Origin of the sequence: Nonomuraea sp. NPDC050153 (assembly GCF_044460125.1) — a bacterium.
GTDB lineage: Bacteria > Actinomycetota > Actinomycetes > Streptosporangiales > Streptosporangiaceae > Nonomuraea.
Genome location: NZ_JBITJQ010000009.1, coordinates 1 through 114110 on the forward strand (window position 1 = coordinate 1; position 114110 = coordinate 114110).

Genomic DNA, 114110 nt, shown 5'->3' on the forward strand with positions numbered 1-114110 from the left:
CATGACGGGCCGGGGCCTGCTACCGGGCGCTCCGATGCTTACCCGGACGGGACTTTCACCCGCAGGCCTGGACCAGCTTCCAGGACGCAACATGCGATCACCGTACAGGCCCGGCGACAGGCCGGCCGCATGCGACCGGGCCTGCCAGGTGCTGCACACTTCGTCCTTGACATCCTCCAGGTCGTCCAGGACCAGCGCTGGGTGAGCTTCATGTACAGCCACCCCGACTACATCCCGGAGCGTCCGCACGTCGTGCGCCGCGCCCTGGACCTGCTGGAGCCCTACGCGTTCGACAGGGTCCACGGGGGTTGGTGGAAAGGCGTCGTGAACGGGGACGGCGCGGAGGCCGTCCGCCGTTCAGCCCTCGCGCCTCTGGTCCTTGTTCTCCTCGTCCCGATCGGACGGCTGCTTCTCGCCGCCGCCGTACCGCTCCTGCAACGCGTCCGCGCCCTTCGAGATCTGCTCGTCGTACTTGTGGCCGGTCCGCTCCTTCGCGTACTGCTCGGCGCGATCCACCACCTGGTCGGCCTGCTTGGAATGCCCTCTGGCCAGGTTCTCCGCCTTCTTCAGCCATTCTGCGATGCGGCTCATGAACGTTTCCCCGTTTCTTCGGACTATGAGCGCCCCCTACCCCCGCATCCGGTACATTCACGCCGCCCGCGAGGCCCCTGAGCCGGGACGTGGCTCGTCGACGATCCCGGATGGCCTAGACTCCGGCAGATGTTCTCGGCCCCCGCCCGGCTGGCCTGGCTGGACGCCCTGCGGGGACCGGCAGCGCTGGCCGTCACGCTGCACCATGCCGGCTGGACCTTCGCTCCGGGCCTCTGGGCGGAGGTGGACCGCCGGATCGACTTCGGCGCCTTCGGCGTGTTCGTGTTCTTCCTGGTCAGCGGGTACATCATCCCCGCCTCCCTGGAGCGGCGCGGCGACGTGCGGGCCTTCTGGACCGGGCGGGCCTTCCGCCTCCTCCCCCTGCTGATCAGCGTCTGCGGCCTGGTGCTCCTCCTCGCCCAGGCAGGCGTGCTCCCCCTCGAACCCCGGCTGGCCGACCGGCCCGTCCCCGTGGTCGCGCTCGGCAACCTGACCATGCTGCAGGAGTTGCTCAACCTGCCGCCCCTCATCAGCGTGACGTGGACGCTCTCGTACGAGATGGCGTTCTACCTGATCAGCGTCGCGCTGTTCCAGGTCCGGCAGGCGGGCAGGTCAGCGGAGATCGCCGTCGTCCTCGCGCCGGTGGCCGTGGGGCTGGGGCTGCTGGTGCCGCAGACGATGCTCGGCGGCCAGGACGACCTGGCCGCCACGCTGCTCCCCGTCGCGGTCGTCGCGGCCATCGTGGTGACCGCCCTCGGACGCGGCAAGGTCCGTACGGCCGCCGCGGTCGCGGGCGGTCTCCTCGGGCTCGGGCTGGTGATCCTGGGCAGCCGGGGCGGGACCTGGCAGGGCGTGATCATCCTGGCGACGATGTTCGCGGGGACGGCGGTGTACCGGGCCGAGCGGGGAGCCGTCCCCTGGCGCACGGCGGCCGTCGCGGTGGCGGTGGTGCTGGTCTGCGGGCTCCCCGCCAAGGACGATCCCGGCTGGGCACCGGCGATCACGCTGGCGTTCGGCGCCTTCGCGCTGGCGTTCGCGCTGCGCCGGCGGACGTTCCCGCGCTGGCTGCCCTGGCTCGGCATGATCAGCTTCTCCGTCTACCTGCTGCACCCGATCCTGCTGCACGTGATCCCGGACCCGGTGCTGTACTTCCTCGTCCTGATCCCGCTCAGCGCCACGACCTACCGGCTGATCGAGGCTCCTGCCCAGCGTCTCGGCAAACGCCTGCTCGCGGCCGGGGCCGAGCGTCGTTGAGCCCTCAGGGCTTGCGCCCGACGCCCCCGTACAGCCACCGCGTGGCGGCGGGAGCCGGGTCGGCCGGGTCGGGGTGCCAGGTGTCGATGGTGACCACACCGGGGTCCACCAGGTCGAACCCGTCGAAGAAGCCCGTCACGTCCTTGTGGTCGCGGAAGTAGATCGGCGTCGGCGTGGCCGCGTACACCGCCTCGATCTGGGCGACCGCGTCCGCCGAATGGCCGTCGCCGGTGACGTGGGTGGCCGTGAGGTGGCTGCCGGAGACCAGGGCGTGGCGCAGCTGGCCCATGACGGAGCCGCGTTCCTCCAGGGTGAGGAAGTGCACCATGGCGATCATCAGCACGCCGACCGGCTCGTTGAAGTCGATGAGCTTGACCGTCTCCGGATGCCCGAGGACGTCGGCCGGGCGGCGCATGTCGGCGGCGGCCACGGTGGTGTTCTTGTCGGTCGCCAGGAGCGCCCGGCCGTGCTGCAGCACGACCGGGTCGTTGTCGACGTACACCACGCGGGCGTCCGGGATGATCTGCTGCGCGATCTCGTGCGTGTTGCCCACGGTGGGCAGGCCTGAGCCGATGTCGATGAACTGCCGGATCCCCCGCCGGGCCATGTAGCGCACCGCGCGGCGCAGGAACGCCCGGTTCTCCTGGGCCAGCTCACGGATCTCGGGCATCGCCTTCTCGACCTGCCGTACGGCCTCACGGTCGATCTCGAAGTTGTCTTTCCCTCCGAGGTAGTAGTCGTACATACGGGCGACGCTCGGCCTGGTGACGTCGATCCCCATCCCACCGCCACCGCCTTGCTCCGGCATGCCACGGCCTCCATTCGTGATCATTCCGTACACAAGTTATCGCAATCCGCGAGGGAGGCGAGTCAGGTTTTGGTGTCAAACGTGGCGTTCTGCTCCCTTCACCCGCCCTGACTGGTGACATGGCTCACAGTCAACACCGGGGCCGCCTACAGGAGGTCGTTGATCAGGTCCCTGAAGTCCTTGCGGTAGTCGAAGTTCTGCATGTCCTGCAGCCACACCGCGCGGATGAAGGGGATCTTGAGGTCCTTCCTGATTCGTCGCAGCCAGATCTCCCAGTCGTCGTCCTTGATGACGCCGAGCCGGTATCCGGTGTGGGCGGCCTCGTAGCGATTGAATATCGACCAGGCGAGGGCGATGTTCTGCACGGATATTTCCGGATTCCGTCGGACGCTGTCGCCGATGAAATCGATGTCCGCGAATATCTCCCGAACGCGGTCATTGTCGATGATCATGGTGTTGATCTCGTTGAGGTAGTCGATGAGCCGCTGGTGGGTGCCGTACTCGAGATTCGCGGCCACCAGTCTGGTCTGCCTCGTCAGCGCCCTCGTCTGGAGCGCGACGAAGAGCAGCGTGACGAAGTTGATCGACGCGGTCACCAGGAGGGCCACGCCTTCCGCGTTCATGAGACGGACCTCGGCCGCACCCGGAAAACCACCGTTCCATGCTACGCGGGCCCGATATTCATCGCGGACGATTCTCCGCTTCGATGGATATTGGCTTTTGGCGAGGTCGGCGGTTGTTCATCAAAAATCACTCCCTTTACGGCCGAATGGGATAATGGCGGATATCCGCGCGGCGAGCTCGGCCAGATGGGCCTGCCACGCGTCGGTGGCGGGGTCGGGCACCGCGACGATGACGTGGTCGATGCCCAGGGCGGCGAGCTCGGCGCAGCGCCGAACACTCCGCTCGACGCTTTCGCCCTCGGGGATGCGCATGTGGAGGGTCTTCTCGATGTCCTCGTAGGGCCGGCCCAGCCGTTCGCAGTGGGCGCGCAGCACGCCGAGCTTGTGCCGGACGTCGGCGCCGTGCAGGAAGTTGCAGGCGTCGGCGTACTGGGCGACGAGGCGGAGGGTCTTCTTCTCCCCGCTGCCGCCGATGAGGATGGGCGGGTCGGCCTGCGGCGCGTTGAGCGTACGTTCCAGGATGTGGTGCCGGCCCCGGTAGGGCTCGTCCCGGTCGCTCCACATCTGCCGGGCGATCTGGAGGGTCTCCTCCAGCCGTTCGAACCGTTCGGCCAGCGGCGGGAAGGGCAGCCCGAGACCGCGGGCCTCGGGCTCGTACCAGCCGGCGCCGATGCCGAGGACGGCACGGCCGCCGGAGAGCGCGTCCAGGGTGCTGACCTGCTTGATCAGCAGGCCGGGCGCGCGGTAGGCAGCGCCGGTCACGAGGGTGCCCAGGGTGACCCGGCTCGTGAGCGCGGCGGCGTAGGACAGCGCCCCGTACGCCTCCAGCATCGGGTCCTCGGCGGCGCCGAAGTTGGGGATCTGGAAGAAGTGGTCCATCACCCACAGGCTGCGCAGCCCCGCCCGGTCGGCGCCGCGGGCGACAGCGGCGAACTTACCGGCGATGGCGGCGTCGCCGCCGGGCCAGAGGAAACGCGGGCAGGTCAGACCAAGGTCCATGGGGACGCTCCTTGATGAGGTGAAGGGCAGGCGCCCGCCGCGGGTCACGAGTGAGGGCGGGCATGAAAAAACCCTCTCGCCTGGGCTGCGCCCGAGGCCGAGAGGGCTCCGATGAAGAGCATTATCTCACGGATGCCGAACCACGCGCACGGCCGGAGCAGACCGTCCCCCTATTTGTTTCATGGGTTGACGTAACTAGAAATGCCGACGTAACGTGACCTTCAACTTCGGATGAGCGGCCTGCTTCCGCAGGTCGCCGCCGTTTCAAGCGCGTACGGCCGCCGCGCGGGCGGCGTCCCCGTCCAGTGCTCCCGACTGCCGTACGCACACGCCCCTTATCCCCCCAGGACGTCTTGTCGCCGGCTCGCCGGCGCCCTCCCGAAGGGACCGCGCCCAGATGACCCCTCGATCCGCTCGAATGGCCCCGATGTCGTTAAGCCGCCGGAACCTGGTGAAGCTGGCCGGGCTGTCCGGCCTCGGTCTCGGCCTGACGGCGTGCGGCCGGGGCTTCGGCGGGGGCGGCGACGGATCCGGTGGCGGCGTCCAGCTGAACATGGTCTGGTGGGGCGACGCCTCCCGGGCGCAGAAGACGCAGGCCGCGCTGGATGTGTTCAAGAAGAAGAACCCCGGCGTCACGGTGAAGACCGAGTACCAGGACAGCGGCCCGTACAAGGACAAGCTGGCCACGCGCTTCGCCGCCGGCAACCCGCCGGACCTGATGATGATGCGCATGGACAGCCTGCGCGAGTACGCCGACCGCGGCGCGCTGCTCGACCTCAACCAGCACGCCGGCGCGATCGACCTCTCCGGGCTGAGCGAGAGCGCGCGGGCGCTCGCGATCGTCGGGGACAAGAGCTTCGGCGTGCCCTCCGGCCTGAACAGCATCGGCTTCGTCGTCAACAGGACGCTGACCGAGAAGTACGGCGTGAAGATCCCGGACGGCGACACCTGGAGCTGGCAGGACCTGGCCGCCTTCGCCCGCGAGATCAGCAAGGCCAGCGGCAAGAAGGTGTACGGCACCGGGTTCGAGGCGTACACCCTGGCCAACCTCATCGTGTTCACCCGCCAGCGCGGCGAGGACTTCTACACCCCCGACGGCAAGCTCGGCATCAGCGAGGCCACCCTCGTCGCCTGGTTCGAGATGTTCCAGGCCATGCGGGCCGACGGCGGGTTCCCGCCGGCCGGGTTCTTCGAGAACGTGGGAGGCTCGCCCCAGCAGTCGTACCTGGCCAAGGGCGCGATCGCGTCGCAGATCATCCCCACCAACAACTTCCTGGGCTACAACGCCGCCGCCGGGGGCAACCTCGTGCTGCTCCGCATGCCCGGCGAGACCACCGAGAAGCGGCGCGGCCAGTCGATCGACACCCCCGCCCTGTGGTCGGTCGCTGCGCAGTCGAAACACCCGGCCGAGACGCTGAAGCTGCTCAACTTCCTCATCAACGACCCGGACGCCTCCAGGGCGACCGGCACGACCCGCGGCGTGCCCGCCAACGCGAAGGTGGCGGCCGAGGTCAGGCCGAGCCTGCCGCCCGACGACCAGGTCGCCACCGACTACCTCATCGGGCTGCAGAAGGAGCAGCTGCCGCGCTCCTACACCTACCCGCCGGGTTCGAGCAGCATCGCCGCCGGCATGCAGTCGATCGCCACCGAGGTCGAGTTCAGGCGCCAGACGCCGCGGCAGGGCGCCGCGGCGTTCCTCGACGCGGGCAGGAAGGCGCTCGGCGGGTGAGCAGGGCGAAAGGCGCGCCGGTCCTGGACCGGCCGGTCGCCGGCGCGGGCGCGTCCGCCGGGCCGCGGCGCGGACGGCCGGCCAGGCCGCCCCAGGACCGGGCCGGATACCTCTTCCTGCTGCCGTGGTTCATCGGGATGCTCTTCACCGTCATCCCGTTCTTCGCCTCGCTCTATCTGGCGTTCACCGACTACAACCTCCTCAACGCGCCGAAGTGGATCGGGCTGGACAACTTCGCGGAGATGCTCCGCGACCCGGTGCTGCACCAGTCGCTGAAGGTCACCTTCGTCTACACGTTCGTGTCGGTGCCGCTGTCGCTGGCGGCGGCGCTGGGGGTGGCCATGCTGCTCAACCGCGGCGTCCGGGGCCTGTCCGTCTACCGGGCGGTGTTCTACCTGCCTTCCCTGCTCGGCGGCAGCGTCGCGATCGTCCTGCTGTGGCGCTACATCTTCGGCCTCGACGGCGTCGTGAACGCGTTCCTCGGCTGGTTCGGCATCGACGGGCCCGGCTGGACGACCGACCCCGACTACGCCCTCACCACGCTCATCGTTCTGCACATCTGGACGTTCGGCTCCCCCATGGTGATCTTCCTGGCCGGGCTGCGGCAGATCCCGGGCATGTACTACGAGGCCGCCGCCATCGACGGCGCCTCGCGCTGGCGGCAGTTCCGCTCGATCACGCTGCCGCTGCTGAGCCCGATCATCTTCTTCAACCTGATCCAGTCCCTGATCTCGTCGTTCCAGACCTTCACCCAGGGATTCGTCATGAGCGGCGGCACCGGCGGGCCGGCCAACTCCACGCTCTTCTACAACCTGTACCTGTACCAGCAGGGCTTCTCGCAGTTCAACATGGGCTACGCCTCGGCCATGGCCTGGATGCTGCTGGTGATCATCGCCGCGTTCACCGCGATCAACTTCCTGGCCGCGAAGTATTGGGTCTTCTATGACAACTGAGGAAAGTTTCGTCGAGCGCGTGGGCCGGACCCGCCGTTCCCGGTACGCCAAGCACGTGCTGCTCTGCGTGGCCGGCGCGGTCATGATGTACCCGCTGGCGTGGCTGATCTCCAGCTCGCTCAAACCGGACCGGTTGATCTTCACCGACCTGTCGCTGTGGCCCTCCGAGTGGAACCCGGCCAATTACCTGGACGGGTGGACCGCCCTGGAGCAGCCGTTCAGCGTCTACCTCGCCAACTCGTTCGTGATCGTCGTGCTGAGCATCATCGGCAACCTGGTGTCCTGCTCGCTGGCCGCGTACGGCTTCGCCCGCCTGAAGTTCACCGGCCGCAAACTGTTCTTCACCCTGATGCTCGGCACCATGATGCTGCCCGGCCACGTGCTCCTGGTGCCGCAGTACATCGTCTTCGCCAAGCTGGGGTGGCTCAACACCTACTACCCGCTGCTCGTGCCCAACTTCCTGGCCACGAACGCGTTCTACATCTTCCTGATGGTGCAGTTCATGCGCGCCCTGCCCAAGGAGCTCGACGACGCCGCCCGCATCGACGGCTGCGGGCCGTTCCGCACCTTCTGGAAAGTGATCATGCCGCTGTGCATGCCGGCGTTCGCCACCACGGCGATCTTCACGTTCATCTCGGTGTGGAACGAGTTCTTCGGCCCGCTGATCTACCTGACCGACTCGGAGCTGTACACCGTGCCGCTGGCCCTGCGGCAGTTCATCGACTCCGAGGGGCAGTCGCAGTGGGGGCAGATGTTCGCCATGTCGTTCCTGTCGCTCGCGCCCGTCATCGGGTTCTTCATCGCAGGCCAGAAATACCTGGTCAAGGGCATCGCCACCACCGGCCTGAAATAGGGGATCGCACGCATGGCCCGACCTCGCCGCTACGCCTTCGTCGGCACCGGTTCACGTGCCCGCATGTACCTGGGGGCGCTGCTCGGCCCGTACGCCGACGCCGGCCACCCGGTGGCGTTCTGCGACACCAACGAGGTACGCATGTCGTACTACGACCGCCTCGTCGGCGAGACCCGGCCCGACCTGCGGATCGCGCACTACGAGCCCGGCGACTTCGGCCGCCTGCTCGCCCGGGAGCGGCCGGACGTGGTGGTGGTCACCTCGCCCGACGCCACCCACGCCGCCTACATCAGCCAGGCGCTGCGCGAGGGAGCGGACGTGGTGTCGGAGAAGCCGCTGACCGTGGACGTCGCCGGACTACGGCAGATCAGCGACGCGCTCGCCGCCGGGACCGCGAGCCTGATCCTCACCCACAACTACCGGTACTCGCCCAGGAACGCCCTGGTGCGCCGGCTCATCGCCGAGGGCGCCATCGGCGAGGTCACCTCCCTGACCTTCGAATGGTGCCTGGACACCGTGCACGGCGCCGACTACTTCCGCCGGTGGCACCGCGACAAGAGCGTCTCCGGCGGCCTGCTGGTGCACAAGGCGAGCCACCATTTCGACCTGGTCAACTGGTGGCTCGCCGACCTGCCGGAGACCGTGTACGCCCGCGGCGGCCTGCGGTTCTACGGCTCGGACAACGCCCGTAGGCGGGGGCTCGGGCCGCGCCCGGAGCGCAGCAGGGACGCCGCCGGGCCGGGCGACCCCTTCGCGCTCGACATCGCCGCCGACGACCGGCTGCGGCTGCTCTACCGGGACGGCGAGCACCTGGACGGCTACATCCGCGACCGCGACGTGTTCTCCGACGGCATCACGATCGAGGACAACCTCAACGTCGTCGTCGGCTACCGCCGCGGCGCGTCGATGTCGTACACGCTGAACGCGCACAGCCCCTGGGAGGGGTACCGCGTGGCGATCAACGGCACCGGCGGGCGCGTCGAGCTCGACGTGGTCGAGCGCACGCACGTCGAGCCCGTCGCCACCAGCGCGGCCATCGCCGCCGCCACCGCCGTGGACGCCCGCGCCGCGGACGGCGGCCAGGACGGCGGGCCGGAGCAGCCGCGCCGCCGGGGCGCGCGGCTCCTCCTCCAGCGGCACTGGGAGCCCGCCCGTTCGGTGCCGATCCCCGAAGGTGGCGGAGGGCACGGGGGCGGCGACACGATGCTGCTCGACGAGGTGTTCCGCGGCGCGTCCGGCGACCCGCTGCGCCGGCAGGCCGGGTTCCTCGACGGCGCCGCGAGCGTCCTGGTCGGCGTCGCGGGCAACGCGTCGTTGCGCACCGGGGAGGCCGTCCGCCTCGACGACCTCGGGCTGCCGCTGGCCTCGGTGCCCCGTCCCACGTGACGCCGCCGGGACGCGCCCTGTACGCCCGCCGATCTCGAAACTGGGGAAACCGGGAAGTGCCGTACGCTCAAGAAGCACAGCGACCCTGGGGAGAGACCCTCGGCCCCGTCGAGGCCCAGAGAGGCGGCGATACGACCATGCACGCTCCCGGCGTACCTCCCGCGCGCACCGACCGGCCGCGCGGAGTCGCCGTGCTGCGGCTGCGCGGGCACGACGTCGCCGAGTACGTGTGGGAGCCCGACCTGCCGCTGTCGGCGTCCCCGCGCCCCTACCTCCATCCGGTGCGCACGCTCGGCGGCGTCACCGTCACCGACGCGGCGCCCGACTCGCATCCCCACCAGTTCGGCATCAGCGTGGCCGCCCCCGACGTCGACGGGCGCAACTTCTGGGGCGGGCGCACCTTCGTCGCCGGCCACGGGCCGGCCTGGCTGGACAACCACGGCACGCAGCGCCATCAGCGCTGGCTGCGCCGCACGAACACCGAGCTGCGGCACACCCTCGAATGGACCGACCCGCGCCAGGCGACGCTGTTGCGGGAGCAACGCTCGATCACCTGCCGGTCGGTGAACGAGACCGCCTGGTCGCTGAGCATCCGCACCCGGCTCACCAACGCCACCGGCGGGCCGCTGCCGTGGCGCACCCCGGCCGCGCTGGGCCGGGTCGGCGCCGGCTACGGCGGCATCTTCTGGCGCGGCCCCGCCTTCGCCGGTGCCGCGCAGGTGCTCAGCCCGCACGGCGCCGACGTCCAGCGCGTCCACGGACACGCCGCCGACTGGGTGGCCGTCACCGGAGGCGACCGCGACGGCCGCCCCTGGACGACGCTCTTCACCCCGGCGGACGAGGCCACCGCGCGGGACAGGTGGTTCGTCCGCGCCCGCGACTACCTCGGCGTCTGCTCGTCGCCGGCCTGGGACGAGCCGCTCGTGCTGGCGCCCGGCGAGACTGTCGACCGGCACGTCGTCACCGTGGTGATCGACGGCGTCGTCTCCGCCGCCAGCGCCGCCGAGCTCGCCGCCACCGCCCGGTCGGCCGCATGACCGCGCACATCCGGCCGAGCAGGCCCCGCCAGTCCGAAGAGCCCGTACGGCAGGAAAACCTGCGCACGCTCAACCTGGAGCTGGTCTTCCGCCACATCCTCGCCGCGGCGCGCCCCATCTCCCGCACCGAGCTCGCCTCGATCACCGGGCTGACCCGCCCCACCATCACCCGCATCGCCGAGGAGCTCCTGGCCGGCCAGCTCATCACCGAGGCCGGACTGTCGCACAACGGACGCGCGGGGCGGCCCCGCGTCGGCCTGACGCTGTCCGAGAAAGGACCGGCCGGGCTCGGGCTAGACATCCGCGCGGACGGCCTGGCGGCCTGCGTCGTCGACCTCACCGGCACCGTCCGCCATCTGGCCTTCACCCCCGCGGCCTACTCCGGCTGGAGCGCTCCCGACGTGCTCGCCGAGCTGGCCCGGATGGCCCGGGCCGCCGTCGAGGCCACCGCCGCCGAGGACCTCACCGTCCTCACCACCACCCTCGCCGTCCCCGGCCCCGTGCAAGCGGGCATCGTGCAGTCCGCGCCCGAGCTCGGCTGGCGCGACGTCGACGCCCAGGCGCTGCTGCGCGACGCCATCCAGCCGCTCGACCTGCCGCTCGACCTGCCGATCACCGTCGACAACGAGGCCAACCTGGCCGCTCTCGGCGAGCTCTACGCCAGCGACAACACCCTCGACAGCTTCGTGTACGTCTCCGGCGGGCTCGGCATCGGCGCCGGCATCGTCCTGGACGGGCAGCTCATGCGCGGCGCCCGCGGCTGGAGCGGCGAGCTCGGGCACGTGACGGTCTATCCCGACGGCAACGCCTGCCCGTGCGGCTCGCGCGGCTGCCTGCAGACCTACGCCAGCCTGCAGGCCGTCCTCGGCGACGAGCCCCCGCCGGCCGGCACCACCCCCGACGCCGCCGCCACCGGCCGGGCCGAGGCGGGCCACCCCGCGACCATCGCCGCCCTCGACGCGGCCGGCACCGCGCTGGGCATCGCGCTGGCCGACATGCTCAACATCCTCGACATCGACACCGTGCTGCTGGGCGGCAGCTTCTCCCTCCTGGCGTCCTGGCTCACCACGAACGCCCGAGCCGAGATCGACCGGCGCGTCCTGACCGCCGCCTGGGCGCCCATCACGCTCCGGCCCGCCCTGCTGGGCCCGGACGCCGCCGTCATCGGCGCCGCCCTGACCTCGATCGACCAGATCCGCCGGCATCCGACCACCTGGCTCGCCCGCCGGCCGTCCCAGCCGAGCCACGTGACCTCGGCCTGATCTGGGGGACGGGGCGGGCGATGCCAGGGCTCGTCAGCGGGCGTGCAGGCGCCAGGGCAGGCGGACGGTGATGAACTCGTCGTTGTCCGGCCGGCCCGGCGTGCGTCCCGACGAGAACGGGAAGTTGTTGTCGTTGAGGATCCCGATCGTGCGGTCATCCAGGATGACGACGTCCTCGATGGTCTGGAACGGGAAGCGGAACGTCTCCCCGAACCCGCCGAGCCCCTTGGGGTTGGCCAGGTTCAGCAGGTCGGCGGCCAGGGTCTTGTCCATGGCGCCGTCGTGGTCGCGGTCGCGCCTGTCGGCCAGGTAGACGCGCTTGAGCGCGGCCGCGTCGCCCTGGTTGTTGTCCCGCTCGATGATCAGGAAGCGGTTCTCGTCCACCGAGATGGCGTCGCCGATCGCGTTGGCCGGGCTGTCCAGCCGGTACGTCCACCGCTTGCCGGTGTAGGCGCGCCTGCGGACGTCGAACTCGTTCAGCCGCAGCGTGCCCGCCGGGTCGCCGTTGACCGTGCCCTCCAGCAGCGGGTACAGCCGCCGCCCGTCGGCGGAGCGGGCCATGCCCTCGAAGCCCTTGCTGCCGGCCAGGTTCGGGGTGGCGCCGTTCAGCGTGGGGTTCTCGGGCGCCTTGACGCCCGGCAGCTCGATCGGGGCTTCGAGCAGCGTGCCCCGCGCGGAGAAGTGCAGCAGGAACGGGCCGAACTCGTCGCCGATCCAGTACGTGCCGTCGTCGGCCCGCACGATCGACTCCACGTCGAAGTCGGCGCCGGTGAGCCTGCGGTCGGCCCTGGTCAGCGGCCAGGACACCCGGCCGTCGGAGTCGGACAGGTTGAACCCGCCGAGCACGTTCACGGTGCCCGCGCGGAAGTCCGGCTTGACGCGGTGGACGCGCAGGAGGAAGTCGGCGCTGTTGGCCTTGCCGCCGTACCCGTTGTCGGACAGGACCTCGAACGTGCCGTCACCGCGACGGACGATGCCGCTGAACCCCTGGATCGGCTGGCCGGAGAAGGGCGGGGTCACCCCGTTGATCGGGGCCGTACCGATCTGGGAACCGGACGGCTCGCTGCCGGGCACGAAGGTCTGCGCGGGGAGCGAGGCGAACCCGGTCAGCGTGGCCCGGCCCGCGCCGTCCGGCGTGACGGCGGTGGCGTAGGACGCGGGGCCGGTCGCGGCGGCGAGGCTCACGGCCAGCGCGGCGGCACCTACCGCCAGAGGGATGCGTTTCATGCCCGGCACGGTAGAGGCACCAAATGACGCGTTTACTAACAAACCGTGCATGCCGCGTTCACCTTTGGCGCGACCTCACCGGTTCGCCGCCGCCCGCATCGCGGCCGCCATCGCCGCCGAGTCGTGGTCCGGCTCCGTGCCGTCCACCAGCACCAGGTCACCGGGGATGTGATCGGCACGCAGGCGCAGGATGTCCTGGTAGGCAGGCGAGTCGTACCACTCGCGCGCCTGCTCGATCGGCTCCGCCGTAGGACGCAGGTGGGCAAGGGCGTACGCGCTCATGGCGGTCTCCTTCGTCAGCGGGCCGCCGTCCCGGCGGCCTCATGGACGACATCCTTTCGCGCGCACGTAAGGGCGTCGATTACCTCGCAGGTAAGGCAGAACCGTCAGAGCGGCAGCGGGATGCGGTCGAAGAACCAGTACAGGCTGACCGCCACGATGGGGACGGAGATCGCGACCACCGCCCAGCGGGCCGCGGACGTGCGGCGCAGCAGCGCCAGCAGCGGGAAGAGCACGGCGACGATCACGAGTTGCGTGGCCTCGATGCCGAGGTTGAAGCTCAGGAGCGACAGGAGCAGCCCCCAGGACCCGCTCTCCTTGATGTCCAGCGCGCCCGCGAAGCCCAGCCCGTGGATCAGGCCGAAGGCGAAGACGATCGGCAGCCGCCACCTGCCCAGCCGGTCCTCGTCGCGACCCAGGAGGTTCGCGACCGCCACGACGATGATCGACACCGCGATGACCGGCTCGACGATCGCTCCGGGAACGTCCACGACCCCCATCGCCGCCAGCAGGAACGTGATGCTGTGGGCGACGGTGAAGGCGGTGGCCGTGACGACGACGTCGCGCAGGCGGCGGGCCCCGATGACCAGGGCCAGCAGGAAGAAGATGTGGTCGAGGCCGAACAGCAGGTGCTCCACGCCGAGCAGGAAGAACTCCCAGATCTGGCTCGACGCCCGGTGCGCGCCGACCGTCACCGTCGGCGCCGTGGCCTCCAGGACGGCGGAGCCCGTCTCGCCGTCGAGCTCGTACCGGACCATCGTCTTCGTGCTGTGGACGAAGCTCTCGGCGTCGGGGAAGAGCGCGCTGGAGATCGCGTGCGCTCCCCCGCTCGGGCCCTGGCAGGCGTAGGCGAAGGTGAGCACGGCGAAGGCCGCCTTGCCGCGCACGCGGATGTCCGCGTCGCCGACGGGGGTGGGGGTGCACGGCTTGCCGGCGTACGTCACGGCGAAGCGACGCGTGACATAGTCGGTCACCGCGTCGCGGTTGATCTTGAGCTGGCGGAGCTGTTCGGCCCGCTCCTTGGCGTCGTAGGCCTCGGCGTAGAGCCAGGCCGACTTCATGAGGAGGTCGTACTCGAGGTCGAGCACGGCCTTGACGTCCAGGCCCGTGCCGGTCACCTCGGCGTGGGCGGTCGTGGTCGCGTCGTGCGCCGCCGCCGGGGCGGGACGCGCCAGGTCGGCCAGCACACCGCCGAGGACCAGGGCGAGGACGACGGCGGACAGCCAGCGCATGCGGGGCATGTCTCGTCTCTCCATGTCAGGGATGAGTGCCGCCCCCGGACCGGGGTCCGGGGGCGGCGGGGATTGGGTCAGCGGTTGAACCAGTGGTACATGGGCGAGTCCGGTCCCCACTTGCCGGGGCGGCCGTGCTCGTCCTTGGTGACGAAGACGCTCGGCTCGGAGGCGGTCACGCCGCCGCCGGCGGAGCGCGCCGTGACGAACCAGGCGTAGGCCGTGTCGTCCTTGAGGCGCTTCCAGGTCACCGAGGCGACCTGGCCCGACGTGACCTTGCTCTTACCGATGATCCGCGTCGGCTTGTAGATCGCCAGCGAGTCGGTCTGGAAGGTCGTCGTACGGGAGGTGAGGTCGACCGGCAGCACCATGTTGTCCTCAAGCCCGTTGTAACGGCGCAGCGGGTCGTACTCGTTGGCGCCGAACTCGTTGAGCAGCGGGGAGAAGGTGTCCACGCTCAGCTCCGCCCGCTTGACGTTGAACTGCAGCAGCCGGAAGAAGCTCGCGCCGAACTGGAGCTGGTCCTGCGGGTTGTACCCGCCGATCGCGGTCAGCCCGAGCCGGTCGGCCGACACCGTGTAGAACTGGTAGTCCGCCAGGAGTTCGACGACGCCGTTGCCGACCTGGCCCACCTTCGGCTTCACGTTGGTGCCCACGCCGTGCTCGTGGCCGGCGAGGATGAGGAAGACGTTGGGGTTCTTCTCGACCACCGTCTTGTACAGCATCGAGCCGTCGGGAGCCGCGAAGCCGGCGCCGCGGCCGTCGGGGTTGGTGCTCGGCACGAGGTAGTCGTGCGAGAGCAGGATGCCGTTGCGGTTGGGGAACTTCTTGAAGACGGAGTCGGCCCACTCGGCCTCCTCCCTCGTCACGCCGTACGACAGGCCGACCACGACGAAGTCCAGCCCGCCTGCGGAGAACAGGTCGAAGTGGTTCTGGTTGTCGCCTTCCTTCCACGGGCCGCCGTACTTGGCGTGCTGCCAGCCCTGCGAGGCTCCCTCGTACCGGCCGGGGCCGTAGTACTGGTTGTAGATCGCCTCCGGCCCGTTCTCGGTGCCGGACTGGTTGTCGTGGTTGCCGGCGATCACGCCGTTCGGGATGCCCGCGTCGTCCAGCACCTTCTGCTGCCTGGAGGACACCTCCATCTCGCCGACGACCTGCTTCTGCGTGGCCTCGTCGGCGGGCTTGCGGATGTTGTTCTCGATGATGTCGCCGGTGTGGGCGACGTACGAGATCTTGCGCTGGTCCTTGTTGTCCTTGATCCAGTTGACGATGCCGGCGTAGGCGGACTCCCACACCGCGCGCTCCTCGGCCGTCTCCTGCTCCACCGCGCCCTCGGAGATGTACTGCGTGTCGGTGTAGTGGACGATCGAGAAGTCGTAGGTGGAGGGGTCGGCGAAGCCGTTGGGGTCACCGGGCTCGATGTCGTCGGCGAACGGGTCCTCGCCCGTCACCATGACGTGGACCTGGTTCCGGTCGATGTAGTCGTCGTCGACGACGGCCGACAGGACGGTCTTGGCCTCGGCGACGCCGCGGGCGCTCGTCAGCAGGTCCCATGCCTTCGACTTGGTGTTCCACGCGCGCAGCCCCGCCAGGCGTTCGGGGTCGATGACGCCCTCCCAGCGCAGGACCGGGGAGTCCACGTGACCCTGTACCTCGACGTCGTAGCGCTGGTAGACGAGGTCCTGCCCGGAGGGCGCGTCCAGCGTCCTGCCGTCGGCGGGCTCGAGCTCGTCGGTCTTGACGCGCTTCTCGCCCGGCACCCGCAGGGTCGTCGGGAGAGACTGGACCGTGCCCTGGTACGCCTGGTCCGGGGTGAGGATCTTCGCCTCGTTGAACGTCGCCGTCACCTGGCCGCCGTCGGGCTCGGCCACCTTCGCCGAGAGCGTGACGGGGTCGGACACGTCGGTGCTCCCCCGCGCCGGGGTCAGCTCGGCCGGCACGTCCGGGATGCCCGCGGACTCGAACACGACCTCGCGGACCGTGGTGTTGCCGAGCCCGTCGGCGCCGGTCACGGCCAGGGTGTGCGTGCCGGCGCGCAGCCCCGGGCCCACCTGGGCACCCAGCTCGATCGGCCGGCCGTCGAGCTTGACGTCCGGCCCGGACACGACGCCGGAGGCGTCCTCCAGCTTGACGTCCAGCACGACCGTGGCGGTGATCTTCTCACCGTCGGCCGGGACGCTCCTGGCGACCTTGGGCGCCGAGTTGTCGGTGATCAGGGTGCGGGTGGCGACCTCGCCGGTGGCCGACTCGGCGGCGAGCTTGTGCTTGCCGTCCTTGACGGCGGTGGTGTCGAGGTCGGCGCGCAGGCCGCGGGCCGGGGCGTCCACCAGGAACTCGAGGTCGATCTCGGTGAGCGGGTTCACGTTGTCGCCGCAGTTGCCGTCGCCCATGCTGTACGAGGTCTTCAGCAGCTGGCCGGCCGCCGTGCCCTGCGCCGGGGTGAGCGCGATGTTGGAGATCGCGAAGTCGTCGCGGTTGTTGCCGCACGACGTCGGGAAGGTGCCGGCCACGAAGTCGATCGTGTTCCAGCCGGGCACCAGGAACTCGTTCGGGATCGTGAAGTCGACGCGCTTGCTCACGAAGTCGCCGTCGAGCACGACCTTCTGTCCGTTGACGAGCAGGAAGTTCTGGTAGCGCGCCTCGATCGAGTTGCTGCCCACGTTGAAGCTGAGGGTCGCGTTGCCCGAGCCGAGCGTATCGATGACGGCCACCGCCGGAGCGTCGATCTTGTAGCGCAGCTCGGCCTCGCGCAGGAGGGTCTGGACGCTGCCGCAGGTGCCGTCGCCCATCTCGTACGACGGCTTGACGTCCTGGCCGGTCACGGTGGCGCCGTCGAGGGTGAGCTCGAGGTTCGTGATCGTGAAGTCGTCGCGGTTGTTGCCGCAGGAGTCCTTGGCGTCGCCGGTGACGACCTTGATCGTGTTGTCGCCGGGCACCAGGAACTTGGCCGGGACCGCGACGCTCACGCGCCGGCTCGCCCAGGTGCCGCCCAGGTCGATGCGCTTGCCGTTGACCAGCAGGAAGTTGTCGTACCTGTCCTCGATCCCGTCCGCGCCCACGTCGAAACCGAGCATCGCGGCGCCGTTGCCGAGCGTGGCCTTCGTGACGGGCTTCTCGCCGTCGACGGTGAGGGACTTGACGCCGCCCGCGCTGTTCGCCGGGACATTCGCGAAGACCGGCTTGGTGCCCGCCACGAGCGTGCCGTCCGTGGGCAGCAGGCGCGGCGCCCCGGCCGGGGCGTTGTTCACGGTCACGGTGTTCTTGACGGTCACGCCGGCCGCGGTCGTGGCGGTGATGGTGTGCTCGCCGTTGGACAGCGTCGTGGTGTCCACGTCCGCGGCGAGGCCCGTGGTGGCCTGCGGGTCGCCCTGGACGAAGAACTTGAGCGTGGCGCGCGTCAGCAGCGTGGTGTTCGTGCCGCAGCTGCCGTCGCCGAAGGAGAGCGTGTACGGGTTGTCCTCGCCGTCCGCGACCTCGCCGAGGAGTTCGAGGCCGACGTCGGACAGCACGAAGTCGTCGTAGTTGGTGCCGCACGAGGACTGGACCGTGCCGACGACGATCTCGACGGTGTTCTCACCCTTGACGAGACGCTCGTTCGGGATGTCCATGGTGGCGCGCTCGTTCACGAAGTCGCCGATGTCGCTGCGGTACTCGCCGTTGACGAGCACGTAGCTGTGGTACTGCGCCTCCGTCGAGTTCGAGCCCACGTCGAAGCGGAGCTTGGAGACGCCCACCGTACGGGTGGCGTTGAGCGCGGTGTCGTCGATGGCGAGCTTCGCGACGCTGTCACCGGCCGCGGTCGGGACCGCCGCGACCTTCGCCGTGCCCTCCAGGTACGAGCCCCCGGCGGGGGTGAGCGCCGGAGGGCTCGGGGCGGCCGTGGCCGTCGGCGTCGGGCTGGGGCTGGGCCGTCCCCGATCCTGTTCCGCCGCCCCCGGGTCGGCGTACGCGGCGGTGACAAAGCTGCTCACCAGCACCGCCGCGATCGAGGCGGCCAGGGCGAGCCGCGCCCGGCCCCCTAAACCGCCCAGTGACTTTCGTGCTGCCATCGGCAGTCCTCTCTTATGTGCATAAGCCCCCCATAAGGCGGCTTGCTCTCGCGCGGACACATTGGAGCGCACGAGTGAACGTTGAGAAGAGAGGGGCTGAAGTGACGTCAAACTGTTGCCTGATTCTGGTCATCCGTCACAAATAGGTCCCAATGGGCGCGTACCGGAATATTGGGATGTCACACGGCGGCCCTCTCAGGGGCTCTTAAGAGCAGCAGTCACACGTATAGGGGGATCTGTGATGTCCGATGTCACCCAGGTGTTCGCCGACCATCGCGAGCTGCTGTTCTCCATCGTCTACAACATGCTGGGCAGCGTCGCCGACACCGAGGACGTGCTGCAGGAGACCTGGCTGGCCTGGGCGTCCAGGGATCCCGAGGAGATCGGCCATCCGCGCGCCTACCTCGTACGCGTCGCGGTGAACCAGGCGCTCGCCCACCAGACCGCCCTGCGCCGGCGCCGCGAGACCTACGTCGGGCCCTGGCTGCCCGAACCCCTCGTCACCTCCCCCGACGCCGCCGACCAGGCCGTCCGGGCGGACACGCTCTCGCTCGCGCTGCTGGTGGTGCTGGAGACGCTCACCCCGCTGGAGCGGGCGGTGTTCATCCTGCACGAGGTGTTCGCCTACGCCCACACCGAGATCGCCACCATGATCGACCGCAGCCCCGCCGCCGTGCGGCAGCTCGCCCACCGCGCCCGCGAGCACGTCCAGGCCCGCCGCCCCCGCATCCATGTCGACGCGCGCCTTCAGCGGCAGGTGACCGAGCGGTTCGTGGCTGCGGCCTTCGGCGGCGACCTGGAAGGGCTGATGGAGCTGCTGGCGCCGGACGTGACGCTGTGGACCGACGGCGGCGGAAAGTCGAACGCCGCCGGCCCGCGCCCCATCCGCGGCCGCGACAACGTCTCCCGCGTGCTCGTCACCCGCGCCGCCCAGCCCCTCGACGGGCTGGACATCCGGTACCAGGAGGTCAACGGCGACCCCTGCGCGGTGCTGTTCGTCAAAGACGCCCCGTACGTCGTCATGGTCGTGGACCTGACGCCCGACGGCTCCCAGGTACGCGACGTCTACGCCGTCAGCAACCCCGACAAGCTCACCAACGTCCCGGAGAGGTCCGCCGAATGATCCCGCCCGTCTCTCGAGCCGCCGATCACGGGAGCAGGGAGACCTGGTAGTGGCAGATCCGCCAGCCGTCATCGGTCCGCCGCACGATGACGCCGAGGTAGACGGCCAGGGTCGGCCGGTCGGTGAAGCCGAAGTCGACGCTCAGATAGCCGAGGACGAGGTCGTCGGCCGGACGCCGGGTCTCCCGGATCGTGTACGCGGCGGTCAGGCCGATCGGCTGCGCGGCGTAGTACTCGGCGACGCTGCCGGGACCGACTCCGTACGGGTGCAGCCCCTGGAAGATCGCGTCGTCGGTGAAGCAGGACGCGGCGCGCTCGGGATCGTGGGCGTCGACCGCGGCCTTCCACCGGTCCAGGACGGAGCGCAGGATGCGGGCCTCGGTGCTGGTCATGATGTCTCCTGTCGGTGGACGCGGCGGGGCAGCGGGCCGAGGTGGTGGGGGAAAGCGACAACCAGCGGCCGCCGAGGTGCGTGACCGACATCAGGGCCGGCGTCACGATCAGGATCGCCGGCGAGGGGCGCAGCGCCCGCCGGGAGGCGAAGAGCCCGGGGCCATGATCGCGGCGAGCGCCGCCGCGCCCTGCCCGACGGTCGGCCAGGGCCGATCCGCCTGGGCCGCCTCGCCGCCGTGCTCTCGTACGGAGGTCAACCTGCGCCTTTTCGTTCGGCCGGCGGGAGCGGCGCCCCCGGCGGCGGGGACTCTCAGTGACCGGCGCTCTGGCCGCCGTCGACGTGCAGGATCTCGCCGGTGACGAACGGGGCGGTCTCGAGATAGACGATCGCGTCGATGATGTCGCCGATCTCGCCCATCCGGCCGACGGGGTGCAGTCCGGCGAGGACGTCGTGCGTCTCGGCCGGGTGCATCGGCGTGCGGATGACGCCGGGCGCGACCGCGTTGACCCGGATCCCCCGGGAGGCGTACTCGATCGCCAGCGACCTGGTGACCGAGTTGAGGCCGCCCTTGGTCAGCGCCGCCAGCGCGGCCGGCACGCGGCTGTCGGCCTGTTCGGCCAGGGTGGTCGTGATGTTGACCACGTGCCCGCCGCCCTGGGCGAGCATGATCTCGACGGCACGCTGGGAGATCTCGAAGAACCCGCGCAGGTTGACGCCCGTCACCAGGTCGTAGTCCTCGTCGGTGTACTCGGTGAACGGCTTGGACACGAAGACGCCGGCGTTGTTGACCAGCGTGTCGACCCGGCCGAACGCGTCCATCGCCAGCTCGATGACGCGCCCGCCGACTGCCGGGGCGGAGATGTCACCGGCGATGGTCCGCACCATGGCGTCGTCGGAGGGCGCGATCGACCGGGAGGTCGCGACGACCGCGTAGCCGAGCTTGCGGTAGGCGGTCACCAGCCCGGCACCGATGCCCTGGGACGCGCCGGTGATCACAGCGACTTTATACGTGCTCAATGGTCTCTCTTTTCCTGGCGATCGAGGCCGTGCGTGGTCGAAGCCCTCGACACAGGATTTCGGCGGCACAGGCCCTCACTCAGCGCGGCCGGTCCAGCGACCGGCGCCGCGCGGTCATGGTTCAAGCCTGCGCCCGATGGGCGCCGTCCCGCCACGACCGGTTCACTCTCTGCTGTTAGGCCGGGCCTATCAGCGCACTACCCTGGGCGAATGGAGCTACGCCAGCTGCGATACTTCGTCGCGGTGGCCGAGGAGCTGCACTTCGGCCGTGCCGCGGCCCGGCTGCGCATCGCGGGTCCGTCGCTCTCCCAGCAGATCAAGGCGCTGGAGCGGGACTTGGGCGTGCGCCTGTTCGACCGGGACCGCCGCTCGGTCGCGCTCACCCCCTCGGGACAGGCGCTGCTCCCCCAGGCCCGGGCGCTGCTCGGCCAGGCCGACGAGCTGCGCCGCTCCGCGGCCGGGCTGGCCGCCACCGAGCCCGTCCGGCTCGGCTACGTCAGCTGGCTCCCGCCCGACCTGGCCACCCGCGTGTCCGGCGTCGCGCAGCTGCACGTCGACGCGTGGGTCATGCCGTCGCACACCCAGGCGGGACGGGTCGCCGACGGCAGCATCGACCTGGCCGTCTGCTGGGTGCGGGCCGACGATCTGGCCGCCCACGCCCTGGAGGCCCGGCTGATCGGCGCCGACCGGCTCTTCGCGATCTCCACCATGTCCTCCACCGGGTCCTCCACCGGGGGCGGCCCGTCCGCGGTCCCGGCGAAGGACACGGTGGTGCTGGTGGACGCCGACACCGCCACGTGGGACTCGTGGAATCGCTGGGCCGAGGAGTTCGCCCGCGACACCGGGGCCCGCGTCGTGCGCATCGACGACGGCGGCATCACCGGCCAGGCCTTCTTCGACCACGTACGTCGGCTGCGCCGTCCCGTCGTCAACTCGCCGAAGGGCCAGACCGCCCCGGTGCCGCCGGACCTCCTCCAGCGCCCGGTGATCGACCCGGCGCCGTACTGGACCTGGGCCCTGGTGTTCCGGCGCGACGAGACCCGCGAGGCCGTACGGGCCGCCGTCGAGGCGCTGACCCGTGACGTCGGCGGGCTCGGCCTGAGCGCCGACGCGGTCTGGCTGCCGGTCGGCGACCCGTTCCGCGCCACCCGATGACAAGCGACCGAAAAGTCCGACTTGTCGGACTTATGAGGGAATCTCCCTGAATTAGGGGTGAACGCACTCCATGTGATGTTCTGACTACCGGGGTGTGGAGTGATCAGACGGCTATGCCGGTCGCTGCGGTTGCGGCTGGCACTGTTCGCCAGCTTGGCCATGTTGCTGTTGAACGTCGTCGTCGGCGCGTTCGTGCTGTTCGGCGTCCGGAGCGAGGCCGCCGACATCCGGGCGTACGACGTGTCCAGCCAGGCCCTGCGCGTGCTGCTCATGGTCAAGCGGAACCAGCTGCCCCCCACGGTGCCCGCCGACGGGCTCGACGGCATCCAGGTGATCGACTCGGCGGGACGCGTCGTCTCCTCGACGCCGAACCTGGCCGGCCTGCCCCGGCTGACGACGGCGATCCCCCACCGGAACACGGCCAACGACGTCGCCGAGCTCTGCGACCTGCGCGGGTTCCCCGGCCGGTGCGAGCTGGTGATCGCCCTGCACGCCTACCAGCCGGACGGCGCGTGGGTCGTCTACGCCTTCGGCCCGGCCGTGCCCTGGTACGTCAGCCCGCAAGTGATCCTCTTCCAGATCGGCGTGGCGGCACTGCTGGTCGCGCTGACCTGGTTCGGGGTGTCACGCGTGGTGGCCCGGACGCTCGCGCCCGTCCACAACATCACGAAGAGGCTGGCCGAGATCACCGCGGGCGGGGGCGGGATACGCCTGCCCGTGCCGGAGAACGTGGACGACGAGATCAGAACGCTCGCCGAGACCGGAAACCAGATGCTGGAGCGGCTGGAATCCGCGATGAAGAAGCAGGAGGAGGCGGTCGAGCAGCAGCGCAGGTTCGCCGGCGACGCCTCGCACGACCTGCGCAGCCCGATCACGGCGATGCGCGCCCAGGTCGAGGACGCGCTGCTCAACCCCGGGGACGCCGACTGGCATGCGACGGGCGAGGCGCTGCTGGCCAGCCTGGACCGGCTCCAGGCCATCGTCGCCGACCTGCTCACGCTGACCAGGCTGGACGCGGGCGCGCCGAGCTCCCGGGAGCGGGTGGAGCTGAGCGAGCTGGTCACCGCCGAGACGGACAGGCCGCGGTCGAAGAACGTCGTCACCACGCTGGAGCCGGGCGTGGCCGTCACGGGCGACCGGCTCCAGCTGGCCCGCCTCATGACGAATCTGCTGGACAACGCCGAGCGGCACGCCGAGTCGCAGATCGTCGTCACCGTACGGCGGCAGGGCGAGGAAGCCGTGCTGGAGGTGCTCGACGACGGCGCGGGCATCACGCCCGAGCAGCGCGAGACGGTCTTCCAGCGCTTCACCCGCCTGGACGCCGCGCGCAACCGCGACGCCGGCGGCACCGGGCTCGGCCTGCCCATCGCCCGCGAGATCGCGCAGGCCCACCGCGGCACGCTCACGATCGAGGACTCCGAGCGAGGCGCCCGCTTCGTCGTGCGCCTCCCGATCCGAGCGGATTGACCGGCTCAGCCGGGGTTGAAGCAGGAGCCTCGCCGTCCGCACCACCAAGATTCGGCGACCCATCGCCCCGCCCGACCCGCCGGACCCGCCCGACCCACCCGACCCGCCGGACCGCTGACGGCTCTGGACAACGTGCCGCCGACGTGATCTGACGGAGTTGGAGCGCCGACGATCACGAACAGGAGCACCTGGACATGAGTGACACGCCGCGACTGCACACCGCCGGCAACACCCTGCTGGAGCGCGCCCGCGAACTGCGCCCGCTGATCGAGCGTGACGCGGACCAGGCCGAGGAACAGGGCAGACTCACCGCCCCCGTCGTGGATGCCCTACACGAGGCAGGACTTTTCGGCATATGGGTGCCAGCGCCGCTCGGCGGCGCCGAGCTGTCCCCCAAGGAGCTGTTAGCCGTCCTCGGCGAGCTCTCCTACGCCGACCCCTCGACGGGCTGGGTGGTCATGGCCACCACGCTGGAGAACGGCACGGCCGGCGCCTACCTGGGCGACGAGGCCGTCGCGCGCATCTTCGCGGGCCCCCGGATGCCGCTCTTCGCCGGCCAGGGCACCCGTCCGGGCGTCGCCGTACCCGAGGACGGGGGCTTCCGCCTGACCGGGCAGTGGAGCTTCGCCTCCGCCATGCCGCACGCCCAGTACGTCCACAGCCTGGGCGCCATCAAGGGCACCGACGAGGTCCGGATCTTCATCACCCCGATCGAGGACGCCAAGATGCTCGGCAACTGGGACGTCCTGGGCCTGCGCGCGACCGGCAGCATCGACTACTCGATGGACGACGTCTTCGTGCCGGAGTCGCAGTCGCACGTTTTCGCCACGAACGAGCCCCTGCGCGGCGGCGCCCTCTACCGGCTCGGCCTGGTCGACCAGGCGCTGATCTGCCACTCCGCCTGGGCGATGGGCGTCGGCCGCCGGCTGCTGGACGAGCTGAGCCGCTACGCCGTGGCACGGGCCGGGCGGACCGGGCAGATCGCCGGCAGCGACGCCTTCCACACCGACTTCGCCCGTGCCGAGGCGAAGTTCCGCGCCGCGACGGCCCTGGTGCGCGAGACCTGGGACGACGCCGAACGCACCCTGGACTCGGGCCGGACGCTCGACGTGCGCCAGGAGACGATGGTGCGGCTCGCGCTCAACCACATCACGTCGACGATCGCCGAGGTCTCCCGCTTCGTCTACGCCTCGGGCGGCACCTCGGCGCTGCGCGACGGGCTGATCCAGCGGCTGTTCAGGGACGTCCACGCCGGCTCCGCGCACATCACCTCGGGCCCGCAGCTGCTCAGGGAGTGCGGCCGCGAACTGGCCGGCCTGGCCGCGGGCGAGTCGTGGGCGCTGTTCGGCCTGGAGCCGTGAGCGGAGTGCTCTGACGGACCGGGATCTCTGAGATGTACGTGAGATGTGGGTGAAAGGGGCACCCGCCACCTTTGTCCGCATGGGGATGAACGCGCGCGTGCTACTGGCCGACGACGAGCACCTGGTCCGCGGCGCCCTCGCCGCGCTGCTGGGGTTGGAGCAGGACATCGAGGTGGTGGCGCAGGTCGCCCGGGGGGACGAGATCAGCGGGGCGGTGGCCGAGCACCGCCCCGACGTCGCGGTGATCGACATCGAGCTGCCCGGGATGGACGGGCTGGCCGCCGCCGAGGCGATCCGCCTGCAGTGCAAGGTGGTCATCCTCACGAGCCTTGTCCGGCCCGGCCATCTGCGGCGGGCGATGGCGGCGGGGGTGAGCGGGTTCCTCGGCACGCACGCGCGTGCCGAGGAACTGGGCGAGGCGATCCGCAAGGTTCACCGGGGCGGCCGGTACATCGACGCGGAACTGGTGGTGGACGCCATGGCGGTCGGCGACTGCCCGTTGACCCCCCGGGAGCGGGAGACGCTGCGCCTGGCCGATGACGGTGCGTCCATCGGCGGGATCGCCAGGACGCTGCACCTCACCGAGGGCACGGTCCGCAACTACATCTCCAACGCCATGTCCAAGCTGAACGCCCAGAACCGGCTGGAGGCGATCCGCACCGCCCAGCGGATGGGCTGGCTCTAAGCGTCACGCCGCTGGTTGACGACCATCGCGATAGCGAGCGGGACCACCGCCCAGGCCACCATCAGCCCGAGCGAGGGGAGCGGACCGACCACCGTGTCCGGTCGCACCTCCGACTGGGGTGCCGCGGCCCCGATGGTCAACATGCTGGGCAGGTAGTCCAGCTTGTCCCCCACCTGATCCGGGAGCATCGGCACCAGAAACATCGGCAGGTAGAAGATGGCGAGCACGACCATGATGGCGGCGGGCGTGTTCCGGACCAGCGAGCCCACCGCGAACGCCGCGACCCCCGCGAGCCCCACCGCGACCGCGCCGCGAACGAGGCCGACGAGCACGCCCGGCGCCGTGATCGTGGTTTCGAGATCATGTGTGGACAGGACGAGCTGGCCGACGACGAACCCCGCCACGCCCATCACCAGCCCGGTCACGGTTCCGGCCAGGAACACGGTCAGCGCCTTCGAGGTCAGCAGCACCGCCCGGTTCGGCACCGCGGCCAGCGTGGAGCGAATCTGGCCCGTGCCGTACTCGGAGGTGATGGTCAGCACCGAGAACACCAGGACCGCGCACAGCCCGAATCCGATCCCGAGCAGGGAGTAGGAGGCGGGGGTGAAGGTCGACTCGATCCGCGCGCGGTCGGCGAGGGAAGCCTCTTCCCATGCCACCAGCATGCTCGCCGCGCCCATCGCGCCGAGGGCGACGGAGACGAGCACGGCGGCGAACGCGTTCCAGTAGGTGGAGGCGATCGAGGACATCTTGCCCAGTTCGGACCGGAGCACGTAGATCATCGGTTACCCCCCTGGGCCTGGTATTCGACGCTGTCGGCGGTCAGTTCCATGAACACGCTCTCCAATGACGCGTGCACGGGCGTGAGTTCGTGCAGGGTGAGCGCGTGGGCGGCGGCCAGCTCCGCGATCCGCTCTGGGGTGGTGCCGGCCACCCGCAGGTCGCCGTCCCCCATGGTGACCTTCGCCCCCGCGTTCTCCAGCACGGTCGCCACCCGGGAGAGCTGTCGGCCCTTGACGCGGATGTGGTTGTTGGAGCCCTGCTCCAGCAGCTCCTGGGTGGTCATGTCGGCGATGAGCTTGCCGCGGCCGATGACGATGAGCCGGTCGGCCGTGTCGGCCATCTCGCTCATCAGATGGCTGGAGACCAGGACCGTCCGCCCCTCGGCCGCGAACCTCTTCATCAGGTTGCGGATCCAGCGCACCCCTTCGGGGTCGAGCCCGTTCACCGGCTCGTCGAAGATCAGCACCTCCGGATCGCCCAGCAGCGCCGCGGCGATGCCGAGCCGCTGGCTCATCCCCAGTGAGAACTTCTTGGGCTTGCGCCCGCCCACGTCGCTGAGCCCGGTGTGCTCCAGCACCTCGTCCACCCGGCTCCGGGCTATCGCGTTGCTGCGCGCCAGGCCCAGCAGGTGGCTGCGGGCGCTTCTTCCCCCGTGCACGGCCTTGGCCTCCAGCAGAGAGCCCACCCGGTGCAGGGGTCTGCTCAGGCTCCGGTACGGCCGGCCACCGATCGTGGCGGTGCCGCGCGTGGGGTGGTCGAGGCCGAGGATCATCCGCATCGTCGTGCTCTTGCCCGCCCCGTTCGGGCCCAGGAACCCGGTCACCACGCCGGGTCGTACCTGAAAGGACAGGCCCTCCACCGCGAACCTGCCCCCGTAGCGCTTGGTGAGGTCGGAAACCTCTATCACGCTGTCCCCCTTTGTCGTTGTTGCGATGCGTCAAGAGTGGCCAGGTCGCGTGGAGGGCAGTAGTGTGCGCGGTCATCAGCGCCTGTTGACTGGAGTCATCGTCGAGACGATGACTCCGGGCACGCCTCCCGCGGTGAGACTCCGGTGAAATGTCCGTGGAACGCCGTGCTTCCAGGCTGTACGTCATGCCAATGACTGACATGACCAGGAGCGTGGCCTGCGGGACGGCGCTCGTGCTCGCCCTTTCCGCCTGCGGACCGCTGGGGCGGCCGGCTCAGCCCTCGGCCTCGGTGAAGGCTCCGGACGCCCCGGCCCGGGATCAGCCCGAGGACCCCTCCCCGACGCAGGAGGACTCGCCCTCGCCGGAGGACACGCCCTCGCGGACCGAGGGCGTGGTCGCCGGGCCCACCTCGACCGCCCTGCCGGTCGAGGGCCGGAACCTGCGCCTGGTCAGGTCCGGCGAGAACGAGCTGGCGCTGCAGTTCGAGCTCTACAACGGCACGGACGACGAGATCTCGCTCGGCACGCTCGGCCTCGACAGCCGCGAGCAGCTGACCGCGCTGGTGGACCTGCCCCGCGGCACCGCGTACGGCCTGATCGGCAGCTCGGGCCCGGACGGGCGGATCAGCGAGGACGTCGACATCGAGCCGGGCCGGTCGGCCCCGGTGACGGCGGTCTTCGCGGCGCCGCCCAAGGAGGCCACCGAGATGCTCGTCGTGCTCAACGGCCTGCTTCCGGTGACCGTGCCGATCACGGACGCCGAACTGGCCGACGACCCCGCGCTGCGCGGCCCGCACGACAAGCTCCAGGTCGGTCCGCTGGTCTGCAAGACGACGGGCGGCACGCGTGAAGCGTTCCGGCTGCCCAGCGACGTGCTGTTCGAGTTCGGCAGCTCGAAGCTGTCGCCGTCGGCCAGGTCCGCCATCGAGGCGCTGCGCGGCCGGGTCTCCGCCCCGGCCGGATCGGTGACCGTGGACGGGCACACCGACGCGATCGGGGGCACCACCGACAACCAGACGCTGTCGGAGGAACGTGCCGCGGCCGTCAGCCAGGTGCTGCGTCCCTCTCTCGGTGACGGCTTCGCCTACCGGACGAAGGGGCACGGCGAGGGCGAGCCCGTGGCGCCCAACGCCAAGCCCGACGGCAGCGACGACCCGGACGGGCGGGCGCAGAACCGGCGGGTCGAGGTGCAGATCGACAGCGACACCAACGTGCCGGCCCCGGAGACGGGCACCGACCTGACCGACGCGGGGCTCCAGATGCGGGTGGAGAGCGTACGGCGGCTGTCCGGCTACCTGCTGGCGAGCGTCAAGGTCACCAACCCCGGCTCGCAGGCCGCGTCCCTCGAGTACGAGAACCACTTCACGCCGAAGGAGCTCACCTCGGGCCAGCTGTCGATCGCGGCTCAGAACGGCCGTCAGGACCTGTGCGGCTTCGCCGAGCCCACGTACTTCGACTTCGTCGGGACGATGAGCTCCTCCTTCGCGCCGGGCAAGCTCGACACGGTGCCCGCGGGCGCCGAGGTCACGCTGTGGGGGCTCTTCCCGGCACCGAGCGCGAGCGTGACGTCGGTGAAGGTCCAGGTCGGCGGGTACGACGACGCGCTCCCGGCCGAGGTCACGGCGAGCTGACCCCCTGCGGTGGCAGACCGGTCCCGCTTCCGGCTGGGAGCGCGACGGGCCGGGCGCCGCGTGTCCCGGCCGGGTCACCGTGCGGAGAGGGCGGCTCTCACCTCGTCCAGGCGGGCGGCGTAGCGGGGCCAGGCGAAGCCCGAGGCGGCGTAGTCGGCGGCCGTCGCCTCCGCCAACTCCCCGGCCCGCGCCCGCGCCCCGGTCGCGAGCGTCAGCGCCGCCGAGACGGCCCGGGCCGCGAGCCAGGGCGTGCTGTGCTCGGCCGACTCGGCGTAGACCTCGTCCAGCAGCGCCGCGGCCTCGCCCAGCTCCCCGCGCCGGATGAGCACGTCGGCGAGGTCGATGTGGGCCATGCTCGCTCCGGAGCCGTCGGTGACCGCGTAGCCGACGGCCGTGCGCATGTGGCCTTCCGCCCGGACCAGATCGCCTTCGGCCACGGCGGCGGCGCCCCTGATCAGCTCGTTGAGGGGGAGGATCTGCCGGTCGTCCAGCCGCTCGGCGTAGTGGTCGGACTCGGCGGCGCACGCCAGCGCCTCCTTGAGGTGCCCCATGCCCAGCAGCGCCTGCGCCTGGTTGCTGAGGCCGCGCGCCAGCCCGTGCTCGTCGCCGGTCTGCAGGTCGAAGGCGTTGGCGGTGACGTAACGCTGGAGCGCCTGCTCGGGATCGCCCGAGTAGAGGTGGAGCGTGCCGAGCGCGTCGGCGAACGCGGACACCCGCTGCGTGCGGGAGATCCGCTCGGCATGCTCCAGGCCCTGGAGCAGCGGCGGGAACGCGTCGCGCAGGCGGCCGCGCTCGATCTCCACGATGCCGCGGTAGTAGAGGACGTTCATGGTCACCATGTCGTCCGACGCGATCTCGGCCAGCTCGGCGGCCCTGGCCAGGAGGTCGGCCGCCGCGTCGAACTTGCCGACCATGGTCGAGACGAAGGCGTGGTCGCACAGCGCGGACGCCTGCTCGGTCGGCGTGCTGCCCGGCGCGTCGGCCAGGGCCGAGAAATGCCGCTCGGCCTCGCCGTACCAGCCGCGGATCAGCCACGGCGTGTGCAGTTCGAGCGCCAGCCGCAGGCCGTCGGCCGCCCGCTCGGTGCCGGGGGCGCGCTCCAGCGCGTCGAGCAGGTTGGGCCACTCCGCGAACACGGCCGACACCTCCTCCGCCGCCGCGAAGTCGGTCGGCTCGCCGATCCGGCGGACGAACGCCACGCACCAGCCCAGATGGGCGGCCAGCGCGCCCTCCGTCTCCCCGCCGGCGGCCAGCTTGGCCCGCGCGTAGTCGCGCACGGTCTCCAGCAGCCTGAACCGCCGCCCGCCGCCGGACGTCTCCACGGTGACCAGGCTCCGGTCGGCCAGGTCGGCCAGCGCGGGCGCGACGTCCCCGAGGGTCACGGCCTCCTCCTCGCCGTCGGCCGTCGTGGAAGCGGCCGGGACGACGTGTTCTGCGGCCTCCAGGTCGAAGCCGCCGCTGAACACCGACACCCGCCGCAGCACCAGCCGCTCCCGCTCGGTCAGCAGGTCGTGGCTCCAGTCGAGGGCGGCGCGCAGGCTCGTGTGCCTGCCGCCCGCGTTGCGGCCGCCGCCCACCAGCAGGCGCAGCCGGTCCTCGACGCGTGCGGCCAGCTGCGCCACCGTGAGCGTGCGGGTCAGACCGGCGGCCAGCTCGATCCCCAGCGGCAGCCGGTCCACGGCGGCGCAGATCGCCGCGACGGCGGCCGGATCGGCGCCCGCCTGGTCGGGAGCGCACCGCTGGGTGAACAGCGTCGCCGCCGCGCGCGCGGGCAGCGGCCCGACCCGGTTGAGCTCCTCCCCCGCCGCCAGCAGCGGGAGCTGCGAGGTGACCAGGACGGCCAGCCCGTCGGTACGGCTCAGCAGCCCGATGGCCAGCTCGGCCACCTGGTCGATGAGGTGCTCGGCGTTGTCGAGCACCAGCAGCCCGCCCTCCAGCCGCGCGGCCAGCTCCGGCAGGGGATCGTCGGACTCCGACTCCAGCCCCGCGGCCGCCGCCACCGCCGCGCGCACCGCCCCTTCCCGGCTCAACGGCGCCAGCTCCACCAGCGTCACCGTCGTGGACTCAGCGGCCGGGGCCTGGGTCACTGCCTTAGCGGCCTCGATCGCGAGCCGCGACTTGCCGCTGCCCGGCCCGCCCGTGAGCGTGACGAGCCCCGGCCGCGCGAGCCGCCTCACCAGCGCCGCCAGCTCACCGTCCCGGCCGACGAAGCTCGTCGCGGGGCCGGGCAGGCGTACCGGAGGGCGAGGCTGATCCGCGACGGGCGATGCGGCGGGTGACTCGTCGGGTGACTCGTCGGGGAACGGAGACGCCTCCGGAGCGGGCGATGCAGCGGGCGAACCGACCGGGAACGGGGACGGCCCGGGGGCGAGCGGTTCGGCGGGGAGTGAGGACGGCTCCGGCCTGGGCGCGATCTCGGCTTCCGCCGTTACGGCGCGCGTGAGCTGCAAGGACGGGTCCTGACGGAGGATCCGCAGCTCCAGCGCGGCCGTCTCCGGGACCGGGTCGACGCCGAGCGCGTCGGCCAGCCTGCGGCGGAGCCTGGCCAGCCGGTCGAGCGCGTCGGCCTGCCGGCCGGTGCGGTAGAGGGCCAGCGCCAGCAGGCAGGACAGGCGCTCGTGCAGCGGCTGCTCGTCCGCCAGCCGCTCCAGCTCCGCGCTCACCTCGGCCGCCGCGCCCAGGGCGAGGTCGGCGGTGAGGCGCTGCACCAGCAGGTCCAGCCGCCACGCCTCCAGCCGCTCCCCCTCCAGCTCGGCGTAGGGGATCGCCCGCAGGTCCGTCAGCGCGGCCCCGCGCCAGAGCCCGAGGGCCTGCGCCGCCGCGCCCCGGGCGCCCGCCTGGTCGCCGGACCTGGCCGCCGCGTGCGCTCGCTCGGCGGCGGCACGGGCCTTGACCAGGTCGGGGGCGTGCGCGTCGAGCGCGTAGCCACCGGGCGTCCGGACCAGGAACGACGCCTGCCGCGACCGGCCCGCGCCCGCCCCGGCCCGCTCGGGCCCGGCGGGGCCGACGGGGCCGGAGAGGAGAGCGGAGCCGGCCGGGAGGACGGGGTCAGGGGGGACGGCGGGGAGGGCGGCGCGCAGGCGGGAGGCGAGGACCCGCAGGCGCTCGGTGGGACGGGCCAGCTCGGCCTCCCCCCACAGATCGGCGGCCAGCCGCGCGTCGGGAACCGGAGACCCGCCCGCGAGCGCCAGCCGGGTCAGCAGCGCGCGCTCAAGGAGACGGTCGACCACGATCGTCGCGTCTCCGGCACGGACAGTGACCGGTCCGAGCACGAGAACGTCCAGGCCGGGGAGGGAGGGCATAAGGGAATTATCTCAGTGGATTCCGTGAGACGTCCGTGAAATGGGGGTGCAAGGTCATCCGCTCAGGCTGGTCTCATGACACAAGACATCACGGACCTGCGATCCACCGTACGAGGAGAGGTCCTCACCCCGCAGGACGCCGGCTACGAGGATGCCCGCGCCCTGCACAACGGCATGATCAGCCGCAGGCCTGCCGCCATCGTGCGGGTCAGCGGCACCGCCGACGTCGTCGGCGCGCTGTCCTACGCACGCGAGCACGCCCTGGAGGTCAGCGTGCGCGGCGGCGGGCACGGGGTGGCCGGGCACGCGCTCGGCGGCGACCTCGTGATCGACCTGTCGGCGCTGCGCGGCGTCACCGTCGACGCGGCCGGCCGCACGGCCGTCGTCCAGGGCGGCGCGATCTGGGACGACGTCGACCAGGCCACGCAGGCGCACGGCCTGGCCGTGCCCGGCGGCCGGATCAGCCACACCGGAGTCGCGGGGCTCACCCTCGGCGGCGGTGAGGGCTGGCTGTCCGCGAAGTACGGGCTGAGCTGCGACAACCTGATCGCCGTCGAGCTCGTCACCGCCGACGGGCGAGTGGTCGTCGCCGACGACGAGCGCGAGCCCGAGCTGATGTGGGCGCTGCGCGGCGGGGGCGGCAACTTCGGCGTGGTCACGTCGTTCACCTTCCGCCTGCACCCGGTGGGCCCGCTCGTGCTCGGCGGCATGATCGGCTACCGGGTGTCCGACGCGCCCGCCGTACTGGATGCCCTGGCCCGGCTGGAGTCGGCCGGACACGACGACTTCGCCCCCGCGGCGGTCTTCCTGACGGCGCCGCCGGCGCCGTTCGTACCCGGGCACGTGGTGGGGCGGCCGATCCTCGCCATCGCGCCCGTCTGGGTCGGCGACCCGGAGGCCGGTGCCGAGGTGATCCGGCCGCTGCGCGAGGCGGCGACGCCGCTGTTCGACGCCGCCCAGCCGATGCCGTATCTGGCGCTGCAGTCGATGCTGGACGAAGGCGCGCTGCCGGGGCGGCGTAACAGGTGGTCGGCCGAGTTCGTACCCGGTCTCCCCCCGAGCCTGATCACCGCCCTGCAGGACGCCGCGATCGCCGCGCCGAGCCCGCTGTCCCAGCTGATCATCTCGCCGCTGCCGGAGGCGGTCAGGACGGCGCCGGACTCCGCGTTCCCCAGCCGCCACGGCGGGCGCTGGCTGGTGCATCCGGTCGGCATCTGGACGGATCCCGGCGGCGACGCGGCCAACCTCGCCTGGGTGGAGGAGGTGACCACGGCGATCAGGAAGCACGGCGTCACCGGCAGCTACCTGAACCTGGAGCAGGCCGACGACGACCGGGTGCGCTGGGCGATGGGCGTCAGCAGGTATCGCAGGCTGCAACAGGTGAAGGCGGTCTGGGACCCGGACGACGTGTTCCGCCACTGCGCCCACGTCCGGCCGTGAGGCTCAGACCCAGCCGCGGCGGATCGCCTCGACGCCCGCGTGGAAGCGGCTCTTGGCGTTCAACGCGACCAGCACCGCCTGCACGCGCCGGCGCACCGTGCGCGTGGTGATGTCGAGCTGACGGGCGATGGCCTCGTCCTTCAGCCCGGCGGCCAGCAGGGTCAGCACCTCGCGTTCCGGCTCGTCGAGTCCGCCGGGCCGGCCCGTCATCGGCACGGCCCGGCTCCAGCAGGTGTCGAAGAGCATGATCAGGCCGTCGAGGAGCGGCGACGGCCGGACGAGCAGCGCCCTGGCGTTCTGCGACTCGCGGTCCATCGTGATGACGCAGAGCCGGCGGTCGGCGATGGCGCCGCGGAAGGGCAGGTCGGGGTGGAGCCTGGCCCGCAGGCCACGGAGCACGGCGAACTCCTCGGCCAGCTCGGCGGGCAGGTCCCGCGGATCGCACAGCACGTGGAAGCGCACTCCGCGGTCCAGCGCGGAGTGCTCCTTGGGCGCGTTCGCCCCGACGATGTACGGCGCGTGGTCCCACATCAGCACCTCCTGCCGCGCCTCCGCCAGCAGTTGGTGGTAGCGGTTGCCGATGTCCTCCCAGCTGTCCAGGCTCTCCAGTGCTCCCCCGGCCTCGTCGTCCTGCCGTGATCGGTGGAACCGTTCACGGAGGTCGGGGAGGACGCCGCGGATCCGGTGCAGTTCGTCCTCGCGCCGGCGGACGAGCTCGTGCAGCGCGTGCGCGGGGTCGGCCGCCGCCCAGACGTCGGCCCCGCCGGAGACGGCCAGGCCGTTGGCCCGCAGCACCAGCCCCCTCGCCCGCAGCCAGGCGAGCAGGTCCGACACCTCCTCCGCGGTCCTGCCGGTCTCGGCCGCCAGGTCGGCCGTCGCGGCGGTGTGCCGCTCCAGCAAGGACAGGTAGATCGCCTCGGCGCCCTCGGGCATGCCGAGTCCGAAGAGTGCAGGAGACACATCACGATCTTTCCTATTGCGGACACAGTCCACAAGGGGACGGATCTTACTTATTGTCCTAAACCGGTCCCGCCGCGAGCCTTCTATGCATCGAGCCTGAAGAGGTCCCCCACCCCCCGAGGACACGATGCGAAAACTGATCTCTCTCGCGACGGTGGCCACCGCCACCGCGGCACTGCTGGTGGTGAGCGTACCGAGCCACGCCGAGCCGTCGCCCACCCCGCCGAGCCAGTCCGGTCAGCCGGTGTCGACCCACCGGCTGACGCTGCTCACCGGCGACGTCATCACGGTGCGGACCTTCGCCGACGGGCAGCGCGGCGTCACCGCCGACCCGGCCGGGCCGTCACGCGGCGGCGTGTCGGTCTACCGCTGGGAGGGCGACCTGTACGCCGTCCCGCTGGCCGCCCAGGAGGAGCTGAACAGCGGCGCGGTCGACGAGGCCGTCTTCGACGTGGACGAACTGATCCGCAGCGGGTACGACGACGCCTCCGCGTCCTCGATCCCCGTCGTGCTCGGCAACAGCGGAAAGGGCGACGCCCCCGCCGAGCCCGCGAAGGCACGCGCCCGCCACACGCTGGAGAGCATCGACGCGCTGGCCGTGACAGTACGGAAGTCCGACACGCGAAGCTTCTGGAAGAGCCACGACACCCCCGCCGAGCGCCGCTCCGCCGGCATCGGCAAGATCTGGCTCGACCGCAGGATCACCGTGGACCTGGCGGAGTCCGTGCCGCAGATCGGCGCCCCGGCCGCCTGGTCGGCGGGCTTCGACGGCAAGGGCGTGAAGGTCGCCGTCCTGGACACCGGCGTCGACGACACCCACCCCGACCTGGCCGGCCGCGTCACCGCCGAGCGCAACTTCACCACCGCCGCCGACGCCAAGGACCATTTCGGCCACGGCACCCACGTGGCGGCGACGATCGGCGGCAGCGGCACGGGCAACGGCGCCAAGGGCGTCGCCCCGGGCGCCGAGCTGATCAACGGCAAGGTGCTCGACGACACCGGCTCCGGCCAGATGTCCGACATCATCGACGGGATGGAGTGGGCGGTCGGGAGCGGCGCGGCCGTGGTCAACATGAGCCTCGGCAGCGACGCCCAGGACGACGGCAAGGGCCCGCTCAGCGTCGCCGTCAACACCCTCACCCAGCGCACCGGCGCGCTGTTCGTCGTGGCCGCCGGCAACGCGGGACGTCCGGCGATCGGCAGCCCCGCCTCGGCCGACGAGGCGCTCACCGTGGGCGCGGTCGACCGGGCCGAGGCGCTCGCGCCGTTCTCCACCAGGGGCCCGAGGATCGGCGACTTCGGGGTGAAACCGGAGCTGTCCGCCCCCGGCGTCAACATCGTCGCCGCCCGCGCCGCGGGCACCAGCATGGGCACTCCGGTCGACGAGCGCTACACGAAGGCGAGCGGCACGTCGATGGCCACGCCGCACGTCGCGGGCGCGGTCGCCCTCCTCAAGCAGCAGCACCCGGACTGGACGGCGCGGCAGCTCAAGGCGGCGCTGGTCACCAGCGCGACGGCGGGCGCCTACCAGGTCGCCCAGGGCGGCGTGGGCCGGGTGGACGTGGCCCGCGCGGTCAGCCAGCAGGCGTACGGCACGCCGCCGTCGCTGAACCTGGGCGCGGTCAGGTTCGCCGAGACCTACCAGCCGGTCACCCGTGAGGTGACGATCCACAACGACGCCGACCAGGCCAGGACGTTCGCGCTCGAAGCCGCCTGGGCGAACGCCGCGGGCACCGCCATGCCGCAGAGCGCGGTCTCCTTCGACGATCCCTCGGTGACCGTGCCCGCGAAGGGCACCGCGACGTTCACCGTGAGCGTGGACCCCAACGGGTTGACCAAGGACACCTACTACAGCGGCCGGGTCACGGCCACGGCCCAGGACGTCGTGCTCCGCTTCCCGTTCTCCTTCCAGATGGAGCCGTTGCTGTACGACGTGGCGGTGACCGGGATCGGCCGGGACGGCGTCGCCGCCGGCGGCCCGAGCCAGGTGATCCTCTTCTCCGAGACGCAGAGCACCCTGCTGTCCTACCGGGTGAGCTTCGGCGACGGCGTCGCGCGGGCACGGGTCCGGCCGGGCACGTACACGATGCAGAGCATGATCTACACCCCCGACGCGGCCAGGAACTGGATCGACGACGTCACCGCGGCCTACCGGCCCTCGATCGTCGTAGACCGCGACGTGGCGATCACTCTCGACGCGCGGCAGGCCCGCGAGGTCACCGTGGACGCCGGCAGGCCGGTCGAGCGGATGGGCGGCGCACTGGCGTACTACCGCACCTGGCAGCAGAACGGCCGCGGCCTCACGTGGGACTGGACCACGCTCATCTCCCCCGACGTGAAGCACTGGTACGCCTTCCCCGCACCCGCCGCCGCCAACGGCTCCCAGGAGATCGCGATCCAGTCCACGCTGACGGCGCCGCCGCTCACCGCGACCGTCGAGGGCCGCAGGCCGATCCGCCTCAACCCGACCCGGCTGGACGGCGCCAAGCCCTTCGAGGGACGCCGCACGCTGGAGGTCCTCTACGCGGGCACCGGCGCCGACTACCCCGCCAGACGGGCCCACGGCAGGCTGGTGCTGGTCAAGCACTCCTCCGACGTCCCGATCTCCGAGGTCATCGACAGGGCCGCGGCCAGGGGCGCGGCGGCCGTCGCCGTCATGAACGAGGAGCCCGGTAGGCTCGTCGCCACCGCGGGCTCCACGGCGCTGCCCGCCTTCGCGCTCACCGGCGAAGAGGGTGCCCGGCTGGCCGCGCTGGCGGGCCGCGGCGAGGCCGAGGTCGCGCTGTACGGCGTGCCGTACAGCCCCTACCAGTACGACCTGGTCAACTCCTTCACGGGCACGGTCCCGGAGGGCGACCTGAAGTTCGCGGTCGACGCCACCAACACCGCGAAGATCACCGCCGGCCACTACGCCCACGCCCAGCCCACCGGCAGGCTGCTGCAGGCCAGCAAGCGCTCCTGGGCCTACATCTACGCCGCGACGGAGACCCCGATCCGGTTCGGCAGCTCCCACGAGGAGTGGGTCAGCGCCGACCCGAACACCAGATACCAGACCGGCGTGGCCTTCGACGGCTCGGGATACGCGATGTTCGAAAGAACCTGGCACTCCTTCACCCCCGGCGCCCGGCTCACGACCGAGTGGTTCAAGCAGGTGACCACGCCCAGGGACTACGGGATCACGCAGTCGTACTCGTCGGTGCGCGGGGACTACCTGTCGCTCGGGGCGCAGCCCTGGCCCGACATCGACCCGACGCACCTGTCGCTGGGCGACTACACCGACAGGTCCTCGGTCGTGCTGTACCAGGGGGACACCGAGGTGGGCCGCTGGCCGTACTCGTACGTGAGCCCCGGCATCGGCGCCGACCCCGCCTCCTACCGCGCGGTCCTCACGGCCGAGCGGACCGTGCCCGGGTGGACGTTCTCCGCGAGATCGACGACGACGTGGAGGTTCGCCACCACCGGCAGGAAGACGAGCTCGACGCGGATCTCGATGCCGCAGATCTCCTATGACGTCGCCGTCGGCCTGGACAACCGGGTCAGAGCCGGACGCCGGCTGGCCATCACCGTTCACGCAACCGACAGCACCCAGGCGAGCACGTGGGTCTCGGTCGACGACGGCGGCTCGTGGCAGCCGGTACGGCTCACGCCGACCGGCACGGCCGGCGTCTTCACCACGACCGTGGAGCTGCCCAGGGCCGAGCGCACGTCGGGTTACGTGAGCCTGCGGACCCAGGCCGCCGACGCCTCCGGCCATCAGGTCGACCAGACCGTCGAGCGGGCCTTCGGGCTGAAGTGAGGCACCCGGCACCCGCCCGGACCACGGGCGGGTGCCGGCCGCGCCAGGCCGGCGGGCTAGGACGGTTGCTTGCCCGAGCGCCACTCGGGCGCGAGCACCGACCAGATCTCCACGTCGTACCGCTCGCCCCGGTGCGCGCGGTACTCCCGGAGCACGCCTTCCTTGGTCATCCCCAGCCGCCGGGCCACGGCGATGCTGGCCGCGTTCTCCGCCGCGACCTGCCACTCCACGCGGTGGATGCCCCGTTCCTCGACGGCCCAGTCGATGATCACCCGTGCGGCCCTGGTCACCAGGCCCTTGCCCGCCGCCGACGGCTCCAGCCAGCAGCCCACCTCCGCGACGCCGATCTCGACGTCCATCGTGCGGAAGAGCACCCCGCCGACCAGGGTGCCGTCCGTCCAGATGCCGTAGAGCCGCCCGGTGTCGGCCGCGGCCTTGTCCGCGTACGACCGGAGATAGGACCGGCTCGACTCCAGGTCCGCGACGGCGTCCGCCAGCCCGATGAACCGCCCGACGAACTCCCGGCCCCGATCCATGTGGGCCAGGAGTTCCTCGGCGTGCCACGGCTCCAGCGGCCGCAGCTCCGCGCCGTCCTCGCCCAGGGATATTACGAACATCGTCCCCCCAACGATCAAAAACCAGGCCATATCGCCAGGCGATCCTCCCACGCGGCCCATCCGGTCGGGCGGCGAGGGCGGGCAGGTTGGCGATCTTCCCGAACAGCCCAAGACTGTGCATCGTCCCGCACGCCGACCGGCCGGGCCCGGCGGACGCCCGGCGACACTGCTGCCATGGACACGCGTGACACCGATGGAGAGCCGGAGCAGACCGGGTTCGCGGGGGCCGTGTACGGCTCGCTGCTGGCGGCCTCGGTCGTGGCCGGCACCGTCGTCGACGGCACGCCCATCTCGGCGGGCGACCTGGTGATCGTGCTGATCTGCACGGGTGTGGTGTTCTGGCTCGCCCACGTCTACGCCCTGGTGGTGTCCAGCAGGACCCAGCCCCTGACCTGGCAGCGGCTCCGCGCGGCCGGCCGGCACGACTGGCCGGTGGCGCAGGCCTCGTTCCCTCCCGCCATCTGCGCCGCCTTCGCCTCGGCGCTGGGCCTGTCCGACAGGGCGGCGACCTGGGTGGCGCTGGTGGTCGCCGTGGCGGGCCAGGCGGCCTGGGCCGTCGCGGCGGCCGTCACGGCCCGGGCCCCCGCGCGGGTCGTGGTCCTGTCCGGGGTCGTCAACCTCGCGCTGGGACTGGTCATCATCGCGCTCAAGACGCTGGCGGGCTCGCATTGAGGTCTTGACAGGGAGCCGCGTATTTGAAAACTTCCTTAACAGATCGGGGTTGACAACGTTGTCATCACTCCTCCTGGGAGACCGCTGTGAGCACCCTCTGGCCTTCCCCGTCCCGTACTAGACGATCTCTTATGATGGCGGTCTTATGCGCCGTGATCCCGCTCGTCCTCGCCGCACCCGCCGCCGCGCTGACCGGCTCGGCCGGTCCTGACCCCGTGCCCAATCCCGGCCCTTCGGGCACTCCCGCACCGAACCCGTCCTACAGCCCGCCCCCCGGCCCGCAGACCGCCGAGCCCGCTCCGCCGGCGGCGGAGACGCAGCGGGCGGCGCGGGACGGGCAGGCCCTGGCCCGGGCCGAGGGGGCGGCCTTCGCCTCCTCCTTCGAGCCCGGCGACCCGCAGCCGACGTGGGCCGACACGACCGAGACCGACGCCCGCGGCGTCAAGAAGGCCGCGAACGTCACCGGCACCCTGCCCGGAGGCATCGAGGGCAGCATCTGGGACAGGATCGCCCAGGTCGGCGCCAGCGGCGAGAACGCCTCCGGTGGCGAGGGGAAGGAGAACCTGGCCGACAGCGACGCGAACACCAAGTGGCTGGTGTTCGCCGGCACCGGCTGGGCGCGGTACGACCTGTCCGGCCCGGTCGCGGTCGTGCACTACGCGCTGACCTCCGCCAACGACGCGCCCGAGCGCGACCCGCGCGACTGGCAGCTGCAGGGCTCGCAGGACGGGCAGAGCTGGACGACCCTGGACACCCGGACCGGCGAGACGTTCACGGCGCGCTTCCAGCGCAAGGAGTACCGCTTCGCCAACCCGACCGCCTACGCCCACTACCGGCTCAACGTGACCCGCGTCGGCAGCGGCTCGATCCTGCAGCTGGCCGAGTGGGAGCTGTCGGACGGCCGGAGCGGCCCCAGGCCGCCCAGCGACATGCGCAGCCAGATCGGCGCGGGGCCGAACGGCGGGTTCGTCTCCAAGCCGCGCGCCGGCTTCTCCGGGCTGCGGGCCTTCCAGTACGCGGGCAGCACCACGTCGCCGACCGGCGGCCACTCCACCAACAAGGTGTTCGAGGTGGACATCCCGGTCACGGCCACGACTGAGCTGTCCTACCTGGTCTTCCCCGAGTTCACCGCGGCCGACCTGCGCTACCCCAGCACGTACGTCTCGGTGGACCTGGCCTTCCGCGACGGCACGTACCTCAGCGACCTGAAGGCCGTCGACCAGCACGGCGTCCGGCTGGCGCCGCGCGAGCAGGGCGAGTCCAAGACCCTGTACGCCGACCAGTGGAACTACAAGCGCGCCCACCTCGGCGAGGTGGCCAGGGGCAAGCGGATCAGCCGCATCCTGGTGGCCTACGACAGCCCCGCGGGGCCCGCCGGGTTCCGCGGGTGGGTGGACGACATCAAGATCGTCTCCGAGCGGAAGCGGCAGCCGTACGAGGGCCGCCCCTCGCGTGACGACCGGGGCTTCACCCAGTACGTGACGACCACCCGGGGCACGCACTCCACCGGCGGCTTCTCGCGCGGGAACAACTTCCCGGCCACCGCGGTGCCGCACGGGTTCAACTTCTGGACGCCGATGACCGACGCCGGCTCGACGAGCTGGCTGTACGAGTACCACCGGGACAACAACGCCGCCAACCTGCCCGAGATCCAGGCGTTCGCCGCCAGCCACGAGCCCAGCCCGTGGATGGGTGACCGGCAGACGTTCCAGTTCATGCCCTCGGCCGCCGAAGGGGTGCCGAACCCGTCCCGCACCGCCCGCGCGCTCGCCTTCCGCCACGAGCGGGAGCTCGCCCAGCCGCACCTGTACGCGGTCACCTTCGACAACGGGCTCAAGACCGAGATCGCCCCGTCGGACCACGCGGCGCTGGCCCGCTTCACCTTCCCCGGCTCCGAGGCCAAGCTCATCTTCGACAACGTCGGCGACAGCGGCGGCCTGACCCTGGACACGACCGGTGGCGTGGTGACCGGCTACTCCGACGTGCGCAGCGACCTGTCCACCGGGGCCACCCGGATGTTCTACTACGCCGTCTTCGACCGCCCGGTCACCGGCGGCGGCAAGCTGACCGGCCAGGGCCGCGACAACGTGCTCGGCTACCTGTCCTTCGACCCGGGCGAGCCACGCACGGTCACCATGCGCATCGCGTCCTCGCTGATCAGCGTCGACCAGGCCAGGCGCAACCTGGAGCTGGAGATCGCCCCCTCGGACACGCTGGAGACGGTCAGCGAGCGGGCGCGGCGGGCGTGGGACGCCAAGCTGGGCGTCATCGAGGTCGAGGGGGCGAGCCGCGACCAGCTGGTCACGCTGTACTCCAACCTGTACCGGCTGTTCCTGTATCCCAACTCCGGCTTCGAGAACACCGGCACCGCCGCCGCGCCGGTCTACAAGCACGCCGTGCAGTCGGCGACCGGCACCCCGCCCAGCACGCCCACCCAGACCGGGGCGCCGGTGGCCGACGGGAAGGTGTACGTCAACAACGGCTTCTGGGACACCTACCGGACCACCTGGCCCGCGTACGCGCTGCTCACGCCGAAGGCGGCCGGGGAGATGGTCGACGGGTTCGTGCGGCAGTACCTGGACGGCGGCTGGATCGCCCGGTGGTCCTCGCCCGGGTACGCCGATCTGATGGTCGGCACCAGCTCCGACGTCGCCTTCGCGGACGCGTACCTGAAGGGGGTGACGGGCTTCGACGCCGTGGCCGCCTACCAGGCCGCGGTCAAGAACGCCACCGTCTCCCCGCCCACCCGCCACGTGGGCCGCAAGGGCCTGTCCACCTCCGTCTTCCTCGGGTACACGAGCGTCCAGTCGACGGGCGAGGCCATGTCGTGGGCGATGGACGGGTACATCAACGACTTCGGGATCGCGAACATGGCCAAGGCACTGGCCGAGCGGTCCACGGGGGCGCAGCGTGCCCGCTACCTGGAAGAATCCGAATATTTCCGGAATCGGGCGCGTAACTACGTGCACCTGTTCGACCCTGCGGCGCGCTTCTTCCAGGGCAGGAACGCCGACGGCTCCTTCCGGCTCAAGCCGAGCGCGTACGACCCGCGTACGTGGGGCTTCGACTACACCGAGACCGACGGCTGGAACATGGCCTTCCACGTCCCGCAGGACGGCCGCGGCCTGGCCAACCTGTACGGCGGCGCGGACAAGCTGGCCGCCAAGCTGGACGCGTTCTTCGCCACCCAGGAGACGGCCACGTTCCCCGGCTCGTACGGGGGGATCATCCACGAGATGCGCGAGGCCCGGGACATCCGGATGGGCCAGTACGGGCACAGCAACCAGCCCTCGCACCACATCGCCTACATGTACGACTACGCCGGGCAACCGTGGAAGACGCAGGCCAAGGTGCGCGAAGCGCTCTCGCGGCTCTACCTGGGCAGCGAGATCGGCCAGGGCTACCCCGGCGACGAGGACAACGGGGAGATGTCGGCCTGGCAGGTCTTCGGGGCGCTGGGCTTCTACCCGCTGCAGATGGGCAGCCCCAACTACGCGATCGGCTCGCCGCTGTTCGAGAAGGCGACGCTGCGGCTGGAGGGCGGCAGGAAGCTGGTGATCAAGGCGCCCGGCAACAGCCCGCGCAACGTCTACGTGCAGGGGCTGAAGGTCAACGGCAGGGCGTACGACAAGACGTACCTGCCGCACGACCTGATCGCCAAGGGCGGCGAGCTGGTGTTCGAGATGGGGCCGAAGCCGTCGCGCTGGGGCACCGGCAGGAACGCCGCCCCGCCCTCGATCACCGACGACGACCGGATCCCCGCCCCGCTGCACGACGCCACGGGGCCGGGACGGGGCACTGCCTCGGCGGCCGGCGGCGCCGACGTGAGCGCGCTGTTCGACGACGACTCGGCCACCCGGGCGACGCTGCCCGAATGGGTCCGGTACACCTTCGACGGCGACCGGACGGCGCGCTACTACACGCTCACCTCCGGCGCCGGCCAGCCGTCCGAGGATCCGTCCGGATGGGTCCTGGAGGGCTCCGCCGACGGCAGCTCGTGGAAGGTGCTCGACGAGCGGGCCGGCGAGAGCTTCCAGTGGCGGCTCCAGACCCGCCCGTTCAAGATCGCGCATCCTGGCGCGTACGCCCACTACCGGATCAGGTTCACCGGCGGCACGTCACTCGCGGAGATCGAGCTGCTCGCGCCCGCGCCGCCCGCCACGTCACCGCTGGTCATCGAGGCCGCCGGGGTCTTCGCCGCACCAGGCGAGACCGTGACGCTCCCGGTGACCGTGTCCGACCACGCCGACCGGCCCGCCACCGGACAGCTGACCGCGACCGCCCCCTCCGGCTGGACCGTCCAGCCTTCGGGGGCGGTGGCCTTCGGCCCCGTCGCGCCGGGCGCGTCCCAGACCGTGACGTTCCAGGTGACGGTGCCGGAGACGGCGGGTCCCGGCAGCCACCCGATCCGGCTCGCCGCGACCTCCGACCAGGGGCCGGCCGTCGAGCAGGTGGCGGTCACGGTGATCGGCGACACCGTGGAGTTCACGCCCGGCACGGCCGCCGAGGAGCCCTGGCTGCTGGAGGCCGACGGGTCCCAGCTCGACGGCGAGGTGTTCGACGGGCGCGCCCGGTTCACCGACGGCGACAGCCACGCCACCTACCGGTTCGAGCTGCCGGCCCAGGTGACCGGGGGCTCGGTGACGCTGGACATCGGCAACCAGTTCCTGGTGCAGGTCTCGGCCGACAACCGGACCTGGCGGACGGTGCTGCGGGAGAGCTCCGACGTGCGCGACCTGTCCAACCGCTCGGCGCGCACGCTCGACCTCAACGAGCTGCGGGGCGAGGCCCGCACGCTCTACCTGCGCATCGGCGACAGCCGGCCGGAGAACGGCTGGGGGTCCTGGCTGGCCCGGGTGCGGCTGGACCTGCGGCGCTAGGAGTTGCGGAAGATCACTTCTCCCTGAGGAGGTTTCCAGGCGAAGCCCGCGGCCAGCGCCCAGCCGGTACGCGGCACGGCGACGAGGTCCGCCCATTCGAAACCGGTCGCCGGCGGAGTGACGCTCTGCCGGGTCAGCACGCCGCCGGCGTACCGGAGCGCGTCGACGGACAGGGTGGTGTAGGCGTAGGGGTCCTGGCCGTCCGGGGTCGCGGTGATCGACTCCCGGGTGGTCGCCGCGTAGACGCCGCCCGAGCCGTCGCCTGACAGGGTCGTGACGCGGTCGCCGGGCAGCCGGAGCTGCTCCCACGTCCCGCCGCGCCGGTGCAGCAGGACGGCCCCGGGCTGCGTCCAGTCGCCCTGCTGGAACCCGGCGGCGATCCACACGTCCCCGTTCGCGGCGGCGAGCACCGCGTCGTAGCGGACCCGTACCGGTCCGAACGCGGGTTCGGCCGCCGCGGGCACCGCGACGGCGGGCAGCACCACCGGCTGCCATGACCTGCCGTCCCAGCGCATGACGGCGGACGGGCCCCGGCCCCAGATGTCTTCAGGCGTGCGGACGCTGATCTCCCTCAGGGACGCGGGGGCGGGCAGGCTCGTCCAGCGACCGCGGTGGTAGCGCTTGAAGAACGCTCCCCCCGTCCGGTCGTCGCGGCCCACGATCCACGTGCGCCCGCCGGCCGAGACGTCCAGATCGGTGATCGTGGTCCGTCCCGACCCCATGAGCCGCCAGCGCCTGCCGTCCCAGCGGGACAGCACCGAACGGTCGGCGCCGGAGCCCGCGATCCACACGTTGGCCGGAGAGGACGCCTCGATCAGGGAGATCTCCCGCAGGGGGCCGCCCGGGCTCGCGAACTCCGTCCATCTCCTGCCGTTCCAGTGCCTGACCAGGGGTGCCATGACGGGCGAGCCGGTCCGCGGATCGCGCCGCCTCGTCTCGCGCCGGCCTGCGGCCCAGGCGTCGGCCGGTCCCGTGGCGGCGAGATCCGCGATGCGCGTGCGGGCCCCGCCGCGGAAGCTGACCTCCCAGCCGGAGGCGGCCTCCACCGGCGTGGCCGTGGTGGTGACCATCGTGAGCGCCGCCAGCACCACGGCCACCGGGATGCGGTACACAGAGGCATGATGGCGCCTGCCGGGGATCCGGCCGACTGCGCGGAGCTGAACGGTTGACGAACTTCCGCCCGGCCGTCCCTCCAGCCGGGAGGTCAGGGCGCGCAGCCCCGCCAGGACCTCCGCCCCGGTCGGAGCCTGATCGGGGTCGTTGAGCCACTGCGCCATGACGCCCAGCAGCAGCAGCGCGAGGTGCACCGAGCCCACGGTGGACTACGCCTGAGACCGGCGTTCGCGCTCAGCTGGTGCCGCGGTGTTCCGGTCAGAGCCAGCCGGCCTCGGAGGCGGCTTGCCACCTGGGCCACCACGTCGATGCCCTCGTGGAGGCGGAGCAGCTCAACCAGCGCCTCGCGCAGGAGCAGCATGTCCTTCGCGATGAGAACCCGGAGCACGCCATCCCTACTCATGTGCGGGCCGCACCGCCGCCGCTATCCGAGGTCCGCGAGGTCTTCGGGGCTCAGTTTCAGCTCACCGGCGGCGATGTTCTCCTCAAGGTGGGCCGGTGTGCCGGTGCCGGGGATCGCCAGGATGTTCGGGGACCGGGCCAGCAGCCAGGCCAGGGCCACCTGGGACACACTCGCGCCGTGGCGGGCGGCGACGGTGTCCAGACGCCCGGCCGTGATCGGCTGGAACCCGCCGACCGGGAAGTAGGGGACGTAGGCGATGCCCGCCTCCGCGCAGGCGTCGACGAGAGGGTCGTCGTCGCGCCGGGAGAGGTTGTAGAGGTTCTGGACGCAGGCGATCGGCGCGATCGCGCGAGCCTCGGCGAGTTCGGCGGCGGTGACGTTGGAGACGCCGAGGTGGCGGATCAGGCCCTCGTCGCGCAGCGCGAGCAGCGTCTCCAAGGGCCCGGCCAGAGAGGTGGCGGAGCGGTCGAGGTCGCCCATCCGCAGGTTCACCACGTCCAGGCGGTCCACGCCGAGCGAGCGCAGGTTGGCCTCGACGCCGCGGCGCAGGCCGTCGGGGGTGAGGCCCGTCTTCTCCGCCGCGGGCAGGGGGAGGTCGGAGCCCTCGACGAGCGCCCCCACCTTGGTCACGATCACCAGGCCGTCCGGGTACGGGTGCAGCGCCTCCCGGATCAGCTCGTTGGCCGCCACTCCGTCGCGCGCGTAGTAGTGCGAGGTGTCGATGTGGTCGACTCCGAGCTCGACGGCCCGGCGCAGGATGGCCAGGGCCGTCTCCCGGGCGGGCCGCTCACCTCTCGGCCAGCCGGTCAGCTTCATCGCGCCGTAGCCGATCCTCGCGACGCTCAGATCGCCGCCCAGCGCCCATCGTTCCGTCGTCACGATCACTCAGCTTAGAGGTCCCGTTTCAGAGCGTCTCCTCCGCGGCCTCGCCCGCGGCGGCGACCACGCTGACGAGCCGCTCCACCTCGGCGGCGGTCGTGTTCGGGTTGAGCAGGGTGAGCTTGAGCCGCACGCGACCCGGCCCCTCTCCCGGGAGCTCGGTACGGCCGACGACCGCGCGTCCCTCGCGGAGCAGGCGGCGGCGCAGCCCGGCGTTCACCCGGTCCGCCAGGGCGGGATCCGCGGGGAGATACCGGAAGAGGAACGCCGTCAGCACCGGGTCGGCGTGCAGTTCCAGCCGGGGATGGGCGCGGACGGCCGCCGCTCCGGCGCGCGCCAGGTCATGGCAGGCGTCCACGAGGCGGCCCAGGCCGTCCCTGCCGAAGGTCGCCAGCGTGACGGCGATCTTGAAGCCGTCGGGGCGGCGGGTGGTGCGCAGCGAGTGCCCGAGCAGGCTGGTGTAGCCGGCCTCCTCGTCGTCGGCCGGGTTGAGGTAGACCGCGCGCCGCTCCAGCGACTCGTACGTCTCAGCCCGCCGTACCAGGAAGACGCCGGCCGCGATGGGCTGCCAGCCCAGCTTGTGCCAGTCCAGGGACACCGAGTCGGCCCGCTCGACGCCCGCCAGCAGCGGGGCCAGCCGGTCGGACAGCAGGGCGCCACCGCCGTAGGCGGCGTCCACGTGCAGCCAGGCCCCGTGCTCGACGGCCAGGGCCGCGCAGTCCCCCAGCGGGTCGATCGCGCCCGTGTCAGTGGTGCCGGCCGTGGCGACCACGGCCATCGGCAGCTCGCCCCGCCGCACGCACTCCCGCAGCGCGGCGGCCAGCCCCTCCGGCTTCATCCGCAGCTCGCGGTCCACGGGTACGGTCACGACCGCGTCCTCGCCCAGGCCCAGCAGGGCCGCGGCGCGCCGTACCGAGAAGTGGGCGGCGGCGGAGGCGAAGATCCTCGCCTGCGGCGCGTTCGCCGGCAGCCCGCTCCGCTCGATCCGCTGCCCGGTCGCGCGACCGAGCACCCGGTCCCTGGCCAGCATCAGGCCCATGAAGTTGGACTCGGTGCCGCCGGAGGTGAGCACACCCGCGGCCGAGTCCGGGTAGCCCACGATCCCGGCCAGCTCACCCAGCAGGAGGGTCTCCAGGGCGGTGGTCGCGGGGGCCTGGTCCCAGGAGTCCTGCGACGGGTTGAGCGCGGACATCGCCAGGTCGGCGGCCACGGCGACGGCGAGCGGCGGGCCGTGCAGGTGCGCGGCGCAGGCCGGGTCGGCCGGGTCGGCGCTGCCTGCGGCCACCAGCTCGGTCAACCGCCGCAGGGCGGCACCGCCCGGCGCGGCGAAGCCCTGGGCGACTCCCGCGAAGAGCTCGCCGGGCGTGCCGGCGGGAATCGGCCCGTCGCGCCGTGCCGCGCCTTCCGAGAGGGCGGCCAGCACCGTACGCAGCAGAGGTTCCAGGGCGGCGGCGCCGGAGACGCCGCCGGACAGGTCGGGCGCGGCGGTCATGCCCGCCGCCCCCCGATCAGGCACGCGTCGGTGCGAAGGGCGAGGTCTGTCGGCTGCAAAGGCACGCGGGGCTCCGGATGGCGTGGATGGACGGTGGGCGACTTCGTATGGTTTCTCCGCCTCGAACGCTACTTGGACGGGTGACTCGCCTCTCGGGCGGCCTGGGTGGGATCCGCGCGGAACTCGGCGAGCACCTCGGGACCCGCCACCGGACCGTGCTCGTCCTGGAGGTACCGGCCGCGGAATGCCGAGATCAGCTTCTCGTCCACGCCGAGCCGGTCCGTGACGTAGTCCCGTACGGATCCGTGCGCCGCCGCCAGGTCGGCCAGGAAGAGCCGCATGATCTCGGCGGGGGCTCGCCCGTACCCGGGCCACTTCAGTTCGCGGCCCGGGTGGGCGGCCCGCCAGTCGGCGATCAGCCGGTCGGTGGCCAGCTCGGTCAGCGCGAAGTCCCGCACGATGTCGTCCTCCGGCACCCCCAGCAGGGACAGCACGAGCGCGGCCACCAGCCCGGTGCGGTCCTTGCCGGAGGCGCAGTGGAACACCAGCGGCTCGTCCGCCGAGGCGATGACCTCCAGGGTCTGCCGCAGCTCCGCGACCCCGTCGAGGGCGACCTCGGCGTAGCGGTCGGCGAGGAAGCGCCACGGGTCGGCGTCCGGATCGATCTCCGCCTGGTCGTAGGGCCGGTGCTCGATGCTGAGGTTGTGATAGGCCATCTCGTCGTGGTGCGGCACCCGCCCCTTGGCCTCGATCTCCCAGGGATACCGCAGGTCGATCACCGTACGAACGCCCAGGGACAGGAAACGGTCCCAGTCCTCGCCGCGCAGCTTGGCCAGCGAATCGGACCTGAACAGCCGTCCCCACCGCACCACGCTCCCGTCGGCGGTCCGGTAGCCGCCAAGGTCCCGGAAGTTGTGCAGGCGCTCGAACGCGATATGTCTTCTCACGCGGATCACCCTACGGCCGCCCCCTCGGGAGTCGTCAGGCGACGGTGCCCGCGTAGTGCTCGGCGATCTCGTCGCTGGTCGTCAGCCAGCCGTGCATCGTGAAGATGCCCAGGTCGTTGAGTTCGAGCGAGTACGGCACGCTCAGCATCCCCGGGACGCTCAGCCGGTACGGCTGGTCGTCGTTGGTCCAGTCGATGACCCGCGGGCGCTGCGGCGGGCCATCCGCCACTGGTACGGCCACGGCCCCGCCGCCGTCCGGACAAGCGGCCCGACATAGTCGGGCCTGCGAGATCTCCTCCCGCTCGGTCGCGTCCCCGCGTTGACCGGTGTCGCCGATCAACGGCTCGGGCCACTGGACAACGTCACCGCCTGGCTGGTCAACGACGGGCGCCGTAGTCAGGGATCGCTGGAAGACGTCCAGCACTCGAGAGGAGAACGACGTGAGATCACCTTCGAGGCTGCGCCGTGCGGCGGTCGTGCTGGCCGTGAGCGGCGCGGTCGTCGCGAGCGGGCTGACCGCCGACGCGGCCGTCGCCGACACAGGGATCGGCGGCCTGCCCACGGGGTTCGACCCCGGCACCGGATTCCTGCCCTCGGACGGTCTGGGCAGCGGTCCGAACATTCCCGGCTTCCCCGGCTTCCCCGGCATCACCAACATTCCCGGCATCGGGAACACCGGGTCCGGGCCCAGCCTCGGCTCCGGCAACGACAGCGGCGCCTTGTCCCTGGAGGAGCCCGACAGCACCGAAGACGGTCAGAGCGGGTCCCAGCAGACGCCTTCCACCGGCGGCACCAACCCGGGGCAGTCCGGTCCGGCCACGCCGAAGACCGTCCCACAGCCCAATGGGGGCGCCAAGCTGCCCACCTGGCTGGAGCGGGTCCTGGAGAGAGGCGCGAACGCCGCCATCGACAGGTTCATCGTCGGCCGGCCGGGGAGTCCTCAGCAGCAGCAACAGCGTCCGTCCCAGGGCTCCGCGACGCCGTCCCAGCGGGGCGCGCAGGGCCAGCCGGCGCAGCAGGCCCCCCAGGGCCGGCAAGGTTCGTACGGCCAGAACGGCTCGGCCGGGCGGCAGGACTCGTACGGACAGAACACATACGGGCAGGACTCGTATGGGCAGGGCTCATACGGGCGCCAGAGCCCGCGCAGCCGCCAGGACTCGCGGCGTCAGAAAGACGGCTACGGCCGCCGGCTGACGGGGTTGCGGCCGATCCTGCAGCCGCAGACCTGCCGCGTCCCCGCCTACGTCCGGCTGTACGGGACGACGGCCCGCACGGGCAGGTTCACCCCGAGGTTCTACATCGGCGGCGACAACCTCGGCAAGACGCTCGTCATCCCCGGCAACGCCTACCTGGCGCCCTTCGGCGACAAGCTCGCGAAGAGCAGCACCGCCGAGTACGCCTTCCTGTCCGAGTCGGGCGACCAGTTCCTGACCCGCCAGCCCACGGTGGCCAGGAACACCGTCCTGGAGGACCGCACCAGATACGCCACCTCCTTCCTGACCAGGGGCGTCCGCTACATCGTGATCGTCCGGTACGTGAACACGTGCGGCGAGCAGATCATCGACATCCTCGGGAAGGTCAGGGTGAGCTGACGATGAGACCCATACGCCCGCGCCGCCTGCTGCCCGTCCTCGCCGCGCTCGCGCTGATCACCGGAGGCGGCACCCTGGTGATCGGCCCGGCCCGCGCCGAGGTCATCGACCTGCTGCCGGACCCTGAGGAGCCCGCCTGGTACGAGGACCTCTACGACGAGTACGGCGACGACGAGCCCACCACAGACGAGAACGCGACGGACGAGAACGCGACGGACGAAGGCGTGGCGGAAGGGGACGTGGCGGAAGGGGACGCGGCGGACGAGGACACGCAGCGGCCCTCCCCCGGGCCGACCCCGTTGCAGCCGCCGCCCCCGCCCGACCCCGCGACGGCCAACACGGAGTTCCACCTGGCCGTGAACACCGCGCTGGACAGGCTTGAGCGTTACCCCCGTTGCAACTCTTTCGTCACCGGTCTGGACAGCCCCGGCGGCGAGGACGCCCTGTCGATCCTGCGGGCGATCTGGAAGGCGCCCAGGCTGTTCGACATGTACTCCAAGCACGGCACGCCCGCGCCGGACGGGCGCCTGCCGTACGCGGAGGCGACGCAGGGCCGTGGCTCGGCCGGCACGATCCGCCTCTACCAGGAGTGGCACCAGTCGAAGCCGCAACCGGTGCAGTACAACAACGACGACGGCGGCAAGCCGCTCGACCCCAACGAGTGGCGCACGTTGATCCTGCTCCACGAGGTCGGGCACCTCACCGGCGCCATGGCCAGCCACAGGACCGAGGCGGGCAACACGAAGAACACCTACACGATGAACGAAGGCATCTTGCTGACCTGCCTGCGCGGCAAGGGCAGAGGGTAGGCGACCCGAGCCGGGCGCCCGGCGGGAGCGGACGCGCTCCCGCCGGGCGCCCGCTCTTGACACCGTTGACCGGACGTGCAGTCCGCCGGCCGTGTGCCCACGAATAGGGGGCGACACTTCATGGCAGGGGGCACGATGACACAGGACCACACCACGACACGTGGGCGGCGGGAGCGGCCGGTGCCGCCCGGCCCGCTCCGGGACTTCGCCCAAGGGTTGCGCGACCTCCGGGGGGCGGCGGGCAATCCGAGTTACCGGGCGATGGAGCGCAAGGCGGGCTACTCGGCCTCCGCGCTGTCCGCGGCGGCGGCGGGAGACCGGCTGCCGAGCCTGGCGGTCACACAGGCGTACGTCGGCGCGTGCGGTGGCGATCAGGACGAATGGACCCGGGCCTGGTACGCGATCAGAGCGGGGCTGGACACCACGCCGGCGCAGCCGCCGCTCCGCCCGCGCCGCCGCCTGGCGCTGCTCTGGCTGATCCTCGTGGCGCTCGCGCTGATCGGCCTGGTCGCGGCCGGCACGCTCCCCAAGATCCGCATGTCGGCCCTCGGCTCGTCACAGGCCAGTGCGGCCCCGCCCGACCTGGCCTTCACGGCGGTCGCCGGGCCCAGTTGCCCGCGCGACGCCACCCGGAGCGTCAGGATCGACGGTGTGCCGGGCAAAGACGGCTGGAAGGACGCCGGCTCCGGCGGCTGGACGGGCGCGGGCTGCGGGGCCGGTTTCCTGTTCTCGGAGCTGACGTCCGACCGCCGGACCGCCAGGCAGAACACCTTCCAGTGGAGGTTCACCACCGGCCTGCGCGGCCAGCGCCAATGCTTCGTGGCCGTCTACGTGCCCAAGTCCCCCCTCGCCGGCCAGCGCGTCTGGTACACCGTCAAGGACGGGTTCGGCGACGACGCTCGCACCGTCGCCGAGTTCACCCTCGACCAGCACATGCGGCAGGGGACCTGGGCTCCCGCTCCGGTCCCCGTCGTCATCGCCGGCGGCCAGGTCATGGTGGAGATCACGGACACCGGCAAGGGCAACACGACGGGCGACCAGTCCATGGCGGCCGGCCCGGTCCGCCTTTCGTGCGTGTGAGCCACGAAGCCGAACAATTCGGCCGCACGCGGTAATCCAGGAGCGTTCGGAGGGACTACTGGGTGTGGATGATCCCGAGGAACGATTCACCGACCTCTACGACCGGCACTATCGCAGCGTCCTGGGCTACGCCCTGCTGCGGGCCGAGCGTGACCTGGCCGAGGACGTCTCCAGCGAGACGTTCCTGGTGGCGTGGCGGCGGCTCGACGACCTGCCCGAGCCGCCGCTGCCGTGGCTGCTCGGGGTGGCGCGCAACCTGCTGGCCAAGCAGCGCGACTCGCGCCACCGGCGGCAGGCCCTGGTCGACCGGATCGCGGCCCTGACCACCCCGCGCGACCAGGTGGCCTGGGACGTGGCCGAGCACGTCATCGACAGGGAGACCGCGCTGGCCGCGCTGTCGGCCCTGCCGGAGCACGACGTGGAGGCCATGATCTTCGCCACCTGGTACGGCCTGCCGCCCGAGCAGGCGGCCTCCGTCGTGGGCTGCTCGGTCCGCACGTACAACGTCCGGCTCCACCGTGCGCGCAAGCGCCTCGTCCAGGCCCTGCGCCTGAGCGGCGCCAGCCCGGCTCGCAGCCTCGACTCCTGATCACACCCTTGGAGGACCCTGATGACCGACCGACTCTTCGCCGAGCTCAAGCCCGACGGGCTGGACGAGCTGGCCGAGGACGGCTACCGGCGGCGCCGCTCGGCCGACCTGGCCCGCGCCTTCGCCACGCCGCGCGTCAGGCGGCGCACGCGGCGGCCGTTCCTGCTGGTGGTGACCACGGCGGCGGCCGGACTCGCGGCCGCCACCGTGGTCGTCGCCTCCCGCGAGGCCCCGGACACGCGGATACAGCCGGCGGTCGCGACCACGCCGCTGAGCGCCCGCTCCTTCCTGCTCGCGGCCGCCTCGACGGCGCAGCGCGAGCCGGCCGGGTCCGGCCGCTACTGGTACGTCCGGGAGCGCACGTTCGCGAAGGTACGGAACGTGCCGGGCGAGTACGTGGCCAAGCTCAACGCCCTGCGCGAAGCGCAGAAGGACGTGGAGGCGGGGCTCAAGGGCGCCCCGGAGCGGCTGGCCGCCGCGAAGAAGGAGTTCGATCGGAAGGTCACGGAGCTGAAGAGCGGCGAGTCGAAGAACGCCGAGCTGCCGTACACGGCCTTCGCCGCCGACACCCGTGAGACCTGGCGCCCGATGAAAGCGGGCGAGACGGGCCGCAACGTGGGCAACCAGGACGTCGAGGTCACCTTCGGCTCCCCGCAGGACGAGGCCGGCTGGCGGGCGGCCGGCTCCCCCGAGCTGGTCGAGAAGAAGCCGACGACCTACGACGACACCGAGCGGATCCTGTCGATCGACAACCCGAGCCTGAACCTGCGCAACATCGCGGACCTGCCCACCGACCAGGACGCGCTGCGCCGCCGCCTGGACGACCTCTGGAAGCGCAGCCCGAACAGCGCGAGAACCGACAAGACCGGCTATCTCTGGCAGACCGGCGTGGACCTGATGACCGCGCCGCTCACGCCGGGGACCCGCTCGGCCCTGTTCCGCGTCCTGGCCGACCAGCCGGTCATGACGCTTGAGGGCAGGACCTCTGACGCGCTGGGGCGTACGGGGGTCGCCCTTTCCGCGCCGGCGGCCCACGTGCTCACGGTGCGGCTGATCGTGGACGAGCAGTCGGCGGAGCTGCTGCAGTACGAGCTGGCCGAGAAGGGCAAGCCCCTGCTGCGGGTGGCGCTGGAGGAGATGGGCTGGTCCGACCAGCTCGGCAAGCGCCCGGGCGGCTGACACCACGCGGGCCCCCGGTCGCGGGGACCCGCACGGGGGCCTCAGCGGCGCCAGATCACCGCGGAGGGGGTGCCGGCGTCGACGGTGACGTCGCCGCTCCAGGTGAGGAGGGACTGCTGCGGCAGGTAGTCCTGCCCCAGGAAGAAGCCGCGCTTGATGCCGGTGACGTGCACGACGGCGCCGTTGTCGGTGCCGACCACGACGCGGTTGGCGGTGATCTCCTGGATGTCGTCGGCCGTCGTGCCGGGCGGCAGCTCAATCGTGGTCGCGGCCGGGTCGTCCCGCTGGATGGACCAGGTCGGGTCCACGTGGTTCGACAGGTAGACGGTGGCGCCGCTCCTGAGGCGGGCGCCGAGCGAGACTCCGACCCAGGACGAGCCGGAGTTGGGCCGGTCGGTCGTCTTCTTGACCACCGCGTACAGGTAGTTGCGCTGGTCGCTCACCTCAGGCGTGGCGGGAGTCGTGTCCGAGGCGGCCTCGATCTTGCCCTCCCGGATCATCTCCTTGGACATGATCTGGTAGGTCCACGAGTTGGTGTCCATCATGTACTCGCGAGCCTCGGTGGCCGGGCGGGTCTGCAGCGCCGACAGGAAGAACCGCATGGGATCGGTGATCTTGTCGCACATGTTGTTGTTGTTCGTGCAGGTCTCCAGCTGGGCGTGGTCGCCCTCGTACGTCCCGGCGAACCGCAGCGTCTGGTGGTTGGCGGCCTGGTAGGTGTCGCTGCCCGCGACGCGGTTGCCGCGCTCGTCGACCTCCACCGCGTAGACCCACTCGATGTCCGTGGTGCGGCCCCAGCGCGCCATCAGCGCCGGCGTGTTGGTCCCGCCGTCCTCGTTGCTCCACACGATCGAGTACGTGAGCTTCGTCCGGCCGGGCGCCGACCCGGGACCGACCTCGTGCCAGGCGATGAGGGGCGTGTCGGTCGTCGCGTTCTGGTACGGGCTGCCGAGCTCGGAGAGGTTGCGGCCGTAGACGATCGGCGCGTGGCGCAGCGCCAGGTACTCGGCGCTGCCCGGCGCGTACGTGGTCACCTTCACCCGGTCGAGCAGGACGGACCTGCTCCCGGCGGCGGACCGGTCACCGGCGAAGCGCAGGCGCAGCTGGTGCGGCCCCGGCCGCAGCGAGCCGAGCGCGAGCTGCCGGGGCAGCCGCTGGTCCCCGGAGACGACGAGGTCGGTGGCGTAGCGGTTGTCGACGTAGATCGACACGACGGCCGACTCGCCGCCCTTCACGCCCCAGTCCGTGCCGGGCGCGGCGGCGGTCAGGTCGACGACCGCCTCGCCGGCCCGCTTCACGAGGAACGGGACCCGTACGTCGGAGTGGTCGCGGCGAACCTGGATCTGGCGGCCATGGTCAGCCTGCGCCACGGCCTGCGCCACGGCCGGTGTGGCCAGTGCGGCCACCGTGGCGAAGACCGCGGCCGAGGCGGTGAGCAATTGGACGACTCGCATCAGAGTTCCTCCGTGAGGGGAAAGCACCGCGAACCCGCGGTCAGAGAGATTGTCAGACCTATCGGCCAACTCCGAGAGAGCAATCGCTGAAGATCCGGACAACGCCCAGGTCCCGGAACGGTGAACAGCCACGCCTATTTCGCTGAACAAAAAATTGTGCAGCGGTGAACAACTGATTTCCTCGCACTTGTTCGCGACACCGTTCCCGGCAAGTCCGAAAAAGCCGTTGACTCGGGTTATCTCCTCTGACAGAAACCCCTATAAGGTTGGGCCCGGCATGCGGGCAGGCACGGCAGCCTGCCGCAATTTCTGACCCAATGTTAGGTCGAGGAGATACTGGTGGGTGTCGATACTCTCCGTGAAGAACAGGCAATAAGCCGGGCTGCCGACCGCCTTGTCCAGCTCTATGCCGACACTCACTCAGCCGAGCACGTCAGGGGCGTTGTCGAGGCCACGCATAAGCGTTTCGACGGCTTTCCCATCAGAGACTTCGTGCCCATTCTGGTCGAACGCATGGTGCACGCAGAGTTGACGGCGGAAGCGCGGGCCGATCAGGCGGCGAGTCCCGGTGCGGCCGTGGACGTTCAGCCGGAGACCACCGCGGACACGGTAGACGACGCCCCCGATTCACCCGAAATTCACTCGCCGGAAAACGATCGGCCATCGCGAAAGCCGGCCGCCCTCATTCACAATAAGGGATTTCTCTCGCTCGTCGCGGCCGCGGTCGTCGTGGCCGCCGTCGTCGTGGTCGTGAACACCGGTCAGGACGAGCCCCCGCCGACGCCCGCCCCGCTCACCATCGTGCGCGGTGTGATCGGCTCCGAGAAGAAGGCGTTCTTCGAGGACCCGCGCGTGCAACAGACCCTGGCCGGCAAAGGCGTGAAAGTGGAGGTCGAGTCGGCGGGCTCCCGCCAGATCGCCACCTCGATCGACCTGCGGAAGTACGACTTCGCGTTCCCGTCGAGCGCGCCCGCGGCCGAGTCGATCCAGCGGCGGCGTCACGTGAACACGAAGTACACGCCGTTCTCCTCGCCGATGGCGATCGCGACGTTCCAGCCGATCGTGGACCTGCTGACCAAGGCCGGCGTCGTGAAGGAGAAGGGGACGGTCCCGACCTTCAGCGTCGACCGCTACCTCGGGCTGGTCACGGCGGGCACGAAGTGGGAGCAGCTCTCGCGCAACGACGCCTATCCCGTCGACAAGAACATCCTGGTCTCCACGACGGACCCGCGCACGTCGAACTCCGCGGCCATGTACCTGGCGATCGCCAGCTATGTCGCGAACGGCAACGCGGTCGTGCACGGCGCCACCGCCGAGAAGAGCGTGCTGCCCCTGATGACCCGGCTCTTCACCAGCCAGGGCTACACCGACAACACCTCCGAGGGCCCGTTCAACGAATACCTCACGGTGGGCATGGGCCCGACCCCGATGGTCTGGATCTACGAGGCGCAGTACGTGGACGCCGCCGCGCGGGGGCAGCTCAAACCGGGCATGGTGATGATGTACCCGTCGCCGACCGTGCTGTCCCAGCACACGCTCGTGCCGCTCACCCCGTCGGGCGACCGGATCGGGCAGCTGCTGAGCACCGATCCGGAGCTGCGGGGGCTGGCCGCCGAGCACGGGCTGCGCTCGGGCGACGCCGCCCGCTTCGCCAAGGTCGCCACGGATCACAACGTGCCCGTCGCGAAGGACCTCATCGACGTGGTCGACATCCCGTCGTACGACACGCTTGAGCACCTGCTCGACGGCGTCGCCAAGTCGTACGGCTAGACCTCCCCCGTGACGACCTCCCTCGCGACGACCTCCACCCGTTGACGCGCTCCCCGGCGTGAACGCCGGGGATTCAGCCTGTGCCATGTGGTGTCACGCGGCACTTCTGTGGCTTCCTGTTTCATCGACCGTGCCCCCGCGCTCGCCCCGAGGAGCGGGCGCAGGGGACTTACCAGTCTCCGCAGGCGTTTTCCGTCTCCGCTTCCCGCCCATCTCAGGCACGGGTTTCCGTCCAGCGGCGACGATCCGGCGTCCTTCGGCCCGGATGTTGATCTCGGCGTTGACATCCCGGTCATGGGTGACCCCACACGGGCAGGTCCACTCCCGTACCGTCAGCGGCATCTGCCCGGCCGGCGCCCCGCAGGCCGAACAGAGCTTGGAGGAGGGAAAGAACCTGCCGATCTTCACGAACGTCCGGCCGTACAGCTTCGCCTTGTACTCCACCATGCCGATGAACGATGCCCAGCCTGAGTCGTGCACGCTCTTGGCCAGTCCGGTGCGTGCCAGTCCCTTGACCGCCAGATCCTCCACATAGATCGCTTGGTTTTCGCGGATCAGCTTCGTGGACAACTGGTGGTGGAACTCGCGGCGCGCGTCGGTGACCCTGGCATGCCGGCGGGCGACCTTCACCCGGGCCTTGGCCCGGTTCTTGCTGCCGTTCTCCTTACGTGCCAGGGCTTTTTGCGCCCGCTTGAGTTTCTTCTCCGCTCGGCGCAGGAACCGCGGGCTGTCGATCTTCCGTCCGCCCGACAACACTGCGAAGTGCGTCAGACCGAGGTCGATCCCGGTCTCGGCCTCGACCGCAGGCAAGGAGGTTTCGCCGGCTTCGACCACGAACGAGGCGAAATACCTCCCGGCGGCATCCTTCACTATGGTGACGGACGAGGGCTGGGACGGCAGGCTCCGTGACCAGCGCACCGCCACATCGCCGATCTTCGGCAGCCGCAACCTGCCGGCCGCGGTGAGGGCGAAACGGGCGTTGCGGGTGAAGCGGATCGCCTGCCGGTTGTCCTTGCGGGACCGCAAACGCGGCGGCCCCAGCTTGGGCCCCTTGCGGGTTCCGGCCCTGGAGGCGAAGAAGTTCCGAAACGCCGTGCAGGCGTCGGCCAGCGCCTGCTGGAGCACCACCGCCGACACCTCGCCCAGCCAGGAGCGCTGCGGTGTCTGTTTCGCCTGGGTGATCACCAGGCGGGACAGTTCCGCGTCGGTGAGGAACGGCAAGCCCTGCTGGTGGGCGTGGTTGCGCAGTGCGATCGCGTCGTTGAACACCACCCGGGCGCATCCGAACGCCCGCGCGAGCGCGATGCGCTGGCCGGGGGTCGGGTCGATCCGGAAGGAGTACCGCAACTGCACACGATCATCCTACAGTTGGGTTATGGCCGACGACGGCGATATCAGAACCGGCAGGCATTGCGTTTTCGTGCTGCACGCGCATTTGGTTTTCGTGACGAAGTTCCGGCATCGCGTGTTCACCGGCACCCACCTGACCCGCATGGAAGAGATCATGAGATCCGTGTGCGCTGACTTCGAAACCGAGCTGCGCGAGTTCAACGGCGAAGACAACCACGTCCACCTGCTGGTCAGCTTCCCACCCAAGGTGGCCCTGTCCAAGCTGGTCAACAGCCTCAAGGGCGTGTCCTCGCGCCGGATGCGTCAGGAGTTCCCCGAACTGGCCCGCCACTACTACCGGGCGAACAAACTGTGGTCGGGCTCCTACTTCGCCGGATCGGTGGGCGGCGCTCCGATCAGTGTCCTGCGCCAGTACATCGAGCAGCAGAACCGGCCGGTCTGAGCTGGGTGGACGCCGGTCCGCCTGGCGGCGAAACGGCTGTTCCTGCCCCGCTACGCGGGCTGGTCGGCTTCACCCCCGGCCTGAAGGCCGGAGCACTGCCGACGATTCCGGTAGCGGTGGTGGTCCTCAAGGCGTCGCAGCGCGGCGAAGAAGGGCGGGAGGATCTTCTCGGCATACTGCTCGGCGGCGTAGGCGATGCGCCCGGCGATGAACTGCGGGGTGTCCTCCAGCGGGAAGACGAAGCCCTGGATGACCTCGTACGCCCACAGCGGCAGCTCTTGCTCCTGCGTCATCAGGAACACGGGCAGGCCGCGAAACCGCCTGGACACCGCGCCCAGCAACTCCTCGGCCCCCGGCGCGTCCCACGACACCAGCACCGCCGACAGCGACGCGTCCGACCCGACCACCGCCAGGGCGTCCTCGGCCCGGTGCGTCCAGCGCACCTCCAGCCCGAGCTCGCCCATCGCCGCGCACACGCGGCGCAGTTGCTCGGCGAGCGCCGAATCGGCGTCGGGACGTTCGGTGACGGCGGCCAGAACCGTTCGCTCCATGCGGCACTCCGTGGTCCGGGGCGGATCCTCAGGGTCTCCCGCAATGGTAACCGTATGGAGTCGAATGGCAACGTCTCGTGATGATCGCGGCAAGTGATCGTCAAGCGCTGGAGAGTAAGATCCACCCCCATGACCGGACGATGGCAGATGATCGTCGCCCTGAGTTTGTGCGTGGCGCTGTTCTCGGCTAATTGGACTGTGCTGAACGTGGCTCAGCAGGCGATCTCCAGAGACCTCGACTTGACCCCGGCCGCCGGCGTGTGGCTGATCTACATCTATCCGGCGGCCCTGTTAGGGGTGTTGATCCCCGTGAAGGGCCGGCTCAGCGTGGTCCTCCTGGCGCTCGCGGCGTTCGGTCTGGCCTCGGCGGCGGGCGCGTTCGCCGCGAACGGCGCCATGCTGGTCGCCTGCCGCGCCGGGCAGGGCCTGGCGGCCGCGATCGTGCTGCGGGCGGGCTTCGAGCTCGCCAGGGCGCACTTCCGCGGCACCCAGTGGTGGCCGGCACTGGTGATCCCGCTGGCGATGGCCGTGCCGGCCCAGATCGTGGGGCCGGTGCTCGGCGGCGTCCTCACCGAATTCCTCTCCTTCCGGTGGATCTTCCTGATCAACGTGCCGCTGGTCGTCATCGCCGTGGCGGCGGTGGCGCTCTTCACCCCACCCGCCCGCGCGACCACCCCGTAGCCGGCGACCACCGCGCGCTGGGGCCCGAGCCGGGCTCCAGCGCCTTTCCTTGCCGGTGGCGGTCTGTCGCACCGTGGGCTTGTCACCGGAAATTCCGCCAATATTGGCCCATAGGCACATTTCGGTCCTTACCATAATCGCCGCGGCGATCACCGGTGAGAGTCTCCGGTGCAGCTGCCGCAGGGAGTTTCACGTGCGAAAGATCGCGGCCACCACGCTCGCCGTCATCACCCCCCTCGCCGGTGCCGGCGCGGCTCCGGCGAGCGCCCAGGCCACACCGGACCGGTCCCAGGTCGTCGTCATCGGCCACCGCGGCTCGGCGGGCCACCGTCCCGAGCACACGCAGGGCGGCTACGAGCTCGCCGTGGCCATGGGCGCCGACTGGATCGAGCCCGACCTGGTGCCGACCAAGGACCACGTGCTGGTCGTCCGGCACGAGAACGAGATCGGGGGCACCACGGACGTCTCGCTGCACCCCGAGTTCGCCACGCGCAAGACCACCAAGGTCGTCGACGGGCGCAACGTGACCGGGTGGTTCACCGAGGACTTCACCCTGGCCGAGCTGAAGACGCTGCGCGCGGTCGAGCGGCTGCCCGCGGTCCGCCAGCGCAACACCGTGTACGACGGCTACTACCAGGTGCTCACCTTCCAGGAGGTGCTCGACCTGGCCAAGCGGCTCTCGCGCCAGTACGGCAGGCAGGTCGGCGTCTTCCCCGAGACCAAGCACCCGACGTACTTCAGGTCGATCGGGCTGCCCCTGGAGGAGCCGCTGATCGAGACCGTCAAGCGCAACGGCCTCAACCGGCCGGGCGGGCCGGTCGTGGTGCAGTCGTTCGAGCCGTCCAGCCTGAAGCGGGTGGCCAAGGACCTGCGCGTGCCGCTGTGGCAGGCGCTGGGCACCACCGGCCGGCCGTACGACCTGACCGCGGCCGGTGACCCGACGACCTACGCGGACATGATGAAGCCCGAGGGACTGGCGAAGATCGCGCAGTACGCGCAGTGGATCGGGCCGGACAAGTCATCGGCGATCCCGCTCAACCCGGACGGCAGCTGGGGCACCCCGACGTCGCTCGTGTCCGACGCGCACAAGGCCGGGCTGAAGATCGGCGTGTACACCTTCCGCAGCGAGAACCAGTTCCTGCCGCTGCAGCTGCGCCGCGGCCAGGTCGCGACCGACCACGGTGACGCGCTGGCCGAGTACCGCGCGCACCTGGACCTGGGCGTGGACGCCTTCGTCACCGACTACCCCGACGCCGCCGTCCTGGCGAAGGGCGAGCGGGGCCAGCCGCACAAGCAGGTGCAGCCCCAGCAGCAGTTCGACAACGGGCTGCCGGAAGAGGGCCGGCAGTAGGTGAGCACCGGGGCCGCCTCCGCACGGAGGCGGCCCCGCCTGTCAGCGAGGTGCCCTCCGTTCGGCGCGCGGGCCGAGGATGACGCCGACGATCAACGGCCCGGCGGCCCCGGCCGCCCGGAGCGCCGCCACCAGTGGCAGCGCCCGGCGTGATCCCGAGGCGCACGGCGCGGACCGCCCGGGTCCCGGCGGGCGCTAAGGTCGATTACCAGGTCACAGGCGGCGACGACTGGAGCGACACCCTTGCCGATGACACCGACAAGGCCGGATCTCAGCTCCAAGGTGCGCACCGGCTCGGACGACCTCACACTAATCAGAACATCTCAAATGGGTACAGCTCTCCAATGACCCGGTCGTCGCAATGCCCCGCATCCGCACACCGTGAAGGGAAAGCATGACCCCCAGCATCACTCACGCCACCGGCGAGCCAGACCACCCCGGCGAGGCGGCTCCGGCCCGGTTCGCGCCGAACGACCTCACGTTGTTCCTGGGACAGTGGCTGCGATCCCCGCTGCGGATCGGCGCCGTCGCGCCCAGCTCACGGCACCTCGCGCGAGCGGTCTCCTGCCCGCTCCCGGAACGCGGGGAGCCCGTCGTGGTCGAGTTGGGCCCGGGCACGGGACCGTTCACCGCGGAGATCCAGCGCCGGCTCGGCGGGCGCGGCCGTCACCTGGCCATCGAGCTCAACCCGCGCCTGGCGGACCTGCTCCGCAGCCGCTATCCGGGGGCCGAGGTGATCCAGGAGGACGCCAAGCATCTGCGCCGGCTCCTGGACGAACGCGGGATCGAGCGCGCCGACGTCGTGGTGAGCGGCCTGCCCTGGACGCTCTTCCCGGCCGCCGACCAGCAGCGGCTCATGGACGCGACGACCGCGATCCTCGGGCCGTACAGCGCCTTCACCGCCTTCACCTACCTGCACGCCGTCCCCCTGAGCTCCGCGCGCCGCTTCCGGGACCTGATGACCGACCGCTTCGAGGAGGTCGTCCCCAGCCGCACCGTCTGGCGGAACTGGCCCCCGGCCTTCGTCCTCCACGCCCGCCGCCCCCGGCCCTGACGCCGTCCGCCGGAAACCGAGACGCCGCCCATGGCCACGTACCCGGGCCATGGGCGGCGTTCAGCGGTGGCTCAGCGGCCCGTCCTGAAGGACGGGGTCAGGGGCGAGCCGCCCCAGGAGAGCCGGTCGGTCGGCCACAGCCCAGGCTGCCGCTTGGCCGTGATCTCCGCCTTGCCGCCGACGGGGCAGGTGAAGCCCTTCGGGGGCACGGTCAGCGAGATCAGGAAGTTGTCGATGGGCACCGTGCTGCACTCGTCCTTGCCGTAGATGCGGTGACCCCAGCCCTCGTACGTGAGCAGCGTCGCCTTGGGACCGAGTTGCCGGGCCACGTTGGCGGACCACATGTACGGGGTCGCCGGATCGTGCAGCGAGTTCCCGAGCAGGATCGGGGCGTCGCCCGTGTACCGCAGCGCGTGCGGCGGGTTCGTCGGGGTCGAGTTGAGGCAGATCGGCAGGTCGTCGGTCGGGTACGGGTGGTACCGGACGTCCGGCGCGAGGTGGTTGGAGACCTTCATGTAGGCGGCGTACTCCGCGTAGTTCCGCACCCGCAGGTTGAAGTCCTGGCACAGGATGCGGGTCGGCAGCTCGGCCACGTCCCCCTCCACCGGCCCCCGGCCCGGCAGCGGCGGCACCCACGACGGCTCCGGCCCACCGCTCAGCCAGTTGATGACCTCGCTCAGCGTGCGCCAGTCAGGCCCCTCGGTGCCGAGTGCGGCGTTGTAGACGACCTGCAGCTCGGTCATCGGCTTTCCGGGCGCGGTCGGGTAGTACAGCTCGCCGCGGCGCGCCTTGGCCAGCAGGCCCTTCCACATCTGACGGACGTCCCGCCCGTGCAGGACGCAGCTCTCGTCCGCCTCGCACCAGCCCACGAACTCGTCGAAGGCGTCCTGGACGGCGATCGCCTCGGTGCTGAGGAAACCCGCGACGCCGAGACTGTGATCCATGTTGCTGTCCAGCGCGAGCGCCCGGACCCGGTTCGGGAACATCTCGGCGTACATCTGGCCCATCAGCGTCCCGTAGGAGATGCCGTAGTAGGTCAGCTTCTCCTCGCCGAGGGCGGCGCGCAGGGCGTCCATGTCGCGGGCCACGTTGCGCGAGTCGACGTGGTCGTACAGAGGGCCGGTGCGCTCCCGGCAGTCCTTGTGCAGCTTCTTGGTGAAGGAGTCCCAGGCTTCGAAGTCGGCCTGGGAGGACATGACCATGGGCGGCATCTGGTTGTACACCGACGCCGAGCAGATCACCGGGTGGCTGCGGCCCACGCCCCTGGGGTCGAAGCCGACGATGTCGAAGCGCTTCTGGAGCTCGTCGGTGAACCAGGTGGCGCCGTACACGGCCTCCACGCCGGACCCGCCGGGGCCGCCCGGGTTGATCACCAGAGAGCCGACCCGGGCCGCGGGATCCGTGGCCTTGCGGCGGGCGATGGCCAGGTCGATGGCAGGGCCGTCCGGCTTGGACCAGTCGATCGGCACGGTCAGTCTGCCGCACTCGGCGGAGGGCTCCTCCTCGCAGGGCGCCCAGGCGATGCCGCCCGTCGCCGCCCCCGTCCGAGCTCCGTCCCGGGTGGCCGCGCCCGCGGCCGGCGAGACGGGCAAAAGTGCCGCTAACGCCACGAAGGCAGCAGCCAGCACAGAGTACTTCCGACGCACGTCACTCCAATCGTCGTCGGCTGGCCCCCGCGCGGCACGCGGCCGACTCTGATCATCCCCGTCGACGGCCCCGTTGCCCGGCGGCGCTCCCCGAGCGCGCGCCATGGGCAGGCCGAGCGCAACTTCCAGCCGATCCCAACGTTTGCTCGTACGTCCTACCACGAAACATATGGGCGCGTTCGGGACTTATTCCGACACGTCCATAATCAGTACGAAGCCACGACAGGCGACTCCTGCGGGAACAGGCTGTCGAACACCGCGGCCCGGTCGAAGGACATCGCGCGGGCGCGGGCGCGAAGCTCCAGGTCCTGCCGCTCGGCGGCGGGCATGTCGAGGATCACCCGGTCCACGGCCTCGACCAGGCCGGCGACGTCCCCGGGCTCGACGAGGACGGCGGTGTCGCCGACCGCCTCAAGGGTCCCGCCCGTGGTGGTGGTGACGATCGGCCCGCCGCCGGTCAGCATCTTCTCGGCCAGGGCGATGCCGAACGTCTCCACGAACTCGGGCTCGGGCTTGGTGGGCAGGACGTAGGCCGCGCAGCCGCGCATGAGCAGCGGCTTCTCCTCGTCGTCGACGTCGTTGAAGAAGACCACCCGGTCGTCGCCCGCGGCCGTCGCCCGCACCTGCTCCAGCGCCGGGCCGGTGCCGACGACGGCCAGTTTCACGCGCGAGCGGCAGCGCATCCGGCCGTACGCGGCCAGCAGGTCGTGGATCCCCTTGGCCCGGGTCACGCGGGACAGGAACAGCAGGTACCCGTCGCGCTCCAGGCCGCGTCGCGCGAGCGCGGCCTCCACCTGGGCCGGGTCCGGGTCGAGGAAGGCGGCCGAGTCGATCGGCGGGTAGCTGACGGTGACGCGGCGCCGGCACTGCTCGGCGAACGTGGTGCCGCAGGCGGCGTCCACCTGCTCGGCCGAGGCGACGATCTCCTGCCGGGTGTACTCGGAGACCGCCACGACCTCGTCGTTGGCCAGGAACGTGGTGAACAGCACGGTCGCCGCGCCGAACCGGCCCTCCCGCAGGCACGACCGGATCACGTTGGTCACGTCGGAGCCGACGGCTTTGGCGATGGTGTGGACGTCGGGGGCGAACCCGGCCGCCCGCGCGGCCGCGACCGCGTCCACGACCACCGCGGTGTGCGGGGCGAGGTACATGGACAGGCACGTGGTAGATACCGGCTCGGCGAGCAGCTCGACGAGGCGCCCGGTGAGACCGGCCTGGTGGCGACCGTCGGGCACCCGGTAGTCCCCGACCGGCTCCGGCCGCTCCACGGTGATCCCGGCACTGTAGGGCAGCAGCCGGTCCAGCGGCTTGAGCGGCAGCCCGGCCGCCTGCAGCGTCGGGATGGGCCAGGTCAGCAGGCGTACGTCGTCGAAGCCGCGGGTGAGCGCCACCTCGGCGAGATTGCGGGCCTCGCCGGAGTGACCGCAGATGACCGGGTCGGCTCTGACCACGATGACGAGACGGCGACGGGGGTGGGTCATCACGCTTCCTCCGGTGTCGCGGGCGGATCGGAAAGGGACGGAGGGCGGATCCCCCGCCCCCACGCCGACGGCTCCGGGCCCAGCCGGAGGTGCAACACGCCGCCGCGGTGCACGGCGGCGGCGCTCAGGTGGGTCGCGTGCAGGGGTTCGCCGTTGAGGGTCGCCGACTGCACGTACTGCGCCGGCGGGTCGTGGTCCGCGCCGTCGACGCCGATCGGCGTCTCGCGGTGCCCGCTGGTCTCGATCACGAACTCGTTGCCGCCGGCCCGGAGCACGGCCCGTTCGAACGCGGGCGCGTTGACCAGGAACAGGTTCTGCCCGGCGACCGGGAACAGCCCCAGCGACGCCCAGACGTACCAGGAGCTCAGGCCGCCGGAGTCGTCGTTACCGGGCAGCCCGCCGGGACCGGTGCCGAACTGCCAGGTCAGCGCCGCGTGCACCACCTGGGCCGTGCGGGCGGGCCGGCCGGCGTAGTGGTAGGCCCACGGCGCCTCCATGTCGGGCTCGTTGTTCAGCCCCTCGAACCGGTTGAGGGCGTAACCGGCCGCCATCTCCACCGCCTGCGGGCGCCGGCCGGGCTGCGTCACCGGCTCGGCTCCGAAGCCGAAGAACCTGTCCAGCTTCTCGATGAAGGCCTGGTCGCCGCCGGCCAGGGCGATCCGCGCGGCCATGTCGTGCAGCAATCTGAACGAGTAGTTCCACTTGCCGCCCTCGTAGAACTCCGAGTCGCGCAGCAGCCCCGTGCTCGGGTCGAAGGCGTTGGACCAGTGGCGGCTGCGCTCCTCGAGATCGGCGGCGAGGCTCCGGTCGTTCAGCGACCTGGCGACCTGCGCGGTGCAGTGGTGGGCGTAGGCGAGGTCGAGGGTGTGGGTGATCGGGTGCACCACTCCGTTCTGGAAGAAGTCCTCGCCGTAGAGCCGGCGCAGGTCGTCGACCATGTGCACGAGCGCCCAGCTCCAGTCCAGGCCCGCCCAGCCGAGGGCGTGGGCGTCCGCCAGCGCGGTGTGCGCGAGCGCGCTGGCCTGGCGGAAGAACCGGTCGGCGCCGCGGGACATCCGGTATCCGATCGGGAAGTTGCCCTCTTCCTCGCAGACCCGGATCAGCGACTCCAGCAGGTCCGCGGCCCGGTCCGGGGCGATGGCCGCCAGCAGCGGCAGCTGGGTCTTGTAGATGTCCCACATGGTGCACACGTCGAACGCGAACGGCCCGGGGGTCGGCCAGAACGGGCTCTCGTCGTCGGCGACGCACGGCTTGATCAGCGAATGGTAGAGGGCCGTCGCGAACACCGTGCGGCGGGCCGGCGTGCCGCCCTCGACCTGGACCCGGTCGAGGTGATCGCCCCAGCGGGCGCGCGTCCGGGCGCGTACCGCGTCGAACGCCGGCTGCCCGGCCCCGCACTCGCGCTCCAGGTTCTGGCGGGCCTGGTCGCACCCGCGCAGCGAGAACCCCAGGCGTACCTCGATGGTCTGCCCCGGCGCGGCCGGGCCCATGTAGAGCATGCCGAAGGGCCGCAGCGTGGTGTGCCGGATGCTGTCGAAGTCGAGGCGCGTGCCGCCGTCGATGAGCCGCCGGTCGTACCAGAGCATCTGCCGCCAGCCCGGGCTGTCGACCTCCACGAACACCGACAGCGGGACGCCCTCCATCGCCACCGTGCCCTGGGTCCGGCCGTGCCCCATGCTCTCCACCTGGGCCCGCAGCGGCACGGTGCGGCCGAGCTCGATGTCGAGGCCGCCGCAGGACAGGTCGATCACCAGGCGGGCGCTGCTGTGCTCCGGGAACGTGTAGCGGTGCACGGCGACCTTGGCGCCCACGGTGAGCTCGCAGCGGACCCCGGTGTCCAGCGTGGCCGCGTAGTAGCCCGGCTCCGCCACCTCGTCGTGCAGCTGCCAGGCCTCTCCCAGCGCGTCCAGCGGCTGGACCATCGGCGTGACCCGGACGTAGTTGTAGTACTTGCGGATCGCGCCGGTGCCGGACTGCTGGAAATGGGTGAAGCCGGACGCCTGCAGCCGCTCCAGCATCGCCTCGGGCACGCCTTCTGTGCCCTTCGTGTACCTCCCGTACCCCGTCGGGTACGCGCCGGAGTAGGCACAGGCCGACACCATGCCCAGCGGCGAGGTGGCCCCGGGGTGGGTGTTGCCCACCTGCGGTTTCGGCCACCACCAAGTGGCGGCCAGACCTCGTGCCCGGGGCAGGTCGGTCGCCGAGGTGCCGATGAACGGGTCAACGTCGTCGATGATGGCGGGACTCTATCCAGGGCGATCCCGTCTTGGGTTTCGGCCAGGTGAACTCTTGCCCGACGGCACACCGAGCCGTGAAAGCCCGCGCCTCCTCACTCCCGCGCGGTCACGCGCCCGCCTCCGCAGTCCAGCTCCCCTTCGGGCACGGGACGCACGTTCTCCAGGAAATCCCTGGTCGAGGTGGCGTAGGCGGAGCAGAGGACCGTGCCCAGGCGCGTCGCCCTGCCGTCGCCGAGGCGCCGGGTGGGCACGCCCATGGCGTTCACGCTGCGTTCCACCGCCACGCTGGAGACCGCGACCACCGTGTCGCCCCGCTGATCGACCCAGCGGAACGCCTCCCGGACCAGCGCGCGGGCCAGCGGCCCGAACCCCGCCGCGGCCCTGCGGGACCAGCCGCGGCCGGTGGCCAGCCGGCTGAGCTCCCAGACGGATGGGTCGCAGGGAGCCGGGCCGCCGCGTAACGCCTCGGAGAAGACGTCTCGGAGCATGTACGGGCCGACGGTGGGCAGCAGCCGGCAGCACCCCGTGACCTCCTGGCGGCCCTCCGCGTAACTGATCACATAGACCGGATCGCAGTCGTCGTAGGAATCGCGCTCCCTGCCGTGCAGGCTTTCGACGTCCCAGCGAAGGCGTTCGTAGAACACCTTGTGGCGGAGCCGGAACATGCCGTCGAGCAGCCACGCCGACAGTTCACCCGCTCCACCGACCACGATCCGTTGCGCGCATCTCTCCCCCGGTGAACCGCCCACGAGCGCCCTCCGCGAATGATCAGGGTCCCCTTCTCTGTGTTGTTCGCGGGAGCGGGATCTCCGGATTCAGCGTACGGAGCAGATCGCGTCCTCGATCACCCGCGTCACGGCGTCGGGGTGCGAGATGAGCGTGAGGTGGGAGCCGCCGGGGAACTCGGTGACCTTCGAGCCCGCCCGCCTGGCCATCGCCCGCGGCCGGCGAGGGGCCCGGTGAAGGACACTGCGCCTGTCGCGCCGCCGCGGCCTCGGGCACCGGCACGACGGCCATGGCCGAGACGAGAAGGACACACGGAACCCGGCATCTCGTCATGTCTCCTCCCCCCGGGATGAACCCCCATCCATTCACGCTGCCATCCGGACCACCCGAACAACGTCATCAAAGCCACAAACCAGGCTCAAATCGTCGAGCTTGCCCCCGGGTGATCGTCGAAGGTCACCACCACCTTCTCCGCCGCCCCCGGCGTCAGGGTGAGCTCGAAGGCGCGCTCCACCTCGGAGAAGGGAACGGTGTGGCTGATCAGCCGGGCGAAGCGCTCCTGGTGCCGCACGATCTCCTGCGTCACCTCGAAGATCTCCGTAGGGTAGCCCTGGGAGCCTAGGATGGTCAGCTCGCTGCCGAGGATCGCGCCCAGGTCGATGGGCTCGGGCTTCTTGTGCACGGCCACCGTGACCAGCTTGGCGCCCCACTTCGCCGACGACAGCGCCGTGTTGACGACGGCGGCCACGCCCGCGGCGTCGATGTAGATGTCCGTGCCGGGGCGGGGGCGGCCCAGGGAGTCGGCGCTCTCACCGTGCAGTTCCGTCAGGCGCGCGGCCACGTCTTCGCGCGAGGAGTCGATGACGGCGTCCGCCCCGACGGCCAGGGCCGTCTCCAGGCGGCCCGGGATGACGTCCGCGACGACCACGTGCTCGACCCCGCGCAGCTTCAGCCAGATCGCGGCGCCCAGGCCGATGGGCCCGGCGCCGAACACCAGGACCTTGTCCCCCGGTCCGGCCCCGGAGCGGTTGACGCAGTGGCGGGCGACCGCCATGGGTTCGTTGAGCGCGGCGACGGCGAACGGCACCGCGTCGGGAAGCACCGCGACGCTCTGGCCCGCGACGGCGTCCTCGATGAGCAGGTATTCGCTCATGCCGCCCTGCGCGCCGCCGCAGCCGATGATGCCGGAGGGGGCGGACTGCGGGTTGACGACGACGCGATCGCCGGCCTTCAGGGTGGTGACCTCGGCGCCCACCTCGACGATCTCGCCCGCCGGCTCGTGTCCGAGCGGGATCGGGACCAGTTGCCCGCCCGGCCCCAGCGGCATGCCGCCGAGGTGCAGGAAGGTCACGTCGGTGCCGCAGATGCCGCAGGCGCGGATCCGCAGCAGGGCGTCCTTGGGGCCGGGGACGGGACGTTCGACGTCCACCACGTCGACCGTGCCCTGCGCGCCGGTCCGGACGGACTTCATCGTGGCCATGGGGAGACTCTCTTTCCGGAGGTGGGAATGGCTAGGCCGAGGCGGGGAGGCGGTCGGCCCCGTGCCGGTCGGCGCCGGTCGCGATCACCTGCCGCCAGGGGCGGATCGCCTTGGGCGGCATGCCCACCGTGAGCACTCCGGTCAGGCGGTCGCCGGTGCGGTAGGCGGCCAGGAAGCGGCGTTCGTCCAGGTCTCCTTCCACCACGGCGACGCCGTCGTGGCCGCGCAGGTGTCCGTACGCCTGGATCTTCATGTCGTACTGGTCGGACCAGAAGTAGGGCACCGGGGCGAACGGCCTGCGCGCCTCGGGGTGGAGCAGGTTGCGGGCGGCGGCCATGCCCTGTTCGGCGGCGTTGGTGCGGTGCTCGATCCGCATCGACGTGCCGAACAGCGGGTTGTGCCAGCGGGCGACGTCCCCGGCGGCGTACACGTCCGGCGCGGCGGCGCAGTACTCGTCGCACACCAGGCCGTCGGCCACCGTCAGGCCGCTGCCGGCCAGCCATTCGGTGTTCGGCAGGGAGCCGACGGCGACCAGGATCTCGTCGGCCTCGACCGACCCGCCGTCCGCGAGCCGTACCCCGCCCTCGCCCGCCTCGGTCACGGTGACCCCGGTGCGCAGGTCCACGCCGTGCTCCAGGTGGGCCCGGGACAGCACGCGCCCGACCTGTTCACCGAGGGCGTGGGCGAGCGGCACCGGCGCCGGTTCGAGGAGGGTGACCTCGCAGCCGAGGCCGCGGGCCACCGCCGCGGCCTCCGCCCCGAGGAACCCGGCGCCGACCACGGCCAGGCGCCGCCCGGGCCCCAGCCGCCCCCGCAGAGCCAGGGCGTCGTCCAGGGTGCGCAGCACGTGCGCACCCCGGCCGGGCAGGCGGCGCGGCCGCACCCCGGTGGCCACGATCAGCCCGTCGTACGGCACCGCGGCGCCGTCCGCCAGCCGCACCGTGCGTTCGGCGAGGTCAAGACCTGTCGCGGCGGCCCCGAGGCGCAGGTCGAGGTCGAGCGCGTCGAGGTCGGCGGGCGAGCGCAGCGGCAGCCGGGTCGCGCTCCACTCCCCCGAGAGGATCTGCTTGGACAGCGGCGGGCGGTCGTAGGGGGCGGCCGGCTCGTCGCCGACGAGGGTCAGCATGCCGCCGAAGCCCTCCCTGCGCAGGGTCTCGGCCGCGGCCAGCCCGGCGGCCGAGGCGCCGACGACGAGGATCCGCTTCATCGCGCCACCAGCCGGATCGCCGCCGCGGGGCAGATCGCCGCGGCCTCCCGGACCCCGTCCAGCAGTTCGGCGGCGGGAGTCTCGTCCAGCAGGACCGCGACGCCGTCGTCGTCCCGCTGGTCGAACACCTCGGGGGCGGCCAGCACGCACTGCCCCGACGCCACGCACTTCGGTTCGTCCAGTTCCACTCGCATGGGGTCTCTTCCTTCCTTGAGACTCGTCGGTCACCAGGTGACGGGCAGGGAACGCAGGCCGTACGCGATGCCTTCGAACGCGAACCGGACCTCGTCCATCGGCACGGCCAGGCGGAGTGTCGGCACGCGGCGAAAGAGCGTGCCGTACACGACCTGGAGTTCCACGCGGGCCAGCGACTGGCCCAGGCACTGGTGCGGCCCGTACCCGAACGCCTGGTGCTGCCGCGCGGCCCGGCCCAGGTCGAGCCGCTCGGGCTCGGGGAACGTGCCGGCGTCCCAGTTCGCGGCGGACACGTCGAAGACGATGCCGTCCCCGGCCCGGATGACCTGGCCGCCGATCTCGATGTCCGCCAGGGCGATCCGGCGGACTCCCGTGTGCACGATCGTCAGGTAGCGCAGGAGCTCCTCGACCGCGTTCGCGACCACCTTCGGGTCGTCGGCGTCGCGCAGCACGGCGAGCTGTTCAGGGTGGCTCAGCAGGAGCAGCGTGCCGAGGGAGATCATGCCGGCGCTGGTCTCGTGCCCGGCGATCAGCACGGCCACGCCCATGGTGACGGCCTCGGCGCGGGTCATCTCGCCGGCCTTGATCCGGGCGGCCAGCTCCGACAGCATGTCGTCGGCGGGAGCGGCCAGCTTCTGCCCCAGCAGGCCGTCGAGATAGCCGTAGAGCGCGGCGCCCGCCTCCTGCGCCTCCTGCGCCGACGCGCTGTGGCTCACCGCGACGGTGCTGTTGCGGTGGAAGAACTCGTGCTCCCCGTACGGCACGCCCAGCAGCTCGCTGATCACCAGCGTCGGCACCGGCAGGCCCAGCGCGGTGACGAGGTCGGCGGGTTTCGGCCCGGCCAGCATGGAGTCGATCAGATCGTCGGTGATCTTCTGGATCGCCGGGCGCAGGGCCTCGACCCGCTTGACGGTGAACGGGGCATTGACCATCCGGCGCAGGCGGGTGTGTTCGGGCGCGTCGGTGTTGGCGATCAGGGCCGGGGTGGCCTTCGCGGCCTCCGCCCGCCCTCTGGTCATGTGCGGGAACCCGGGCAGCTTCTCGTCGATGCTGATGCGCGGATCGTTCAGCAGCTCCCGATGGTCGGCGTGCCGGGTGATCAGCCATGGCGTGCTGCCGTCCCAGATCCGCACCTTGGAGACGGGCTTCTCGGCGGTCAGCCGCCGCACGTCCGCCGGTGGGTGGAACGGGCAGCCGCTGTCCCTGGGCATCGGGTAGCCGGGGGCGGACGCCGTCGCCTGGCTCGTGGCAGCTGTCATGTGTCTCTCCTTCGCCTCGTCTCGATCTCGGCACGGCCTAGCCGATCGACAAGCACATTCCTAGCCGATCGGCTAGGTGAAGAGCCAGCACTTGTGAGCTAAATCACTTGCCGATCGGCAGGTTGGAAGCTTGCCGATCGGCAAGCTAGGATCGGAGCCTCAGAGAGATCGGACAGCGCCCGAAGGAGCAGACGTGACAGTGAGAACCGCTCGAAAGGGGTCCATCGCACCCGACACCCGGCAGCGTCTCATCGACGTCGCGGTTCGCCTGTTCGCCCAGCACAGTTTCGCGGGCACGTCGCTCCAGATGATCGCCGACGAGATGGGCATCACCAAGGCCGCCGTCTACCACCACTTCCGCACCCGCGAGGAACTGCTCAGCGCGGTGGTCGAGCCCGCGCTGCGCCAGTTGCGGGCCGCCGTCGAGTCGGCCGAGACGAAACGCACCCCCCACGCACGCGCCGAGCACCTGCTCACCGGCTACGCCACCCTCGCCGTGGAGCACCGGGCCGTGGTCGCCGTCCTCGCCACCGACCCCGGAGCGATCGACCTGCTGCGCGGCCAGCCGGAGACCCGCGACCTGATCAACCGCCAGCTGACCATCCTCGCCGACGTCACCCCCGGCCCGGCCGGGTACGTCAACGCCACCGTGGTGCTGGCCGGCATCGCCGCCGCGGCCGGCCCGGCGCTGATCCAGGTCGACGACGACGCCCTGCTCCAGCACCTCGTCGAGGCCGGCCGGCGCGCGCTCGGGCTGCGGGCCCCACGCCGCCCGGCCCCCACCGCCTGACCGGCCTCCTCCTGGATCCGCGGCCTCGTTCGCGCGGCGCTCCGACGATTAGGCCGGCGACACGCTCTGGGTGCTCGACCTCAAGGCGGTCACGTGAACACGCGCGGGCCGGCTCCGAGAGCGAGTGCGCGGACCGCGTCCTCGTCCACGCCGATCCCCAGGCCGGGGCCGGTGGGCACGTGGGCGACGCCGTCGGCGACGGTGATGACCGGATCCGTGGCGTAGGGGCTGGTGATGAACTGGCGGCCGTTGAGGTCGACCGGCGTGTCCACGCCGAACGCGGCGAACAGGTGGAGCGAGGCGGCCAGCCCGACGTCGGACTCGGTGAGCCCCGAGCCCATGATCGCCAGGCCGCAGTCCTCGGCGAGCTGGCACTGGCGCAGCGCCAGCGTCAGGCCGCCGCAGCGCTGCACCTTGGCGACGGCGACGTCGATGGCGTCCAGCCGGACGAACGTCGCCAGGTCGCTCGGGTGGCGCAGGCTCTCGTCCACGGCCACCGGGATGGGGCTGGCGTCGCGCAGGCGGCGCAGCCCTGCGACGTCGTTGGACGGCAACGGCTGCTCGAAGACGGCGACGTCCAGGTCGACCAGGCGCCTGGCCACCCGGAGCGCGGCGGCGGCCGTGTAGCCCTGGTTGGCGTCCACCCAGAGCACGGCGTCGGGGGCGGCGGCGCGCACCGCCTCCACGATCGCCACGTCCTCGTCCTCGGTGTGCAGGCCGAGCTTGACCTTGACGTGGCGGTAGCCGTGCGCGCGGCCCTCGGCCACCGAGTCCGCGGCCACCTCCGCCGACTCGGTGGCCACGATCCAGGCCAGCTCGATGGTGTCGCGCCTGCGCCGGCCCCACAGCTCGCCGAGCGACAGGCCGCGGCTGCGGGCGAAGGCGTCGTGGCAGGCCACGTCGACCGCCGCGCGCGCCAGCGGCATGCCGATCGAGAAGCCCTTGCTGATGGTGCGGTCGAAGGCGCGGCAGAGCCCGTCCAGATCCCACAGCGGACGGCCGACCGCCGCCGGGGCCAGGTAGCCCTCGATGGTGGAGACGATGGACTCGGTGGTCTCGTACGTCCAGGAGGGAATCGGGGTGGCCTCGCCCCACCCGACGGCTCCGTCGTCGGCCGTGACCTTCACCAGCACTCTGATGGCCGGACGGCCTCCTTGGACGACGGACCCGCCCGCGACGGCGAAGTCGCGCAGCGAGGGCAGGGCAACGGTGAAGCTCTCGACGCGTGCTATCCGATTCACGTGATCAGTACCATTCGGACTTGTCGACCAGATTGATCAGTTCCCGCCCGTCCACGAAGCGCCGGGCGTTCTCCAGCAGTACGGCGAAGCGCCGCTCGTCGGCATGCGGCCCCACGCCCGCCACGTGCGGGGTGATGAGCACGTCGGGACGCCGCCAGAGCGGGTGATCGGCGGGCAGCGGCTCGGTCTCGAAGACGTCCAGGGCCGCGCCGGCCAGGCGCCCCTCGGACAGGGCGGCGGCCAGGTCGTCGAGCCGCATGGTGGGCCCGCGGCCGATGTTGACGACGTACGCCCCGGGTTTGGCCAGCGCCAGCCTCCGCGCGTCCATCAGGCCCTCGGTCGTGGGCGTGTGCGGCACGGTGAGGATGACCAGGTCCGCCTCGGGAAGCAGCCGGTCGAGGGCGTCGGCCGGCAGGAGCTCGGCGAAGCCCGGCACGGGGCCGCCGCGCCGGGCGTCCACGCCCACGACCCTGGTGCCGAACGCCGCCAGCAGCCTGCCGACCTCGGCCCCGACCGCCCCGACCCCCACCACCAGGGCGGTGGCCTCGCTCATGGAGAGCACGGCGCCGGGCTCCCAGTCGGGCGCCCAGCGCGCGCGGGCCTGCTCGCGGACGTACCTGGGCAGGCCCCTGGCCAGCGCGAGCACGAGCGCCAGCGCGTGCGCGGCCACGTGGTCGGTGTAGGTGTCACGCATGTTGGTGACCTGCGCCGGGTGCGCGACCAGGGCCGGATGGTAGAACCCCGGAGGCGGCCCGGCCTGCGGGGCCTGCAACCAGCGCAGCCGACCGGCGTGCGCCAGCAGGTCCGCGGGCAGCGTGCCGTAGGCGGCGTCGGCCTCCGCCAGCGCGTGCGCCGCCTCCTCCTGGGTGTCCGGCTGGAGCACGACGAGCTCCGGCACCGCCTGCTCCAGCCGGGCCCGCCAGCCCGCGGTGGCCGGATCGTGCGGCGGCAGCAGCACCAGGGTGACGCTGCTCATGCCCTTCTCGCCAGGCCGGACTCGGTGATCTCGTACAGCAGCGGCTCCCCGGCGACGTAGCGGGCCAGCTCGTCGGCCATCGCCTCCCCGTGGCGGCGGCGCTCGTGGCCCAGGCTGCCCGCCACGTGCGGGGTGACGACGATGTTGGGCATCGTGAACAGCGGCGACCCGGCGACGGGCGGCTCGGGCTCGGTGACGTCGAGGACGGCGAACAGGTCGGTCCGCCGGCTCAGCACGTCCACGAGCGCGGCCTCGTCGACGAGGCCGCCGCGCGCCGTGTTGATCAGGGTGGCGTCGTGCTTCATCGACTCCAGCAGCTCGGTGCCGACGATGCGGTGCGTCTCAGGGGTGAGCGGCGAGTGCAGGCTGACCACGTCGGAGGTGGCGAACAGCTCCGCCAGTCCGACGAGGCGCACGCCGAGCTGCTCGGCCTGCTCCGGGTCGGCGTACGGGTCATAGGCCTGCACGTCGAGGCGGTGATGGGCGAGCAGCCGCGCCGTGGCCCGGCCCGTGGCGCCGAGCGAGACCAGCCCGACCGTCGCGCCGTACGCCCCGAGCTCGGGCCCGCGCGGGGCGGTGGCGGCGGCGGCGCGGGCGGCCAGCACGTAGCGCCAGCCGTGCTTGAGCGCGTACAGGATCTGCGAGAGCGCGAACTCGGCGACGGGCTCGGCGTTGGCCGTGGCCGCCGAGGTGACCCGCACTCCCCTGGCCCACATCTCCGGGGTGACCATCGAGCGGATGGAGCCCGCCCCGTACAGCACCAGCGAGAGCTTGGGCGCGGCGGCGAGCAGGTCGGGGTCCAGCTTGGGCGCTCCCCACCCGGTGACCAGCACGTCGAGGTCGCTCAGCACGTCGGGGGTGAGTTGGTCGGCGGTGAGCGGGGGCGAGGCGATGGCCAGGTGCCGCTCGATCGCCTCTCGGGCCTGCGGGCCGTAGACGTCGTCGAAGCGGTTCGGGTCCATCACGTACACGCCGTTCAGCATTGTCTCTCCTTCAAGCGAGCCGCCGCCCGCACGCTGGCCAGGCGGGCGGGTGAGCCCAGCCCGGCGTGGTAGTAACGTAGCTGCCGCGCTCCCGCGGCGACCAGGTCGGCGGCCAGGGCCGGGACCCGGGCGTGGCCGTCCTCCAGCACGGTCAGGTTGGCGACGAGGGGCACCCCGGTGCGACTCGCCGCGGCCTTCACCTGGGCCAGGGCCGCCTCCTCCGGGCCCCAGCACTTGAGCACGTACGCGTCGACCGGCGCGTCGAAGCAGGCCAGGTCGATCCCCACGTCGGGGCCGGTGACCTGCGGGTCGTCGGTGGCCATGAGCAGCAGCTCGCGTCCGCCGGCCGGCGCCGCCACGGCGCGGACCAGGTCGCCGATGACGCGGCCGCGGTGATCGTACAGAGCCTGGGCGCGCTCGTGGCCGAGCGCGTCGCCCAGGCTCGCCCCGGCCGGGACGCCCCGCTGGAGCTCTCCGTCCACGGCGGCGCGCACGTCGCGCGCCAACTCCTCGACGTCCAGGCCCCGCCCGGCCAGCCCCGCCCGGCAGGCCGGGCAGAGGCAGAGCGACAGCAGCGCCCGGCCGCAGGCGGACAGGTAGGCGCCGGAGGTCTTCTCGTGGTGGCCGGCGTGCTCCGCGCCCAGCCAGCCGCACGCCTCCAGCATCAGCGCGGGCACGTCGTACTGCTCGCAGACCTCGCTCACGAGGGTGAGCGCGTAGTCGTGGACGGCCGGCTGGGCGGGGCAGAGCGCGTAGGGGTAGGACTCGCCGTAGGCGTTCCTGACCGTCAGGTCGGGTGCCTCGCGGCCCAGCACCGAGGAGTGCGTGAGCACCATCCAGGCCTCGGCCCGCAGCCCGGCCCCCGCCAGCGCGGCCAGCGCCGTGCCGAACCTGTCCTCGTCCGGCACCCCCCAGCTCGGCGGGTACGGCCGCAGCCGCCCGCGCCAGCGGTCGGGGCGCAGCCGGAAGTAGGCCGCCGCGTGGTCGGCCTGCACGATGCGGTGGCGCGGATGCCACGGGGTGGTGGCCCGGACCGAGTGGTACGCGGCCTGCAGGGTCACCGTGCTCACGCCGAGCTCGGCGATGCGTTCGGCCGCCGCGGGGTCGCCCACCAGGTCCCAGGTGTAGGCGAACGCCCCGTGCCTCATCTCCAAGCGGTCTGTCACCCCTTCGTGGCGCCGGCCAGGCCGCGCGTGAAGTAGTTCTGGAAGAAAAGGAAGATCATCAGCATCGGCAGGAACGAGATCGTCATCCCGGCGGCGAACCCGGTCCAGTCGGTGGCGTGCTCGCCCTGGAAGGACAGCATCCCGACGGCGAGGTTCTGCAGGTCGGGCTGGCCGAGCGTGAACACCAGCGGGATGTTGAACTCGTTCCAGCTGCTGATGAACTGGAAGATGACCACCACCGCGATGACCGGCTTGGCCAGCGGGAGGATGAGGCCGAACGTCTTGAGGAAGCCGGCCCCGTCGAGCTTGGCCGCCTCGAACAGGTCGCTCGGGACGCTGGAGAAGAACCCGACGAACAGCAGGACGTAGAGCGCGCCGGCGCCGCCGGACATGGCCAGGATGACCCCGGCCCGCGTGTTCAGCAGGCCGAGGTTCTCGAGCAGCACGAACTGCGGGACGATGATCGAGGCGACGGGGATGAACAGGGTCCCCACGATCATCCGGTAGAGCAGGGTGCGGCCGGGGAACTCGTACCTGGCCAGCACGTAGCCGCACAGAGCCGCCTTGACCAGCTCGATGAGGGTCGAGGCGACCGAGTAGAGCACCGTGTTGAAGAAGTATCCGGAGAACCCGGCGTTGACCCAGGCCCGCACGAAGTTGTCGAAGTTCAGCTGGTCGGGCATCAGGCTCGCGCCGCTGGTGAACATCCCGGCCTGGGTCTTGAACGCCGCCGAGATCGTCCACAGGAACGGATAGACCCACACGAGCCCGACGACCAGCAGGATCGGCAGGGCGATGAGGTTGGCCCGCACGGCATGGCTGCGCCGCTTGGTGGCCTGAGTGATCGTGGCCATCAGACGCCGTACTCCTTCCTGAGCCGCTGGGCCCGGCGGACGGCGACGCCCTGGGCGGTGACCAGGACGAAGGCGATGACGGAGAACAGCAGCGCGGCGGCCGAGGCGTAGCCGTAGGCGAACGGCACCGCGCCGAAGGCGTTCTGGTAGATGAAGTACGACACCACGTACGTGCTGGTGCCCGGCCCGCCCGCGGTGAGCGTGACGACGAGGCCGAAGACGTGCATGGCGTTCACCAGGCCGAGCAGGGTGATGATCACGGCGACCGGCCTGATCATCGGCAGCGTGATGCGGGTGAGCTTCTTCCACTCGCTCGCGCCGTCGATGGCGGCCGCCTCGTAGACCTCCTCCGGCACGTTCTGCAGCGCCGCGATCCAGTAGATCATGTACTGCCCGAAGATCTGCCAGACCGAGACGAGCACGAGCACGAGCAGCGCGCTCCACCGGTTGGCGAACACGTCGAACCCCTGGTCGACCAGGCCGAGGTCACGCAGGATCGCGTTCAGCGCGCCGTTGGACGGGTTGAGCAGGTAGGTGAAGACCAGGCCCGCCATGGCGACGGGGATGATGAGCGGCGCGAAGAACATGGTCCGGAAGAAGCGCTTGCCGCGCAGCCACTTGCGGGTGAGCAGGATCGCCGCCACCAGCGAGATCGGGAGCTTGATGACGGTGGTCAGCAGGGCGAAGACCAGCGTGTTGGCGACCGAGACCCAGAACAGCGGGTCGACCAGGATCGAGCCGTAGTTGCCTGCCCCGACGAAGTTCTCGATGGGGCCGATACCCGACCAGTCGAAGAAGGAGTAGTAGACCGTCGCGACCAGCGGCCAGATGGTGAAGCCGAGGTACAGCAGGAGGAAGGGGACCAGGAAGACGAGCAGCCAGACCCGGTCGAGGCCGCGGACGCGCTCGCGGGAGTGATCGGCGCGTTCGGGCGCGCGCCCGGCGGGCGCCCGGTCCGTCACCTTCTCCCTGCCCGGTGCCGGGGCGGGGGCGGTGGTTGTCATGGATGTCCTCACGCGGGAGAGTCAGCTCGGGTACATGTCCTTGGTGAAGTCCTTCGTGTAGTCCCAGTCGGGGAAGGTGTAGCAGTCCATCGACACCTTCAGCCCGCCGGCCGCCTCCTGCTTGAGCCCTTCCTCCAGGGCGGCCTGCCGCTGCTTGACGATGGCGGCGCCCACGGACGCCAGGGGCTGGCCGGTGACCAGCGCCTCGCCCATGGCCGCCCACTCCCCGTCGGGGTTCTTGGCCAGCGCGTTGACGTACGCCTTGGACTTGGCGATGTCGGGGCACTTGAGCAGCGGGACGGGAAGCTGGACCCGGTAGCCCGGCGACGCTCCGATCTTCATGATCTGCCGGAGCGCCGGGTCGGTGACCATCTTGTCGTTGTCGACGTAGGCCAGCGTGCCGAAGGCGCTCTTGTAGTACTGCTTGACGAAGTAGCCGTCGGGGTCGGTCATCCACTGGATGAACGTCCACATGGCGTCGGGGTTCTTGGTCTGCGAGCTGACCCAGTACTTGTTGGTGTCGTACCTGCGGCCGGCCGCGCCGGTCTGTCCCCCGTCGGGGTTGAGGCGCGGCGCCACCACGTACTTGTCGCTGGTGAAGCCCTGGCTGGCCCACACGCTCGGCAGCCAGGTGCCGTCGAACATGATGCCGGCCTGGTCGGCGGCGAACTGCTGGCGGGAGAAGTTCTTGTCGTTGGTGCCCGGCGCCAGGTAGCCGGCCTTGTTGAGCTCCTGGATGAAGGTGAAGGTCTTCTGCTGCGCGGGCTCGGTCAGGTCGAACTTGCCCGTCTTGTAGTCGAAGAACTCGTCCGTCGAGACGCTGCTGATCAGCCCGAACCAGATCCGCTGCATGTCCACGCCCTTGGTGGGCGCGGCGATGCACTGTGCCTTGGTCTTGGCCTTGATCTGCGCGCAGGTGTTCTTCAGGTCGCTCCAGGTCTTGGGCGGGTTGTTGACGTCCAGCCCGGCCTGCTGGAAGACCTGCTTGTTGAGGAACATGTAGCCGGAGCCCCAGTAGAGGTTCTCCGAGAACGGGAAGCCGTACGTCTTCCCGTCCTGCATGTTGATGCCTTCGAGGAAGGACCCGTCCGGCCAGCGCTTGGCGAAGTCCGCGGGGACGGTGCCGCCCGGGCTGAGCGGGCTGATCCACTTCTGGTCCAGCAGCTGGGACAGCCCGGTCGCGTTCCAGTAGAACATGTCCGGCGCCTGGTTGCTCTGGAAGGCCAGAGGCAGGGTCTTCATGTACTCGGCCTGGGTGATCGAGCGCCAGTCGATCTTGATGTTCGGATGTTCCTTGGTGAACTCGGCGCCGATGTCCTTGTGGAAGTTCACCTGTTCGGCGGAGAAGTCCCAGATCTGCAGCGTGGTCTGCGAGCCGCCGCCACCGCTGCTGCTGTTGGTCGATGTGCCGCAGGCCGCCACGAGCAGTGACGCCAGGGCTGCGGTGATCACCGCTGGCCGATGGGGGTTCATGAAGCCCTCCCGAGAGACGGAGGTCAGAGGGGCACTCGGGCACTTGGTAAGCGCTTGCCCGAAGGTGGGTCGAGAGTAACCCCGGTCACAGTCCGATTCAAGACTTGTGAGAAAGCGGTTTCAGATCGATGCTCAGTCATGGGGCCTGTCTGCCGATGGCCCTTACCGTCGATGGACGCCTGAAATATGCTCGTTTTCCTGGCACTCTTCGACTCCGGTGCGTCGGCGATCGGCGTGTCGGAAAGAATCTCTACAAGCGCTTTCTGACTTCGGGAGTACGTGTGCGCCTGCTCGCCTTCACCAAGCCCTTCGGCCCCATCGACCCCGCCCTGCTGGCCGAGAACCTGGCCTCGCTGGGCGCCGACGGGGCGGACCTCCTCGTGCGCGAGGGGCAGACGGTCAGCCCCGCCGACCCCGGCGGCATCGCCGTCGTCGCCGCCGAGCTGAAGAGCCGCGGGCTCACCCTCGACGTCGTCACCACCGACCTGCTCGACGTCGGCGCGGACGCCGAACGGATCATCGCGGCCTGCGGCGAGAGCGGCGTCCCCCTCGTACGGGCGGGCTTCTACCGCTACGACCCCGCGGCCGGATACCGCCGTCAACTGGAGGAGTCCAGGGCCGCGCTGTCGCGCCTGGCCGACCTCGCCGCCCGGCACGGCACGCGGCTGGCGGTCCAGTTGCATCACGGTACGATCCATCCATCCGCGTCGCTCGCCCTCGCGCTCGCCGGCGACCTGAACGACGTGCGCTTCTACGCCGACCCCGGCAACCAGGCCAAGGAGGGCAGCGAGGCATGGGCGCTCAACGTCGACCTGCTGGGCGATCGGATGGCCTGCATGGGAGTGAAGAACGCCGTCTGGCGCTCCACCGCCGACGGCTGGGTGTGCGAGTGGCAGCCGTTCGCGGACGGAGGCGTGGTCCCCTGGCCGGAGATCGTCCCCGGGCTGCGCGCCCGCGGCTACACCGGGTCGCTGTCGCTGCACGTCCACTACCCGACGGCCGACCCGACGGCGGCCGTACGGCGCGACCTTGACCATCTACGCGGGCTGCTCGGCTGACGGGCGCTCCACTGAGGGAGGAGGAGCGGGTGCGTAATCTGCGGCAGGGCCGCCCGTCCCGGGTGACGATCAGCGACGTCGGGGCGGCGGCGGGAGTGTCACCCTCGACCGTCTCCCGCGTGCTCAACGGCACGGCCAAGGTCGACCCCTCGCTGGCGGCGCGCGTCCACGACGCGGTCAGGCAGCTGGGCTACCGGCCCAACGCCGCGGCGCAGGGCCTGGCCCGCGGGGAGTGGGGCACGGTCGGCGTGCTGGTCCCCAACCTGGCCAACCCCTACTTTCCCGACGTGCTCAAGGCGGTCTCGGCCGTCGCCCGCTCCCACGGGCGCCGCGTCATGGTCATGGAGTCGGACGACGACCCCGCGATCGAGCACGACCTGGTCGAGGACCTGATGCGCAGCTGCGACGGGGTGCTGCTCTGCTCCTCCCGCATGGAGCGCGCCGACCTGGTCGTGCTGACCGCCCGGGACCACCCGCTCGTCCTGCTCGACCGGATCGTCCCCGGCCTCGCCGCGCCCGCCGTCTCCGCCGACTTCTTCGGCGGGATGATGCTGATCTGCGGCCATCTGGCGCAGCTCGGCCACCGCCGGGTCGCCTACCTGAGCGGGCCCGAGGTGTCCTGGGCCAACTCCGAGCGGATCAGGGCGCTGGAGGCGGCCAGGGCGTTCGGCATCTCCGTCACGATCCTGCCGTGCGGGTCCACCAGCCGCAGCGGGTACGAGGCCGCCGCCGAGGTGGCCGGCACCGGCGCCACCGCGCTCACCACCTACAACGACCTGGTGGCCCTGGGGGCGGTGACCCGGATGCGCGAGCTCGGGGTGCGGGTGCCCGAGGACCTGTCGGTGGTCGGGTTCGACGACATCGCGCTGGACCACGTGGCGCACACGAGCCTGACCACGGTGTCGGTGCCCCGCGGGCAGCTCGGCAGGCAGGCGGCCGAGATCCTGGAGGCTCTCATGACCGAGGGGCACGACGGGGAGCCGGTCTACCTGCCGATGGAGTTGCACGTGCGTGACAGCACGGCACCGCCACGTGATCGCACGGTTGACAAGTGAGGGCGGCGGCGGGAAACCTGTCTCTGAAAGCGCTTTCCAGCGGAGAAGAGGGAGCCCGTGGACACCGACGACCGCGCAGGACGGCCTGGCAACGACCGAGACGACCTGCGGCGTCAGGTTCTTGACCTGGTCGAACCGCTGATCACCCGGTTCAGCCCGGGCGGGGGGCGGCTGCGGCTGGGGTTCAACACGGCGCACTACGACCGGGCGTCCTCCGAGCTGGAAGCGTTTGCCCGCCCGCTGTGGGGGCTGGCGCCGCTGACGGCCGGCGGCGGGACGTTCGACCACTGGGAGCTCTGGAGCGCCGGGCTCGCCGCCGGGACCGACCCCGAGCACCCCGACTATTGGGGCGCGGCCTTCGACCGGAACCAGCGGCTGGTCGAGACCGCCGCCATCGGCCTGGCGCTCGCCCTGGCCCCCGAGCAGATCTGGGACCCGCTGACCGGCCGGCAGCGCGACACGGTCGCCGCCTGGCTGCGGCACGCGGTCACCGTGGAGCCGAACAACAACAACTGGCTGTTCTTCCCGGTCATGGTGGGGCTCGGGCTGGACCGCGTCGGGGTCTCCCACGACCGCGACGCCAACACGGCCAGGCTCGACCGGCTGGAGCAGTTCGACCTCGGAGGCGGGTGGTACTCCGACGGGCCCACGTGGCAGCGCGACTACTACATCCCGTTCGCCATGCACTACTACGGCCTCATCTACGCGGCGCTCGGCGACGACCGGGCCAGGGCCGAGCGCTTCCGCGCGCGGGCGGCGGCCTACGCCCACGACTTCCAGCACTGGTTCACCAGCGAGGGGGTCGCCGTGCCGTTCGGCAGGAGCCTGACCTACCGCTTCGCGCAGTCGGCGTTCTGGGGGGCGCTGGCCTTCGCCGGGGTCGAGGCGCTGCCCTGGGAGGTGACCAAGGGGCACCTGCTGCGGAACCTGCGCTGGTGGGGCCGGCAGCCCGTCCGCGACACCGCGGGGCTGCTCACCATCGGCTACGGCTACCCCCAGCCGCACATGGCCGAGCAGTACAACGCGCCCGGCTCGCCCTACTGGGCGATGAAGGCGTTCCTGCCGCTCGCCCTGCCCGCCGAGCACCCGTTCTGGGCCGCCAAGGAGGCAGACGCGCCCCCGCTGCCCGAGGTCAGCACCCAGCCGGAGGCGGCCGTGGCGCTGATGCGCTGCGAGGAGGGGCGGCACGTGGTGATGCTGAGCGCGGGGCAGCGCAACCCGTGGGCGCGGCACGGCGCGGCCAAGTACGCCAAGTTCGCCTACTCCACGCGGTTCGGCTTCAGCGTGCCCGCCGGGACGTACGGGCTCGAACAGGGCGCTTTCGACAGCACGCTGGCGCTCAGCGAGGACGGCGAGCACTGGCGGCCGTGCGAGCTGCCGGACCACGTCTCCGCCGCCGACGGCGTGCTGCACGCGCGCTGGACGCCCTGGGACGACGTGGAGATCGAGACCTGGCTGGTGGCGCGGTCGCCGTGGCACGTACGGGTGCACCGGATCAGGACCGGGCGGGCGCTGCGCACGGCCGAGGGCGCCTTCGCGGTCGACCGGGACCGGCCGCCCACCCGCGTCGACACCGGTCCCGGGTGGGCCAGGCTCGACTCGCCGGACGGCCTGTGCGTGATCGAGGACCTGTCAGGGCGGCGGGAGGGCGCCCTCGTCACGGCCCTGCCCGGCACCAACGTGCTGGTCCCGCACACCACGATCCCCACCCTGAAGGGCGACCTGCAGCCCGGCGAGCACCTGCTGGCCTGCGCGGTCCTCGGCCTGGAGGCGGGCTCGACCGCGGCGGGCGAGGGCGGGTGGCCCGAGCCTCCGGCGTGGGAGTCCATCGAGCCCCTGCTCGGCCCGGCGCCCACACCGTAAGGCCCGCCGCCCGGGAGGCGTCCGGCGCGCCGGGGGTGGCGGCGGCGTGCGCCTCCCGGCGGTCATACGGCGACGGGGAGGTCCGTGCGCTGGTGCAGGGACTCGGCGGCGTTGATGAGCATGTTCGTCGCGTGAGCGAGCAGGGGGTTGGGGTCGGTGGCGCGGCACACGGTGAAGACCCGGCGGACCTGGGAGGGGTCGCCGAGCCGGAACACGCACACGTCGCGTGACTCGATCATCGCCAGCTCCGGCACGATCGCCACCCCCAGCCCCTTGCGTACGAGCTCGAAGGGCAGGTTGTAGTCGTTGGTGCGGAACAGCACGTCGGGGTCGAAGCCGCTGGCCGCGCAGATGTGCGACAGGTTGAGCGCGGCGTCCATGCCCTCGGTGTAGGAGATCCATCGTTCGGCCGACAGCTCGCCGAACTGGATGCGCTTGCGGGTGGCCAGCCGATGGCCGGTCGGCACGAGCACGTAGAGCGGCTCCTCCATGATCAACGTCATGGTCAGGTCCTTCGGCCGGGTGTGCGGCACCATGCCGTACTCGAAGACCACGGCCAGGTCGAGCCGCCCGTCGTTCACGGCGGGAATGGTCCGGTGCGGATCGCCTTCCTCGTAGCGGATGTCCACGTTGGGCCGGTCGCGCAGGAACTCGGCCAGTACGGCGGGCACCAGCCGGAACCCGGCGGACCAGAAGCTGCCGAGCCGCAACCTGCCCCGGTGGGCGGACGCGAAAGAGCGCATCTCCTCCTCCGCCGCCTCAAGATCGGCCAGCAGCCGGGAGGCCTTGCGGGCCAGCTCGGCCCCCGCCGCCGTGGGCCGGATGCTGCGCGGCAGGCGCTCGAACAGCTGGACGCCCAGGGTCCGCTCCAGCGAGGAGACCTGCTGCGAGATGGCCGACGGGGTGAATCCGAGGCGCTTGGCGGCAGTCCTGAGCGAGCCGGTGGCGACCACCTCACGGATCGCCTGCAACTGGGCCGGGGTAAGCATCGGCCCAACTTAACAGTCCGGCCGTAAGCATCACCAGACCCCGAGCCTCATGAGGCGGCGCGACCGATCACCAAGGTCGGCGAACTGGGGAGGCCGGAAAAGAGGATAAGGAAGACTGAACAGGATGTGCACCAATGCGCATGCTCGCTCACCTTGTCGTATCTAAACGGACCCCCAATATTGGTCTTTACGGAACGCAGCACCAAGCGCGAGAGGGGGTGTCCTGCGCCATGCGGTTCACCCGAACAGCCGCCGCATTCGGCCTGGCGGGACTCCTGTCCCTGACATCTTGCTCCGGAGGCGACGCTTCCCAGGCGGCCGCCCCGGCACAGCAGAAGAGTCAGGAACTGAACGGCCTTCTGCCTGACAAGATCAAGAAGAGTGGGACGCTCAACGTGGCGGCGGGTCACAACTACCCGCCGCTGGTCTTCCTCGACACCGACAACAAGACGGTCATCGGCCTGGAACCCGAGCTGATGAAGGCCATCGGCCAGGTGCTCGGCGTCGAGGTGACGTTCAACCAGGCCAGCTTCGACAGCCTCATCGCCGGCGTGCAGGCACGCCGCTACGACCTGGCCATCCAGGCGATGCTGGACAAGCCGGAACGCCGCGAGAAGGTCACGTTCGTCGACTACTTCAAGACCAGCAGCTCGCTGCTGGTCCAGGACAAGGACGCGCAGGCGATCAAGTCGCTGGACGATCTCTGCGGGAAGACGGCGGCCGTCGAGCAGGGCACCGCCCAGGCCGACGACGCCGAGCAGCAGAAGAAGAAGTGCACGGACGCGGGCAAACCGGCGGTCCAGGTGCTGGTGTTCCCCGACACGGTCGGCTGTCTGCAGGCCGTCTCCACCGGCCGGGCCAACGCCTTCATCGGCGGCACCCCCACCATCACCTACCAGGCCGCCCAGTCCGGCGGCCGGATGAAGCAGGTGGGCGAGCCCTACCGCTACCTGCCGTACGGGATCCTCGTCAACAAGGAGGACCAGAACCTGGCCAAGGCCGTGCAGCAGGCGCTGCAGAAGCTGATGGAGAACGGCACCTACGCCAAGATCCTCGCCAAGTGGCAGATGTCGACGGGCGCACTCGACAAGGCCGTGATCAACGGCGGCGAGTCGTGACCACGACCGGGCAGACCGCTCCTGCGGCGTCGCAGGAGCGGATCCAGGCCGTCCCGCTCCGCCATCCGGGGCGTTGGGTGAGCGCGGCCGTCCTCGGCTTCGTGGTGATCTTCCTGCTGCAGGGGTGGCTGGCCAACCCGCGCATGGAGTGGAAGGTGGTCGGCGAGTACCTCTTCTCCCCCGCGGTCCTGAGCGGGCTCGGCACCACGCTGCTGCTCACGGTGCTCGCCATGGTCGTCGGCGTCGCGGGCGGCGTCGTGCTGGCCGTGCTGCGGATGTCGCCCAACCCCCTGCTGTCGGCGCTGAGCGCGTTCTACATCTGGGTCTTCCGCGGCACGCCGCTGCTGGTGCAGCTGCTGTTCTGGTACTTCCTGTCCGCGGTGGTGCCGAAGATCGGGCTCGGTGTGCCCTGGGGGCCGACGTTCCTGGAGTTCGACACCAACCTGATCATCACCCAGCTCACCGCGGCGGTGCTGGGTCTCGGCCTGCACGAGGCGGCCTACATGGCCGAGATCGTGCGCGCCGGCATCACCTCCGTCGACCACGGCCAGACGGAGGCGGCCCACGCCCTGGGCCTGACCCGCTTCCAGACCCTGCGGAAGATCATTCTTCCCCAGGCCATGCGGGTCATCATCCCGCCGACCGGCAACCAGGTGGTCTCCATGCTCAAGACCACCTCCCTCGTCTTCGCCATCGCCGTGCCGGAGCTCCTGACCTCGATCCAGGGCATCTACTCCCGGAACTTCCAGCAGGTCCCCCTGCTCACCGTGGCGTGCTTCTGGTACCTCGTGGCCACGACCGTCCTGAACGCCGGGCAGCACTACATCGAACGCAGGTTCAGCAGATGACGGCCCTCGTCCGCGCGGAAGGCGTGCACAAGCGTTACGGGACGCTCGACGTGCTCAAAGGCATCGACCTGGAGGTCGCGGAGGGAGAGGTGCTGGCCCTGATCGGCCCGTCGGGGTCCGGCAAGTCCACCTTCCTGCGCTGCATCAACCACCTCGAACGCATCGACGCCGGCCGCCTCTACTTCCGCGACCAGCTGATCGGCTACGAGGAGCGCGACGGAAAGGTCTACGAGCTGCCGGACAAGGTGATCGCCGCCCGGCGGGTGGACATCGGGATGGTCTTCCAGCGCTTCAACCTCTTCCCGCACATGACCGCGCTCGAGAACATCTCGATGGCGCCGATCATGGTCAAGAAGGAGCCGAAGGCCGAGGTACGCGAGCGCGCCCACGCCCTGCTGGCCAGGGTGGGGCTGGCCGACAAGGCGCACAGCCGCCCCGACGAGCTGTCCGGCGGCCAGCAACAGCGCGTCGCCATCGCCCGCGCCCTGGCGATGCGGCCCGATCTCATGCTGTTCGACGAGCCGACCTCGGCCCTCGACCCGGAGCTCGTGGGCGAGGTCCTGGACGTCATGCGCGACCTCGTACGCGAGGACGGCATGACGATGATCATCGTCACCCACGAGATGGGATTCGCCCGCGAGGTGTGCGACACGATCGTCTTCATGGACGACGGGGTCGTCGTCGAATCCGGGCCGCCCGGCGCCGTGCTCGGCGAACCCCGCCACGAGCGCACCCGGGCGTTCCTCAGCAAGGTCCTCTGACCCCCGAAAGAAAGATCTCCACGTGTCCCGCGTCATCGTTCTCGGCGCCGGAGTGCTCGGCGCCTCCGTCGCGTACCACCTGGCCGTCGCAGGGGCTCAGGTCGTCGTCATCGAAGCCGGCGGCCCCGCCGCGGGAACCTCCAGCGCGACCTTCTCCATGGACGTCACCCATCTGAAGACCCCGCGCGCCTACTACGAGCTGAACCGCGCCAGCGCAGCCCTGCACGCCACGCTGGCCGAGGAGCTCGGGGGCCCGTCGTGGCGGCACCCCATGCCCGCCATCCAGTGGGGTGACAGCGAGGAGAGCCGGCGGGGGCTCAGGGAGCGGGCCGTCCGCCTCAAGTCGTGGGGCCATCCCTGCCGCATCGCCGACCATTCCGAGCTGCGCGAACTCGCCCCCGCCGTCGACCCGGCGGCGTGCACGGCGAGCGAGCTCGTGGTCCACGACCAGAGCGCCTGGTACGACGCGCCGCTCTTCGTCCAGCGCCTGCTCGACCGCGCCGCCACGCTCGGCGCCGACATCAGGTACGGCCTGCGGGCACACGCGCTGATCCGCAGCGGCGACGCCGTCACCGGTGTCGAGACCGGCACGCGGCGCTGGGAGGCCGACTGGGTGGTCAACTGCACCGGCCCGGACGCCGACCGCGTCGCGGCGCTCGCCGGCACCGACCTGCCCATGACGCGGATCCCCGGGCTGGTGGGTGAGAGCACCCCCGTGCCCGGCCTGCGGCTCGACGCCATCCTGGCCACACCCGAGGTGGACCTGCGCCCCGCCCCCGGAGACCGGATCTGCTCCATCTCCTGGCCCGTCGACGCGCTGCTGCCCGGCCAGGGCGACGACGCCCTGGCCGAACGCCTGCATGAGGGCGGCCAGCGCGTCCTCCCCGCGCTGCGCACCGCCCGGCTGGCCGGCGTCCGCCTCGGCGTACGGCCGGTGCCGGCGGACGGCCTGCCGCTGGCGGGCACCCACCCCGACGCCCCCGGCCTGTACCACCTCGTCACCCACAGCGGCGTCAACCTGGCACCCGAGCTCGGCCGCCTCGCCGCTCGGGAGATCATCGGCGGCGACGGCCCCGACCTCGCGGAATACCGCATCACCCGCGGGATCTCCACCTCCGTGCAGGACGAAAGCCTGACCCTCATGACCACCCGCTAGCCGGCCCCGCGCGGACCGCCCCCAAGGTCGCATACGCAGCGTGCGGCCTTGGGGGCATCCCCACGGGCGGGGGTTGCGGGAACCACCTGGGGATTTCCCCAGCGTCAACCCGCCGTGAAGCGCCCGTGGGTGGCGAGGTCGCCCAGGTGGTCGAGTGCGGCCAGCCAGCTCGCCCCCGCCGCGCCGTCCCGCGCCGTGGCCACCTCCCGGTCGCCCAGCAGCTCCAGGACCGCCGTACGGACCGGGCCGTCCGCGGTCAGCACGCCGCCCGCCAGCACGATCGGGCCCTCGCCGGGTACCCAGCCCGCCGTCGCCACCAGCCGCCGGGCGGCCTCGTCGACGATCTCCGCCGCGCGCCTGTCCCCGGCCGTCGCCGCCTCGGCCACGAGCGGGCAGGCGGCCGCCACCAGTATCCGGTCGGCCTGCGCCAGCCGGACGATGCGGTCGGCGCGCCCCCGCGGCTCGCCCGTCGCGCCGAAGTGGGCGCAGACCAGGTCCGCGAGCGGCCCGTACGGCAGACCGCGATCGAGCGCGTGGACGGTGGCGCGTACCCCGGCCCGGCCGATCCAGAACCCTCCGCCCTCGTCGCCGAGCAGCCACCCGAGCCCGTCGGCGACGGCCGCCACCCGGCGGTCGGCGAAGCGGGCGGCGGCGGCCCCCGTTCCGGCGAGCAGCAGCGTTCCGGAGGGCGCCGGCGTGCCGGCCGCGTAGGCGATGTCCACGTCGCTCACCAGCCTGGGCGGCGCCGCGATGCCGCACGCGGCCCAGACGCGGCGCAGCACCACGGCGAAGCCGTCGTCCGCGCCCGCGACCCCCGCCACCGAGGCGGCCACCCGTAAGGGGTCCTGGCCGTCGAGCGCGCGGCGCAGGGCCCGCTCGATGGCCGCCCCGGCCGCCGGGTCGCCGTACGCGGCCGGGTTGCCCGGGCCGGCGGTGCCGTACCCGAGCCTGGTCCCGTCCGCCGCGTGCAGGGCGGCTCGGGTGGTGGTGCCGCCGGCGTCGACACCGGCGAAGAGGATCATCGGACCAGGCGCGCCGCGCCGGGCGCGAGGGTGAAGGCCGGGGCGCAGGGCTCGTAGGAGCCGGTCGCCGGGTCGAACGCATCGGTGATCCCGTCGAGCGCGACCTCGGCCGGCTCGTCGAAGCGGGCGTTGCAGACGAACCGCAGCCGCTCGCCGTAGCGGCCCACCAGGACGTCGCCGGCGTGGTCGACCGACGTCCAGCCGGGCAGCTCCGCCGCCACCGGACGCAGCCAGCGGGTGTTGAGGTCGCGCACGACACGGAAGCGCTCGGTCGGCACGCCGTCCCCGTCGATGAGCGCCCGTTGGAAGCCCTCACCGCGCGCCGGGTCGGGCGTCCAGTAGGTGAAGTACTGGATGCCGGTGTAGCCGTAGGCCAGCGCGGTGTTGACCTGCCAGGCCAGCTCGGCGGCCGACGGCTCGCGGTGCCCGTCGTAGGCCAGCGTCTGCACGTACATCCAGGCGGGCAGGGCGGCTCGGCGCGCGTGCTCGCGCACCGTCGCGAGGTCGGCGAGGTAGCCCTCGTCGAAGCCGCCGGCCAGGAACGGGTAACGGTCGAAGGAGAGCACGTCGGGGCGGACGAGTCCGGCGAACTCCTCCACGTACGCGTCGTAGGGGCCGGTGGCGTGGCTCGGGAGGAGGTTGGCGTAGGCGAAGGCGCCGGCCGCGCGCACGGCGGCGACCCCGGCCGCCACCCTGGGGAACTGCTCGGCGTGCGGCTCGTCCATGAGGCTGAGGCCACGGAAGGAGCGGTACGAACGGTAGTCGTCGACCACCCGGCCGAGCAGCGGCGCGGGGTCCACGTCCAGGTCGCGCATCAGCACGTCCACGCGCGGGTCCGAGGCGACCAGCACGCCGAGTCCCGCCTCCTCGGCGCAGGCCAGCGCGTGCCGCAGGATGACCCGGTCGTTCAGGTAGTTGCCGGTGATGACCAGGTCGATGCCGGCTTCGGCGATCTCCCGGTAGCGGGCGGCCGTCGTCTCGTGAGGAGGCGGCGGCCAGAAGGCGGCGATCGTCAGGTTCACAGCGCCCCGGCCCTGATCCGCCCGGCGTAACGGGTCACGAGGGCGTCGTTGTGCGCGTCGGCGTCGGGGATGTTGGCCGACAGGTAGACCGGCGGGACCTTTCCGTCGGCCAGGAGCAGGCCGATCGCCTCGGCGACCATCAGCTGCACGATCAGCGCCGAGGTGATCGAGGAGATGCCGCAGACCGGGCCGTGTTCGGTCGGCAGGACGGCGTCGCCGTACGGGGCGAGGTTGTCGATCACGATGTCCGCCAGCTCGAACAGCCGCTCCCCGGACGGATGGCGCGAGGTGATGGCTCCGGAGTGGGCCAGTGAGGTGATCGCGATCAGCGGCAGGCCGCGCTCCTTGACCAGCCGGGCCATCTCCACGGTCGAGCCGTTGCCGCCCGAGTTGGAGGCGATGATGAAGGCGTCGGACTCCTTGATCGTGTGCAGGGCCAGCACCTGGTGCGCGGTGTGCGGGTCGCGTTCGGCCAGCGGGTCGAACGCGCCGGGGTCCTCCGCCCCCAGCACCACCGGGTCGCGCAGGGTGAGCCGGTTGGTCGGGATCAAACCGCCCGCCCGGCCCGCCACTTCCAGCGCCACCGCCTCGGAGTGCCCCGTCCCGTACGCGTGCACGACGCCGTCGGCGCGCACGGTCGCGGCGATCAGCGCTCCCGCCTGCCTGATGGCGGGCAGCTGGTCGGCCAGCAACCCGTCCAGGCGGGAACGTGCCTCGTCGGCGAAGGCCATCACAAGATCCATAGACTGTTTCCTCAACGGTTCATGCCGGCGGTCAGCCCGGCGACGATCTGGCGCGTGGCCAGCACGAAGAGCACGACCAGCGGGATCGTCGTCATCACCAGGCCGGCGAAGAGCGTCCCCCAATCGTTCTGGAACTGGCCGAAGAAGTGGGTGAGGCCGACCGGCAGGGTCAGCTTGCTCTCGTCCCGCATCAGGACCAGCGGGTAGAAGAAGTCATTCCAGATCGGCACGAACTGGAAGACCACCACCGTCGCGAGCGCGGGCCGGACCAGCGGCAGCATCACGTGCCAGAAGGTCGCGAACGGCCCGGCGCCGTCCAGGGACGCGGCCTCGTCCAGCTCGTGCGGCAGCTGGCGGAAGAAGGCGGTCAGCACGAAGACGTTGAACGGCACCGAACCGGCCGCGTAGACCAGCACCAGCCCGGCCAGCGAGTCCACCAGCCCCATGCTCTCCAGCAGGTAGAACAGCGGCAGCACGCCCAGGTGGGCGGGCAACGTCATGCCGGAGATGAAGTAGGCGGCGAACAGCCCGCGCCCGCGGAACTCCCTGCGGCCCAGCGGGTACGCGGCCAGCAGCGAGACCACGGCGCCCAGCAGCACGGCGCAGACCACGACGACCGCCGAGTTGACCACGTAGGTGGAGAAGGAGGCGTCCGTCCACGCCTTGACGTAGTTGCCGAACCCGGTGGGCGGGCCGAGGGGCCGGTCGAAGATCTCGCTGGTGGGCCGGAACGAGCTGAGCACCATGACGATCAGGGGCGCCATGGAGAAGGCCGCGTAGCCCCAGAGCAGGATCTTGATCCCCAGAGCCCTCACGCCTTCCTCCTCAGGACCCGTTCGAGCAGCAGCGTCGAGCCGAAGATGAAGGTGAACATGAAGACCGCCAGCGCCGAGGAGGTGCCCAGCGCGTTGACGTCGCCCGAGGCGAACGCGGTCCGGTAGAACAGCAGGCCGAGCACGTCCGTCGCGCCCGCCGGGGAGCCGTTGGAGCCGCCGAGCGCGTAGACCAGGGCGAAGGTGCCCATGCTGCCGATGAAGCTGAGAATGGTGACGGTCGCCATGGCCGGCCTGAGCAGCGGCAGCGTGATGCGCCAGAACACCTGCCACGAGCCGGCTCCGTCGGTCCTGGCGGCCTCGCCGTACTCCTGGGGGATGCCGCCGAGGGCGGCGCTGAACAGCAACATCGGGAAGCCCACCCACTGCCAGGTGGTGATCACGATGACGGTCGGCAGCGCGGTGTCCGGGTCGCCCAGCCACGGCATCGCCAGGCCGAGCGGCTTGAGGAACGCGTTGACCGGGCCGAAGGCGGGGCTGAGCAGCAGCGTCCACAGGTAGCCGATGACCAGGGGATTGACGAGGTACGGCAGCGCGAACGCGGTCTGCAGCGCCCGCTTGCCGCGCCGTACGCGGGACAGCGCGAGCGCGAAGGCCAGGCCCAGCGTGTTCTGCACCAGCATGGTGCCGGCGAAGAGCAGGAAGTTGTGCCCCAGCGCCGGCAGTAACTGGTCGAGGAAGGTGTCCGACAGCAGGCCGGCGTAGTTGTCCAGCCCGGCGAAACCGCCGCGCAGCGTGCCCTTCCAGGAGAAGAAGCTGTAGGTCAGGCCGGTGAACAGCGGGTAGACCACGAACGCCGAGTAGAGGAGGAAGGCGGGGATCAGGAACACGTACGATGATCCCCGCCGCGAGCCTAGAGCCATGTGGACACGCTCTTGTCGAGCTGCTCCGCCGCCTCCTTGGCGGTGATGCGGCCCAGCAGCATCTCCTGCAGCGCCTTGGAGAACACCGCGGCCGAGGACGGGTTGCCGTACGCGAACTCGTTCATGAAGTAGGTCGCGCCGTGCTGGTCGAAGGCGGTGGCCACCTCGCCGAGCAGGGGCTCCTTGGGCGTGACGCCGGGTACGGCCGAGAAGGTGCGCACGGTGTCGGTGTAGAGCTGTCCGTAGTCCTTGGAGGCCAGCCAGGCGGCGAACTTCAGCGCCTCGGCCTTGTGCCTGGTCTTGACGTTGATGCCGTAGGAGCCGTCGGTGAAACCGGGCATGAGGCCCTGGCCCTCCGGCACGGGCGGGGTGAAGACGCCCAGTTCGACGTCCTTGGCGTTCTCGCCGAAGAAGTTCAGCTCCCACAGGCCGCCGGGGAACATGGCCGCCTTGCCGGAGGAGAACAGGATCTGCGCGTCGGTGTAGGAGACGCCAGCGACGTTCTCGGGGAAGTACGGCTTGAGCTTGTCGAGCTGGTCGATGCCCTCGACGAAGCGCGGGTCGGCGAACTTCTTCCGCTTGGCCTTGACGTCGGCGATGAACTCGTCGCCACCCCAGTGGGCGGTGCCGAAGATGCTCGCCACGATCGGCAGCATCCAGTCGTCCTTGCCGCCGAAGGCGAACGGGATGACGCCCTTGGCCTTGAGCTTCTGGGCAGCGGAGATCATCTCGTCGTAGGTCTTCGGCGGGGTGACGCCGTTGTCCGCGAAGATCTTCTTGTTGTAGATCACCTGCAGGGTCTGCACGGCGAACGGCACCCCGTACACCTTGCCGTCCTTGTCGCCCTTGGCGGCGCGCAGGACACCTTCGTCGAAGCTCGCCAGGCCGGGCACGTCCTTGGTGTCGAGCGGGAGCAGCCGGCCCGCCTCGACGAGCGGCTGCAGCTGGGGGCCCGCGCGCAGCCAGGCCAGGTCGGGCCCGCTGTCGCCGGCCAGGCCGGTGGACAGGATCGTGTCGTACTCGGTGGAGGTGGTGAAGGAGCGGGCGTCGACGTCGACGCCGGGGTTGCGTTTCTCGTACTCGGCGAACATCTTGTCGTAGTTGGCCTCGGGACCCCACCCCCAGACCGAGAGGGTGATCTTGCCTTCGCCGGCACGGGTGGTGGTCGAGGGGGCACAGGCGGTGACGGCTGTCGCCAAAGCGACAGCGGCGACAGCGGCGGCGAGGCGCATGAGGGACTCCTAGCGCGGGGGCAGGCGGTGCTTGGCGACCGCGTCGGTGGCGGCGGTCAGCAGTTGGTTGCTGGTCTCGTGGGTGCGCTGGACGACGCCGATGTAGAGGCAGTCCAGGACGAGCATCTGGGTGTGGCGCGCGGCCACCCCGCCCGCGCGGAAGGGGGTGTCCTGCGCGGCCGTGGTGAGGACGATGTCGGCGGCCTCGGCCAGCGGGCTGCGGGGGAAGTTGGTGACCGCGATCGTGGTGGCGCCGCGTTCCTTGGCGATGGTCAGCGGCTCGACGACCTCGGCCGTGGTGCCCGAGTGGGAGATGCCGAGCGCCACGTCGCGGTCGTCGCGCGCGTTGGCGCTGCAGACGGCGCTGTGCACGTCGGTCCACAGCGCGCACGGCCGGCCGATGGTGTGCAGGCGCAGGTGCAGGTCCATGGCCACACCGGCGCTGCCCGAGACCGCGAAGAAGTCGATGAACCTGGCGCCGACCAGGGCGGAGACCGCCCGGTCCACCGCCCCGAGGTCGAGCTGGGCCGCCGTCTCCTCCATGGCGCGCATGTCGCTGGCCAGCAGGCTGCGCAGCACCAGGCTCACGGGGTCGTCCGGGGAGAAGGCGATCAGGCTCTGCTCGCGCGGGGCGGCGTCGTTGCGTCCGAGGTCGGTCGCCAGCGCCAGCCTGAGCTCGGGGTAGCCGGCCAGGCCCAGCTCGCGGCAGAAGCGGGTGATCGTGGTGAGCGAGGTGCCGCACCGCTCCGCCAGCTCGCCGATGGTCGAGGCGGCCACTGCGGCGGGCTCGGCGAGGATGGCCTCGGCGATGCGCCGGTGGGTCGCGGTGAGGGTGGGCTCGACCCCCCGGATTCTGGCCAGGATCGGTGACATGCGACGAACCCTGCCGCTTTCCCACAGTGATGTCAATAGTTCACATTAGACGGACGATGTTAGAAAATTTCGCCCTTGTGTGATCTGTTGGGAGTATGTCACCTTCGTGACCATGCGCAACCTCCTCGTGGCGCTGGTGCTCGGGAGCACCAGCCTGCTGCCCACCCGTGCCGACACGGTGGACATCCAGTTACTGGCCTTCAACGACTTCCACTCCGGTCTCCCGACCAGCTTCGGCATGACACCGTCCGGGCCGGTCCCCGCGGGCGGTGCCGAATACCTGGCCGCCCACATGGACCGGCTCCAGCGCGACAACCCCCACGGCACGCTGCGGCTCGCGGCCGGCGACAACATCTCCTCCAGCACCATGAACGCCACCGCCCTGCACGACGAGCCGGGCATCCAGGCGCTCAACCTGATGCGCCTGGACGCCTCCAGCGTCGGCAACCACGAGTTCGACGAGGGCCTGGCCGAGTTCCGGCGGATGGAGAACGGCGGCTGCCACCCGATCGACGGGTGCGCGCTCCCGAACTTCAAGGGCGCCGACTTCCCGTACCTGGGCGCGAACATCATCGACACCACCACCGGCAAGCCCGCGATAACGCCCTACATCGTCAAGCAGGTCAAGGGCGTCAAGGTCGGCATCATCGGCGTCAGCCTCAAGAACACGCTGAACGAGGCTCCCGGCCCCACCAAGCCGCTGGAGGGACGCGACGAGGCCGAGGCGGTCAACACCTACACGGCCGAGCTCAAGGCCAAGGGTGTGCGCACCGTCGTGGTCCTGATCCACCAGGGCGGCGGCCAGACCGGCGGCGGCCTGCCCAACGAGTGCAACAACCTGGCCGGGCCGATCAAGGACATCGTGCAGAAGTTCGACCCCGAGGTCGACGCCGTGATCTCCGGGCACACCCACAACGCGTACAACTGCGTGATCAACGGCATCCCCGTCACCCAGACCTCGGGCCACACGCGCGAGCTCACCAAGATCGTTCTGACTGTCGACCAGGCGAGCGGCAATCCGACCGCCTCGAAGGCCGAGAACATCACCGTCACCCACGACATCAAGCCCGACGGCCAGATCGCCGCCCTGCGCCGCAGGACCGACGAGCAGGGGCAGAAGCTGCTGGACCGGCCCGTCGGCCTGCTCGGCCGCGACCTCACCGCCCAGCGCAACGCCGCCGGTGAGTCCACCGTCGGCCACGCCCTGGCCGACGCCCGGCTGTTCGCCACGTCCACCCCGGAGAACGGCGGCGCCCAGATCGCGATCCAGCCACCCTACGGCGGCGGCATCGGCGGCGATCTGATCGTCAATCCCACCGGCAACGAGATGGCGAACCTGGTCACGCACGGCAAGGCGCTGCGCGTGCAGCCGTTCAGCAACATGCTCGTCACCATGACGCTCACCGGCGCCCAGTTGGAGCGGCTGCTGGAGCAGCAGTGGTGCGGCCAGAGCACCGCCCGCGTGCTCGGCGTCTCCCAGGGGCTCACCTACACCTACGACAACGCCAAACCCGCCTGCGACAAGATCGACCCGGCGACCGTCAAGCTCAACGGGGCCGTCGTCGACCCGGCCGCCCAGTACCGCCTGACCGCCAACTCCTTCATCGCGACCGGCGGCGACGGCTTCTCCGTGCTGACCGAGGGCACCGACCGGGTGGAGAAGGTACGCGACGTCGAAGCCTTCGAGTCCTACATCCGGGCGAAGACCCCGCTGCAGGCCCCGGCCCTGGGCCGCGTCACCCGCGTGAACTGAGGTCCGCGCCGGCGGGGGCGACACCGCTCCGGCCTGCGCAGTAGCCTGACCGCGTAGATCACGGCGACGGGAGAAGGACGATTGCTGCCGATCGGGGAGCTGCTGCGGGTGCTGGACGTGCTGGACACCGCGGACTGCGAGGTCTGGGTGTGCGGCGGCTGGGGCATCGACATCCTGGTGGGGCGCGTCACCCGGGAGCATCACGACCTCGACCTGCTCCACCGGGCCGAGCAGGAGCCGGAGGTGATCGGCGCGCTGGAGTCGCTCGGGTACGCCGAGCGGCCCGGCGCCGTCCCCGGGCGGCCGGCCAGGTTCGTCATGACCGATGACCGGGGGCACGAGCTCGATCTGCACCCCCTGCACTTCGCCGCGGACGGCTCGGCCGTGCAGCACCTGGACGACCACGGCGGGGAGCTCTCCTACCCGGCCGCGGCCTTCGTCACGGGCACCATCGTGGGAGCGCGCGTGCGCTGCCTGTCCGCCGGCCGGCAGATCGCGTTCCACCAGGGCTACGAGCCCAGGGAACGCGACCTGCACGACATGGCCCGCCTGCGCGAGACGTTCGGCCTGACCACGTACTTCTGACCCGTCCCGTTGCCGGTCCTCCCCCGGTATGTTCACCTGGGACGCCTGTCACAGCCCGCCGGGCTGTCCTGTCTGAGGAGGTAAGCACCTACGACGGCAAGGAGCGCATCATGGATGCCCGTTTGAGCTTCCTCGACGCCCCGCGGCGCAAAGCCGGGATCGCCTGATGCAGGCCGTGCTCCACGTGGTGGGGGTGTCGCTCGGCTGCGCCCTGGCCCTCGCCCCGGCCCTGCTGCCCTCCGCCCGTCCCGTCACGAGGTGGCCGCACGTCGTCATGGCGCTCGGCATGGCGGCCGGGCATCTGGGGGGCCTGTTCCTGGCCGCCGCGGTGCTGGCGCTGCTGACCGCCGCCTGGCTCTGCGGCGCCCCGTCCCGCCGCGCGGAGGCCGGGCATCACATCCAGGACTTCGTGGTCATGTCCATCCTCCTGGTGCTGACGGCGATCGGCGGGTCCTCTCTCACCGGCGCCCCGTCCGGGCACGCGCACGGAGGCGGTTCGACGGCCGCGCTGGCCCTGGTCATCGGGCTGGCCTGGACCTGCGCCCGGATCATCCGCGTGCTGCCCCTGCGGAACGCGGATGGACGGGTGCGCGGCCAGGACGTGTGCTCGGCCGGAATGGCGGCCTGCATGGCCTTCATGGCCGCACTGGCCCTCTGACTGTTTACGAGCGTTGTCACACATCGGGATGCTGTCTTGTCTGAGCTGGTACACGGCCGGATCGAGCCGGCCACTTCCCTGGAAGGAAGCCTGATGAGCACCGATCACGCGCACGCGCACCACCTTGAGAACCCTGACAAGAGCGGCCCGCCGCCGAAGATCGACGTGGTCGCCACCGTCCCGGGGGCACCGCCCGCGCCGGAGGGGGCAGAGGCGATGACGATCCTGGTCACGTTGCCGCCGAACAGCCCCGGCGCGCCGCCGCACCGGCACTCCGGGCCCGCGTACGGGTACGTGGTCAAGGGTGCCGTCAACTTCGAGCTCGAAGGCGACCCCGTGCGGGTCGTCAAGGCCGGTGAGGCGTTCTGGGAGCCCGGTGGGGACGTGATCCACTACCAGGACGGCAACCACCTCGCGGACGAGGAGTCGGTGTTCGTGGTGACGATGTTCTGCGCGCCCGGACAGCCGATGTTGATCCCCGTCAGCCCGGAGGAGCTGGAGGCTCGGCGCGACCGTCGCGCGCCGCGATCATGACCAGGGTCGCGTTGACCGAGCTCATCGGCGATCTGCCGGTCATGCCCGAACGCCGCCACCGCGTGGAGGCCGTGCGGGACAGCGCGTTCCTGTTCACCACCGCGCGCTGAAGGCGAAGAAGGCGGGAACCGGGCTCGGGTTCCCGCCTTCTTCGTGGCCGGACCGCGGCGCGGTCAGCTCAGCCGCTCGTGTTCCTCGAAGCTGAGCGCGCCACCGAGCTGGGCGCCCACCTCCAGCTGGTCGTAGTAGATGCGGTGGCTGACGATGAGATCGTCCTCCACGACCGAGACGCTGCACGCGCGCACGAGGATGGGGCGGCCGGTCGCCTCGGCCGCGCCCCCTCCCGGCATCAGGTAGGCGCCCTTGTGCGTGCCGCTCAGGGTGTACTCCGCCACCAGGGTGTCGCCCGAGATCGTGAGCGCCCAAGGAGTGCATTTCGAGTCCGGGAACGCCTCGATGAACGCGCCGTAGTAGGAGGCGATCTCCTCCCTGCCCTGGCCCACGCCGTCCGGCGCGACGAGGACCGCGCCGTGGCCGAAGGCGTCCGCGAGGCCGTCCAGGTCGTGGCGGTTGAAGGCCTTCCGCAACAGTTCCAGGGGGCGTCGAGGATCAGACATCGAGCTGGGCCCTTCTCGAGAGACGACTCGCGCCCAGCCGGGTAACACTGGGCGAAATAGCATGATTTTTCATGCTATTGGCCCGATAGGTAATGGTTGGGCCAATCTTCGGCACAGAAGCCGCATCCCTCAAGGCCTTGACCTCGGCCAGGAGCTTCCTCGAACAAGGGCGGATGCCGGGACATCCGCCCTTGCGCCGTCCCTCAGGGCACCAGAGCGGCGATCAGCCCGTACTCGATGGCCGTCGCGGCGTTGGCGGGCCCGGCGACGGTGCCGGCGAACAGCGCCAGCGCCGAGGCTGCCAGGACGAGCAGGAGGGAGATTCGTCGAACCATGAGGACCTCCAGTCAGGTTTCTGCCGCGCATTCGAGGACCGAACCGGCGCGGATTGCGGCGAGAGGCACCCGTGACGATGACGTTACCTTCCCGGCCCGTCAAGGCCGCCTCCGTGCGTCCGCCTACCGGAGCTCGTGGATGGCGGTGGTGCCGCTCACCTCGTTGCCCACGATCAGCAGGGGCCGGCGGGTCGGGCTGTCTCCCGCGGGCACGAAGAAGACACCCTCCGGGCCGACGTCGCCAGCGGTCCCGTCCGCGACGGAACCGGCGAAGTCGCGGGTGTTGAGATGGTCGACGAGGGCCGGGCGCCGGGGGTCGGTCACGTCGTGGACGACCACCCCGCTGACCCGCTCAAGCCCGACGAACGCGTACAGCTCCCGGTAGGCGCCGGAAGCGTCCTGCGGCGAGTCCGCGGCCACGGTCAGGCGGCCCAGCTCCGCGTCCTTCCTCAGCTCGGCGGCGTTCGGGAACGCCGCCGCCGACAGCGGAAGTCCTTCAACCCGAGCGGCCCGATCGTCGAACGCCCGAAAGCCGGCGGTGCGCACGGTGCCGCGCTTCACGTCGATGACGCTCACCGACCCTTCGGGGTCGTCGACGGCGAAGGGTACTCGCGCGGGCCGGGCCACCCGATCTTGATTGCTTGCGGAGGTTTGGCGGGCACCTGGCGGAACGCGCAGCATGCTGCGGGAAGGTGCAGCTCATGAGGGTTGTGGTGAACGCGACGCGTGATCCGCCCCGCCCACCGGGTCGCCTCGGACGCGCTGTGCGCGTGGAGTTCACGAAAGGCATCGTCATGGCACAGGCCAGCCTCTACCAGCAGGTCCTCGACCCCGCCAACCGCGCGAACCCGTACCCCCTGTACGCCGAGCTGCGCAAGACGCCGGTGACGCGGGAAGCCGACGGCACGTACGTGATCAGCACCTACGACGCGATCGTCGCGCTGCTGCACGATCCGCGGGTCAGCTCCGACCCCCGCAGCCGCCCCGGCATGGCCGAGACCGCACTCTCTCCCGAGGAAAGCCTGCTCCTGCCCTTCATCAACCTCGACCCGCCCGACCACGACCGGCTGCGGGAACTGGCGATGCGCCCGTTCGGGCCGCCTCAGTCGCCAGGACGCGTCGATGCCCTGCGCCCCTGGCTCGCCGAGGTCACCAACGACCTGATCGACGGGTTCGCGGGGAAGAACCACCTCGAAGCCGTCGACGAGTTCACCTACCCGCTGCCCGTGGCGGCGATCTGCCACCTGCTCGGCGTGCCGCGCGAGGACCAGCCGCGCTTCCACCACTGGGCCGACGCCACCGTCGAGGCCTTCGACCCGACCACCGGAACGTTCGAGGAGCGGCAGCACAGGAGAATCGAGATCACCCGTGAGCTGGGCGAATACCTCAACACGCTCGCCGACGCCCGCGTACGCCGGCCGGGCGACGACCTGATCTCCGGCCTGCTCACCGACGCGGGCCCGCACGGGCCGATGTCCCGTACCGACCTGCTCAACACCGCCGGGCTGCTGCTGGTCGCCGGCCACGAGACCACCGTCAACCTCATCGCCAACGGCCTGCTCACCCTGCTGCGCCACCCCGACGTGCTGGAACGGCTGCGCCACGAACCCGAGCTGAGCACGCGCCTGGTCGAGGAGCTGCTGCGCTACGAACCGCCGGTGCACATGCTGACCGGCCGCAGCGCCCTGGCCGACATCGACATCGCCGGCACCACCATCCCGAAAGGCTCACCCCTCGCGCTCGTCCTGGCCGCCGGCAGCCGCGACCCCGAGCGCTTCGCCGACCCCGACCGCTTCGACCCCGACCGCGCCGACAACGCGCACCTCGGTTTCGGCAGCGGCATCCACTACTGCTTCGGCGCGCCGCTGGCCCGGACCGAGACGCAGGTGGCGCTCTCCGCGCTGGCCCGCCGGCTGGTCAATCCCCGGCTGGTCACCGACCCGCCGCCGTACCGGCCCAACCCGGTGCTGCGCGGCCCCCGCCACCTCATGATCGAGTTCGATGCCGTCGCGCCGGCGTAGACGGTCGCGGCCTCAGAGGATCTGCTGCTCCTCCAGGTCGAGCCTGCGTTGCAGGGCCTGGAGAGCGGCGTCGCCGATCTCGCCGCGCCGCCACATGCGCACCGCCTCCTCGCGCTCCACCCGCAGCAGCTCCCTGCGTGCCTCGGCGTAGGTCGCCGCGGCGAGCACGGCCCCCTCGACCAGCTCAGGCAGGTGCTCGTCGTCCGCGCCGGGCCCCAGCAGGGCATGCGCCTTGCGGGCCCGCTCCTCCAGGTCCCTGCGCAGGCGCAGCTCCACGTCGCCGGGCAGCGCGCCCTCGGCCACGATCTGGTCCAGGCGTACCAGGGCCAGCCTGGCCGTGGTGTGCTCCGCGCTCGCCTGCTCCAGCTCGGGCAGGTCGTCGTCCATGCCCGCGACGCGCAGGCGGCGGCTGACCCAGGGCAGGGTCAGCCCCTGCAGCACCAGCGTCACCACGATCACCGCGAAGGTCAGGAACAGGATCAGGTCCCGTCCGGGGAACGGGGCGCCGCCCGCGGTCAGCGGAATGGCGAACGCGGCGGCCAGTGACACCACGCCGCGCAGCCCCGCCCAGGACACGATGGCAGTCGCCTGCCACGGCGGATACGGATCACGGGCGCGGATGCGCGGGAAGAGCAGCCGGGGCAGGTACACGGTCGGGAACACCCACACGACGCGTACGACGATCAGGGTGAGGGTCACCGCGCCCGCGTACAGCGCGAGTTCGGCGGCGGAGTAACCGTGCAGCCCCGCCAGGATCTGCCGCAGTTGCAGGCCGATGAGCGCGAAGACGACGCTCTGCAGCAGGTACGCGATCATCTCCCAGACCGCCTGGCCCTGCAGCCGCGTGGTGCTGGACACGATCAGCGGCGCCGCCCGCGCCACCACCAGTCCGGTCACCACCACCGCGAGCACGCCCGAACCGTGCAGCGTCTCCGCGCCCAGGTAGGCCGCGAACGGGGTGACCAACGACACGGTGTTCTCCGTCAGCGGGTCCTCGATCCGGCGTCGCACGTGGACGACGAGGAACCCCACCGCCAGCCCGAACCCGACCCCGATCACGCTGACCAGCAGGAACCCGAGCACCGCCGCGCCGTAGGAGAACAGGCCGGTGGCCACGGCGGCGATCGCGATCCGGTACGCCACCAGAGCGGTGGCGTCGTTGAGCAGGCTCTCGCCCTCCAGGACGGTGACCACCCGGCGGGGCAGCCCCACCCGGTTCGCGATCGCGGCCGCCGCGAGCGCGTCCGGCGGCGCGACGATCGCGCCGAGCACGAACCCGGCCGCCAGCGGCAGTCCGGGCACGAGCGCGTGCGCCAGGTAGCCGACCGCGATCGTGCTGGCCAGCACCAGGCCGACCGACAGCAGCGTGATCGAACGCAGGTTGGCCCGCAGGTCCCGCAGGCTCGTGTCGAGCGCCTCGGCGTACAGCAGCGGCGGCAGGAACCCGAACAGCACCAGCTCCGGATCCAGCTGGTAGGCGGGCAGGCCGGGCACCAGGCTGGCCAGGAGCCCGGCGATCACCAGCGCGATCGGCGGCGGCACGCCCATCCGCCTGGCCAGCGCCGACACGACTGTCGCGCCGACCACGAGGATCAGCATGAGCGCCACCACGTTCTCTCCGCCTCCCTCGTCTCAGTGTGTCAGCACGCCGGATGACGTGTTCCGCCTGCCGGCCGGCCGTCGGACACCGAGTGTATTCTTGCTGGTTAGAGGGGTTATTTGGGTCCGGCGCCGGCGATGGTCGGAGCAGCCGCGCCGAGGGCGCCCGCGGATCTGGCGGGGCCTCAGAGGGGCCGACCGGGGACGCGAACCATCCAGTGGGAGCGCGCACTTCACCGATCAAGGACTCGATCATGGAACTTCAGAACCAGACCGCGCTGGTGACCGGCGGTGGTTCGGGCATCGGCCGGGCGACCGCACTGCTGCTCGCCCGTGCGGGAGCCTTCGTCATCGTCGCGGGTCGCAATGCCGATCACCTCGCCGAGACGGTCGCGCAGATCGAGGCCGCGGGTGGCGGGGCCCGCGCCGTCCCCACGGACCTCGGCGACCTGGACGCGCTGCAGCGGCTCGCCGACGCGGCCGGTGACGTCGACATCCTGGTCAACAACGCGGGCGTCTACCCCTTCATGCCGACGCCGAAGCAGGATCTGAAGTCGTTCATGCAGGTGTTCGACACCAACGTACGGGGGCCGTTCTTCCTGACCGCCGCCATCGCGCCGGCGATGGGAGCCAAGGGGTCCGGCAGCATCGTCAACGTCAGCTCGATCGCCGCTCTCCAGGGCATCCCGGACGCCGCCGCCTACGGAGCGACGAAAGCCGCTCTCGACTCCCTCACCCGCTCCTGGGCCGCCGAGTTCGGCGGTCTCGGAGTCCGGGTCAACTCCGTCGCCCCCGGCAACACCAGGACCGACAACGTGGTGAAGGCCCTCGGCGAGGAGAAGTTCGAGGAGTGGGGCCGTACGGGCAACCCGCTCGGCCGCCTCGGCCGTCCGGAGGAGGTCGCCGAGGCGATCCTCTTCCTCGCCTCCCCGCGGGCCAGCTACATCACCGGAGTCACCCTGCCCGTCGACTGCGGCTACGTGGCGCACGGCTGAGCCGGCGAGGGCCGCGAACGCGGGGAAGGCGCGATGATGCGGGGCATGGCGGAAGAGGCCGCGGCCGACGACGTGATGTTGACGCGGGCCGCCCAGGCCGGTGACGTCGCCGCGCTGGGGCTGCCGCTGGAACGGCATCGGGCGGGCATGCGGGCCGTGGCGTTGAGCATCCTGGGTCCCGGTCCCGACGTGGACGTCGTCATGCAGGACGCGATGCTCATCGCGCTGCGCCGCATCGGGGACGTACGCGACCCGCGGGCGGTCGGCCCGTGGCTGCGGATGATCGTACTGTTGCACCTCGCCGATGGGCGCGTGCGGTCTCAGGCACGGGCGGGCGTGCGGAAGACCTGACGGGTGTGCCAGCCGATGTGTTCCCGCTCGACCGCGTCCAGGCCGGGCTGGGGTTTTCGGGCGGGCCGGCCGGCCAGGGAGAGCACCATGTCGCGGGACGCCTGCGACCGGCCCACGAACCTGGCCGAGACGGCGATGATGTGTTCCGCGGTCAGTCCGAGGACGCCCTTGTCGAACAGTTTGTGGTGGATCGCGCACAGGCACAGCCCGTTCGCCACGTTGTCGGGCCCGTCGAAGGCCCACCAGCGCACGTGCGCCGCGTCCAGGCCCACCGCTGTGCCGTCCAGCCAGCCGTCGTAGGAGCAGAACGCGCAGCAGTACTCGTACGCCATGAGCACCCGATCGCGAAAGCCCGGATCACGGCGTACGACCGGCGGTGTTCTGAGCTCCTCGCCGGGCTCCAGATCGAGGCCGGCCAGCAGGCACAGGTCCGGGTGCAGGGACGGGGCGAAGTTGGCGTCCAGGAGGTAGCGGGCGATCCGCCCCAGCAGGCCGGGCTCCTCCGACAGCGCGCGGGCCAGGTCGGGGTGGAGGCGGCCGGTGGCCTGGCTGTCGCGCAGGCGGCCCAGCTCCGGGCCCGGGCTGCCCGGGCCGTGGCGGGTGTCGACCAGCCAGAGGCCGTCGTTCGTCAGATGGTGGAAGGGGTAGCCCGGGCTGGTGTCGCGGGGCGGGCCGTATTCCTTGAGCAGTTTCTTGAGCTCGGCCTCGGCGGCGCTGAACGGGATGGGCCGGTTGCCGTGCCGCTGGAAACGGCCCAGGGCGTACAGGAGGAGAAGTGGCTTGTGCGGTGCGCGCTCGCCGCCTCTGGTCCAGCGCCGGATCTCGGCGACCCGCTCGATCCAGTCCACGGTCGGCCAGTGTAGAGCGACCTTCCGGCCTCGGCACCCGTATTTCCCGGTGGCCGGCCACGTCCTGTAGTCGCCGGGTGAGCGATCTTCAGCCGGGCGTTTACCGGCATCTGATCAGGACGGCCTGCTGCGGGCGGTGTCCGATCGCGACCTGATCGACCGTATGGCGCCTGGACCGCCCGCTCCCACCTGAGGTGTTCCACTACGCCAAGGCCACCGCGGGCTGAGCCGTCCTTGGGCCCCAGGAGCAATGAGCGAGCATAAAGGCGACCAAGCATAGGTAGGGATGGGGTATGTGGCTTCGCCGATTCAGCCGACTGCCGTCCCGCGTATCGTGGCCCGGACATTCCCTCGGGCGGTGGATCGTGGTCGCGCTCGGCCTGGGCGTGCTCGTGGCGGGGCTCGTCGGCGCGGCCGGCCCGTATCGGCAGACCAGGGAGTTCCGGGAGACCGTGGCGTGCGACCGGAGCGTCGGCGACTGTTTCGGCAGCGAGGCGGGCTCCATCGCCGCCCGGCGCACCTACACCACGACCTCGACGACGACGTACACCGACGCCAACGGCCAAACGCACACCAACACCACCACGACCACCCACCACGAGGTCACCTGGCAGCGGGCGAACGGTTCCCGGCAGGCCCGCGACGTGTCGTCGAGCTTCTACGCCAAGGCCAAGGAGGGACAGCCCGCCACGCTGCGGCTCTGGCGCGGGGAGGTCGTCGGCGTGGAGGTGATGGGTGACGCGCAGTGGTTCCTGCCGGAGTCCGGCGCGACGCTCAACGGTTGGCTGTACCTGGCCTTCTTCGGCCTCGGGGTGCTGCTGTGGGGGCTGCTGTTCGGCTGGTGGGACGGGTTCTTCATGCTCGCCTTCCGCACGTTCGCCTGGATGTTCATGAGTTTCCTGCCGGTGGGCCTGGTGACGGACACCTTGGCCTACGGCCTGGACATGGGGACCGGTCTCGCCGTAGAGATCGCGTTCATCCTCTTCTTCGCCGGGATCGGTGCCAGCCTGCTGATCGGCTCGCTCGACCGCTGGTGACCGGCTCCTGAGGGTAGGAGTATCAGGGCCCCCCTCAGCGCCTGTGCCCGCCGCCGACCTGGCCTAGCCTCGAAACCATGGACAGGGAGAATCCGCTCGGCCGGTTCCTGCGTGCCCGCCGCGCGCTGGTCCAGCCCGAGGATCTCGGCCTGCCGGCCGGTGCCCGCCGCAGGGTGGCGGGGTTGCGCCGGCAGGAGGTCGCGCGGCTGGCCGGGGTGAGCACCGATTACTACGTACGCCTGGAGCAGGGGCGCGAGCGGCACCCGTCCGCCCAGGTGGTGGACGCGCTGGCCCGGGTGCTCGGCCTGGAGGAAGACGCGGTCGCGCACCTGCACGCGCTGGCTCGCGCGACGGCGGGCTCGCGGCGGCCGGATGCCCGCTCCGAGCGGGTCAGCCCGCAACTGGTGGGCATGATGGCGGCCTGGCCGCGGACCCCGGCCGTGGTGCTGGGCCGCCGCCTGACCGTCCTGGCCGCCAACACGCTCGGCGAGGCCCTGTTCGCCGGGCACGCCTACAGCGGTGACCTGGTCCGGCTGGTGTTCCTCGACCCGGACGCCCGCACCTTCTACCCGGACTGGGACCGGGTGGCGGTCACCACGGTCGCCGGGCTGCGGCCAGCGGCCGGCTACGACGATCCGCTGCTGGACGAGCTGGTGGCGGAGCTGTCGGCGGCGAGCGAGACCTTCCGCCGCCTGTGGGCTCGCCACGACATCCGGCAGAAGACCCACGAGACCAAACGTTTCCGCCACCCGCTGGTGGGCGAGCTGACCCTGCACTACGAGGCGCTGACCGTCAACAGCGCCCCCGGCCAGCAGCTCGTCGTCTACCAGGCAGACCCCGGCAGCCCGTCGGAGGAGGCGCTGTCGCTGCTGGGCAGCCTCACCGCCCGGATTCCCGAGCAGGTGACCGACCTGGCCGCCCTGTGACCCGGTGACGGGCCGCACGCGTCGATATCAGTGATACGACATTTATGATTCCATCGCTAATACCAGTGATACGCTCATTGTGTTTCCATCGGAATGGACCACTGGAGTGCGACATGATCATCGTGACCGGCGCCACCGGACAGCTCGGACGCCAGATCGTCGAACGGCTGCTGACCCGCGTGCCGGCGGGCCGGATCGGTCTCAGCGTCCGCGACCCCGAGAAGGCTCAGGCGTTCGCCGACCAGGGGGTGCGGGTGCGGCACGGCGACTTCACCGACGCCGGCAGCCTCGCCCACGCCTTCGAGGGCGCCACCCAGGTGCTGATCATCTCGATCGACAAGATGGGCGAAGAGGCCGTACGACAGCACCGCCTCGCGATCGACGCGGCCGTCGCGGCAGGCGCCCGCCGCGTCCTCTACACCAGCCACATGGGCGCCAGTGCCTCCTCACGCTTCCAGGCCTGCCGCGACCACGCCGCGACCGAGGAGGCACTGCGAGCGTGCGGCGTGCCGTTCACCGCACTGCGCAACGGCTTCTACGCCGCCGGCGCCGTGCGGTTTCTCAGCCAGGCCATGCGATCCGACCAGATCGCGCTCCCCGCGGACGGGCCGGTCAGCTGGACCTCCCACGAGGATCTCGCCGAGGCGGCGGCCGTCATCCTGGCCGACGAGGGCCGCTTCGACGGCCCCACCGCCCCGCTCACCGCGGCCCAGGCGCTCACCTTCGACTACATCGCCCGCATCGCCGGCGACGTGACCGGCCGCACCATCACCAGGACCGTCGCGCCCGACGACCGGTTCCGGCGACAGCTGATGGATCACGGCGTCCCCGCCGAGTACGCGGACCATCTGCTCGACATCTTCGTCGCCGGCCGTGCCGGCGAGTTCGCCGGCGTCGACCCCACCCTGGCCACCCTGCTGGGGCACGAGCCCACCCCGCTGAGCACCGTCCTGCGCAAGCACCTGCCCGGCGCCTGATCCAACGCTCCCACCCCCTGCGCAGGTACGGGAGGTCTACGACGCGGCGAGGCGGTCGAGCCACTCGCCGAGAAGGTGTCGCTCCGCCTCGCTGAGCGTGGTCTGCTGGGGCAGTGCGGCGCGGAGCGCTCGGGCGGCGCCGGCGGGGCCCGGGTCCTGTACGGCGGGCCTGTCGGTGGTGACGGCGGTGACCATGGACTCGCGCATGGTGCTCAGCAAGGCCGGGTCGCGCCGGTCCTCGGGGAGCGACAGCCAGGTGAGCACGGCACCGCGGGCCGTGGCGTGGATGAGGGCGGCGGCGAGCGGTTCGTCGACGCGGAGCCTGCCCGCGGCGGCGAGGCGGCGGATGCGCCCGAGGAGGATCTCCATGCCCGTCCTGAACGCCGCCGAGTCCGTGCCGCGCCGGGGCTCGCCGTACATCACCGCGTAGAGGGCAGGGTTGGCGAGCCCGAATTCGACGGCGAGGTCCCAGCCCGCACGCAGATCCTCGACCGGATCGTCAGGGGCGGGGACGGCGCGTTTGGCCGCGAGGAACTTGGCGTAACCGTGCTCGGCCACCGCGTCCAGCAGCCCGTCCATGTCGTCGAAGTGCCGGTAGATCGCGGGCGGCTGCACCCCGGCCGCGGCCGCGACCGCGCGGGTGGTGACCGCGTCGCGCCCCTCCCGCGCCAGGAGGTCGGCCGCGGCGTCGATCACCCGCCGGCGGGTCAGCTCTCGCCCGCCGGCCGCTCCCTCCGCCGCGGAGCCGGAGGGGTGGTCCGCCCTTGTTCTCCCAGGCATGGGGGCAATGATACTGCCGGCGCCATAGCGCTGTGAGTATCAGTGATATCGCCGGCCGGGGCTTCGGAGGGCTTACCAGGGCAGAGGTCCCTCCGCGTCGAAGTAGCCTCCCGTGGGGCCGTCGGGGCCGACCTGCGCCATGCGGACGATGATCTCGGCTCCCTGTTCGACCGTCTGGACGCCGGTGTTCCTGTTGAGGGCCGTACTGGTGAAGCCGGGCTCCACCGCGTTGATCCGCATGTTCGGGAACGCCTTGGCGTACTGCACGGTGATCATGTTGACCGCGGTCTTCGACGCCGGGTACGCGACGCCGGGGTAGGCGGGGGCCCGGGTGCCGGTGGCCGTCATCCGGGTGAGGGAGGCCAGGCCGCTGCTGAGGTTGACCATGACCGGGGAGGCGGACCGCCGCAGCAGCGGCAGGAACGCGTGGATGACGCGCACCATGCCGAAGACGTTGGTCTCGAACACCTCCCGCATGATGTCGGCGGTGACGTCCGGGGCGCCGATCGCACTGTTGTCCTCGGCCCATTTCTCGATGCCGGCGTTGTTGATCAGCACGTCCAGCCCGCCGTCGGCCTCGATGGTCTTGGCCGCGGCGGCGACGGAGGCGTCGTCGGTGACATCGAGCCGTACGGTCCGCGCACCCAACTGCCCGGCGGCCACGCGGCCGCGCTCGGCGTCCCGGCTGCCGACATAGACGGTGTGGCCCGCGGCGACGAGGCGGCGGGCGGTCTCGAAGCCGAGACCCTTGTTCGCACCGGTGATCAGTGTTGTCGTCATGTCTCCACCCTGCGTCGGGGGCATCCGGTCAGCCAGTCGTCCGGTTCTCCTGGGACGGCCACCCGGCCGGTCTGAACTCGATACGATCCGAAAGCGAGGAGCAGCGATGGCAGAGCCGATCGCCGAGCGGCTGTCCAGCCCCGGCGGCACGCCGGTTGTGGGAGCGGACGCTCAAGAGGGGTAGGGCTATTCCGCGTTCACCAGGCCGAGGTCGCGCAGGCTCTCGGCCGTCCGCACGATCGTCGTCTCGGCGGGCCGGGGACGCCAGCCGAGCTCGCCGCGGGCCCGGTCGTTGTGGATGACCGGCCGCGGCGGGTCCTCCCCCGGCGCTTCCTGAGTGGGTACGCGTGCGGCCTGCGGGCCGAGCCGTCGGCGCAGGATCTCGGCCACCTCCAGGAAGCTCAGGGCCGGGCCGTCGGCGACGGCCAGGAAGCGCCTGCCCGCGGCCTTGGGCTCCGCCATGGCGCGCAGGTGCAGGTCGGCCACGTCGCGCACGTCGACGACGCCGAAGCGCCGGCGGGGCGCGACACTCATCGTCCCGTCCAGCATGGCCTTGATCAGCTGCGTCGAGGAGCGCAGGCCGGTCGTGAGGGCGGGCCCGAAGATGGCCGTCGGGTTGACCACCACGAGTTCGGTGTCGCCGCCGTCGCGCTTCATCAGGTCCCAGGCGGCGCGCTCGGCGATCGTCTTGGAACGCGGGTAGGGCGCCAGGCCCGGCGTGTCGGGATCGGTCCAGTCGTCTTCGGTGAACTCGGCGCCCGGTTTGGGGGTGTATCCGACCGCGGCGAAGGACGAGGTGAGTACGACGCGCCGGGCGCCCGCGTCACGCGCGGCACGCAGCACCCGCAACGTGCCCTCCCGGGCGGGGACGATCAGCTCGTCGGGGTCCTCGGGCTGGGTGACCGGGATGGGCGAGGCGACGTGATGAACCTCCTCGCACCCGGCCACCGCGGCGGGCCAGCCGTCGTCGGCCATCAGATCGGCGGCGACGACCCGCAGGCCGGCGTCGTCGGCATCGCCGCGGCGCACCGCCGCGCGCAGTTCGGCCTCCTGAGCCGTCGAGCGCACCGTCGCGCGCACCGGTCTCCCGGCCCGGAGCAGTGCGGCGATCAGTTGTGTCCCCACGTAGCCGGACCCGCCGGTGACCAGGACCTGGCTCATCACAGCACCCCCAAGCGACCGGCCGCTCCGATGGAACGCCGCATCGCCTCGGCCTCCGCGGCCGTGTCGCCGCGGTCGCGGGCGTCCCACAACCCCGCCTTCTCCCGCAGATAGGCCAGCCGGGCATGCTGGGCGGCGATCTCGGCCTCGACGCGCTCCGCGTGACGCAGCAGCAGGTCGCGCTGTTCGGCCGCCGCCACCCGCCCGCGGGTACGGTTGGCCAGGTAGGTGCGCATGTCCTCGATGCCCACGCCGACCGCGCGAAGACAGGCCAGCGTCTCGATCACGTGAAGATCCGCCTCACCGTAACGCCTGTGCCCGCTGCTCTCGTCCCGGTCGATCGGGCCGACCAGACCGACCTCCTCGTAATAGCGCAGGGTCGGCTCGCTCAGCCCGCTGCGCCGGGACACCTCATGGATGGTCAAAGCTGCCATACGGCCAGCGAAACACACCTCAAGCGCTTGAGGTCAAACGCGGTGTCCACCAGTCCCGTCCCGGCGGACGAACGGAATCGCCCGCTCGGCCGCCCTGGGTGGAGATCGATGGCGTCGACGTCAGGTCACACGGTCCCGGCACGGGTCAGGTCGCTGATGGCGGCGAGACCTTCGCGTTGCAGTTCGAGCAGATCTCGGGTCTCCTCGGGCGCGATCCACCGGACGAAGGCCGTCTTGAACACCAGCACGCCCAGCTCACCTGCCAGGCCGGCGGCCATCTGGCCGACGCCGCGTGCGACGAGCGCGGCGGTCACGGCGTGGGAGAGCTTGGCCAGTTTGAGCAGCTCGCGCTCCCGCA

101 protein-coding genes (1 of these 101 running past the window's edge) are annotated in these 114110 nt (G+C 71.3%); 45 read left to right on the top strand and 56 right to left on the bottom strand.

Going from position 1 to position 114110, the window contains the following annotated elements; genetic code table 11:
• Positions 1-357: 357 nt before the first annotated feature.
• Positions 358-591: an antitoxin gene (locus tag ACIBQ1_RS23020; RefSeq protein ID WP_397280366.1), complete on the bottom strand. Its 234-nt coding sequence runs from the start codon at positions 589-591 to the stop codon at positions 358-360.
• Between the two features lie 129 nt (positions 592-720).
• On the opposite strand from ACIBQ1_RS23020, the gene ACIBQ1_RS23025 reads away from it, so the two are divergent.
• On the top strand, positions 721-1845 hold the full coding sequence (locus tag ACIBQ1_RS23025; RefSeq protein ID WP_397280368.1) for an acyltransferase family protein: 1125 nt from the start codon (positions 721-723) through the stop codon (positions 1843-1845).
• A 4-nt stretch (positions 1846-1849) separates the two neighbouring features.
• On the opposite strand, the gene ACIBQ1_RS23030 is transcribed toward ACIBQ1_RS23025, so the two are convergent.
• The 3 genes from ACIBQ1_RS23030 to ACIBQ1_RS23040 all read right to left on the bottom strand — a co-directional run bounded on the left by ACIBQ1_RS23030 (position 1850) and on the right by ACIBQ1_RS23040 (position 4275).
• On the bottom strand, positions 1850-2653 hold the full coding sequence (locus tag ACIBQ1_RS23030) for an SAM-dependent methyltransferase (protein WP_397280369.1): 804 nt from the start codon (positions 2651-2653) through the stop codon (positions 1850-1852).
• A gap of 146 nt (positions 2654-2799) precedes the next feature.
• On the bottom strand, positions 2800-3276 hold the full coding sequence (locus ACIBQ1_RS23035; protein ID WP_397280370.1) for a hypothetical protein: 477 nt from the start codon (positions 3274-3276) through the stop codon (positions 2800-2802).
• Between the two features lie 120 nt (positions 3277-3396).
• Positions 3397-4275, bottom strand: coding sequence for an LLM class F420-dependent oxidoreductase (locus ACIBQ1_RS23040; RefSeq protein ID WP_397280372.1), 879 nt, complete (start codon positions 4273-4275; stop codon positions 3397-3399).
• Positions 4276-4702: 427 nt separating this feature from the next.
• Between ACIBQ1_RS23040 and ACIBQ1_RS23045 the strand changes: the two genes are divergently transcribed.
• The 6 genes from ACIBQ1_RS23045 to ACIBQ1_RS23070 all read left to right on the top strand — a co-directional run bounded on the left by ACIBQ1_RS23045 (position 4703) and on the right by ACIBQ1_RS23070 (position 11495).
• Positions 4703-6004 carry an ABC transporter substrate-binding protein gene (locus tag ACIBQ1_RS23045; protein WP_397280373.1) on the top strand — a complete coding sequence of 434 codons (1302 nt, stop codon included), beginning with the start codon at positions 4703-4705 and terminating at the stop codon, positions 6002-6004.
• Positions 6005-6027: 23 nt separating this feature from the next.
• Positions 6028-6957, top strand: a complete 930-nt coding sequence (locus ACIBQ1_RS23050; protein ID WP_397280949.1) for a carbohydrate ABC transporter permease — start codon at positions 6028-6030, stop codon at positions 6955-6957.
• A complete protein-coding gene (locus ACIBQ1_RS23055; protein WP_397280375.1) occupies positions 6947-7810 on the top strand; it encodes a carbohydrate ABC transporter permease in 864 nt (287 codons plus the stop codon). Before ACIBQ1_RS23050 ends, ACIBQ1_RS23055 begins: the two co-directional genes overlap by 11 nt.
• Before the next feature lie 12 nt (positions 7811-7822).
• A complete protein-coding gene (locus ACIBQ1_RS23060) occupies positions 7823-9196 on the top strand; it encodes a Gfo/Idh/MocA family protein (RefSeq protein ID WP_397280377.1) in 1374 nt (457 codons plus the stop codon).
• Positions 9197-9333: 137 nt separating this feature from the next.
• A complete protein-coding gene (locus ACIBQ1_RS23065) occupies positions 9334-10233 on the top strand; it encodes a PmoA family protein (protein ID WP_397280379.1) in 900 nt (299 codons plus the stop codon).
• Complete coding sequence (locus tag ACIBQ1_RS23070) at positions 10230-11495, top strand: ROK family protein (RefSeq protein ID WP_397280381.1); 1266 nt, start codon at positions 10230-10232, stop codon at positions 11493-11495. The genes ACIBQ1_RS23065 and ACIBQ1_RS23070 overlap by 4 nt, the downstream gene beginning before the upstream one ends.
• A 33-nt stretch (positions 11496-11528) precedes the next feature.
• On the opposite strand, the gene ACIBQ1_RS23075 is transcribed toward ACIBQ1_RS23070, so the two are convergent.
• From ACIBQ1_RS23075 to ACIBQ1_RS23090, 4 genes are all read right to left on the bottom strand, one after another.
• Complete coding sequence (locus ACIBQ1_RS23075) at positions 11529-12722, bottom strand: esterase-like activity of phytase family protein (RefSeq protein WP_397280382.1); 1194 nt, start codon at positions 12720-12722, stop codon at positions 11529-11531.
• A 75-nt stretch (positions 12723-12797) separates the two neighbouring features.
• Entirely contained in the window at positions 12798-13004 is a 207-nt protein-coding gene (locus tag ACIBQ1_RS23080; protein WP_397280384.1) for a DUF1330 domain-containing protein, read from the bottom strand.
• Between the two features lie 104 nt (positions 13005-13108).
• The gene (locus ACIBQ1_RS23085; protein ID WP_397280385.1) at positions 13109-14242 is read right to left on the bottom strand and encodes a HupE/UreJ family protein; all 1134 of its coding nucleotides are present in this window, start codon (positions 14240-14242) and stop codon (positions 13109-13111) included.
• A 68-nt stretch (positions 14243-14310) separates the two neighbouring features.
• Positions 14311-18282 carry a metallophosphoesterase gene (locus tag ACIBQ1_RS23090; RefSeq protein WP_397280388.1) on the bottom strand — a complete coding sequence of 1324 codons (3972 nt, stop codon included), beginning with the start codon at positions 18280-18282 and terminating at the stop codon, positions 14311-14313.
• 241 nt (positions 18283-18523) lie between these two features.
• Here ACIBQ1_RS23090 and ACIBQ1_RS23095 point away from each other — a divergent pair, with 241 nt between their 5' ends.
• Entirely contained in the window at positions 18524-19405 is an 882-nt protein-coding gene (locus ACIBQ1_RS23095; RefSeq protein WP_397280389.1) for an RNA polymerase sigma-70 factor, read from the top strand.
• 25 nt (positions 19406-19430) lie between these two features.
• Here ACIBQ1_RS23095 and ACIBQ1_RS23100 read toward each other — a convergent pair whose 3' ends face one another.
• The gene (locus ACIBQ1_RS23100) at positions 19431-19796 is read right to left on the bottom strand and encodes a YybH family protein (protein WP_397280391.1); all 366 of its coding nucleotides are present in this window, start codon (positions 19794-19796) and stop codon (positions 19431-19433) included.
• A gap of 311 nt (positions 19797-20107) precedes the next feature.
• The gene (locus tag ACIBQ1_RS23105; protein ID WP_397280392.1) at positions 20108-20815 is read right to left on the bottom strand and encodes an SDR family NAD(P)-dependent oxidoreductase; all 708 of its coding nucleotides are present in this window, start codon (positions 20813-20815) and stop codon (positions 20108-20110) included.
• 210 nt (positions 20816-21025) lie between these two features.
• Here ACIBQ1_RS23105 and ACIBQ1_RS23110 point away from each other — a divergent pair, with 210 nt between their 5' ends.
• The 4 genes from ACIBQ1_RS23110 (at position 21026) to ACIBQ1_RS23125 (ending at position 25483) form a co-directional block, all read left to right on the top strand.
• A complete protein-coding gene (locus ACIBQ1_RS23110; RefSeq protein WP_397280394.1) occupies positions 21026-21970 on the top strand; it encodes a LysR family transcriptional regulator in 945 nt (314 codons plus the stop codon).
• Positions 21971-22069: 99 nt separating this feature from the next.
• Positions 22070-23437, top strand: coding sequence for a sensor histidine kinase (locus tag ACIBQ1_RS23115; protein WP_397280395.1), 1368 nt, complete (start codon positions 22070-22072; stop codon positions 23435-23437).
• Between the two features lie 194 nt (positions 23438-23631).
• The gene (locus ACIBQ1_RS23120; RefSeq protein WP_397280397.1) at positions 23632-24798 is read left to right on the top strand and encodes an acyl-CoA dehydrogenase family protein; all 1167 of its coding nucleotides are present in this window, start codon (positions 23632-23634) and stop codon (positions 24796-24798) included.
• 85 nt (positions 24799-24883) lie between these two features.
• A complete protein-coding gene (locus tag ACIBQ1_RS23125) occupies positions 24884-25483 on the top strand; it encodes a DNA-binding response regulator (protein ID WP_397280951.1) in 600 nt (199 codons plus the stop codon).
• On the opposite strand, the gene ACIBQ1_RS23130 is transcribed toward ACIBQ1_RS23125, so the two are convergent.
• Together ACIBQ1_RS23130 and ACIBQ1_RS23135 are read right to left on the bottom strand one after the other, a co-directional pair.
• On the bottom strand, positions 25480-26265 hold the full coding sequence (locus ACIBQ1_RS23130; protein ID WP_397280399.1) for a hypothetical protein: 786 nt from the start codon (positions 26263-26265) through the stop codon (positions 25480-25482). The two genes, ACIBQ1_RS23125 and ACIBQ1_RS23130, sit on opposite strands and share 4 nt — an antisense overlap.
• Positions 26262-27173, bottom strand: a complete 912-nt coding sequence (locus ACIBQ1_RS23135) for an ABC transporter ATP-binding protein (RefSeq protein ID WP_397280400.1) — start codon at positions 27171-27173, stop codon at positions 26262-26264. The genes ACIBQ1_RS23130 and ACIBQ1_RS23135 overlap by 4 nt, the downstream gene beginning before the upstream one ends.
• Positions 27174-27358: 185 nt before the next feature.
• Here ACIBQ1_RS23135 and ACIBQ1_RS23140 point away from each other — a divergent pair, with 185 nt between their 5' ends.
• Positions 27359-28804, top strand: coding sequence for an OmpA family protein (locus ACIBQ1_RS23140; protein ID WP_397280401.1), 1446 nt, complete (start codon positions 27359-27361; stop codon positions 28802-28804).
• Between the two features lie 74 nt (positions 28805-28878).
• Here the strand turns inward: ACIBQ1_RS23140 and ACIBQ1_RS23145 are convergent, their stop codons facing one another.
• A complete protein-coding gene (locus tag ACIBQ1_RS23145) occupies positions 28879-32106 on the bottom strand; it encodes an AfsR/SARP family transcriptional regulator (protein WP_397280402.1) in 3228 nt (1075 codons plus the stop codon).
• Positions 32107-32181: 75 nt separating this feature from the next.
• On the opposite strand from ACIBQ1_RS23145, the gene ACIBQ1_RS23150 reads away from it, so the two are divergent.
• Positions 32182-33546 carry an FAD-binding oxidoreductase gene (locus ACIBQ1_RS23150; RefSeq protein ID WP_397280404.1) on the top strand — a complete coding sequence of 455 codons (1365 nt, stop codon included), beginning with the start codon at positions 32182-32184 and terminating at the stop codon, positions 33544-33546.
• A 3-nt stretch (positions 33547-33549) separates the two neighbouring features.
• Here ACIBQ1_RS23150 and ACIBQ1_RS23155 read toward each other — a convergent pair whose 3' ends face one another.
• Positions 33550-34506, bottom strand: coding sequence for a LuxR C-terminal-related transcriptional regulator (locus tag ACIBQ1_RS23155; protein ID WP_397280405.1), 957 nt, complete (start codon positions 34504-34506; stop codon positions 33550-33552).
• A gap of 127 nt (positions 34507-34633) precedes the next feature.
• Between ACIBQ1_RS23155 and ACIBQ1_RS23160 the strand changes: the two genes are divergently transcribed.
• On the top strand, positions 34634-38302 hold the full coding sequence (locus ACIBQ1_RS23160) for a S8 family peptidase (RefSeq protein ID WP_397280407.1): 3669 nt from the start codon (positions 34634-34636) through the stop codon (positions 38300-38302).
• 56 nt (positions 38303-38358) lie between these two features.
• Here the strand turns inward: ACIBQ1_RS23160 and ACIBQ1_RS23165 are convergent, their stop codons facing one another.
• Positions 38359-38919 carry a GNAT family N-acetyltransferase gene (locus ACIBQ1_RS23165; protein WP_397280409.1) on the bottom strand — a complete coding sequence of 187 codons (561 nt, stop codon included), beginning with the start codon at positions 38917-38919 and terminating at the stop codon, positions 38359-38361.
• A 174-nt stretch (positions 38920-39093) separates the two neighbouring features.
• Between ACIBQ1_RS23165 and ACIBQ1_RS23170 the strand changes: the two genes are divergently transcribed.
• Together ACIBQ1_RS23170 and ACIBQ1_RS23175 are read left to right on the top strand one after the other, a co-directional pair.
• A complete protein-coding gene (locus ACIBQ1_RS23170; protein WP_397280411.1) occupies positions 39094-39591 on the top strand; it encodes a hypothetical protein in 498 nt (165 codons plus the stop codon).
• Positions 39592-39722: 131 nt separating this feature from the next.
• Positions 39723-44471 (top strand): GH92 family glycosyl hydrolase, encoded by a 4749-nt coding sequence (locus tag ACIBQ1_RS23175; RefSeq protein WP_397280413.1) that lies wholly within the window; start codon positions 39723-39725, stop codon positions 44469-44471.
• Here ACIBQ1_RS23175 and ACIBQ1_RS23180 read toward each other — a convergent pair.
• The 5 genes from ACIBQ1_RS23180 to ACIBQ1_RS23200 all read right to left on the bottom strand — a co-directional run bounded on the left by ACIBQ1_RS23180 (position 44468) and on the right by ACIBQ1_RS23200 (position 49546).
• Positions 44468-45778, bottom strand: a complete 1311-nt coding sequence (locus ACIBQ1_RS23180) for a hypothetical protein (RefSeq protein WP_397280415.1) — start codon at positions 45776-45778, stop codon at positions 44468-44470. The two genes, ACIBQ1_RS23175 and ACIBQ1_RS23180, sit on opposite strands and share 4 nt — an antisense overlap.
• Positions 45779-46008: 230 nt before the next feature.
• Complete coding sequence (locus ACIBQ1_RS23185) at positions 46009-46866, bottom strand: oxidoreductase (protein WP_397280417.1); 858 nt, start codon at positions 46864-46866, stop codon at positions 46009-46011.
• 25 nt (positions 46867-46891) lie between these two features.
• Complete coding sequence (locus ACIBQ1_RS23190; RefSeq protein ID WP_397280418.1) at positions 46892-48382, bottom strand: pyridoxal phosphate-dependent decarboxylase family protein; 1491 nt, start codon at positions 48380-48382, stop codon at positions 46892-46894.
• A 104-nt stretch (positions 48383-48486) separates the two neighbouring features.
• Positions 48487-49305 carry a tyrosine-protein phosphatase gene (locus ACIBQ1_RS23195; RefSeq protein WP_397280420.1) on the bottom strand — a complete coding sequence of 273 codons (819 nt, stop codon included), beginning with the start codon at positions 49303-49305 and terminating at the stop codon, positions 48487-48489.
• 34 nt (positions 49306-49339) lie between these two features.
• Positions 49340-49546, bottom strand: a complete 207-nt coding sequence (locus ACIBQ1_RS23200; RefSeq protein ID WP_397280422.1) for a hypothetical protein — start codon at positions 49544-49546, stop codon at positions 49340-49342.
• Positions 49547-49745: 199 nt separating this feature from the next.
• Between ACIBQ1_RS23200 and ACIBQ1_RS23205 the strand changes: the two genes are divergently transcribed.
• The 5 genes from ACIBQ1_RS23205 to ACIBQ1_RS23225 all read left to right on the top strand — a co-directional run bounded on the left by ACIBQ1_RS23205 (position 49746) and on the right by ACIBQ1_RS23225 (position 54554).
• A complete protein-coding gene (locus ACIBQ1_RS23205) occupies positions 49746-50897 on the top strand; it encodes a hypothetical protein (RefSeq protein WP_397280423.1) in 1152 nt (383 codons plus the stop codon).
• A gap of 2 nt (positions 50898-50899) precedes the next feature.
• Positions 50900-51706, top strand: coding sequence for a hypothetical protein (locus tag ACIBQ1_RS23210; RefSeq protein WP_397280424.1), 807 nt, complete (start codon positions 50900-50902; stop codon positions 51704-51706).
• Positions 51707-51841: 135 nt separating this feature from the next.
• A complete protein-coding gene (locus tag ACIBQ1_RS23215; protein WP_397280426.1) occupies positions 51842-52786 on the top strand; it encodes a hypothetical protein in 945 nt (314 codons plus the stop codon).
• A 64-nt stretch (positions 52787-52850) separates the two neighbouring features.
• The gene (locus tag ACIBQ1_RS23220; protein WP_397280427.1) at positions 52851-53375 is read left to right on the top strand and encodes an RNA polymerase sigma factor; all 525 of its coding nucleotides are present in this window, start codon (positions 52851-52853) and stop codon (positions 53373-53375) included.
• Between the two features lie 21 nt (positions 53376-53396).
• Positions 53397-54554 (top strand): CU044_5270 family protein, encoded by a 1158-nt coding sequence (locus ACIBQ1_RS23225; protein WP_397280429.1) that lies wholly within the window; start codon positions 53397-53399, stop codon positions 54552-54554.
• 41 nt (positions 54555-54595) lie between these two features.
• On the opposite strand, the gene ACIBQ1_RS23230 is transcribed toward ACIBQ1_RS23225, so the two are convergent.
• Positions 54596-56008 (bottom strand): hypothetical protein, encoded by a 1413-nt coding sequence (locus ACIBQ1_RS23230; RefSeq protein WP_397280431.1) that lies wholly within the window; start codon positions 56006-56008, stop codon positions 54596-54598.
• Positions 56009-56347: 339 nt separating this feature from the next.
• Between ACIBQ1_RS23230 and ACIBQ1_RS23235 the strand changes: the two genes are divergently transcribed.
• On the top strand, positions 56348-57778 hold the full coding sequence (locus ACIBQ1_RS23235; protein ID WP_397280432.1) for a three-helix bundle dimerization domain-containing protein: 1431 nt from the start codon (positions 56348-56350) through the stop codon (positions 57776-57778).
• A 93-nt stretch (positions 57779-57871) separates the two neighbouring features.
• Here ACIBQ1_RS23235 and ACIBQ1_RS23240 read toward each other — a convergent pair whose 3' ends face one another.
• Complete coding sequence (locus ACIBQ1_RS23240; RefSeq protein WP_397280434.1) at positions 57872-59131, bottom strand: RNA-guided endonuclease InsQ/TnpB family protein; 1260 nt, start codon at positions 59129-59131, stop codon at positions 57872-57874.
• Positions 59132-59153: 22 nt separating this feature from the next.
• Between ACIBQ1_RS23240 and tnpA the strand changes: the two genes are divergently transcribed.
• Positions 59154-59570: an IS200/IS605 family transposase gene (tnpA, locus tag ACIBQ1_RS23245; RefSeq protein ID WP_397280436.1), complete on the top strand. Its 417-nt coding sequence runs from the start codon at positions 59154-59156 to the stop codon at positions 59568-59570.
• 50 nt (positions 59571-59620) lie between these two features.
• On the opposite strand, the gene ACIBQ1_RS23250 is transcribed toward tnpA, so the two are convergent.
• Positions 59621-60121 (bottom strand): Orn/Lys/Arg decarboxylase N-terminal domain-containing protein, encoded by a 501-nt coding sequence (locus tag ACIBQ1_RS23250; protein WP_397280438.1) that lies wholly within the window; start codon positions 60119-60121, stop codon positions 59621-59623.
• Positions 60122-60250: 129 nt separating this feature from the next.
• Between ACIBQ1_RS23250 and ACIBQ1_RS23255 the strand changes: the two genes are divergently transcribed.
• From ACIBQ1_RS23255 to ACIBQ1_RS23265, 3 genes are all read left to right on the top strand, one after another.
• Positions 60251-60802, top strand: a complete 552-nt coding sequence (locus ACIBQ1_RS23255; RefSeq protein ID WP_397280440.1) for an MFS transporter — start codon at positions 60251-60253, stop codon at positions 60800-60802.
• A 193-nt stretch (positions 60803-60995) separates the two neighbouring features.
• A complete protein-coding gene (locus tag ACIBQ1_RS23260; protein ID WP_397280442.1) occupies positions 60996-62153 on the top strand; it encodes a glycerophosphodiester phosphodiesterase in 1158 nt (385 codons plus the stop codon).
• Between the two features lie 394 nt (positions 62154-62547).
• The gene (locus ACIBQ1_RS23265) at positions 62548-63207 is read left to right on the top strand and encodes a class I SAM-dependent methyltransferase (protein WP_397280444.1); all 660 of its coding nucleotides are present in this window, start codon (positions 62548-62550) and stop codon (positions 63205-63207) included.
• A gap of 71 nt (positions 63208-63278) precedes the next feature.
• Here the strand turns inward: ACIBQ1_RS23265 and ACIBQ1_RS23270 are convergent, their stop codons facing one another.
• The 8 genes from ACIBQ1_RS23270 to ACIBQ1_RS23305 all read right to left on the bottom strand — a co-directional run bounded on the left by ACIBQ1_RS23270 (position 63279) and on the right by ACIBQ1_RS23305 (position 73438).
• Complete coding sequence (locus ACIBQ1_RS23270; protein ID WP_397280446.1) at positions 63279-64835, bottom strand: alpha/beta fold hydrolase; 1557 nt, start codon at positions 64833-64835, stop codon at positions 63279-63281.
• Between the two features lie 224 nt (positions 64836-65059).
• Positions 65060-66334, bottom strand: a complete 1275-nt coding sequence (locus ACIBQ1_RS23275; RefSeq protein ID WP_397280448.1) for a glycosyltransferase — start codon at positions 66332-66334, stop codon at positions 65060-65062.
• Positions 66334-68571, bottom strand: coding sequence for a glycoside hydrolase domain-containing protein (locus tag ACIBQ1_RS23280; RefSeq protein WP_397280953.1), 2238 nt, complete (start codon positions 68569-68571; stop codon positions 66334-66336). Before ACIBQ1_RS23280 ends, ACIBQ1_RS23275 begins: the two co-directional genes overlap by 1 nt.
• Before the next feature lie 92 nt (positions 68572-68663).
• Positions 68664-69281 carry an acyl-homoserine-lactone synthase gene (locus ACIBQ1_RS23285; RefSeq protein ID WP_397280450.1) on the bottom strand — a complete coding sequence of 206 codons (618 nt, stop codon included), beginning with the start codon at positions 69279-69281 and terminating at the stop codon, positions 68664-68666.
• 434 nt (positions 69282-69715) lie between these two features.
• The gene (locus ACIBQ1_RS23290) at positions 69716-70777 is read right to left on the bottom strand and encodes a zinc-binding dehydrogenase (protein ID WP_397280452.1); all 1062 of its coding nucleotides are present in this window, start codon (positions 70775-70777) and stop codon (positions 69716-69718) included.
• A 31-nt stretch (positions 70778-70808) separates the two neighbouring features.
• The gene (locus tag ACIBQ1_RS23295; RefSeq protein ID WP_397280453.1) at positions 70809-71984 is read right to left on the bottom strand and encodes an NAD(P)/FAD-dependent oxidoreductase; all 1176 of its coding nucleotides are present in this window, start codon (positions 71982-71984) and stop codon (positions 70809-70811) included.
• Positions 71981-72178, bottom strand: coding sequence for a ferredoxin (locus ACIBQ1_RS23300; protein WP_397280454.1), 198 nt, complete (start codon positions 72176-72178; stop codon positions 71981-71983). Before ACIBQ1_RS23300 ends, ACIBQ1_RS23295 begins: the two co-directional genes overlap by 4 nt.
• A 30-nt stretch (positions 72179-72208) precedes the next feature.
• On the bottom strand, positions 72209-73438 hold the full coding sequence (locus tag ACIBQ1_RS23305) for a cytochrome P450 (protein WP_397280456.1): 1230 nt from the start codon (positions 73436-73438) through the stop codon (positions 72209-72211).
• 193 nt (positions 73439-73631) lie between these two features.
• Here ACIBQ1_RS23305 and ACIBQ1_RS23310 point away from each other — a divergent pair, with 193 nt between their 5' ends.
• Positions 73632-74228, top strand: coding sequence for a TetR/AcrR family transcriptional regulator (locus ACIBQ1_RS23310; protein WP_397280458.1), 597 nt, complete (start codon positions 73632-73634; stop codon positions 74226-74228).
• A gap of 89 nt (positions 74229-74317) precedes the next feature.
• On the opposite strand, the gene ACIBQ1_RS23315 is transcribed toward ACIBQ1_RS23310, so the two are convergent.
• The 7 genes from ACIBQ1_RS23315 to ACIBQ1_RS23345 are packed head-to-tail and all read right to left on the bottom strand — an operon-like array spanning position 74318 to position 81925.
• A complete protein-coding gene (locus ACIBQ1_RS23315) occupies positions 74318-75469 on the bottom strand; it encodes a mandelate racemase/muconate lactonizing enzyme family protein (RefSeq protein ID WP_397280460.1) in 1152 nt (383 codons plus the stop codon).
• A gap of 4 nt (positions 75470-75473) precedes the next feature.
• On the bottom strand, positions 75474-76445 hold the full coding sequence (locus tag ACIBQ1_RS23320; RefSeq protein WP_397280462.1) for a D-2-hydroxyacid dehydrogenase: 972 nt from the start codon (positions 76443-76445) through the stop codon (positions 75474-75476).
• Positions 76442-77428, bottom strand: coding sequence for a hydroxyacid dehydrogenase (locus tag ACIBQ1_RS23325; protein WP_397280463.1), 987 nt, complete (start codon positions 77426-77428; stop codon positions 76442-76444). Before ACIBQ1_RS23325 ends, ACIBQ1_RS23320 begins: the two co-directional genes overlap by 4 nt.
• Positions 77422-78582, bottom strand: coding sequence for a hypothetical protein (locus tag ACIBQ1_RS23330; protein ID WP_397280465.1), 1161 nt, complete (start codon positions 78580-78582; stop codon positions 77422-77424). The genes ACIBQ1_RS23325 and ACIBQ1_RS23330 overlap by 7 nt, the downstream gene beginning before the upstream one ends.
• Positions 78583-78590: 8 nt before the next feature.
• On the bottom strand, positions 78591-79448 hold the full coding sequence (locus ACIBQ1_RS23335; RefSeq protein ID WP_397280467.1) for a carbohydrate ABC transporter permease: 858 nt from the start codon (positions 79446-79448) through the stop codon (positions 78591-78593).
• On the bottom strand, positions 79448-80452 hold the full coding sequence (locus tag ACIBQ1_RS23340; RefSeq protein WP_397280469.1) for a carbohydrate ABC transporter permease: 1005 nt from the start codon (positions 80450-80452) through the stop codon (positions 79448-79450). The genes ACIBQ1_RS23335 and ACIBQ1_RS23340 overlap by 1 nt, the downstream gene beginning before the upstream one ends.
• 21 nt (positions 80453-80473) lie before the next feature.
• Positions 80474-81925: an ABC transporter substrate-binding protein gene (locus ACIBQ1_RS23345; protein WP_397280470.1), complete on the bottom strand. Its 1452-nt coding sequence runs from the start codon at positions 81923-81925 to the stop codon at positions 80474-80476.
• A gap of 281 nt (positions 81926-82206) precedes the next feature.
• Here ACIBQ1_RS23345 and ACIBQ1_RS23350 point away from each other — a divergent pair, with 281 nt between their 5' ends.
• From ACIBQ1_RS23350 to ACIBQ1_RS23360, 3 genes are read left to right on the top strand one after another with little or no spacing between them, the layout of a single operon-like run.
• On the top strand, positions 82207-82983 hold the full coding sequence (locus tag ACIBQ1_RS23350; protein ID WP_397280472.1) for a sugar phosphate isomerase/epimerase family protein: 777 nt from the start codon (positions 82207-82209) through the stop codon (positions 82981-82983).
• Between the two features lie 29 nt (positions 82984-83012).
• A complete protein-coding gene (locus ACIBQ1_RS23355) occupies positions 83013-84038 on the top strand; it encodes a LacI family DNA-binding transcriptional regulator (protein WP_397280474.1) in 1026 nt (341 codons plus the stop codon).
• A 57-nt stretch (positions 84039-84095) separates the two neighbouring features.
• Positions 84096-85901 carry a DUF2264 domain-containing protein gene (locus tag ACIBQ1_RS23360; RefSeq protein WP_397280476.1) on the top strand — a complete coding sequence of 602 codons (1806 nt, stop codon included), beginning with the start codon at positions 84096-84098 and terminating at the stop codon, positions 85899-85901.
• 62 nt (positions 85902-85963) lie between these two features.
• On the opposite strand, the gene ACIBQ1_RS23365 is transcribed toward ACIBQ1_RS23360, so the two are convergent.
• Positions 85964-86890, bottom strand: a complete 927-nt coding sequence (locus ACIBQ1_RS23365) for a LysR family transcriptional regulator (protein WP_397280477.1) — start codon at positions 86888-86890, stop codon at positions 85964-85966.
• 230 nt (positions 86891-87120) lie between these two features.
• On the opposite strand from ACIBQ1_RS23365, the gene ACIBQ1_RS23370 reads away from it, so the two are divergent.
• Genes ACIBQ1_RS23370 through ACIBQ1_RS23385 form a run of 4 tightly spaced genes read left to right on the top strand, consistent with a single transcriptional unit; the run spans position 87121 to position 90773 of the window.
• On the top strand, positions 87121-88008 hold the full coding sequence (locus ACIBQ1_RS23370) for an ABC transporter substrate-binding protein (protein WP_397280479.1): 888 nt from the start codon (positions 87121-87123) through the stop codon (positions 88006-88008).
• On the top strand, positions 88005-88856 hold the full coding sequence (locus ACIBQ1_RS23375; RefSeq protein ID WP_397280482.1) for an amino acid ABC transporter permease: 852 nt from the start codon (positions 88005-88007) through the stop codon (positions 88854-88856). The genes ACIBQ1_RS23370 and ACIBQ1_RS23375 overlap by 4 nt, the downstream gene beginning before the upstream one ends.
• Complete coding sequence (locus ACIBQ1_RS23380; RefSeq protein WP_397280484.1) at positions 88853-89617, top strand: amino acid ABC transporter ATP-binding protein; 765 nt, start codon at positions 88853-88855, stop codon at positions 89615-89617. The genes ACIBQ1_RS23375 and ACIBQ1_RS23380 overlap by 4 nt, the downstream gene beginning before the upstream one ends.
• A gap of 22 nt (positions 89618-89639) precedes the next feature.
• Entirely contained in the window at positions 89640-90773 is a 1134-nt protein-coding gene (locus ACIBQ1_RS23385) for an NAD(P)/FAD-dependent oxidoreductase (protein WP_397280486.1), read from the top strand.
• Positions 90774-90877: 104 nt separating this feature from the next.
• Here ACIBQ1_RS23385 and ACIBQ1_RS23390 read toward each other — a convergent pair whose 3' ends face one another.
• Genes ACIBQ1_RS23390 through ACIBQ1_RS23420 form a run of 7 tightly spaced genes read right to left on the bottom strand, consistent with a single transcriptional unit; the run spans position 90878 to position 97361 of the window.
• The gene (locus ACIBQ1_RS23390; RefSeq protein ID WP_397280488.1) at positions 90878-91795 is read right to left on the bottom strand and encodes an N-acetylglucosamine kinase; all 918 of its coding nucleotides are present in this window, start codon (positions 91793-91795) and stop codon (positions 90878-90880) included.
• The gene (locus tag ACIBQ1_RS23395) at positions 91792-92817 is read right to left on the bottom strand and encodes a hypothetical protein (protein ID WP_397280491.1); all 1026 of its coding nucleotides are present in this window, start codon (positions 92815-92817) and stop codon (positions 91792-91794) included. The genes ACIBQ1_RS23390 and ACIBQ1_RS23395 overlap by 4 nt, the downstream gene beginning before the upstream one ends.
• A complete protein-coding gene (locus ACIBQ1_RS23400; RefSeq protein WP_397280494.1) occupies positions 92814-93560 on the bottom strand; it encodes a sugar isomerase domain-containing protein in 747 nt (248 codons plus the stop codon). Before ACIBQ1_RS23400 ends, ACIBQ1_RS23395 begins: the two co-directional genes overlap by 4 nt.
• Before the next feature lie 11 nt (positions 93561-93571).
• On the bottom strand, positions 93572-94375 hold the full coding sequence (locus ACIBQ1_RS23405) for a carbohydrate ABC transporter permease (protein ID WP_397280495.1): 804 nt from the start codon (positions 94373-94375) through the stop codon (positions 93572-93574).
• Positions 94372-95223 carry a carbohydrate ABC transporter permease gene (locus ACIBQ1_RS23410; RefSeq protein WP_397280498.1) on the bottom strand — a complete coding sequence of 284 codons (852 nt, stop codon included), beginning with the start codon at positions 95221-95223 and terminating at the stop codon, positions 94372-94374. Before ACIBQ1_RS23410 ends, ACIBQ1_RS23405 begins: the two co-directional genes overlap by 4 nt.
• Before the next feature lie 23 nt (positions 95224-95246).
• Positions 95247-96488: an ABC transporter substrate-binding protein gene (locus ACIBQ1_RS23415; RefSeq protein ID WP_397280499.1), complete on the bottom strand. Its 1242-nt coding sequence runs from the start codon at positions 96486-96488 to the stop codon at positions 95247-95249.
• Positions 96489-96497: 9 nt separating this feature from the next.
• Positions 96498-97361, bottom strand: a complete 864-nt coding sequence (locus tag ACIBQ1_RS23420; protein ID WP_397280501.1) for a MurR/RpiR family transcriptional regulator — start codon at positions 97359-97361, stop codon at positions 96498-96500.
• A 112-nt stretch (positions 97362-97473) separates the two neighbouring features.
• Between ACIBQ1_RS23420 and ACIBQ1_RS23425 the strand changes: the two genes are divergently transcribed.
• The 4 genes from ACIBQ1_RS23425 to ACIBQ1_RS23440 all read left to right on the top strand — a co-directional run bounded on the left by ACIBQ1_RS23425 (position 97474) and on the right by ACIBQ1_RS23440 (position 100891).
• Complete coding sequence (locus tag ACIBQ1_RS23425; RefSeq protein WP_397280503.1) at positions 97474-99114, top strand: bifunctional metallophosphatase/5'-nucleotidase; 1641 nt, start codon at positions 97474-97476, stop codon at positions 99112-99114.
• A gap of 81 nt (positions 99115-99195) precedes the next feature.
• On the top strand, positions 99196-99699 hold the full coding sequence (locus tag ACIBQ1_RS23430) for a nucleotidyltransferase domain-containing protein (RefSeq protein ID WP_397280505.1): 504 nt from the start codon (positions 99196-99198) through the stop codon (positions 99697-99699).
• A 166-nt stretch (positions 99700-99865) separates the two neighbouring features.
• Positions 99866-100357, top strand: coding sequence for a hypothetical protein (locus ACIBQ1_RS23435; protein ID WP_397280507.1), 492 nt, complete (start codon positions 99866-99868; stop codon positions 100355-100357).
• Between the two features lie 93 nt (positions 100358-100450).
• Entirely contained in the window at positions 100451-100891 is a 441-nt protein-coding gene (locus ACIBQ1_RS23440; RefSeq protein ID WP_397280509.1) for a cupin domain-containing protein, read from the top strand.
• A gap of 173 nt (positions 100892-101064) precedes the next feature.
• On the opposite strand, the gene ACIBQ1_RS23445 is transcribed toward ACIBQ1_RS23440, so the two are convergent.
• The 3 genes from ACIBQ1_RS23445 to ACIBQ1_RS23455 all read right to left on the bottom strand — a co-directional run bounded on the left by ACIBQ1_RS23445 (position 101065) and on the right by ACIBQ1_RS23455 (position 102419).
• Entirely contained in the window at positions 101065-101508 is a 444-nt protein-coding gene (locus ACIBQ1_RS23445; RefSeq protein ID WP_397280511.1) for an ester cyclase, read from the bottom strand.
• A 203-nt stretch (positions 101509-101711) separates the two neighbouring features.
• Entirely contained in the window at positions 101712-101843 is a 132-nt protein-coding gene (locus ACIBQ1_RS23450) for a hypothetical protein (RefSeq protein WP_397280513.1), read from the bottom strand.
• 123 nt (positions 101844-101966) lie between these two features.
• A complete protein-coding gene (locus tag ACIBQ1_RS23455) occupies positions 101967-102419 on the bottom strand; it encodes a choice-of-anchor I domain-containing protein (protein WP_397280515.1) in 453 nt (150 codons plus the stop codon).
• Between the two features lie 194 nt (positions 102420-102613).
• On the opposite strand from ACIBQ1_RS23455, the gene ACIBQ1_RS23460 reads away from it, so the two are divergent.
• On the top strand, positions 102614-103864 hold the full coding sequence (locus ACIBQ1_RS23460) for a cytochrome P450 (RefSeq protein WP_397280517.1): 1251 nt from the start codon (positions 102614-102616) through the stop codon (positions 103862-103864).
• Between the two features lie 12 nt (positions 103865-103876).
• On the opposite strand, the gene ACIBQ1_RS23465 is transcribed toward ACIBQ1_RS23460, so the two are convergent.
• Positions 103877-105463 carry a Na+/H+ antiporter gene (locus ACIBQ1_RS23465; protein WP_397280518.1) on the bottom strand — a complete coding sequence of 529 codons (1587 nt, stop codon included), beginning with the start codon at positions 105461-105463 and terminating at the stop codon, positions 103877-103879.
• A 254-nt stretch (positions 105464-105717) separates the two neighbouring features.
• On the opposite strand from ACIBQ1_RS23465, the gene ACIBQ1_RS23470 reads away from it, so the two are divergent.
• A complete protein-coding gene (locus ACIBQ1_RS23470; RefSeq protein ID WP_397280520.1) occupies positions 105718-106458 on the top strand; it encodes an SDR family NAD(P)-dependent oxidoreductase in 741 nt (246 codons plus the stop codon).
• Positions 106459-106503: 45 nt separating this feature from the next.
• Positions 106504-106809: an RNA polymerase sigma factor gene (locus ACIBQ1_RS23475; protein WP_397280522.1), complete on the top strand. Its 306-nt coding sequence runs from the start codon at positions 106504-106506 to the stop codon at positions 106807-106809.
• Here the strand turns inward: ACIBQ1_RS23475 and ACIBQ1_RS23480 are convergent.
• Positions 106779-107657 (bottom strand): phosphorothioated DNA-binding restriction endonuclease, encoded by an 879-nt coding sequence (locus tag ACIBQ1_RS23480; protein ID WP_397280524.1) that lies wholly within the window; start codon positions 107655-107657, stop codon positions 106779-106781. The two genes, ACIBQ1_RS23475 and ACIBQ1_RS23480, sit on opposite strands and share 31 nt — an antisense overlap.
• A gap of 293 nt (positions 107658-107950) precedes the next feature.
• Here ACIBQ1_RS23480 and ACIBQ1_RS23485 point away from each other — a divergent pair, with 293 nt between their 5' ends.
• The 3 genes from ACIBQ1_RS23485 to ACIBQ1_RS23495 all read left to right on the top strand — a co-directional run bounded on the left by ACIBQ1_RS23485 (position 107951) and on the right by ACIBQ1_RS23495 (position 110597).
• Positions 107951-108694, top strand: coding sequence for a hypothetical protein (locus tag ACIBQ1_RS23485; protein ID WP_397280527.1), 744 nt, complete (start codon positions 107951-107953; stop codon positions 108692-108694).
• A gap of 77 nt (positions 108695-108771) precedes the next feature.
• Entirely contained in the window at positions 108772-109620 is an 849-nt protein-coding gene (locus tag ACIBQ1_RS23490) for a helix-turn-helix transcriptional regulator (protein ID WP_397280529.1), read from the top strand.
• Positions 109621-109733: 113 nt separating this feature from the next.
• Entirely contained in the window at positions 109734-110597 is an 864-nt protein-coding gene (locus tag ACIBQ1_RS23495; protein ID WP_397280531.1) for an SDR family oxidoreductase, read from the top strand.
• A gap of 36 nt (positions 110598-110633) precedes the next feature.
• Here the strand turns inward: ACIBQ1_RS23495 and ACIBQ1_RS23500 are convergent, their stop codons facing one another.
• The 5 genes from ACIBQ1_RS23500 to ACIBQ1_RS23520 form a co-directional block, all read right to left on the bottom strand.
• Positions 110634-111377 (bottom strand): TetR/AcrR family transcriptional regulator, encoded by a 744-nt coding sequence (locus ACIBQ1_RS23500; RefSeq protein WP_397280533.1) that lies wholly within the window; start codon positions 111375-111377, stop codon positions 110634-110636.
• Positions 111378-111449: 72 nt separating this feature from the next.
• Positions 111450-112157: an SDR family NAD(P)-dependent oxidoreductase gene (locus ACIBQ1_RS23505; protein ID WP_397280535.1), complete on the bottom strand. Its 708-nt coding sequence runs from the start codon at positions 112155-112157 to the stop codon at positions 111450-111452.
• Positions 112158-112343: 186 nt separating this feature from the next.
• Entirely contained in the window at positions 112344-113318 is a 975-nt protein-coding gene (locus tag ACIBQ1_RS23510; RefSeq protein ID WP_397280537.1) for an NAD-dependent epimerase/dehydratase family protein, read from the bottom strand.
• Positions 113318-113752 (bottom strand): MerR family transcriptional regulator, encoded by a 435-nt coding sequence (locus ACIBQ1_RS23515; protein WP_397280539.1) that lies wholly within the window; start codon positions 113750-113752, stop codon positions 113318-113320. Before ACIBQ1_RS23515 ends, ACIBQ1_RS23510 begins: the two co-directional genes overlap by 1 nt.
• Before the next feature lie 125 nt (positions 113753-113877).
• Positions 113878-114110 carry the end of a helix-turn-helix domain-containing protein gene (locus ACIBQ1_RS23520; RefSeq protein WP_397280541.1) on the bottom strand. The gene runs 346 nt beyond the window's last position, so the window shows 233 of its 579 coding nt (coding positions 347-579); the start codon falls outside the window, past its right edge; its stop codon occupies positions 113878-113880.

Coding starts and splice junctions, on each gene's coding strand:
- ACIBQ1_RS23020 (WP_397280366.1), bottom strand. CDS start 591: ATGAGCCGCATCGCAGAATGGCTGAAGAAGGCGGAGAACCTGGCCAGA.
- ACIBQ1_RS23025 (WP_397280368.1), top strand. CDS start 721: ATGTTCTCGGCCCCCGCCCGGCTGGCCTGGCTGGACGCCCTGCGGGGA.
- ACIBQ1_RS23030 (WP_397280369.1), bottom strand. CDS start 2,653: ATGCCGGAGCAAGGCGGTGGCGGTGGGATGGGGATCGACGTCACCAGG.
- ACIBQ1_RS23035 (WP_397280370.1), bottom strand. CDS start 3,276: ATGAACGCGGAAGGCGTGGCCCTCCTGGTGACCGCGTCGATCAACTTC.
- ACIBQ1_RS23040 (WP_397280372.1), bottom strand. CDS start 4,275: ATGGACCTTGGTCTGACCTGCCCGCGTTTCCTCTGGCCCGGCGGCGAC.
- ACIBQ1_RS23045 (WP_397280373.1), top strand. CDS start 4,703: ATGTCGTTAAGCCGCCGGAACCTGGTGAAGCTGGCCGGGCTGTCCGGC.
- ACIBQ1_RS23055 (WP_397280375.1), top strand. CDS start 6,947: ATGACAACTGAGGAAAGTTTCGTCGAGCGCGTGGGCCGGACCCGCCGT.
- ACIBQ1_RS23060 (WP_397280377.1), top strand. CDS start 7,823: ATGGCCCGACCTCGCCGCTACGCCTTCGTCGGCACCGGTTCACGTGCC.
- ACIBQ1_RS23065 (WP_397280379.1), top strand. CDS start 9,334: ATGCACGCTCCCGGCGTACCTCCCGCGCGCACCGACCGGCCGCGCGGA.
- ACIBQ1_RS23070 (WP_397280381.1), top strand. CDS start 10,230: ATGACCGCGCACATCCGGCCGAGCAGGCCCCGCCAGTCCGAAGAGCCC.
- ACIBQ1_RS23075 (WP_397280382.1), bottom strand. CDS start 12,722: ATGAAACGCATCCCTCTGGCGGTAGGTGCCGCCGCGCTGGCCGTGAGC.
- ACIBQ1_RS23080 (WP_397280384.1), bottom strand. CDS start 13,004: ATGAGCGCGTACGCCCTTGCCCACCTGCGTCCTACGGCGGAGCCGATC.
- ACIBQ1_RS23085 (WP_397280385.1), bottom strand. CDS start 14,242: ATGCCCCGCATGCGCTGGCTGTCCGCCGTCGTCCTCGCCCTGGTCCTC.
- ACIBQ1_RS23090 (WP_397280388.1), bottom strand. CDS start 18,282: ATGGCAGCACGAAAGTCACTGGGCGGTTTAGGGGGCCGGGCGCGGCTC.
- ACIBQ1_RS23095 (WP_397280389.1), top strand. CDS start 18,524: ATGTCCGATGTCACCCAGGTGTTCGCCGACCATCGCGAGCTGCTGTTC.
- ACIBQ1_RS23100 (WP_397280391.1), bottom strand. CDS start 19,796: ATGACCAGCACCGAGGCCCGCATCCTGCGCTCCGTCCTGGACCGGTGG.
- ACIBQ1_RS23110 (WP_397280394.1), top strand. CDS start 21,026: ATGGAGCTACGCCAGCTGCGATACTTCGTCGCGGTGGCCGAGGAGCTG.
- ACIBQ1_RS23120 (WP_397280397.1), top strand. CDS start 23,632: ATGAGTGACACGCCGCGACTGCACACCGCCGGCAACACCCTGCTGGAG.
- ACIBQ1_RS23125 (WP_397280951.1), top strand. CDS start 24,884: ATGAACGCGCGCGTGCTACTGGCCGACGACGAGCACCTGGTCCGCGGC.
- ACIBQ1_RS23130 (WP_397280399.1), bottom strand. CDS start 26,265: ATGATCTACGTGCTCCGGTCCGAACTGGGCAAGATGTCCTCGATCGCC.
- ACIBQ1_RS23140 (WP_397280401.1), top strand. CDS start 27,359: ATGCCAATGACTGACATGACCAGGAGCGTGGCCTGCGGGACGGCGCTC.
- ACIBQ1_RS23145 (WP_397280402.1), bottom strand. CDS start 32,106: ATGCCCTCCCTCCCCGGCCTGGACGTTCTCGTGCTCGGACCGGTCACT.
- ACIBQ1_RS23150 (WP_397280404.1), top strand. CDS start 32,182: ATGACACAAGACATCACGGACCTGCGATCCACCGTACGAGGAGAGGTC.
- ACIBQ1_RS23160 (WP_397280407.1), top strand. CDS start 34,634: ATGCGAAAACTGATCTCTCTCGCGACGGTGGCCACCGCCACCGCGGCA.
- ACIBQ1_RS23165 (WP_397280409.1), bottom strand. CDS start 38,919: ATGTTCGTAATATCCCTGGGCGAGGACGGCGCGGAGCTGCGGCCGCTG.
- ACIBQ1_RS23170 (WP_397280411.1), top strand. CDS start 39,094: ATGGACACGCGTGACACCGATGGAGAGCCGGAGCAGACCGGGTTCGCG.
- ACIBQ1_RS23175 (WP_397280413.1), top strand. CDS start 39,723: ATGATGGCGGTCTTATGCGCCGTGATCCCGCTCGTCCTCGCCGCACCC.
- ACIBQ1_RS23210 (WP_397280424.1), top strand. CDS start 50,900: ATGAGACCCATACGCCCGCGCCGCCTGCTGCCCGTCCTCGCCGCGCTC.
- ACIBQ1_RS23215 (WP_397280426.1), top strand. CDS start 51,842: ATGACACAGGACCACACCACGACACGTGGGCGGCGGGAGCGGCCGGTG.
- ACIBQ1_RS23225 (WP_397280429.1), top strand. CDS start 53,397: ATGACCGACCGACTCTTCGCCGAGCTCAAGCCCGACGGGCTGGACGAG.
- ACIBQ1_RS23230 (WP_397280431.1), bottom strand. CDS start 56,008: ATGCGAGTCGTCCAATTGCTCACCGCCTCGGCCGCGGTCTTCGCCACG.
- tnpA (WP_397280436.1), top strand. CDS start 59,154: ATGGCCGACGACGGCGATATCAGAACCGGCAGGCATTGCGTTTTCGTG.
- ACIBQ1_RS23250 (WP_397280438.1), bottom strand. CDS start 60,121: ATGGAGCGAACGGTTCTGGCCGCCGTCACCGAACGTCCCGACGCCGAT.
- ACIBQ1_RS23255 (WP_397280440.1), top strand. CDS start 60,251: ATGACCGGACGATGGCAGATGATCGTCGCCCTGAGTTTGTGCGTGGCG.
- ACIBQ1_RS23265 (WP_397280444.1), top strand. CDS start 62,548: ATGACCCCCAGCATCACTCACGCCACCGGCGAGCCAGACCACCCCGGC.
- ACIBQ1_RS23275 (WP_397280448.1), bottom strand. CDS start 66,334: ATGACCCACCCCCGTCGCCGTCTCGTCATCGTGGTCAGAGCCGACCCG.
- ACIBQ1_RS23290 (WP_397280452.1), bottom strand. CDS start 70,777: ATGGCCACGATGAAGTCCGTCCGGACCGGCGCGCAGGGCACGGTCGAC.
- ACIBQ1_RS23295 (WP_397280453.1), bottom strand. CDS start 71,984: ATGAAGCGGATCCTCGTCGTCGGCGCCTCGGCCGCCGGGCTGGCCGCG.
- ACIBQ1_RS23300 (WP_397280454.1), bottom strand. CDS start 72,178: ATGCGAGTGGAACTGGACGAACCGAAGTGCGTGGCGTCGGGGCAGTGC.
- ACIBQ1_RS23305 (WP_397280456.1), bottom strand. CDS start 73,438: ATGACAGCTGCCACGAGCCAGGCGACGGCGTCCGCCCCCGGCTACCCG.
- ACIBQ1_RS23320 (WP_397280462.1), bottom strand. CDS start 76,445: ATGAGCAGCGTCACCCTGGTGCTGCTGCCGCCGCACGATCCGGCCACC.
- ACIBQ1_RS23325 (WP_397280463.1), bottom strand. CDS start 77,428: ATGCTGAACGGCGTGTACGTGATGGACCCGAACCGCTTCGACGACGTC.
- ACIBQ1_RS23335 (WP_397280467.1), bottom strand. CDS start 79,448: ATGGCCACGATCACTCAGGCCACCAAGCGGCGCAGCCATGCCGTGCGG.
- ACIBQ1_RS23340 (WP_397280469.1), bottom strand. CDS start 80,452: ATGACAACCACCGCCCCCGCCCCGGCACCGGGCAGGGAGAAGGTGACG.
- ACIBQ1_RS23345 (WP_397280470.1), bottom strand. CDS start 81,925: ATGAACCCCCATCGGCCAGCGGTGATCACCGCAGCCCTGGCGTCACTG.
- ACIBQ1_RS23365 (WP_397280477.1), bottom strand. CDS start 86,890: ATGCTTACCCCGGCCCAGTTGCAGGCGATCCGTGAGGTGGTCGCCACC.
- ACIBQ1_RS23370 (WP_397280479.1), top strand. CDS start 87,121: ATGCGGTTCACCCGAACAGCCGCCGCATTCGGCCTGGCGGGACTCCTG.
- ACIBQ1_RS23380 (WP_397280484.1), top strand. CDS start 88,853: ATGACGGCCCTCGTCCGCGCGGAAGGCGTGCACAAGCGTTACGGGACG.
- ACIBQ1_RS23390 (WP_397280488.1), bottom strand. CDS start 91,795: ATGATCCTCTTCGCCGGTGTCGACGCCGGCGGCACCACCACCCGAGCC.
- ACIBQ1_RS23400 (WP_397280494.1), bottom strand. CDS start 93,560: ATGGATCTTGTGATGGCCTTCGCCGACGAGGCACGTTCCCGCCTGGAC.
- ACIBQ1_RS23415 (WP_397280499.1), bottom strand. CDS start 96,488: ATGCGCCTCGCCGCCGCTGTCGCCGCTGTCGCTTTGGCGACAGCCGTC.
- ACIBQ1_RS23420 (WP_397280501.1), bottom strand. CDS start 97,361: ATGTCACCGATCCTGGCCAGAATCCGGGGGGTCGAGCCCACCCTCACC.
- ACIBQ1_RS23425 (WP_397280503.1), top strand. CDS start 97,474: ATGCGCAACCTCCTCGTGGCGCTGGTGCTCGGGAGCACCAGCCTGCTG.
- ACIBQ1_RS23435 (WP_397280507.1), top strand. CDS start 99,866: ATGCAGGCCGTGCTCCACGTGGTGGGGGTGTCGCTCGGCTGCGCCCTG.
- ACIBQ1_RS23440 (WP_397280509.1), top strand. CDS start 100,451: ATGAGCACCGATCACGCGCACGCGCACCACCTTGAGAACCCTGACAAG.
- ACIBQ1_RS23445 (WP_397280511.1), bottom strand. CDS start 101,508: ATGTCTGATCCTCGACGCCCCCTGGAACTGTTGCGGAAGGCCTTCAAC.
- ACIBQ1_RS23450 (WP_397280513.1), bottom strand. CDS start 101,843: ATGGTTCGACGAATCTCCCTCCTGCTCGTCCTGGCAGCCTCGGCGCTG.
- ACIBQ1_RS23465 (WP_397280518.1), bottom strand. CDS start 105,463: ATGCTGATCCTCGTGGTCGGCGCGACAGTCGTGTCGGCGCTGGCCAGG.
- ACIBQ1_RS23470 (WP_397280520.1), top strand. CDS start 105,718: ATGGAACTTCAGAACCAGACCGCGCTGGTGACCGGCGGTGGTTCGGGC.
- ACIBQ1_RS23475 (WP_397280522.1), top strand. CDS start 106,504: ATGGCGGAAGAGGCCGCGGCCGACGACGTGATGTTGACGCGGGCCGCC.
- ACIBQ1_RS23485 (WP_397280527.1), top strand. CDS start 107,951: ATGTGGCTTCGCCGATTCAGCCGACTGCCGTCCCGCGTATCGTGGCCC.
- ACIBQ1_RS23490 (WP_397280529.1), top strand. CDS start 108,772: ATGGACAGGGAGAATCCGCTCGGCCGGTTCCTGCGTGCCCGCCGCGCG.
- ACIBQ1_RS23495 (WP_397280531.1), top strand. CDS start 109,734: ATGATCATCGTGACCGGCGCCACCGGACAGCTCGGACGCCAGATCGTC.
- ACIBQ1_RS23500 (WP_397280533.1), bottom strand. CDS start 111,377: ATGCCTGGGAGAACAAGGGCGGACCACCCCTCCGGCTCCGCGGCGGAG.
- ACIBQ1_RS23505 (WP_397280535.1), bottom strand. CDS start 112,157: ATGACGACAACACTGATCACCGGTGCGAACAAGGGTCTCGGCTTCGAG.
- ACIBQ1_RS23510 (WP_397280537.1), bottom strand. CDS start 113,318: ATGAGCCAGGTCCTGGTCACCGGCGGGTCCGGCTACGTGGGGACACAA.
- ACIBQ1_RS23515 (WP_397280539.1), bottom strand. CDS start 113,752: ATGGCAGCTTTGACCATCCATGAGGTGTCCCGGCGCAGCGGGCTGAGC.